A 113678-nucleotide genomic window follows, 5' to 3' on the forward strand; every position below is an offset into this window, starting at 1 on the left:
AGGCCGGTGGCGAGCAGGCCCACCGCGACGAGCGCGGTCCTCCGAAGTGACTTCAGCACGGGTGCCTCCTGGAGCGGAGGCGGCGGTGGTCCCATCGAACCGAGCGCGAGCCGGCCGCACAAGGGCGGCGGCGTTTCCGGTCGCTCCCCGCGGACGACGCCGTCGACCGGTTACCCGAGCGCGTCGAGGACGCCGTCGATCTCGGCCGCGAGACCCAGGTCCAGCGCCGTCACGCCGCCCTTCGAGTGCGTGCTGACCCGGAACGTGAGCGTCCGCCACCGGATGTCGACGTCCGGGTGGTGGTCGTTGTTCTCGGCGATCTCGGCCACCCGGTTCACCACCTGGATCGCCTCCGGGAAGCTCTTGAGCTCCACGATGCGCATGAGCGCGTTCTCCTGCGCGCTCCAGCTCGGCAGCGAGCGCAGGGCTTCGGTCACCTGGTCGTCGGTCAGCAGTTCGGCCATGACCCCGATGGTGCCACCAGGTCGCGTACGCTGCCGCTTACCACGGGAGTCCGGTACTGCGCCGGGCTGAGAGGAAGGCGCGCGAGCCTTCGACCGTCCACACCTGATCCGGGTCATGCCGGTGTAGGGAGAGATGATGCTCCGCCGAGTTCTGGTCGCGTCCGCATGCCTTTCGCTGGTGGCGGGCTGTTCGCTGAGCGGTGGGTCCGGGTCGTCCGCGTCCGGTGGAGGCGACCACGTCGTCACGCTGGTGACGCACGACTCGTTCGTCGCCAAGCAGGAGACGCTGGACGCGTTCAAGACCGCCACCGGGATCACCGTCAAGCCGCTCGCCAGCGGGGACGCCGGGGCGCTGACGAACAAGCTGGTGCTCACCAAGTCCAACCCGATCGGGGACATCGCGTTCGGCGTCGACTCGACGTTCGCGTCGCGGGCGCTGGCCGAGGGCGTGTTCGCCGAGTACAAGAGCCCCGAGGCGGACAAGGGCGCGCAGCGCTACCAGGTCGACGGCGGCACCAGGCTGCACGCCGTCGACGTCGGGGACGTGTGCCTCAACGTCGACGTCGCCGGGCTGGCCGCGAAGGGCGTCCCGGAGCCGAAGACCTACGACGACCTGGTCGACCCGAAGTACAAGGACATGCTGGTGGTCGAGGACCCGGCGACCTCCTCGCCGGGGCTCGCGTTCCTGCTCGGCACGATCGGCAAGTACGGCCCCACGGGCTGGGGCGAGTACTGGACCAAGCTCAAGGCCAACGGCGTCAAGGTCGTCAGCGGCTGGGAGGAGGCCTACAACCAGGACTTCTCCGGGTCCGCGGGCAAGGGTCCGCGGCCGGTCGTGGTGTCCTACGCGTCCTCGCCGTCCGCCGAGATCGGCGACGACGGCGTGCCGCGCACCAAGGCCGTGCTCGACACCTGCTACCGGCAGGTGGAGTACGCCGGTGTGCTGACCGGCGCGAAGAACGCCGAGGACGCCAAGAAGGTGCTGGACTTCCTGCTGTCCGAGCAGTTCCAGGCCGACGTGCCGGAGCAGATGTACGTGTACCCCTCGCGCGAGGGCGTGAAGCTGCCCGAGGCGTGGACCAAGGCGGCGCCGCTGCCCGCGTCCTCGCAGGCGCTGCCCGCGGACCAGGTCAGCGCCAACCGCGAGCAGTGGGTGCAGCAGTGGCGCGCGCTCGTAGTGGGCTGAGACTCCGGGGCACGGGGTGGGCGTTGGCGGCGTTGGTGCCGCTGGCCTTCCTCGGCGTCTTCTTCGCCTGGCCGGTGCTCGCGATCGTGCGGCTCGGGGTGCGCGACGGCGGGGTCGGCGGGGTGCTGGCCGCCGCCGGGACGTGGGAGCTGGTCGGGTTCACCCTCGGCCAGGCCGCCGCGTCCACGGTGCTCGCCCTGCTCGCGGGGCTGCCCGTCGCGTTCCTGCTGGCCCGCTGCGAGGTCGTGGGCACGGGGTTCGTGCGGGCGGCGGTGATGGTCCCGTTCGTGCTGCCGACCGTGGTGGTGGGCCTGGCCTTCCGGGCGCTGTGGCCCGACGGCGGGGTGCTGCCGATCGTGCTGGCCAACGCGTTCTTCAACGTCGCCGTGGTCGCGCGGACCGTGGGCGGGCTGTGGGCGCACACCGACCGCCGGGCCGAGGACGCCGCCCGCGCGCTGGGCGCGTCCCGGCCGCGGGCGTTCCGGTCGGTCGTCCTGCCCGCGCTGCTGCCCGCGATCGGGTCGGCGGCGTCGGTGGTGTTCCTGTTCTGCGCCACCAGCTTCGGCGTCGTGCTGGTGCTCGGCGGCGCGCGCTACCGGACGTTGGAGACCGAGATCTACCTGCGCACGGTCGAGCTGTTCGACCTGTCCGGCGCGGCCGCGCTGTCACTGCTCCAGTTCGCCGCGGTGCTCGCGGTGCTGCTGCTCGGCGGGCTGGCCCGGCGCAGGCGGGAGACCGCGTTGTCGTTGCGCGGCAACGCCGAGGTGGTGCGCAGGCCGACCGGCGGCGAGTGGGGCGTGGTCGGCGTCGCGTTCGCCGTGGTGCTCACGCTGCTCGTCCCGGTCGTCGGCCTGCTCGTGCGCTCGCTGTCCACTGTGGACGGCTGGAGCCTGGCGGGCTACCGGGCGCTGGCGGGCACGGGGGAGCGCGGCACGCTCGCCGTGTCGGGGGTCGACGCGGCGCTGAACTCGGTGCGCGCGGCCACCGACGCGACCCTGCTTGCGCTGTCGATCGGGGTGTTCTCCGCGGTCGTGCTGGTCGGCCTGCGCCGCGGCCGGACGCCCCGCGGGGTCGGCGAGGTGCTGGACACCGCGCTGATGCTGCCGCTCGGGGTGTCCGCGGTGACGGTCGGCTTCGGCTACCTGGTCACCATGGACGCCCTGCCCGGCGACCTGCGCACGTCACCCGCCCTGGTGCCGCTGGCGCAGGCCCTCGTGGTCACGCCGCTGGTCGTCCGGATCGTGCTGCCGGTGCTGCGCGCGGTCGACGAACGGCTGAGGCAGGCCGCGGCGACGCTGGGCGCGAGCCCGTGGCGGGTGTGGCGCGAGGTCGACCTGCCGCTGGCGGGCCGGTCGCTGCTGGCCGCCGCCGGGTTCGGGTACGTGGTGGCGCTGGGGGAGTTCGGGGCGACCAGCTTCCTGGCCCGCCCGGACTCGCCGACGCTGCCGATCGTGATCGCCCGGCTGATGTCGCGGCCGGGGCAGCTCAACAGCCAGATGGCCTACGCGGCGTGCGCGCTGCTGATGGTCGCGACGGTCGCCGCGGTGCTGCTGATCGAACGGCTGCGCGTGCCCAGTGGTGGGGAGTTCTGATGTCGTTGCTGCTCGACGGGGTCGACGTCCGCTACGGCGACGTGGCCGCCGTGTCCGGGGTCGACCTGACCGTGGCCGACGGGGAGGTCGTCGCCCTGCTCGGCCCGTCCGGTTGCGGCAAGTCGACGATGCTGCGCGCGGTCGCGGGTCTGGAACGGCCCAGCGCGGGCTCGGTGCGCTGGGACGACGAGGACCTGGCCGGTGTCCCGGTGCACCGCAGGGGGTTCGGGCTGGTGTTCCAGGACGGCCAGCTGTTCCCGCACCGCGACGTGGCGGGCAACGTGGCGTTCGGGATGCGGATGCACGGCGTGGAGGCCGAGGCGCGGCACAAGCGCGTGGCCGAGCTGCTGGAGCTGGTCGGCCTCGGCGGGTACCAGAAGCGCAAGGTCACCGAGCTGTCCGGCGGTGAGCAGCAGCGGGTCGCGCTGGCGCGGGCGCTGGCCCCGCGGCCCCGGTTGCTGCTGCTGGACGAGCCGCTGTCCGCGCTGGACCGGGCCCTGCGCGAGCAGCTCGCGGTCGACCTCGCCCGGCTGCTGCGCGAGGCGGGCGCCACGGCGCTGGTCGTCACGCACGACCACGACGAGGCCTTCACGCTGGCCGACCGGGTCGCGGTGATGCGCGCCGGGCGGATCCGCCAGGTCGGGCCGCCCACCGACGTGTGGCGGTCGCCGGTCGACGTGGACACGGCGAAGTTCCTGGGCTGCAACCGGATCCTGCCCGCGGACGCGGCGCTCGACCTGCTCGGCGTCACCGTGCCCGGCCGGGTCGGGCTCCGCTCGACCGCGCTGCGCGTGGACGCCGCGGGGCCGCTGGAGGGCGTGGTGCTGGAACGGGTGCACCGCCGCGACCACGTGCGGCTGCTGGTGGCGGTGCGGGACGAGGAGCTGGAGGCCGTCGCCCCGATCGCCGAGCCCCCAGCGCTCGGCGATCGGGTGCGGCTGTCGGTGGACCCCGACGGGCTGGCCGTGCTGCCCGGCTGACCGACCGGCCCTAGGGCGTGTGTCGGAGTCTCGTTCGATGGGAGTCGCGCCTGAGGTGGTTCCTGGCGGTGCGGCCGACTGGTCCGCATACCGCTGTTGTATGCGGGCCAGTCGGCCGTGCCCCCAGGGGCCGCGTCAGGCCCGGCTACCGCGAACACGGACTTCGACACACGCCCTAGCCGTCCTTGGTGACCAGTCGGATGGCGGCCAGCGACAGGCCGATCACCAGGTAGCAGGCGGCCAGCGCGGTGCTGTTCCACAGGCCCTCGGTCGGCAGCGGGTCGCGCATCACGTCGGCCAGGCCGTCCCACGCCGAGGTGATCAGGTAGGGCTGGAGCCAGTCCAGCGAGCTGAACGCGCCCAGCACGGCGAACACGATGAGCCCGGCCATGGTCGCGGCCATCACGACCAGCGGGTGCTCGGTGCACGCCGAGATCGCCAGCGCCACGGCGGCCACGGCCCACATCTGGAACGTCACCAGCAGGATGGTGAGCACGATCCGGCCGACGGCCGCGCCGACCGACAGCGTGGTGCCGGAGATCGTGAGCATCCCGTCCATGCCGAACAGCGCGATGCCGGTGATCGTGCCGACGAACGCCATCAGCGTCACCGCGAACAGCGACATCGTGGCGATGCCGAACGCCTTCACGCCGAGCAGCCGGATGCGGCCCACCGGCGCGACCATGAGACCGCGCAACGTGCCGCTGTTCGCCTCGCCCGCTAGCCCGTCGGCCGCCCAGATCGCGCCGACCAGCGGCAGCAGCAGCGGCAGCGACAGGAACAGCGTGAAGATCGGCAGCACCAGGCCGTTGCCCGCGATGATCGCGGCGAGCCCCGGACCGGCCGGGCCGCCCGCGTTGTCGACGGCGAACCAGAGCCCTACGCCCGCGAGGACCGGGACGACGCACAGCAGCCCGAGGCCGATCACGGTGCGCGGGCGGCGCAGGATCCAGCGCAGCTCCGAGCGCAGCTGCCTGGCCAGGGGTGCGCGGGTGGCGACTGCGGTGGTCATCGTGCCCCCTGCTCGATGGTGTCCACAGTGGACAGGTGGTCGGACTCCCCGGCCTCGGTGAGCCGGGCGAACAGGTCCTCCAGCCCGGTGCGCGTGCGGGTCGCCTCCTGGATCTCGACGTCCGCCTGCACCAGGGTCCGGAACACGGCGGGCGCGGTCGTGCCGATCAGCTCGACCCGCACGCCGTCCTCGGCGGGGCGGGCCGAGATCCGGGCGGCGCGCAGCGCGTTCAGCGCACTGTCCACATCGGACGTGGTGACCTGGAGCGCGGAGCTGTCGGCCTGCAGCAGCTCGGCCAGCTCCCCTTGCGCCACCACGGTCCCGCGGTGCAGCACGGCGACGTGCGTGCAGATCGCCTCGATCTCGCTGAGCAGGTGCGACGACACCAGCACCGTGCTGCCCGCGGTGTGCAGGTCGTGCACGACCTTGCGCACCTCGCGGGTGCCCGCCGGGTCGAGGCCGTTGGTCGGCTCGTCGAGCACGATCAGCTTGCGCGGCACCAGCAGCGCCGCGGCCAGCCCCAGCCGCTGCTTCATGCCCAGCGAGTACCCCCGGTACCGCCGGTGCGCGGCCTGCGCGAGGCCGACGCGCTCCAGCGCGTCCTCCACCGCCTGCTTGACCGACCCGGTCGCCAGCAGCGGCTCGAACGCCGCGGCGCGCCGCAGGTTCTCCCGCCCCGACAGGAACGGGTGGAACCCCGGACCCTCGACCAGCGCGCCGACGTGCGGCAACGACTCCGCGGCCCCGTCGGGCAACGGCCTGCCGAGCAGCTCGACCTCGCCCTCCGTCGGCCGCACCAGCCCCAGCAGCATCCGGATGGTCGTGGTCTTCCCGGACCCGTTCGGCCCCAGCATGCCCATCACGGCACCCTCGGGCAGGTCCAGGTCCACCCGGTCGACCGCGACCGTGTTCCCGTACGTCTTGCGCAGCCCCCGCGTCCGAGCGGCGAGGACCGGGGTGGAGCCGGCCGAGGCCGGCTCCACCCGCGCGCTGGTCGAAGTGGTCACTTCAGCTGACCGATCGCCTCGGTGAGCACCTGCTCCGGGACCGCGCCCAACGCGATGCGGCCGTCGTCGGCCAGCAGCACGTTGCCGATCTTGCTGCTGATCAGCGTCCCGTTGCCCCACGAACCGCTGACCTGCTTGCCCAGCTGCTTGAGCAGGGCCTGCGGGTCGGTCTGGTCGGCGCCGCCGCGACGGGGCCGGTCGGACCTGCCGGGCTCGTCGGCCGGGGCCTGGAGGCCGGTGAGCTGGTCGGCGGGCAGCTTGGCGACGATCACGCTGTCCCAGCCGTCACCGACGACCTGGGGCGCGACCTGGCCGAACACCTTCTCGGCCTCGGCCTTGTCCTGCTCGGACGGCTCCTCGGCCTTCTTCTCCTCCACCTTGGCGCTGGCGGACGGCGTGAACCGGAACAGCCCCGCGTCCTGGGCGCCGACGGTGATCTCGGAGAACCCGACCTGCACGGCCGCCTCGTCGGTGCCGTTGGTCAGCACCGCCACCCGCAGCGGGATGCGCAGCTCCGAGTCGACCGCGATGCGCACCTCGCGCAGCACCGTCCGCTCGGTGGGCTTGGGCGTGAGCACCAGCTCGTAGGCCGACCGGTTGGCCACGCGGGCCGTCCCGTCCACGGTCACGGTGCTGGTCTTCTCGACCTCGCCGACGACGTCGCGGGCCAGCGACAGCGGGTCGAGCGGTTTGCCGTCCTGGCCGAGGCCCAGCCCGAGCTCGGGCTTCGCGTCCGGCTCGGCGTCGCCGTGCGGGGCCTTGGTGACGGTCTGCGTCTCCGAGTTCCACGTCCAGAGCGTCTCGCCGTCGTCCACGATGGTCCGCTCCGAGCTGCCGCTCGGCATCGACACCCGCGCCCGGCCCTCGCCGTCGGTCCACATCCGGATCTGGCTGGCGCCGTCGGAGAGCTGCGGGATGCCCGCGATCGTCGGGATGCCGAGGCTGTTGTTCACGTCGACCGTGCCGCCGAACGCGGCGGGCTTCGCGGTCAGGACGGATTCGACCAGGGACTGCGCGTCGACCTGCGGCAGCGCGGGAGCGGGCCCGGCACCGGCGGGCATCGCCAGCACCCCCAGACCGGCCACCCCGGCGACCACTCCGGCCGCCGCCACGGCCACGGTCACCTTTCTCCTGTTCATGTCCCCTCCTCCACGTGCCGGTCGGCCTGGTGCCGTCCGACACCCCAGACACTGCCCGGATGGAACTGAGATGGTGCTGAGAGCCTGAGAGACCGCTGAGATCCCGCGCCGATTGTCCTCCTGAACCGGCATGCTGGGCCACGTGAGACCACGGGTGCTGGTTGTCGACGACGAGATCGGTGTGCGCCGTGCCCTGGAGCGGGGCCTGTCGGCGGAGGGCATGGAGGTCGTCACGGCCGCCGACGGCCCGAACGCCCTGCGCGTGGCGCTGACCGGCGCGTTCGACGTCGTGCTGCTCGACATCATGCTGCCCGGCCTGTCCGGCTACCGCGTCCTGCAGCGGATGCGCGCCGAGGGCGTGCGCACCCCCGTGCTGATGGTGTCGGCCAAGGACGGCGAGGTCGACCAGGCCGACGGGCTCGACCTGGGCGCCGACGGGTACCTGGTCAAGCCGTTCTCGTTCGTGGTGCTGGTCGCGCAGGTCCGCGCGCTGCTGCGGCGCAACTCCGGCGGCAACTCCCGGCGCAGGCTCAAGCTGGGCGAGCTCGTCGTCGACCGGGGGCTGCGCGAGGTCACCTGGGCGGGCGCGCCGGTGTCGCTGAGCCCCCGCGAGTACGCGGTGCTCGACGTGCTGGCGGGCCGCGCGGGCTCGGTCGTGACCAAGGACGAGCTGCTGCGCACGGTGTGGGGCGACGAGCAGGCCGCGACCCGCAACGCCGTGGAGGTCTACGTCGGCTACCTGCGGCGCAAGCTCGACGCGATGGGCGCCGGCGAGGTCGTCCGCACCGTCCGCGGGCACGGCTACCTCGCCTCCACCGCCGACCTCGACGCGGCGCTCGGCGCGACCGTGCAGCGGGCGGCCCGTAGGTGAACCCGCGTCGGTGGTGGTTCCGGCGCACGTTGCGGTTCCGGATCACCGTGGTGGCCACCGGCGTCGCGTGGCTGTGCCTGATGGCGTTGACCAGCCTGGCGCCGAGCCTCATCGCGCGCGTGCAGATCAGCGCCGTCGACTCGCAGCTGACCAGGGCGGTCGCGCTCGGCAGCGGCCCCGAGGTGCGGGTGCTGGACACCGCGGGGGCCCCGTTCGACGGGCTGCCCGCGCCCGACCTGACGCCCGCCGAGCTGCGCACCCTGAAGGCCGGGCAGCCGGTGCTGCGCGAGAACGGCGTGAGCGCCATGCGCTGGCTCGGCCGCGTCGAGACCACCGCCGACGGCACGCCCCGGCTCGTCGTCGCGGGCAACACCCTCATCGGCTACACCGGCGCGAACGAGCTCGGCACCCGCTGGCTCGCCGTGGCCACGGCGCTGGTCGCGCTGCTGGTCGGCATCGCGACCTGGCTGTCCGTCCGGTCCTCGCTGCGCCCGGTCGAGCGGATGCGCGTCGCCGCCGCCGAGCTGCCCCGCGGCGAACGGCTGCCGGTGCCCGAGTCGCGCGACGAGCTGCAAGCGCTCGCGGAGGCGTTGAACGGCCTGCTCGCCCGGCGCGACGAGGCCACCGAGCGGCTGCGCCGGTTCACCGGCGACGCCGCCCACGAGCTGCGCTCGCCCGTCACGTCGGTGCGCGCCCAGGCCGAGGTCGCCGTCGCCCACCCGGACCCGGAGTTCTCGCTGGAGGTGCTGGAGTCCGTCGTCGAGGAGTCCGAACGCCTCTCCGCCCTGGTCGACGCCCTGCTCATCCTGGCCCGCGCCGACAGCGGCGAGCTGCCCCGCGCCGAGCCGGTGGACCTGGTGCTCCAGGTGCAGGCGATCGTCGACCGGATGCCGTCGACCGACCTGATCGTGCAGGTCGCGGCTCCGCTGAGCGCGTGCATGGTGTCCGCGACCCGCGCCGAGGTCGAGCTGGTCGTCGACAACCTCGTCCGCAACGCCGTCCGCTACGCCAACGGCCTGATCCGCATCTCGGTGCTGCCCGCCGCGCGGGAGATCCGGCTGATCGTGGACGACGACGGCCCCGGCATCCCGTCCGAGCACTGGTCGCGGATCTTCGACCGGTTCTACCGCGTCGAGGAGCACCGCGGCCGGGCCTCCGGCGGCTTCGGCCTCGGCCTCGCGCTGGTCGCCCACCTGGTCCGGCAGCGCAAGGGGACCGTCCGGGTCGCCGAGTCGCCGCAGCGCGGTGCCCGCCTCGAGGTCCGCTGGCCCGCTTACCGGTGATCGCACAGGTGAATGGCAGTATGCGGCCGTGCCCGATCTCCGTGCGACCACGCTCGTAGCCGCGCCCGTCCGCACCGTCGCGGGCGCACTGCTCGACGCGCGTCTGCTCACCGCGTCCGTGCGCGGGCTGGGCGTGCGCATCTCCGGCGGCTCGGGCGTCCTGCACGTCGGCGCCGAGCTCCAGGGCTCCGTCGGCCCGGTCCGCGGCAGGCTCGTGGTCACCCGCGCGGACGTGACCGGTGTGTCCGCGTCCCTCGTCGACGGCCCGCTGCCCTCGTTCGAGCTGTCCACCGACCTCGTCGAGACCGGCGGGGGCACGCTGGTCGTCGACTGCGTCGAGTGGAACAGCCCCGGCGGCCCGTTCGGACGGCTGGCCGACGTGATGGTCGGCCGCGGCCTCGCCCTCAAGATCCTCGAAGCCCGCGCGGGCGCCGTGTCCCGGCGGGCGTTGCAGCTGGTGGAGGCCGCCGTCGTGGTCGGCGCCGCCATCACCCGCGACGGGCTGCTCCTGGTCCAGCAGCGCTCCTTCCCCGCCGAGGCCGCGGGGAAGTGGGAGCTGCCCGGCGGCCGGGTCGACGCCGGGGAGACCGAGGCGGTGGCGCTGGCGCGGGAGTGCGTCGAGGAGCTGGGCGTGGAGATCGAGGTCGGCGACCAGGTCGGGCCCGACGTGCCGCTGACCGCCTCGCTCCTGCTCCGGGTGTTCTCGGCTGGTCTGGTGTCGGGCGAACCCGAGGCCCGTGAGCACCGGGCCGTGCGCTGGGTCCCGGTCTCGGCGCTGGAGGGCCTCGACTGGCTGCCCGCGGACCGCGTGCTGGTACCGGGGCTGCAGGGACTCTTGTCCTCTATTTAGGGGCTAGGTAGAGTTCTGGGTATGGCGGGACCCAGGATGACGTTGCCGACGCAGCTCGTGCTGCGCCAGTTGATGCAGGACCCGACCCGCGAGATGTACGGGCTGGAGATCTGCGCGGCGGCGGGCCTGCCCAGCGGCACGATCCACCCGATCCTCGCGCGACTGGAGAAGGTCGGCTGGCTGGAGAGCCGCTGGGAGGAGGTGGACCCGGCGGCGGAAGGACGGCCGAAGCGCCGGTACTACCGACTGCACCCGGACGGGATCGCGCAGGTCAAGGCCGCTCTGCACCGCGCGGAGGCCTCGGTGGCCGCACTGGGTCGCCTGCGGCCGGGGCTGGCCGGGGGTGCGGGGTGAGCGGCCGGCTCCTCGACCGGCCGGGCGCCGGGTGGGTGTTGCTGGGCGAGATCGTCCGCGACGACCGCCGCACCCGCAACGCCGTGCGCCTGCTGCGCTGGGTCGTCCCGGCGTTCCTGCTGGTCGTGGGCCTGGTGGCCGCGGTCGCGGTGGTCTCGCCGGTCGGTGCCGGAGTGCTGGTGACCGCGCTCGGCGGCGGTGCGGTGGTGCGCAAGAAGGTGGGTGGGCGCGGGGGGTCCGCGCCCACCTGAGCCTCACCCCAACCCGGCCATCCGCAGCGCCGCGTCCAGCCGGTGCTGGGCCCGGCCGCGGGCGCGTTCGGCGCCGGCCTGGCGGACCCGGTCCAGCTCGGCGGCGTCGTCGAGCAGGGCCAGGGTGCGCTCGCGCACACCCCGCAGCTCCTCCACGACCGCCTCGGCCGCCAGGTCCTTCAGCTCGGAGTAGCTCCCCAGCGACGCCGCGATCTCGTCCGGCGCCTTGGTCGTGCACGCGGAGATGATCTCCAGCAGGTTCGCGACGCCCGGCTGCTCCACCGGGGCGTAGCGGACCTCGTTGAGGTTGTCCGTGACGGCGCGCTTGATCTTGCGCTGGATCAGGTCGGGCGGGTCGAGCACGAAGACGGTGCCCGCGGCGTCGGTGGCGGACTTGGCCATCTTCTTGGTCGGGTCGGCCAGGTCGCGGACGCGGGAGGCGGTGGGCGGGACGACGCCGCGGGGCATGGCGAAGACCTCGCCGTAGGTGCCGTTGAAGCGCTTGGCCAACGCCCTGGCGAGCTCGACGTGCTGGGCCTGGTCGTCGCCGACGGGGACCTCGTGGGCGCCCTGGAGCAGGATGTCGGCGGCCATCAGCACCGGGTAGGTGAGCAGGCTCAGCCGCACCGAGTCGCGGCCCGCGGACTTCTCCTTGAACTGGATCATCCGCGCGGCCTCGCCGTAGGTGCAGGTGCACTCCAGGATCCAGGTGAGCGCGCCCAGCTCCCTGACCAGGTCGGACTGCACCGAGACGCTGTGCGGGTCGACCCCCGCCGCGATCAGCAGCGCGAGCTGCTCCCTGGTCAGGGACCTGAGTTTCGACGGGTTGTGGGAGGACGTCATCGCGTGCAGGTCGCTGATGAAGTAGACGTCCTGCTCGGTCCCCTCGGCGGCCCACCGGCGGATGGCGCCGAGGTAGTTGCCCAGCTGGACGTGACCGGACGGGGTGATGGCGGAGAGCCTGATCATGGTGGGTCCCTTCGACAGGTGTGCCACCCGTCGGCGCGGGACCCCGAACACAGCGAAGGCCGCCCGAGCGGGCGGCCTGTGGTTCGTCTAGCGCACAGTTCTAGGGCCGCCGAGAGGCGGGCCACCAGGACGTGTGAAGACTGCGCATGGCCGCGATCCTATCGTGTCCGGGCGCTGTCTGGAGCGTCTACATTTGTTCTATGCGGCGGTACACCACCTGGTCAGGCCGCCGTCTTCGCGGACTTCCTCCCGGACTTCTTGTCCGCCTTCTTCCCGGCCTTCTTCCCTGCCTTCTTGCGCTCCTGCTTGGCGAGCTTCCTGAGCGCCTTCGCGCGGGCCTCGTCCCTGGCCTTGAGCAGGGCCACCACCGGGCACTTGCGGCACCGCGGTGTCGACCGGCAGCACTTCTTCTTCACCTTGCCCACGCTCAGTACACTCCCTGGTAGAGGTGCTTCCCAGACTAGGTGAGGCTGACCTCACCCCCGACGATGTGTGGTATTGGCGACGGAGCCGGTACTCTTGTGAAGGCTGTGCGCGATCTCCGTCCCGGCGCTGGCCCCCTTCCTCGACTTCCAGCTCTAGGAGTTCCGCGTGCCCACGGCCACCGCGTCGATCAACGATTCGCCCGCTCAGGTGCGTGCTGACCTGCGCAACGTCGCGATCGTCGCGCACGTTGACCACGGCAAGACCACCCTCGTCGACGCCATGCTCCGGCAGTCCGGAGCGTTCTCGGCCCGCGCCGAGCTCGTCGACCGAGTCATGGACTCCGGTGACCTCGAGCGCGAGAAGGGCATCACCATCCTCGCGAAGAACACCGCGGTCCGCAGGGAGACCCCCGATGGCCCGGTGACGATCAACGTCGTCGACACCCCCGGCCACGCCGACTTCGGCGGCGAGGTCGAACGCGGCCTCTCCATGGTCGACGGCGTCGTCCTGCTCATCGACGCCAGCGAGGGCCCGCTCCCGCAGACCCGCTTCGTGCTGCGCAAGACCCTGGCCGCGGGCCTGCCCGTGATCCTGGTCGTCAACAAGGTCGACCGCCCCGACGCCCGCATCAGCGAGGTCGTCGAAGAGGCCCACGACCTGCTGCTCGAACTGGCCGCCGAGGTCGGCGCCGACGACTCCGTGCTCGACCTCCCGGTCGTGTACGCGTCGGCCCGCGCCGGTCGCGCCAGCATGATCCAGCCCGCCGACGGCGGCCTCCCGGACGAGGAGAACCTCGACACCCTGTTCGAGGTGCTGCTCAACCACATCCCCGCCCCGCGCGGCGACGTGAACGCGCCCCTCCAGGCGCTGGTCACGAACCTCGACGCGTCGTCGTTCCTCGGCCGCATCGCGCTGTGCCGCATCCACTCGGGCCACATGCGCAAGGGCGACTACGTGGCCTGGTGCCGCGAGGACGGCACGACCCAGCGCGTCCGCATCACCGAGCTGCTGATCACCGAGGCGCTCGACCGCGTCCCCACCGAGGAGGCGCACGCGGGCGACCTGGTCGCCATCGCGGGCATCCCGGACATCACGATCGGCGACACGCTCGCCGACGCCGACAACCCGGTGCCGCTCGAGCGCATCACCGTCGACCTGCCCGCCATCTCGATGACCATCGGCGTGAACACCTCGCCGCTGGCCGGTCGCGGCGGCGGCACCAAGCTGACGGCCCGCGTCCTCAAGGCCCGCCTCGACTCGGAGCTGGTCGGCAACGTGTCGATCCGCGTGCTCCCGACCGAGCGCCCCGACACCTGGGAGGTGCAGGGCCGCGGCGAGCTGGCCCTCGCCATCCTGGTCGAGCAGATCCGCCGCGAGGGCTTCGAGCTCACCGTCGGCAAGCCGCAGGTGGTCACCCGCACCGTCGACGGCAAGCTCCACGAGCCCTTCGAGCGCGTCACCATCGACGCCCCCGAGGAGCACCTGGGCGCCGTGACGCAGCTCCTGGCGAACCGCAAGGGCCGCATGGAGAACATGTCCGGCCACGGCACGGGCCGCGTCAAGCTCGACTACGTCATCCCGTCGCGCGGCCTCATCGGCTTCCGCACGGAGTTCCTGACCGAGACCCGCGGCACCGGCATCGCCAACGCCGTCTCCGAGGGCTACGGCCCGTGGGCGGGCGAGATCCGCACCCGCCACAACGGCTCCCTGGTCGCCGACCGCTCCGGCATGATCACCGCCTACGCCATGATCCAGCTGGCCGACCGCGGCACGTTCTTCGTCGAGCCCGGCGCGGACGCCTACGAGGGCATGGTCGTCGGCGAGAACCCGCGCGCCGAGGACCTCGACATCAACGTGTGCCGTGAGAAGAAGCTCACGAACATGCGCCAGTCCTCCGCCGACGTCATGGAGACCCTGGCCCGCCCCCGCAAGCTCTCGCTCGAAGAGGCCCTCGAGTTCTGCGCCTCCGACGAGTGCGTCGAGGTCGCGCCCAACGTCATCCGCGTGCGCAAGCTCATCCTGGACGCGAACCTCCGCGGCCGCGAGCGCTCGCGCAACAAGCTCCGCGGCTAGGAGCACCAGCACGACGGCAGGGCCACTTCCGGTGTCGGGGGTGGCCCTGCTTGCTGTGCTCGATTGGGGGTGCTGCTCGGTTGCGTGGGTGGTGCGGGTGGTTGCGTGGGTGGGTGTGGTCGATTTGACTTGGGGCCCCTCTTTTTGGGCCTCGTCGGGCGAAAAAGGGCAGGTGGTAGAGCCTGCCCGCCGACTAATTGTAGGCCCAAAAACCCCAAGTAAAATCGACCACGCTTGCGTGCTTCCCTTGCCTACCAGCGGGTTCGGGTGCTTCGGGGTGCTTGAGGTGCGGGTTCGGCCTCTCGCATCCGGTGCCGGTTGGAACCCCACCACCGCCTCGGGCGTCCTCAGAACATGAACTCCAGGCCTCTCGGGCAACTGTCAACGCGCTCTGGCAGGCTGCGGGGCATGACTCGGTCTGGGGGGACCCGAATCCCACGTGCGGCGGCGCTGGCGGTGGTGGTGCTGTGCGCCGTGACGGCCTGCACGAACTCCGGTCCGCTGCCCATCGTGTCGTCGACGCCCGGCATGTCGGTCGTGCCCGAGCAGACCCTCAACGAGGTCGTGGTCGGGGTGGACGACGTGAAGGGCAGCTACAACCCGCACACGATCGCGGGGCAGTCGACGATCACGACGGCGTTGACGAGCCTGTTGCTGCCGAGCGTGTTCCGGGCGGCGCCGGACGGGACGCCGAGGTTGGACACGAACCTGATGGTGTCCGCGCAGGTGACGAAGACCGAGCCGTACACGGTCAGCTACACGCTGCGCAAGGACGCCTCGTGGACGGACACCGCGCCGATGGCGGCGGAGGACTTCGTCTACCTGTGGCAGCGGATGCGCAGCGAGCCTGGTGTGGTCGACCCGGCCGGGTACCGGCTGATCTCGGACATCGCCTCCCGCGAGGGCGGGAAGACGGTCGAGGTCACGTTCAGCAAGCCCTACCCCGGTTGGCGGTCGCTGTTCTCCAACCTCCTCCCGGCCCACCTGCTCAAGGACCAGCCCGGTGGCTGGGCGAGCGCGCTGACCGACAGCTTCCCGGCGACCGGCGGGCCCTTCGCCGTGAAGACGCTGGACGTGCCCAGGGGCGAGATCGTCCTGGAGCGCAACGACCGGTACTGGGAGCAGCCGACGGCGCTGGACCGGGTGGTCCTGCGGCGGGCCAGCCACGACGGCACCCTGACGGCGCTGCGGGACAAGGACGACCAGGCGGCGCTGATCCGGGCCGACGCGATCGCGCTGAACGCGGTGACCGAGCTGGCGAAGGGCACGCCGCTCGTCAGCTCGGTCGTCCCGAGGTCCGAGGTGGTCCAGGTGCTCCTGCGCCCGGCCTCGGCGCAGCTGGCCGACCTGAAGGTCCGCCAGGCGCTCCTGGCCGCGCTGGACCGGGAGGCGCTGATCGCGATCGGGACGGGCAACGGGCCGTCCAACCAGTTCAGGGCCGACTCGCAGGTGGTGCCGCCGTCGAAGGCCGGGTACGCGCCGACGATCCCGGCGGGCGTGGTGCCGGACCCGGCGGCGACGGCGCGGCTGCTGGGCGAGGCCGGGTACGTCCGGCCGGAGGGCGGGGTGTGGTCGCGGGACGGGAAACCGCTGGGCATCACGATCGCGGCGGTCGAGGGGGCCGAGCCGTACAACACGGTCGCCAACCAGGTGCAACGCCAACTCGTTTTGGCCGGAATCCAAGCGAAGGTGATCTCGCCGCCCGCGAATCAGTTGTTCGGACAAGATCTGCCCGGTTCACCCAATGGTGAGGAAGGCACCTCGATCGACATAACCGTCGTCCCCCAGGTGGACACCGGTGATTCGGCCGCCACGCTGGCCTCGGCATTTGGTTGTCGTCCCTCGATCGGGGACGGGTCGACACCCATTCCGGCGAATCTCTCCGGTTTTTGCGATCAAACCCTGCAGCCCGTGATCGACGACGCCCTGACGGGCCGGACGTTGCTGGGCGACGCGCTGACCAAGATCGAACCGGTGCTCTGGCAGCAAGCGATTGCGCTCCCGTTGTTCCAGGTGGCCGACTTCCTGGTAGTCCTTCCGGAGGCACAGGGGGCGGCGGTGGGTGCCCCGTTCGCGGGTCCGCTCAGCGACGCGGCGACGTGGCGGCGCGAGCGCGGCTGAAAGACGCCTTTTCCGAGAAGTCTTCCCCGAGTGGCAGCCGGATGTTAATTTTGACAGTATTCCCTCCGTCCGGTTAACGAACGCTCCCGCCCGGTAACCAGGGAGTAGCGTGCTGCTACCAGCGTGTCACCCTTTGGTCACGATCGGCCCATGGGCAGTGACCGTGCCGCCGGCCGGTTCCTAACCTGCTGCCACGGTGTGTCGGTTCGGGGCGCGTTTGGCACATCACGGTTATGGGTGGAAGACGGCTCAAACGGCCGCTCCAACCCGGTGCTAGGAGGGCACGTGTCGATGAGGAAATCAAAGGCTGTCTCGGCGCTCGCGCTGCTGACCGGCGCAGCACTCGTGCTGAGTGCTTGCGGCTCGGGCGGTTCGGGTGGTTCGGGCGATGCCGGGCAGCAGGATTCCAACCCTGGTGACATCGGCGGTGCCGACCAGGTGTTCAAGCGTCCGAAGGTGGACGACATCGGCGAGATCGCCGTGGCCGTGGAAGAGGGCTTCCACAACTACAACAACAACATCGGTGCGACGAACAACTTCTCCAGCACCATCGCGTTGTCCAACGTCGAGCCCTCGCCGTTCTTCTCCGACCTGGTCGACGGCAAGCTCGTCATCAAGGTCGACGGCGACCTCATGGACTCCGTCGAGGTCACCAAGAACGACCCGCAGACCATCGTGTGGAAGGTCCGCAAGGAAGCCGTCTGGTCCGACGGCAAGCCGATCGACTGCAAGGACTTCCACCTGAAGTGGCTGGCCGGCGCGAGCAAGGCCACCGTCAAGGGTGAGGACGGCGCCGAGGCCTCGATCTTCGACTCGACCCCCACGGGCTACGAGGACATCGAGAAGCTCGACTGCTCCGACGACAACAAGACCATCACCACCACGTTCTTCGCGGGCAAGCAGTACGCGGACTACCGCGGCATCTTCTCCTCGCCGGGCAGCGACGGGCTCCTCCCCGCGCACATCCTGGAGGAGAAGACCGGCATCGCGGACATCACCAAGGTGCTGCCGACCCAGAACGACGAGAACGTCAAGAAGGCCGCCGAGTTCTACACCAAGGGCTGGCTGGGCTTCGACGCCTCCGTCGCGCTCTCCGGTGGGCCCTACATGATCACCTCGACGGACCTCAAGGACCAGACGGTCCTCGAGCGCAACCCGAAGTGGTGGGGCGAGAAGCCCTCGGCTTCCAAGATCGTCCTGAAGACCAACACCGACTCCCAGTCCGCGGCGCAGCAGCTGCAGAACAAGGAAGTCCAGGTCATCGCTCCGCAGGCCGACCCGGCCGTCGCGCAGCAGCTCCGCGGCGACAGCGCGTTCAACGTGTTCGCCGCCGGTGGCCAGACCTTCGAGCACGTCGACCTCAACATGGCGCGCCCGTTGTTCAAGGAGAACCCGGACCTGCGCCTGGCGATCGCCCAGTGCTTCGACCGCCAGCAGCTGGTCGACAAGCTGGTCAAGGACGTCGACCCGAACGCCAAGCCGCTGAACAGCCTCACCTTCATGCCCAACGAGGTCGGCTACGAGGAGCACTTCGGCGACATCGGCAAGGGTGACGTCGAGGCCGCCAAGAAGACCCTCGAGGGTGGCGGCTGGAAGCAGGGCACGGACGGCATCTACGCCAAGGGCACCTACCGCGCCTCCTTCAAGCTCGGCCACAAGGTCGTGCAGCGCCGCGCCGACACCGTCCGCATCCTCCAGGACAAGTGCAAGCAGGCCGGCATCGAGATCGTGGACGACCAGGACGTCGACTTCAACGACAAGCGACTCCCGGCCAGCGAGTTCGACGCGGCCCTGTTCGCGTGGGTCGGCCAGCCCCTCAAGGCCGGCGCGTTCGGCAACTACGCCAGCAAGGACAAGGGCGGCTCGGGCAACTACAACAACTACTCCTCCTCCGTCGTGGACGAGAAGTGGAAGGCCGCCAACTCCGAGCTGGACTACCAGAAGCGCGTGACCCTGATGAACGAGGTCGACAAGCAGATGCGGACCGACCTCCACAGCGTCCCGCTCTTCCAGCTGCCCGACTTCGCGGCTTCGAGCGCCGACATCGGCCCGATCAGCTACGTGGGCGTCGGCGGCGGTGTCACCTGGAACATCTTCGCGTGGCAGAAGAAGTAGTCACCGAGCTGTTCTGAACCAACCGAACCGGGCCGGGGGGCTGGTGCCACGAGCACCAGCCCCCTGGCCGGTGTCACCGTCCGGTAGACTTCCCCGCGCCTGCGGGGGTGTCTAGGGAGACCTCTCATGCTGCGATACATAATCCGGCGGTTGATGATTTCCATCCCGCTGTTGATCCTCGCGTCGTTCCTCTGCTTCGGACTCACCACCGCCATGGGCGACCCCCTGGGCGAGTGGAAGCTGCAGAAGCCGCGCACCCCGGCCGAGATCGCCGCCGCCTACGAGCGGACGGGGTACAACGACCCGTTCCTCGAGCGCTACACGAACTGGGCGGGCGACTTCGTCACCGGCGACTGGGGCGAGTCCGTCGTCCCCGGCAACGCGGGCCGCTCCGTCAAGGAGGACATCGGCAAGGCGTTCGTCGTCACCTTCAGGCTCGTGATCGTCGCCGAGATCATCGCCCTGCTGCTGGGCATGGTCGTCGGCGTGATCGGCGCGGTGAGACAGTATTCGCTCTTCGACTACACGGCCACCGGAATATCGTTCGCGATGTTCTCGATGCCGCTGTTCTGCGTCGCCCTCATCCTCAAGACCGGCGGCATCTCGCTCAACAACTGGCTGGAGTCCATCGGCGCGGACAGGTGGATCATCACGGCCGGACCACCGGGTGACGGCTTCAAGGGCGGCTTCGGCGAGCAGTTCTTCCAGTACACCGGCGCCTACATCCTGCCGACGATCTCGCTCGTGGTCATCCAGTTCGCCCTGTACAGCCGGTTCCAGCGGGCGTCCATGCTGGACACCCTGAACGCCGACTACGTGCGCACCGCGCAGGCCAAGGGCATCTCCGAGGCCCGCTCGATCTTCCGCCACGCCTTCCGCAACGCCCTGATCCCCATCGTCACCGTGTCGTCGCTGAACTTCGGCGCCACCGTCGGCGGCGCCGTGATCACCGAGACGGTGTTCGGCTGGTCGGGGATGGGCAAGTTCCTGGTCGACGCCATCACCAAGCTCGAGCCCTTCCAGGTGCTGGGCTTCATGATGGTGACCGCCGTGTTCATCATCGTGTTCAACCTTGTCGCGGACGTCCTTTACGCGTTCATGGACCCGAGGATCCGCCTTGACTGACCTGACTACGCCCGCGGTGCCACCCGCGGCTCCCACCACGGCCGACAAGAGCCAGTTCGACTCGTCGTCGGCGCGCAAGCAGTGGCAGGTCATCGCACGACGCTTCCTGCGGCACCGCGCCGCGGTCGTCGGCGTCGTGATCTTCATCCTGCTGGTGCTGTTCGCCTTCCTGGGCAGCGCCTTCTGGCAGTACTCGTTCACCGACCTCGGCTTCCCGAGGTACCAGAACCCGACCGCCGACCACCCGTTCGGCACGGACCGGCTGGGCGCCGACATGGTGTCCCAGACGATCCGCGGCACCCAGTTCTCGTTGCAGATCGCCCTGGTCGTGGCCTTCCTGTCCACGTTCATCGGCGTCATGCTGGGCGCGCTCGCCGGGTACAAGGGCGGCTGGGTGGACACGGCGATCAGCCGGTTCATCGACCTGCTGCTGGTGATCCCGTCGTTCATCATCGCGGCCGTGCTGGTGCGCAACAGCTTCGTGGCCTCGGCCACGGGCAGCAACGGCGGCAGCAACTGGCTCGTCGTGGCCCTCTACCTCGGCCTGATCGGCTGGCTCTCCATCGCCCGCGTCATCCGCGGCATGGTGCTGTCGCTGCGCGAGAAGGAGTTCGTGGAGGCCGCCCGCGCGCTGGGCGCGTCGACCTCGCGGATCATCTTCCGGCACATCCTGCCGAACACGGTGGACGTCATCATCGTGAACGCGACCCTGGCGGTCGCGCAGGCGGTGCTGCTGGAGGCGGCCCTGTCCTTCATCGGACTCGGCGTGCACAGCCCGGACACCTCGCTCGGGCTGATGATCTCGCTGAACAAGAACGAGTTGAACCTGCACCCATGGCTGTTCCTGATCCCCTTCGTGTTCATCGTGCTGATCTCGTTGTCGGTGAACTTCATCGGTGACGGGCTCCGGGATGCTTTCGACCCAAGGCAGAAGAGGGTGAAGGCATGAGTGAGCTGGACGTTATGGATGCTCCCGAGTCCGCGAGCAACTCCTCGTCGGGCGAGAAGCTGCTCACGGTCAAGGACCTGTCGGTCGACTTCCCGACCGACGACGGCGTCGTGCACGCCGTGCGCAACGTGACGTTCACCCTCGCCCCGGGCGAGGTGCTGGGCGTCGTCGGCGAGTCCGGCTCCGGCAAGTCGGTGTCGTCCATGGCGATCATGGGCCTGCTGCCGAAGACGGCCAACGTCACCGGGTCGATCAAGTTCAAGGACCGCGAGCTCGTGGGCCTGAACTACAAGCAGATGATGCCGGTGCGCGGCAACAACATCTCGATGATCTTCCAGGACCCGATGACGTCGCTGAACCCGGTCTACACCGTCGGGTGGCAGCTCGCCGAGGCCTACAAGGCCCACCACGACGTGTCGAAGAAGGCCGCGTGGGCCAAGGCCGTCGAGTCCCTGGAGCTCGTGGGCATCCCGCAGCCCGACCGGCGCGCGGCGCAGTACCCGCACGAGTTCTCCGGCGGCATGCGGCAGCGCGTGATGATCGCGATGGCGATCATCAACGACCCCGACGTGATCGTGGCCGACGAGCCGACGACCGCGCTGGACGTCACCGTGCAGGCGCAGATCCTGGACACGCTGCTGCGCATCCGCGACGAGACGAACGCGGGCATCATCGTGATCACCCACGACCTCGGCGTCGTGGCGGGCATGGTGGACCGCGTCCAGGTGATGTACGGCGGCACGGTCGTCGAGCAGGGCACCGTGGACGAGGTCTTCGAGACCCAGCGGATGCCCTACACCGTCGGCCTGCTGGGCTCCATCCCGAACCCGAGCCTGCTCGGCAAGCGGCTCACGCCCATCAAGGGCGCGCCGCCCTCGTTGATGAACCTGCCCGAGGGGTGCGCCTTCTCGCCGCGCTGCCCGCTGGCGATCGACGAGTGCCGCGAGGTCGAGCCGGAGCTGCTGGAGACCGACCGCCACGGCCACTTCTCCCGCTGCCACCGGTCCGCGCACCTGGCCACGATCGCGGAACCGCAGAAGCTGTTCGCGACCGACGAGATCGGCGTGGTGGAGAACCCGGCCTCGCTGCTCGTCGCCGACCCGGACATGCCGATCGTCGAGGACGTCGAGGTCGTGGAAGCCCGGATGCAGGAAGAAGAGGAGAACCCGACCTCATGACGACCCCGAACGACGGGCCCAGCGTCCTGACCGCGGTGAAGCCCTCCTCCGCGGACAAGAACGCGGGCAAGACCCCACTGCTCGAGGTCAACGACCTGGTCAAGTCCTTCCCGGTCCGCGGCGGCGGGATCATCCCGCGCACCGTGGGCCAGGTGCAGGCGGTGTCCGGCATCTCCTTCGACCTCTACCCCGGCGAGACGCTGGGTCTGGTCGGCGAGTCCGGCTGCGGCAAGTCCACGTCCGGCCGCGCGATCCTCCAGCTGCACAAGCCGACCTCCGGCTCGGTGAAGTTCGAGGGCAAGGAGCTGACCAAGCTCAAGGGCAAGGAGCTGCAGGGCGTCCGCCGGGACATGCAGATCGTGTTCCAGGACCCCTACGCGTCGCTGAACCCGCGCTGGCAGATCAACAACATCATCTCGGAGCCGTTCAAGATCCACGGCGCCGAGGGCCAGGACGTGCAGCACCGGGTCAACGAGCTGATGGAGCTGGTCGGCCTCAACCCGGAGCACCGCAACCGCTACGCCCACGAGTTCTCGGGCGGCCAGCGGCAGCGCATCGGCATCGCGCGGGCGCTCGCGCTCAACCCGAAGCTGGTCGTGCTGGACGAGCCGGTCTCCGCGCTCGACGTGTCGGTGCAGGCCGGTGTCGTCAACCTGCTGGAGGAGCTCCAGGAACGGCTGGGCCTGGCCTACCTGTTCGTGGCGCACGACCTGTCGGTGGTCCGGCACATCTCCGACCGGGTGGCGGTGATGTACCTCGGCAAGATCATCGAGCTCGGCGACCGCGAGGACATCTACGCCCGGCCGATGCACCCCTACACCCAGGCGCTGCTGTCCGCGGTGCCGGTGCCAGACCCCAAGCTGGAGCGCAGCCGCCAGCGGATCGTGCTCACCGGCGACGTGCCCAGCCCGGTCAACCCGCCCTCGGGCTGCCGGTTCCGCACCCGCTGCTGGAAGGCGCAGGACATCTGCGCCACCGAGGAGCCGAAGCTGGAACGCCGCGGCGCGGGCGACGGCACGCTGTCCGCGTGCCACTTCGCCGAGGAGCGCTCGCTGCTCGGGTGATCTCCAACCCGTCCGCCGTCAAGGCCACCGCGACAGCGCTATGGTGGCCTTGACGGCATCTCGGGCGAGGCCGTCATGTGACGCTGCGGATCTGCCTCTACTCTGATCCGGTGACGCTCACCTCTCCACCCCGGTTGCTGCTGGTGCACGCGCACCCGGACGACGAAAGCCTGTGGACCGGCGGCACGATCGCCCGCTACTCCGCGCACGGCGTCCACGTCACGGTGGTCACCTGCACCCTCGGCGAGGAGGGCGAGATCATCCCGGCCGGACTCCGCGAGCTCGCCGCCGACGCCGCCGACCAGCTCGGCGGGTACCGGGTCGGCGAGCTGCGGTCCGCGTGCGCCGCGCTGGGCGTGACGGCCCACCGCTTCCTCGGCGGCATCGGCCGCTGGCGCGACTCCGGCATGGTCGGCGTCCAGGCCAACGAGCACCCCAGGGCGTTCGTCCGCGGCTCCGTCGACGAACAGGCCGCGATGCTGGCCGACGTGCTCCGCGAGGTGCGGCCCCAGGTCGTCGTCACCTACGACGCGTTCGGCGGCTACGGCCACCCCGACCACATCCGGGCCCACGAGATCACCACGGCGGCCACCGCCGAGGTCTCCGACATCGACCGCGTCTACTACGCGGTCACCTCCCGCGACGCCACCGAACAGGGCGCCGCCGCGCTCGCCGGGATGGCCGACCTGCCCTTCCGGCTCCCGCGGCCCGGCGAGCTGCCGGTCACCGACGACGCCGACATCACCACGACCGTCGACATCTCCGACCACCTGTCGGCGAAGCTGCGCGCACTGCGGGCGCACTCGACCCAGGTGAGCGTGTGGCAGGACGGCGCGGGCGGGGCCAGCTACGCGCTGTCCAACGGCATCGCCCAGCCCGTCGTGCGCGAAGAGTTCTACGTGCTCGCCAAGGGGACGGGCGCGGGAGCGGAGACCGACCTGTTCGGGGGACTGGGGTGAGTGGTGAGCGGTGACGGCAAACCAGGCCCGTGGGTGCTGCCCATGCTCCTGGTCGAGGCGCTGGTGCTGGCCGTGCTGGAGCTGTTCTACCTCCCGCTCCGGTTCGACGGCACACTCCTGCCGCAGGTGGGCGCCGACTGGCCGTTCCCGATCGCCGTGGTGGTCGCGGTGCTGACCACACCGCTGTTGGTGCTGTGGGCGTCGGACCTGCAACGGGGGCTGCTGGTGTCGAGCTCGCCGTTGCTGGTGTGGTTGACGGCGTTGGTGGTGTTGGGGTTGTTCGGTCCTGGGGGGGACGTGATGTTGCCGAACGACTGGAGGAGTTTGGCGTTGTTGGCGGGTGGGGCGTTGCCAGGGGCGATTGCTGTGGGGGCGTCCATGGGGAGGAACTACGTGCCGAAGGGGACGCGGTAGGGGGTTGGGCGGAGTCCGGTTGTGCCCTCTCACCCCGCGCGAAGCCCAGCCCCCGGCGCGCGATTGTCTCAATGCCCGATCTTGATTGTCAAGACGATAGAACTGTCTTGACAATCAAGATCGGGCAGGAGGGCGCTGTGGATCGGGGGCAGAGGGGAAGTCTGGCTTCGCCAGCATCGGACTCCGTCCGACACTGCATCCTCGGCTTCGCCGTCGGACAAAGCATCCTTGCTTCGCTGCGGACAAGGCCCCAGGCGCTTCGCGCCGGATGCGCGCTGGCGGGCTGCGCCCATCGTGGGGGCCGTGTCGCCGATGGGCCTGTGTCCTACTTGGGGATCCAGTAGCGGTAGCGGTGGTGTTCGGTGCAGCCCAGGGATGTGTAGAGGTGCCAGGCTGCTGTGTTGTGTTCGGCTACCTGGAGGGCGCAGCGGGTGGCGCCGTTCTTGGTGGCCCAGGTGGCGAGGTTGGCGAGTAGGGCGCGGGCCAGGCCGTGGCGGCGGTGGGTTGGGTGGACGGCGAGGCGGGCGATGTGCAGGAGATCACCTGAGATGGCGCCGCGGACGGCGGCGACGACCTTGCCGGAGTGGGTGATGGTGCCGAATCCCGAACCAGTGCCCGAAGCCAGGACGTGGCGTTGGGCGGGGGTGGGGTTCGGCTGGGCGGTGAGCTCCCACCATCCGGGAGTGGGCACGTCGGAGATGGCGACGCCGTCCACGGGTGGCGAGTTGAAGCCGTTCAGGGAACCCGTGAGGACGCCGGACTCGGCGCCGCCGGGGTGGTCCTGGTTGACGGTCCAGCCAGCGGCGGCGATGGCGGTTTCGTGCTCTGCGTCACGTACCACGTGGGCGGTCGGTGGGATGCCGTGGCGGTGGGCGAAGGACTTGACGCGGTCCAGGGCGTCCGGCACGGGTATGCCGGGGTCGCCGCAGGTCAGGGCGCTGTTGGCGCGGCCGGTGAAGCCGCCTGCGGCGCGGAGGCGCCAGGCGCCGAGCCGTTCGTCGACCTGTGCGGGCCACGCGTCCGCACACCTCTGTTCCACCTCGTAGACCGGATCCACGACATCATCGTGCCCGGTGCGGGAAAATGGATTTCCGCGTGTGTCGATAAGGCAAGCCTCACCAGTGGATGTCCGGGTTCGCCGCGTACTCTGCGGCTTGCGCGGTGTACCAGGAAGAGCAGGAGAACCGCAGTGACCTATGTGATCGCCCAGCCGTGCGTGGACGTGTTCGACAAGGCGTGCATCGAAGAGTGCCCGGTCGACTGCATCTACGAAGGCGACCGGATGCTCTACATCCACCCGGATGAGTGCGTCGACTGCGGCGCTTGCGAGCCGGTGTGCCCGGTGGAGGCCATCTACTACGAGGACGACGTCCCCGATGAGTGGAAGGACTACACCAAGGCCAACGTGGACTTCTTCGACGACCTCGGCTCGCCCGGTGGTGCCTCCAAGGTCGGCAAGACCAGTGCCGACCCCGACTGGATCAAGGCACTGCCCCCGCAAGCCTCCGAGTGACGGGCAGGCGCAGGGGACCGGCGCTGCCGGACTTCCCCTGGGACTCGCTGGCCGACCACGCCGCCAAGGCGCGAACGCACCCCGGCGGTGTGGTCGACCTCTCCATCGGCACCCCGGTGGACCCCGTGTCGTCGTTGATCCAGACCGCGCTCACCTCGGTGGCCGACCAACCCGGCTACCCGACGACCCACGGGACACCGGAGCTCCGCGAAGCGGCCGTCGCCTCCATGGCGCGCCGCTACGGCATCGACGGCCTGGACCCGACAGCGGTCCTGCCGACGATGGGGTCCAAGGAGCTGGTCGGGTGGCTGCCCACGCTGCTCGGCCTCGGTGCCGGTGACGTGGTGGCGATCCCCGCGCTGTCCTACCCGACGTACGAGGTCGGCGCCCTGCTGGCCGGGGCGACCGTCGTGCGCCTGCGCGACGACGAGCCCCCGCCGCCGGGCACCGCCCTGGTGTGGCTGAACTCGCCGTCGAACCCGACCGGGCGCGTGCTGTCCGCCGCGGCGATGGCCGCGGCCGTGGGGGCCGCGCGGGACGTGGGCGCGGTGGTCGCCTCCGACGAGTGCTACCTCGCGCTGTCCTGGGACGCCGCACCGGTGTCCGTGCTGGACCCCGCGGTGCACGGCGGCTCGCTGGACGGACTGCTGGCCGTGCACTCGCTCTCCAAGTCCTCCAGCCTCGCCGGGTACCGCGCCGGGTTCGTCGCGGGCGACCCCGGCCTGGTCTCCGGTCTGCTCGAACTGCGCAAGCACGCGGGCATGATCGTCCCCCGCCCGGTGCAGGCCGCCATGACCGCCGCGCTGTCGGACGACGCCCACGTCACCGCGCAGCGCCACCGGTACGCCACCCGCCGGGCGCTGCTGCTGCCCGCGCTGCTCGCCGCGGGCTTCACCGTCGACCACTCCGAGGCTGGCCTGTACCTGTGGGCCACCCGCGGTGAGGACGCCTGGGAGACCGTCGGCCGACTCGCCGAACGCGGCATCCTCGCCGCGCCGGGCACGTTCTACGGGCCCGGTGGGGACCGGCACGTGCGGATCGCTTTGACGGCGTCGGACGAGCGGATCGCCGCCGCGGTGGAACGCCTGGGCTAGCACCCCCTGACCACGGCGAAGGGGCCGTCCCGGCACCGGGACGGCCCCTTCGCCGTGAGCGGGGTCAGTCGTTCGCGTGCAGCGCCGCGTTCAGCTCGACGCCGGTGCCCTTGCGGGGCCGGACCTTCACGGCGCCGGTGACCGAGTCGCGGATGAACAGCAGACCGGACACACCGGACAGCTGACCGGCCTTCACGACCTCGCCGTCGTCGGTGGTGACCTTGGTGCCCGCGGTGACGTACAGGCCCGCCTCGACGACGCAGTCGTCGCCCAGCGAGATGCCGATGCCGCCGTTGGCGCCGATCAGGCAGCGCTCCCCGATGGAGACGACCTCCTTGCCGCCACCGGAGAGCGTGCCCATGATGGACGCGCCGCCGCCCACGTCGGAGCCGTCGCCGACGACGACACCCGCGGAGATCCGGCCCTCGACCATCGACGCGCCGAGCGTGCCCGCGTTGAAGTTGACGAAGCCCTCGTGCATCACGGTGGTGCCGGACGCGAGGTGCGCGCCGAGGCGGACGCGGTCGGCGTCGGCGATGCGGACACCGCTCGGGACGACGTAGTCGACGAGCCGGGGGAACTTGTCGACGCCGTACACGGTCACGGCGCCGCGGGTGCGCAGGCGCAGCCGGGTCTGCTCGAAGCCCTCCACCGCGCACGGGCCGAAGTTGGTCCACACGACGTTGTTCAGCAGGCCGAACTGGCCGTCGAGGCTGAGGCCGTGCGGCCGCACGAGCCTGGTCGACAGCAGGTGCAGGCGCAGGTAGACGTCGTAGGTGTCGGCGGGGGCGTCGGCGAGCGAGGCGATGGAGACCTGGACGCCGATGACCTCGACCCCGCGCTCCTTGTCCTCGCCCAGCAGGTGCGCGGCCTCCTCGCCGAGGGCGCCCGCGACGTCGACGGACGACAGGAGCTGCGTGCCGACCGACGGCGGCTCCCCCAGCTGGGGCGCCGGGAACCAGGTGTCCAGGACGGTGCCCTCGGGCGTGACGGTTGCCAGTCCGACGCCGTACGCGCCGGTCACGTTTGCGGTGCTCACGGCTCGCAACGGTAACCTGTGCGCCGTGGCCGACACCCTGCACCTCTCCGCTGATCCCGTCGACCTGACCGCGGCGCTGGTGGACGTACCCAGCGTCTCCGGCGACGAGGCCGAGCTGGCCGACCTGGTCGAACGCTCCCTGCGAGAGCAGGCGCCGCACCTGGAGGTCGTCCGGTCGGGCAACTCGGTGCTGGCCCGCACGAACCTGGGGCGCGCGGAGCGGGTGGTGTTCGCGGGCCACCTGGACACCGTGCCGATCAACGACAACATGCCGAGCCGCCGCGAGGGCGACGTCCTGCACGGGTGCGGGACCGTCGACATGAAGGGCGGCGACGCGGTGATGCTGCACCTCGCCGCGACCCTCCGGGAGCCCCGGCACGACCTGACCTTCGTGTTCTACGACTGCGAGGAGATCGAGGCGAGCCGCAACGGGCTGGGGCGCGTCGAGCGCGACCTGCCGGAGTGGCTGCGCGGCGGGCTCGCGATCGTGTGCGAGCCGTCCGACGGCGTCGTGGAGGCGGGCTGCCAGGGCACGATCCGGGTCGAGGTGCGCACGACCGGGAGGCGGGCGCACACCGCGCGCGGCTGGATGGGCGAGAACGCCGTGCACGCCATGGGCGAGGTGCTGCGCAGGCTGCAGGCGCACGAGACGCGGGTCGTCGAGATCGACGGCTGCACCTACCGCGAGGGCCTGCAGGCCGTGAAGATCACCGGCGGGGTGGCGGGCAACGTGGTGCCCGACGAGTGCGTCCTCACCGTCAACCACCGGTTCGCGCCGGACCGCTCGCCCGCCGAGGCGGAGGCGCACCTGCGCGAGGTGTTCGCGGGCTTCGACCTCGTGGTCACCGACTTCGCCGCCGGCGCACTGCCCGGTCTGTCCGCGCCCGTCGCGAAGGAGCTCGTCGCCGCCACGGGCGGCACCCCGGTGGGCAAGCTCGGGTGGACCGACGTCGCCCGGTTCGCCGCGCTCGGCATCCCCGCGGTCAACTTCGGACCGGGCGACCCGACCCTGGCGCACACCCAGCAGGAGAACGTCCCCGTCAGCCAGATCACCGGCTGCGTCGACGTCCTGCGCAGATTCCTCGCGTGAGACCGTCACCCGATGAGGGAATCCGGTTTCCTGACCTAGAATCCCGCCGATGACTGACAACAACTCCGTCGACGAGAACCCGCCGGAACGGCAGCGCGGCCCCGTGACGCTGCGCCGTTCCCAGCGCGTCGAGCTGACCACCACCGACCAGCGGCTCCTGGACTCGCGCGGGCCGTCGGACTGGGTGCACACCGACCCGTGGCGGGTCCTGCGCATCCAGGCCGAGTTCGTCGAGGGTTTCGGCGCGCTCGCCGCGGTGCCCAGCGCCGTGACGGTGTTCGGGTCGGCGCGCACCCCGCGCGACCACGCCGAGTACCAGATCGGCCGCGACCTCGGCGGCGCGCTGGCCAGGGCCGGGTTCGCGGCCATCACCGGTGGTGGCCCCGGCGTGATGGAGGCGGTCAACCGCGGGTGCTCCGAGGCGGGCGGGTTCTCCGTCGGGCTCGGCATCGAGCTGCCGTTCGAACAGGGCCTCAACCCGTTCGTCGACCTCGGCGTGAACTTCCGGTACTTCTTCGTCCGCAAGACGATGTTCATCAAGTACTCGCAGGCGTTCATCTGCCTGCCCGGCGGTTTCGGCACGCTCGACGAGCTGTTCGAGGCGCTGACCCTGGTGCAGACCAAGAAGGTCACCAAGTTCCCGGTCGTCCTCTTCGGACGGTCCTACTGGCAGGGCCTGTACGACTGGATCCAGAACTCGGTGCTGGCGGGCGGCAAGGTCGGCGAGAAGGACCTGGCGCTGCTGCACCTCACCGACGACATCGACGACGCGGTGCGGGTCGTGCAGGAGGCCCACAAGGCGTGGGACGAGGCGCACTCGTGACGACCAGGGTCACCGTCTACTGCGGATCGCAGCGCACCGTCCCGGCGGGCTACCTGGAGCTGGCGGCCGAGGTCGGCACGGCCATCGCCGCCCGCGGCTGGTCGCTGACCTGGGGCGGCAGCAGCGTGTCGATGATGGGCGAGGTGGCCCGCACCGCCCGCGAGGGAGGTGCCCGCACCGTCGGCGTCATCCCGCGGGGGCTGGTGGGCACCGAGCTCGCCGACGACCACGCGGACGAGCTGCTGGTGGTCGACACCATGCGCGAGCGCAAGGCGCTCATGGAGGAGCACGGGGACGCGTTCCTCGCCCTGCCGGGCGGCATCGGCACGTGCGAGGAGCTTTTCGAGATGTGGACTTCACGGGTGTTGTCCATGCACACCAAACCGGTCGTGGTGCTGGATGTCGACAACCACTACCGGGGTCTGTTCGACTGGGTCCGCGAACTGGGCGGTCGCGGTTTCGTCTCGCGGCACGCGCTGGACTCGTTGACCATCACCGGAGACGTGGCGACGGCGTTGGACGCCTGCGCGAGCTGAGGAGAAGCAACAGATGGGCAAGTGGGCGTCCTACGTCGTGCGACGCGGGGATGACGAGGAGCTCGACGACGGCTACCGGCTGGACGCCGTCGAGGGCTGGCAGTGGTGGGAGTTCCCGGTGCTGGACGAGGAGCCGCTGGTGCAGCTCGTCGGCACCGGCGCCGCCATCTCCGCCACCGTCGCCGACAGCGACATGTGCGTCGTGACCGGCTGGGACGGCGGCCAGGAGCAGTGGGAGTGGGTGTTCGGCGAGGTCGCCTACGCGGAGGCGGCGGCGGCCGAGGGCCTGCCCGCACCCGACCCCGAGGAGCTCGCCGAGACCCTCCCGGAACGCGCCGCGGCCCTCGCCGTGGCCGTGGTCGAGTGGGCGAAGGCGGCCGGGCTGTCGGCCGACGTGCCCACCGTGACCGCGGTGCTGGAGACCGACCACGACATCGCCGAGGACGGCCTCCAGGCCGTGCTGGGCGCGGTCGGGATCGTGGACAACTAGCCGTCCCGCCGGGTGCCGGTCGACCCCGACCGGCACCATGGGGGCATGAGGATTCGCTGCGCGGTGCTGGACGACTACCAGGGTGTGGCGCTGGTCCTGGCGGACTGGTCGGTCCTGGCCGACCGGGTGGACGTGACCGTCCACCGCGAGCACTTCGACTCCCGCGACCGGCTCGTGGAGGCGTTGCGGGACCACGAGATCGTCGTCGTCATGCGCGAGCGCACCCCGTTCGACGCCGGGCTGGTCGCGCGCCTGCCCTCGTTGCGGCTGCTGGTGACCAGCGGGATGCGCAACGCCTCGATCGACCTGGAGGCCGCCGCCGCGGCCGGTGTCGTCGTGTGCGGCACGGGCAGCACGTCCGGTCCACCGGTCGAGCTGACCTGGGCCCTCATCCTCGGGCTCGCCCGGCACCTGGTCGCGGAAAGCGCTTCCCTGCGGTCGGACGGGCCGTGGCAGAGCACCGTCGGCACCGGGCTCGCGGGCAGGACGTTGGGGCTGCTCGGTTTCGGCAAGATCGGGGTGCGGGTCGCCCGGATCGGCCGGGCGTTCGGGATGGACGTCGTCGCCTGGAGCGCCAACCTCACCGCCGACCGGACCGAGCCCGAGGGGGTGCGGCTGGCGGCTTCCCTGGAAGACCTGTTGTCGGCCAGCGACGTGCTGTCGGTGCACCTGGTGCTGGGGGAGCGGACCAGGGGCCTGGTCGACGCAGGCGCCCTGAAGTCGTTGCGGCCCGGCGCTTTGCTCGTCAACACCTCGCGCGCGGCGATCGTCGACCAGGAGGCGCTGGTCGACGCGCTGCGCGAGGGACGGCTGGCGGGCGCGGGGCTCGACGTGTTCGAGCAGGAGCCCCTGCCGCACGGGCACCCGTTCCGCAGGCTGCCGAACGTCCTGGCCACACCGCACATCGGGTACGTGACCGACGGGAACTACCAGGTCTACTTCCGCGAAGCCGTCGAGGACATCCTGGCGTTCCTCGACGGCGCCCCGATCCGCACGCTCGGCTAGGGCGTGCATCGAAGTCTCGTACGAGACATCCCCTATGGGCGCAGTCCCGCCATGGCCAGGTCGAGGATCCGGGAGGCCCGTGCGGCCTGGTCGGGGCCGGGGTCGATGCGCCACAGGAAACCCATCAGCAGCACGACGTCGTCCGGTACGAGGCCCGCCCGGATCGTCCCGTCCTCCTCGCCCGCGCGCAGCAGCACCGCCACCGCCCCCATGATCGGCCCGTAGCTCTGCCCGACCAGGTCCTCGCTGGTGGCCGCGTGCAGCACGTGCGACAGGCCGTGCTTGGTCTCCACGTAGTGGGCGAGCCGCTCGAACCACAGCCGCAGCGCCTCCAGCGGCGGGTGGGCCTCCAGCAGCGCGGGCGCGTAGTCCAGGAGCTGCTGCACGTCGTGCCGGTAGACCGCCAGCACCAGCGCCTCCCGGTTCGGGAAGTGCCGGTACAACGTCCCCGGCCCCACGCCCGCCTTCTTCGCGATGGAGTTCAACGAGGCGTCGCTCGACTCGAGCAACGCGTCCCGCGCGACCTCCAGGATCCGGTTCCGGTTCTGCTGCGCGTCGGCCCGCAGGGGTTCGTGCCGCTGGGTCATCGGTACCTCCTCGGTGATCGGAGAGGTCTCCGGCGAGTAGAGCACAGCTGGAATGCCCACCGCTACGCGCGGCCCGCGCGACACGAGCCCCACTCCCCCGTCCGCGGTGGCACGATCTGTGCGTGAGCGAGCACCTGCCGCCTTGGCCGTCGACGCCCCCGGCCCACGGGGCGGTGGTGCTGCGGGCGTTCGGTGAGGGGGACGTGCACCTGGCGTTGGAGATGGGGGAGGACCCGTACATCCCGTTGATCGGCAGCCTGCCCGCCCACCCCAACCCCCACCAGGCCCTGGAGTGGATCGAGCGGCAGCAGGCGCGGTTCGCGGAGGGGAAGGGGTTCTCGTTCGCGATCGCGGACGTCGGCTCCGGGACGGCGTTGGGGGCGGTCGGGCTGGGGTTGCACAGCCTGGCCGCGGGCAGGGCGTCGGCGGGGTACTCGGTGGCGCCGAAGCACCGGGGGCGCGGGGTGGCGAGCAGCGGGTTGCGGGCGCTCACGGCGTTCGCCTGGACGATCCCGGCGCTGCACCGGGTCGAGCTGCACATCGAGCCGTGGAACGTCGGGTCGACGCGGGTGGCGGAGGCGGCCGGGTACGAGCGCGAGGGGCTGCTGCGCAGTCACCAGGAGATCGGGTGCACGCGGCGGGACATGCTGCTCTACGCCGCGATCAGGCCGTGACGACCTTCGCCGACGCCAGCCCGCGCACGGCCGCGAGGCGCTGGGCCTCGTCCTCGACGGCGGGCGGCGGTGGTTCGCCGAACGGGCGCAGGGTGACGTCGAGGCGCTTGCCCGAGGCCTTCGCCTGCCACGTGCCGGTGATCTCGCCGTCGACCATGATCGCGCCGCGCCGTCCGAGGATCCGCCACACCTCCTTCTGGTGGGCCTTGTCGGGCACCAGCAGGTCGCGGTCGCGGGCCTGGAGGTACGGGTCGAGCGGGGGCAGCAGGCGGACCACGTCGGGGTCCGGCGCGTCGAGCAGGGCGGACACCCGGTCGGCGGGCAGCCAGGCCTTCTTGCCCGCGACGCGGACCTCCACCAGGTCGTCGGACGGCCACACCTGCTTCACCGCGGTGGCCGTGGTGCCGAAGTAGCCCGCGACCTCGGACGGGCCCGCGGGTCCGTGCAGGCGCAGGTAGGCGAGGACCAGGTCCTCGAACCCGGCGGTCGCCGTCGGCACGCCGGGCCACGGGGAGGTGGGGACGAACGTGACGGTCTTCTCCGCCGGGTCGAACACCAGCCCGGCGGGCAGCACGGCCAGCCGGAAGACCGGGTCCTGCACGTGGGTGGCGTCGCAGCCGCGGCACCACGCCGTCACCTCCGGCGGCACGAGCGGCGTGACCAGCCCGCTCGCCTCGCCCTTGGTCATCGGCGACGTGACGACCTCCCGCAACGCCGACGCGACGGCCGTCAACGCCGCCAGCCCCGACTCGACGCCGCGCGGCCGCGACATGCGGGTCATCGCGTCGGCGTCGTCCAGCGGCCACAGGCGTGCGGCCAACGCCGGGAGGTCGGCGGTCCGGTGCAGGTGCGGAGCGCCGCGGACGGTCCACGTGGTCGGGTAGCCGCCGGTGTCGGGGTCGTCGGCCAGCCGGGCGGCGAGCGCGGCGGCCGCGGAGCGCTCGGAGTCCTGCACGCCGAGGTCGAACACGCGCAGGTCGGTGGACCCGCGGTCGAACTGGTGGGAGGCGACCCGGTAGGCGAGCACCCGGTCGCGGTCGACTTCCTCAGCCAAGGTCGTACTCCAGGGTGATCAGCTCGTGCTCCACGCGGGCGGTGCCCTTGAGGCCCACGAGGGCGCCGGTGCCCGAACCGGGCACGACGTGGCCGAAGAACGAGGGGCCGTCGGGGGACATCGTGGCCCCGTGCTGGATCACGAACGTCCCCGCGCGCCCGTCGAGGGTGCCGCTGAACTGCTCGGACGCGACGTACCCCGCGGACCCGTCGGCGGCCGCGCAGGTGAGCAGCTGCGCGGTGCTCGTGCCCTCCAGCGGACCCGTGAACGTCTTGCCGACGTCGACCCGCGCGAGCTTCGGCTCACCCGCCTCGGCGGCGGACTCGTCCCAGCGGGTGATCGTGAAAGCGGCCTTCACCTGGGTGGTCATGCCCTGATCCTGGCACCCGGAGCTGCCATCTGCTGTCAGGATGGTGTCCGTGGAGATCACCAAGCAGCTCAGGGTCGCGGCCTACGCGCTGTGCGTGAGGGACGGTCGGATCCTGCTGTCCCGTTGGGTCGGGCCGGGCGGGAACAACAAGCGCTGGACGCTGCCCGGTGGTGGCATCGACCACGGCGAGGACCCGTACGAGGCGGTGATCCGCGAGGTCGACGAGGAGACCGGGTACGCCATCGAGGTGCGGCGGCTGCTCGGCGTCCACACGATCCGCCGCACCTTCGAGCGCGGGCCCGACGCCGAGGTCGACTTCCACGGGCTGCGGATCATCTACGAGGCCGAGGTCGTCGGCGGTGAGCTGCGGTTCGAGGTCGGCGGCTCGTCCGACCGCGCGGAGTGGTTCGACCTGGCCGACGTGGCCGGGCTGCGGCACTCCGACCAGGTCGACGTGGCGCTGGAGCTGGCGCGGACGAGCCCGCCGGACGGCAGGGGCGAGGTCGCCCTGCCGTCCGACGAGAGGCTCACCCGCGAGGGACCCGCAGCCAGGACGGGTCCGCCGCCGGGGAGCTGAAGGTGGCGCTCTGGCCCAGCGCGCTCTCGCTCAGGTAGCGCGGGTCGACGGTGTCGACGACGAGCACCAGCTGGTGACCGGCGGGAACGTCCCACAGGACCGGTTCGAGCTCGAAGTCCAGCGTCCTCGCCACGCCGGGGGAGACGTCGCGCAGGGTGAACGGCTTGTGCGTCACCAGCGAGCCGAGCCCGACCGACCCCACGTCGTACAGGTACGCGTACAGCGTCGTGGTCGGCGCGCTCGGCGTGACCGTGACGTGCAGCTTCGGCGCCCCGCTCACGGCCGTGGTGCGGGTGTAGGTCGGCCCCCACCACACGGCGGCGGCGTTGCGGTCGACCAGCGGCATCGACACCCCGGTCGGGATGCCGAAGAAGCCCTGCAGGGCCCCGCTGAGCAGGATCGTCCCGCTGTCGGCCACGGTCGGCCAGCCCGCGGCGATCCGGTTCTGCCAGCCCGTGGCGGCCGTCGTGCCCATCGCGCCGGTGCCCCAGGACGGGCCCGCCAGGTAGAGCGTGTCCTGCGCGGCCGACGCCGCGGCCCAACTGGGGAACGTCCGCCAGCCACCCCCGTTGTTCGGCTTGAGGTTGACCGGGTTCTCCCGGTCGATCCCGTTGTCCACGCCGCGCACGTGCTTGTCGAACCAGCGGCCGGCGGAGTCCCAGATCTCGTTGGGCAGCCCCGCCGCGCCGAACAGCTCGGCGGTCGCGTGGTCGCCGGGCGAGAGCATCAGCCGCTTCGGGCCGGTGAGCTTCGCGAACAGGTCGGTGACCTGGCCCGGCGCGAAGATCCCGTCGTTCCAGGCGTTGCCGATCATCACGGCGGTGCGGTTGGCGTTGATCGCGGCGATCTTGTTGGCGGCCGACCGGGACTCCGAGATCGGCACGACCTCCTGGAACCGACCGTCGCGGTAGGCGTCCTCGGCCTGCCGCAGCACCGGGCCGGGGCGTCCGACGAGGTTGCCCGCGGCCAGCAGGACCTCGACGGCCTGGCTGTTCACGGTCTCGTTCGGGTAGAGCGAGCGGGCCAGGTCGGTCCACGTGCTCAGCGCCGCGACGGCCTTGATCCGCGGGTCGGCGGCCGCCGCCAGCAGGGCCTGCCCGGCGCCGTAGGAGATGCCCGCGACGCCGATCCTCGCCGCGTCGCCCCTGGCGTTGCCGATCGCCCAGTCGATCACCCGGCTGACGTCGGCGACCGTGTCCGGCCCCGAGACGTCGATCTCGCCGCCGGAGTCGTAGAAGCCCCGGCTGGTGTAGCTGACCACCACGTACCCGGACTCGTAGGCGAACTTCGCGGCCGCGCCGACGTACTCGATGTTGTTGACGCCCCAGCTCGACGGCAGCACCAGCAGGGGGAACGGGCCGCTGCCGCGACCGGTCGGCTCGACGACGAAGGCGCGGATGGGGGTTCCGCCCTGGCCGGGGATGGTCCGGTAGGAGGTGCTGAAGCCGGCGGCCTGCGCGACAGGGGTGAGCAGGCCTACGGCGAGCAGGGTGGTCAGGAACAGGACGAGTGATCGGCGCACGAGGTCCTCCCGGTGAACCGTGACCTGGATCACGTGTGGGTTACTCGTGAGTAAACAGAACCTACCGCTAAGTAGCAATGGTTGTGATCCAGTTCACTTTTAACCGCCCGTGGCACCATCGGACCTTGTGAAACGTGTGCGATTCGGCGAGCGCGGGGTTCCGGACGACCGCGCGCTGGTGATGGCGATCGTCAACCGGACCAGGGACTCGTTCTACGACGGCGGCGCCACGTTCGCCGACGACACGGCGCTGGCCGCGGTCGACCGGGCCGTGGCCGAGGGCGCGGACATCGTCGACATCGGCGGTGTGCGCGCGGGGTCCAAGGGCGAGGTGGTCGACGCCGCCGAGGAGGCCCGCCGGGTCGTGCCGTTCGTCGCGCTGGTCCGCGAGCGGCACCCGGACCTGGTGATCAGCGTCGACACCTGGCGGCACGAGGTGGGCCGCGAGGTGTGCCGGGCGGGCGCGGACCTGCTCAACGACACCTGGGCGGGCGCGGACCCGGAGCTCGCCGAGGTCGCCGCGGAGTTCGGCGTCGGCATCGTCTGCTCGCACACCGGCGGCCTGGCCCCGCGCACCGACCCGCACCGCCCGCACTACACCGACGTCGTCGCCTCCGTGGTCGCCGAGCTGGTCGAGCGCGCCGAACGCGTGGTGGCGCTGGGCGTGCCCGCGGCGGGTGTGCTGATCGACCCGACGCACGACTTCGGCAAGAACACCTGGCACGGGCTGGAGCTGTTGCGGCGCCTGGACGAGCTGGTCGGCACGGGCTGGCCGGTGCTGATGGCGCTGTCCAACAAGGACTTCATCGGCGAGACGCTCGGCGCGGACGTCGGCGACCGGGTCGACGGCACGCTGGCCGCGACGGCGGTGGCGGCGTGGGCGGGCGCGCGGGTGTTCCGCGCCCACGAGGTCGGGCGGACCAGGCGGGCGCTGGAGATGGTGGCCTCGATCGCCGGGACGCGGACGCCTACGCGGGTGCTGAGAGCCCTCGCGTGATGCCCTCGTCCTCCCAGCGGTCGCGGTAGTAGCCGGGGACCGCGACCAGCTCGGCGTGGCTGCCGCGCTGGGTGATCACCCCGGCCTCCAGCACCAGGACCTCGTCGAAGTGCTGGTGCGCCAACGGGCTCAGCCGGTGGGTGACCAGGACGACCGCGCCGGGGGCGGCGGCCAGGACGGCGGCGAGCACCCGGTCCGCGTGGTCGGGGTCGAGGCCCTCCACGGGTTCGTCCAGCAGCAGCACCGGGGGAGCGGCGAGCACCGCGCGGGCCAGCACGAGGCGTTGGCGCTGGCCGCCGGAGATCGCCGTTCCTCGCTCGCCGACCACGGTGTCCCAGTCCAGGTCGAGGTCGGCGACGCGGGCGGCGTGGTCGAGCTCGTCCTGCGTGGCACCGGGTTTGGCGAACAGGACGTTGGCGCGCACGGTGGTGTGGAAGACATGCGCGTCGGCCAGCGCGCCGCGCGCCTCGGGCGTCACGAACCGGGCCAGCAGCGTGGTCTTGCCCGCGCCGCTGGGACCGACCAGGGCGATCCGCCGTCCCGGGGGCAGCTCCTCGCCCGCCGACGGGACGGGCCGCGCGGTCAGCAGTTCCCGCACGCGCGCAAGGGATCCGCGCACCTCGGCCCAGCGCTGCGCCGCCGAGGTCAGCGGCAGGAACACCTCCAGCGCCGCGAGGGTGCCGAGCACGACCGGTACCGACGCGCCGGAGGCCAGCAGTGCCAGCGCCGCACCGGACTGGGTCAGCACGCCCACCGCCGACAGCGCCCCGGTGAGCAGGGCGACCCGGCGTTCACGCCCCCCGATGTCGGCGACCACCTCGCCGGTGCGGGCCAGCTCGTCCTCCAGCGCGCCGAACGCGGTCAGCTCCGCCGCGCCGTGCACCAGGCCGACGGTGCGCTCGGCGAGCCGGGACCGCAGCGGTGCCAACGCCCGCAGGTGCCGGTCCGCCACGGCGAACGCGGCCGCAGGCAGCACGATCCCCAGCAGCAGCACCGGGATCGCGAGCACGGGGACGACCGCGACGGCGACCGCGCCGACCAGCCCGGCCGCGCACGCGGGCAGCAGGCAGCGCAGCACCGCGTCCTGCACGGCGTCCACATCGGACACCAGCCGGGTGACCAGGTCGCCGCTGTGCCGCCGGACCGGTTGCCGCAGCAGCGATTCGTAGACCCGGCCGCGCAGGTCGGCCAGGTACCGCAGCACGGCGTCGTGCCCGGCCAGCCGTTCGGCGTACCGCAGCGCGCCGCGCGAGAGCGCCAACGCCCGCACGGCCACGATCGCCACCGTGAGCGCGGCCATCGGCGGGTGGTCGGCCGCCCGCACGACGAGCCACACCGCGGTCGTCATCAGGGCGACACCGGACAGCTCGGCCAGCGTGGCGGCCAGTGCCGCCAGGAGCAGTCGCCTCATCGCAGCTCCACCACCCGGTCCACCTCGGCCAGCAGCGCCGGTCGGTGGGCGACCAGGACGGCGGTGCGGCCGCGGGACAGCGCGCGGGCGGCGGCGAGCACGGTCGCCTCGGTGCCGCTGTCCAGGCGCGCGGTCGGTTCGTCGAGCAGCAGCAGGCCCGCGTCGGCCCGCGCCAGCGCGCGGGCGAGGGCGACCCGTTGCCGTTCACCGGAGGACAGGGGGTGTCGGGCCTCCAGGAGGTCGCCGAGACCGACGGCCACGGCGGCGGCGGTCGCGTCGGGCCCGCCGAGGCGGATGTTGTCGGCGACGGTGCCCTCGAAGGCGGTCGGCGCCTGCGGCACCCAGGCGAGCCCGCGCAGCCACGCGGTGCGGTCGATCTCGCGCAGGTCGACCCCGCCCACCAGGACCCGGCCGGTGTCGGGCACGACCTCGCCCAGCAGCAGGGCGAGCAGGGTGCTCTTGCCCGCGCCGCTCGGCCCGACCAGCGCGATCCGCTCACCCGGCGCGATCCTCAGGTGGAAGCCCCGCAACGACCGCACGCCGACGTCCTCCAGCACGATCTCCGCCCGGCCCAGGTCCGGCGGCCGCCGGGTCGCGGTCGCCGGCGGCGCGGGCACGACGGCCGCCTGCTCCAGCACGGCCAGACCTTCCGCGCCGGCGTGGAACTGGGCTCCGGCGGCCCGCAGCGGCAGGTACGCCTCCGGGGCCAGCAGCAGGACCAGCAGGGCGACCCGCAGGTCGACCCCGCCGCCGAGCAGCCGCAGCCCGACCGGCACCGCGACCAGCGCCACGGACAGCGTGGCGACCAGCTCCAGCACCAGCGCGGAGAGGAAGGCCACGCGCAGCGTGCGCATCGTCGTGTCCGCGTGCGCGGTGGCCATCCGGCGGACGGTGTCGGCCTGGGCCGCGGCCCTGCCGAACAGCTTCAGCGTGCCCAGCCCGGCGACCACGTCCAGGAAGTGGCCGCCCACGGCGGACAGCTCGGCCCACTGCCGCCGGGTCCGGTCCCTGGTGTGCGCGCCGACCAGCGCCGCGAACACCGGGATCAGCGGCAGCGTCACCAGGATCGTCAGCGCCGCGGTGAGGTCCGCGAACGCCAGCCGCAGCAGCACGGCGAGCGGGACGACGGCGGCGACCGCGAGCTGCGGCAGGTACCCGGCGAGGTACGGCTCCACCGCGTCCACACCCCTGGTCACCAGGGTGCTGACCGCACCCGCGCGGTCGCCGCGCCGGGCCACCGCGTCGCGCAGCACCCGTTCCCGCAGCCGGGCCTTCACGGTCGCCGCGGTGCGCTGGGTGAGCACCCGCTGCCCCCACAGCACGGCCGCGCGGGCGCCGACCACACCGGCCAGGAGCGCGATCCCGTCGCCACCGCTCGCCAACCGGGCCAGCAGCTCCGCCTGCGCCAGCACGAGCACGGCGGTCGCGACGGCGACCACCGCGAGCAGGACGCCGTAGGAGCGCGGCACCGCCGGGTCACGCATGGCGCACCCGGACCATCCACCAGGTCGCCCACTGGAACAGCAGCACCAGCGGCAGCACCACTACCGCGGCGGGCACCAGCACCGCGAGGGTGCCGGTGCCCGCCATGGTCTCCGCCGTCACGACGTCCTGCGCCGCGAACACGGCCGGAACGGGCAGCGCGCAGGCGATCGCCGTGCAGCAGAAGGCGACCCGGCCGGAGGTGACCCACGCGCCGAGCAGCAGCACCACCACCGCGACCGCGACGCCGACGCCGACCTCCGGGCGTGCGACCGGTCCGGCAAGCAGCACGGCGGCGGGCACGAACAGCAGGCACGGCAGCACCAGCGACCTGGCCAGCGCGCGGGCCCTCACCCCGGCCCGGCCGGGCAGCCGCCAGGCCAGGAACGTGCCGCCGTGCAACGAGAAAAGCCCCACCACACCGACGATCCACAGCGGCGCGGGCGCCCCGGTGACGTCGGCCGCCAGCACGCCCCAGCCGACCGCGACCGCCAGCGCGCCGCCGACCAGCGGCACGTCCCAGACCGGAGCGGCGCCGCGCAGCTGCACGGCCGCGGTGAACGCCACCAGGCCGGTGACGATCGTGACGAACGCGCCGTGGTGGCCGGAGAGCAGTTCACCCTCCAGCCGGGGGAACGCGCCGAACAGCACGCCGACGGCGGCGACCAGCCACACCTCGTCGCCGAGCACGAACGGCGTCATCGCGCCGAGCGCCCGGCCGCGCTCCCGCTCGTCGCGGCCGACGAACCGGAACAGCAGCGCGGTGCCGTAGTCGAAGCCCGCCAAGGCGAAGTAGCCCGCGGCCAGGAGGCCGAGCAGGACGATCCAGAACGACTCCACGGTCGATCCCCTTTCACAGAGCCGTCGCGAGCGCGGACACGGGCTGCGGCGCCGACTCGGGCTCCGGGCCGCGGCGGGCGATCCGCGAGACCAGCACCCAGTCGGCGACGCCGAGCACGGCGAAGACGCCGGTGAACGCGAGGAACGAGACGAGCATGCCGGTGGCGCCCACCGGCGACACGGCGTCCTCGGTCGTCATCAGGCCGTAGACGAGCCAGGGCTGCCTGCCGACCTCGCGGACCACCCAGCCGCCGATGGAGGCGACGAACGGCAGCGGGATGCCGAGCACCATCAGGTGGAGCGGGAAGCGCATCCGGACCACCGCGTCGCGGGCCAGCAGCGGCAGGGTGACCCAGCTCGCCAGCACCAGCGCGACGCCGATCAGCATCATGGACGACAGCGGCGCCCCGAGCCCGCCCATGACCGACAGCTTGTCCGGCTGGTAGGTCTTGATCACCTTGAACTGGGCGACGCCCGCGGCGACCAGGAACGGCGTGGCGATCGCCGTGGTCACGACGCCGATCCGCAGCGACCTGCGGAAGAAGTCGACCTCCGCGGTGCGCCGGATGAAGTGGTGGGCGCTGACGCCGACCACGAACACGCCGCCGACGGTCAGCGCGGCCGCGACGACGTGCACGAAGGCGGCGGTGACCGTCGGGTTGGCCACCAGCGCGCCGAGGTCGGTCAGCCGCAGGACCCCGCCCTGCTCCCGGTAGCCGACCGGGTGCTGGAGGAAGCCGTTGGCGACCATGACCCAGAACGCCGACGCGTACGCGGTGACGGTGACGGCCCAGATCAGCGCCAGGTGCGCCCACCGGCCGAGCCGGTCCCAGCCGAAGATCCACAGGCCGAGGAACGTCGACTCCAGGAAGAACGCCACCAGCGTCTCGATCGCCAGCGGCGCGCCGAAGACGTCGCCCGCGTAGGTCGACAGCCCGGACCAGTTCAGCCCGAACTGGAACTCCATGACGATGCCGGTGGCGATCCCGAGCGCGTAGTTCACCACGTAGATCCGGCCCCAGAACCGGGTCATCCGCCGCAGGACCGGGGTCCCGGTCAGCGTGAACCCGGTCTGCATGACGGCCACGAGGGTGACGAGCCCGAGGGTCAGCAGCACGAAGAGGAAGTGGAACGAGGTGGTCGTGGCGAACTGCGCCCGCGCCAGGTCGAGGGGGTCCATAGGTCGACACGCTATACGTAGGCTCGCTACCTAACATCGGGGACTTCCCGGAGGTGTCCCCCAGCACGGACCCGTAGACTCGCTACTCATGAAGTCCGACGCGCTGCGCGGCCACCTGGACGCTCTGCTGCTGGCCACCTTGGACGGCGGCGCGCTGCACGGGTACGCGATCATCGAGGCGCTCCAGCGGCGCAGCGGCGGCGCGCTCGACCTGCCGACCGGCACCGTCTACCCGGCCCTGCGCAGGCTCGAACGGGCCGGGCACGTCGCCAGCGAGTGGAGCACCGTCGCCGGGCGCAGGCGGCGCACCTACCGGCTCACCGGCGCGGGGCAGCGGGCCCTGTCGGACGAACGCGCCGCGTGGCGCGAGTTCACCGTCGCGATCGAAGGCGTCCTGGGAGGCGGCCCGTGGCCGGAGCAAGCGTGATCGACAGCTACGTCGGCGAGCTGGACGGGCGGCTGCGCGGACCCGCGGCCGCGAAGGCGGACCTGCTGGCCGAGGCCCGCGACAGCCTCGACGACGCGGCCGAGCGCCACCGCGACCACGGCCTGTCCGCGGAGGAGGCCGAGCGGCGCGCGGTCGAGGAGTTCGGCCCGCTCACCGCCGTCGTCCCCGGCTACCAGGGCGAGCTGGCCGCCGCGCACGCCGCGACCATGCTGCGGACCCTGATGGTGCTGATCCCGCTGACCAACGTGGTCTGGGAGCTCAACCGGATGTTCTGGATCGGCCCCTGGCCGAGCTTCCCCGGCACGCCCACCCCGGCCTGGTACAAGGTCGTCTCCCAGGCCAACGGCTACGTCCCGTGGGTCATCACCGCGGGCGCGGCCGGTTCGCTGCTCGTGGGCAGGCTGCTGTCCCGGCGCGGGGTCGGCGGGATGGCGCTCGGCAGGCTCGCGGCCGCGGTCGCCGTGACCTGCGTCGGGTTCGCGATCGTGCTCAACCTCGCCGTGATCACGGGCACCGCCGTCCTGGACGCGCCGAGGCTGCTGATGCCCGCGCCGGTCATGGCCGCGACCCTGCTGTTCTACGTCGTCTTCTTCCGCGTCGGCCTGCTCGCGAAGCGCTGTCTGGCGTTGTCGGCGGTCTGACGGCGCGGGATGTGCCACGATCGTCGTCGTGACCACCGCGCTCATCTACCTCGTCGTCATGGTTCTCGTGGCCGCCGTGGTGTTCCTGTTGTCCGCGCTCGTGTTCGGCCGCGGCGAGGAGCTGGCCCCCCTGCCGCCCGGCGCGTCGCCGACCAGGCTCCCACCCGCCGACGTGACCTCGAACGACGTGCGCAACCTGCGCTTCCAGCAGGTGCTGCGCGGCTACAAGATGACCGAGGTGGACTGGGCGCTGGACCGGCTCGCCACCGAGGTCGACGAGCTGAAGGCCCGCATCGCCGTGCTGGAGGAGGGCCGCGAGCCCGAGCCGGTCGCCGAGCACGTCCCCGAGCACGCGGCGGAGAACGGCAGCGCCACGTGACCGTGCTCGAGCTCCGGGTCCCCGTGGCCGCGCCCGCCGACCGGACGTGGGCCGCGATGACGGACTGGACCCGGCAGGGCGAGTGGATGCTCGGCACCGACGTGCGGCTGACCGCCGGTGACGGCGCGGGCGTCGGCTCGGAGCTGGCCGCGTTCACCGGCGTCGGACCGCTGGGCTTCACCGACACCATGCGCGTCACGACGTGGGACCCGCCGCGGCGGTGCGTCGTGCTGCACACCGGCGCCGTCGTGAAGGGCACCGGCGAGTTCGTCGTCGAGGCCGTCAACGACCGGGCGTCGGTGTTCGTCTGGATCGAACGCCTCGACCTGCCGTTCGGGGTCGTCGGCAGGATCGGGTGGCCGGTGGTCCGGCCCGCGTTCGCCTGGGGCGTGCGGCGGTCGCTGGCCCGGTTCGCCCGGTTCGCGGAGGGCTACGGCCGGTGAAGCGCTGCGCGTGGGGCGACAGCACCCCCGACTACGTCGAGTACCACGACACCGAGTGGGGCGTGGAGCTGCGCGGCGAGGCCGCGATGTTCGAACGGCTGTGCCTGGAGTCGTTCCAGTCCGGGCTGTCGTGGATCACGATCCTGCGCAAGCGCGAGGCGTTCCGCCGCGCGTTCGACGGGTTCGAGCCCGCCGAGGTGGCGGGCTACGACGAGGCGGACGTCGAGCGGCTGATGGCCGACGCGTCCATCGTGCGGAACCGGGCCAAGATCAACGCGGTGATCCGCAACGCGAACGCGGTCGGCGGGCTCGACGTGCCGCTCGACGACCTGCTCTGGTCGTTCGCGCCCGCCAAGGAGGGTCGGGTGCGCCCCGCGACGATGGCGGACGTGCCCGCCGTGACGCCGGAGTCCACGGCCATGGCCATGGAGCTCAAGCGCCGCGGCTTCTCGTTCTTCGGGCCGACGACCGCCTACGCGCTGATGCAGGCCACCGGCATGGTCGACGACCACGTGGCGACCTGCTTCCGCGCGACCGCTACCGACCGGTGAACCTCGGCGTCCGCTTCGCCACGAACGCCGCCACGGCCTCGCGGTGGTCGGCGGTCGCGCCCGCCTCGGCCTGGGTGCGCGCCTCGGCGTCCAGCGCGTCGTCCAGGCTGCCGCCGGAGCCGACCGCGAGCGCCTCCTTGATCTTCGCGTAGGCCGTCGTGGGCCCGGCCGCGAGCCTGCGCGCCAACGCCTGCGCGGTGCTCAGCGCCTCGCCGTCCGGCACGACCTGGCCGACCATGCCGGTGCGCAGCGCGTCCTGGGCGTCGACCGGCTGGGCGAGCAGCATCATCTCCATGGCCCGGCCGTGGCCGATCAGCCTGGGCAGCGTCCACGACGCCCCGGAGTCGGCGGTGAGGCCGACGTTCGCGAAGGCCATCAGGAACCTCGCCGACTCCGCGGCCACCCGCAGGTCGCTGGCGTAGGCGATCGACGCGCCCGCGCCCGCCGCCATCCCGTTGACCGCGGCGATCACCGGCTTCGGCATGCCGATGATGGCCTTGACCAGCGGGTTGTAGTGCAGCTCGACGGTGTTCAGCGGCGCCGGGTCGCCCGCCTCCAGCAGCGCGATGTGCTCCTTGAGGTCCTGACCCGCGCAGAACGCCTTGCCCGCTCCGGTGATGACCACGGCGCGCACCGACTCGTCCTTCGCGGCCTCCAGGACGGCGTCGAGGAACGCCTCCTTGAGCGCCACCGTGAACGAGTTGAACGCCTCCGGGCGGTTCAGCGTGAACGTCCGCACACCGTCGGCGTCGTCGATGAGGAGCTCGGGCACGGTGGGGACCTCCTGGGTGTTGCGCCGGGTGGGGCGGCGGAGCTGCCTATGCAGTGGACTCGTTCCGCGCCGACTTGTCCAGGCAGTCGTCGACGAACCGCTCCACGGCCGGTGCGAGCCTGCCGGTGTGCCGGTCGAAGAACGCCGCCGCGGCGGTGCCGGGCCAGTCGGCGGGCAGCAGCTCCAGCGGCAGGCCGGGGTCGCGGAACAGGAACTTCCGCCACGCGTGCAGCAGCCGCTGCGACGCCGCGAACGACTCCGGCGCGGCCGTACCGTCCACTCCGGACATCACCGGCGCCCACTCCGCGACGAACCCGGCGTAGTCGCGGCCGAGCGCGGCGAGGTCCCAGGCGCGCGCGGCCAGCTCGCCGTCGTCGCCCTCGTGTCCGCCGTGGAACGTGCTCGCCGCCACGCCCTCGGCCGCCAGGACGTCGGCCAGCTCGGGGGAGGGGCGGGGTGCGATCCACGTCACGGGACCCAACGCCCCGTAGCCGAGCAGTTGCAGCGAGGAGGCCAACCGCTCGCGCGACTCGCGGCCGGGGAGCTCCTCCAGGACCAGCACGTGCCAGCGACCGTCCCACGTGGACGGCCGGGTGCGGTAGATCCTCGCCGCCGCTTCGTCAAGCCGCCGTTCGGCCCTGGGGGTCATGGCGTAGCCAGGACCATCTGCCAACCGGACCGGGTGCAGCCATCCCTGCCGGACGGTCCGGGAGACCGCGGTGCGCACGGCGGGCGCGGCGAAGTCCAGCGGTTCCAGCAACCGCACCAGGGCGGCGATGGTCGCGGCACCACCGCGTTCACGCAGATGGCCGCCGTACACGTCGAACAACGCGGATCGGGCTCGCACGACGGTCGAGTCTGGCAGGCCCCACCAGCGGCGACCAGGGCGGGCCCGCGGACGTGACGCGCCGGGAGGGGCGTCACGCGCACGGGGGACGCATCACGAACCGGTGACGGTGACCGGGGGCCCTGAATCCCTTTGCAGGACGGCGATGCGGCTTCTGATCAGGGACGAGTCAAGATCGACAAAAGGCGTTCGGGCCCGCCGAAAGATCGGTTCGGTTTCGCGGCTGAGTCCGGATAGGGGAGAATGGCTGCGGATCCGGCCGTGGTTTTCACCGACCACGCTCGGACGGGGAAGGGTTTTGACGGAGGGAGCACGCTATGGCGGCCATGAAGCCCCGGACCGGCGACGGTCCCCTCGAGGTCACCAAGGAGGGGCGCGGCATCGTGATGCGCGTTCCGCTCGAGGGTGGTGGGCGCCTCGTCGTCGAGATGTCGGCGGAGGAGGCCAGCGCCCTGGGCGATGCCTTGAAGGCGGCCGTTGGCTGATCCAGCCTCGAGAAGCCTCGAAGCCCCGGTTTCCACTGTGGAACCGGGGCCTCACTTCGTGTGCGGTAGACCGTGTGATCCAGCTGACAACCGAGGAGGACCGCCGTGCGCAGCCCCGTGCCCACCGCGCTGGTGGAGGTAGAGGTCGCGGACGCGCCTCGTCGTGGTGTGCCGTCGGTGGTCCTGACCACCGCCGAGCTGGGCGAGACCACCCGCGCCGGTGACGGCTGGTCGCTCGGCGTCGGCACCGGCGCCCCCTCGACCTGGCGCACCGCGGGCGCGAGCCTCGTCCGCGCCCTGGACGAGGCGGCCGACGCCGGCGGCCCCCGCTCCTACGACGTCCTGCTGCCCGAGTCCGCCGACGCCGACCGCGTCCGCGCCCTCGTGCTCGGCGCCGCTCTCGGCGGCTACCGCTTCAAGCTCTCCGCCGAACGGACGCCCACCCGGATCAGGTCCCTCCGGCTCGTGGTCGGGGATCTCGGCTACGTCGACGTCCTCGCCGCCGAGGCCCGCCGCGCCCACGAGCTCGCCACCGCCACCGCGTTCAGCCGCGACCTGGCCAACACCCCGTCCAACATCAAGGACCCGCAGTGGCTCGCGAGCACCGCCGCGAAGCACGCGGCCAAGGTGCCCGGCCTGCACGCCGTCGTCCACGACGAGAAGTGGCTCGCCGACCACGGCTTCGGCGGCGTCCTCGCCGTCGGCGGCGGCTCCGCGCGCCCGCCGCGGCTCCTGGAGCTGTCCTGGAGCCCCCGCTCGGTCGCCGGTCACGCCCCCCACGTCGTGCTGGTCGGCAAGGGCATCACGTTCGACACCGGCGGCATCTCCATCAAGCCCGCCGACGGCATGCACCTCATGCGCACCGACATGTCCGGCGGCGCCGCCGTGATCGCCGCCATGCTCACCATCGCCACCCGCGACCTCCCCGTCCGCGTCACCGGCCTGGTCCCGTGCGCCGAGAACCACGTCTCCGGCTCCGCCTACCGCCCCGGTGACGTCGTCCGCCACTACGGCGGCACCACCACCGAGATCACCAACACCGACGCCGAGGGCCGGATCGTCCTCGCCGACGCCCTCGCCTACGCCACCCACACCCTCAACCCCGACGTCCTCGTCGACGTCGCCACCCTCACCGGCGCCATGAAGGTCAGCCTCGGCCTCCGCACCGGCGGCCTCTTCGCCAGCACCGACGAACTCGCCACCCGCATCACCACCGCGGGCACCCGCGCCTGGGAAACCTGGTGGCGCATGCCCCTACTCGAAGACCACGCGGACGCGGTCAAAAGCGACATCGCCGACCTCCGCCAATGCCCACCCGGCCCAGGCGGCATCACCGCGGCCCTCTTCCTCCGCAACTTCACCGCCAACCTCCCCTGGGCCCACCTCGACATCGCAGGCCCGGCAAGATCCGAAAAAAACCTCGACGAGGTAGTCCCCGGCGCCACCGGCTTCGCCACCAGAACCCTCATCGAACTAATCGAGTCCTACACCCACTAACCCTCAAACCCCACCCCACCCCACCCCGCCCGCTTAGTCCGACGCGCAGCGAGGATGCCCTGTCCGACGCGCAGCGAGGATCCGTCGTTGGGCGCAGCCCGCCAGCGCGCATCCGGCGCGGAGCGCCCCACCGCCTTGTCGGCGCCAGCATGCCTTGTCCAACGGCGCAGCCGAGGATCCCCCGATGGGCGCAGCCCGGCCCCGCGCATCCGGCGCGGAGCGCCCCACCGCTTTGTCGGCGTCAGCCGATGCCCTGTCCAACGGCGAAGCCAAGGATGCTTTGTCCGACGGCGGAGCCGAGGATGCCCTGTCGAGCGCAGCTCGATGCTGGCGAAGCCAGATCCCCTCCCGCCCCCGATAAACAGCGCCCTCCTGCCTTGCCCCCATTTGTCAAGACAGCTTTACCGTCTTGACAAATGGGGGCAAGGCATTGAGACAATCGCGCACCGGGGGCCGGGCTTCCCCTGTTTGTCGCCACCCTCACCTCCCCCTCAACGCATGCTCCCGAAACTCCCGCACCACCCCCGGCAACCCCACCCCCTCCCTCCACACCAACCCGAACGTCCGACTGGCCCGAGGCTCAATCCCCACCTCCACCACCTCCACCCCCACCACCTCCGCCCGTGTCAACAAAGCCACCCCCAACCCCGCCGCCACCAACCCCCGAACCGTCTCGATCTCCTGCCCCTCGAACGCCACCTTCGGCACGAACCCCGCTCCCGCGAACAACCCGTCCGTGATCTGCCTCAACCCGTACCCGTGCTCCAGCAGCACGAACTCCTCCTCCGCCAGCTCCCCCAACCCCACCCCTTCCCGCCCCGCCAACGCATGCCCAGCGGGCACCACCAACACCAACTCCTGCTCCAGCAACACCTCAACCGCCAAACCAGAACCGGACTCCGGCAACGGCGCCACCAACGCCAGGTCGATCTCCCCCAGGACCAGCTTTTCCAGCACCACCTGCCGCGAGTCCTGCACCAACCGGAACCTCACCCCCGGATGCGCCTCCCGGAACCCCCGCACCAGCTCCGGCACCACCGACCGCCCCAGCATGTGCAGGAACCCCAGCGCGACCATCCCCCGCTCCGGGTCCACCTCCTCCTCGGCTTCCCGCCACCCCGCCTCCAGCACGGCCATCGCCCGCTCGGCCGCCGCCGCCACCAACCTCCCGGCCCTGGTCAACCGCACCCCTCGCCCCGCCTTCTCGACGATCGGCGCCCCCAGCTCCTCCCCGATCCCCGCGATCCACCGGCTCACGGTCGGCTGCGGCAGCCCCACCACGTCGGCCACCTTCGTCACGTGCTCCTCCTGCGCCAGCGCCCGCAGCACGGCCAGCTTCGGAGCCAACGCCATCTCATCCACCACGGTATGAATCTAGGCGAAATCCCGTATTGGACGTATGGGTTAGCGTCGAAGACGTGACACGCAGAAGGCGAATCACGGTCGCCGTGGCAGCAGCGGGCCTGGGGTCCTTCGCGCTGCTCTACGCGCCCCAGCCGGTCCTCCCGCAGCTGGCCGCGGAGTTCCACCTCACCCCCGGCAGCGCCTCCCTGGCCGTCAGCGCGGCCACCGGCGCACTGGCCGTGGTGGTGGTCCCCATCGCCGTGCTCTCCGAACGCGTCGGCCGCCGACGGGTGATCGTCTTCGCCGTGGCCGCCGCCGCGCTCACGGCCCTGCTGCTCCCGCTGGCTCCCACCTACCCCGCGCTGATCGCCCTGCGCCTCCTCCAGGGCGTCGCGGTGGCGGGCGTCCCGGCCGTCGCGATGTCCTACCTCGCCAACGAGGTCGGCCCGGCGGGCGTGGGCGCCGCGATCGGGACGCTCATCGCGGGCAACAGCGCGGGCGGCATGATCGGCAGGCTGGTCGCGGGCATCGGCGTCGACTGGCTGGCCTGGCGCGGGGCGCTGGCCGCCGTGGCGGTGCTGGGCGTGGCGTGCGCGGTCGTGGTCGCGGTGAGCCTGCCGCCGGACAGCGGACCGCCGTCCAGGGCACCGCGGGGACTGCGCAACGCCCTGCGCGACCGGGTCCTGCTCTGCCAGTACGCGATCGCCGCGCTGGCGGTCAGCGCGTTCATCTCGCTCTACAACGCCATCGGCTTCCGGCTGGCCGCGCCGCCGCTGGAGCTGCCCGCCAGGTTCGCCGCGCTGGTCTTCCTCGCCTACGCCGCGGGCGGTGTGTGCTCGGCGGTCGCCGGACGGCTGGCCGACCGGCTGGGCCGAGGCCCGGTGGCGCTGGCCTCGCTCGGCGTCGCCGGACTCGGCGCCCTGCTGACGCTGCCGGACTCGCTGGTCCTGGTCGCGGTCGGGCTCGCGCTGTTCACCGGCGGCTTCTTCGCCGCGCACTCGGTGGCCAGCGGCTGGGTCGGCGCGCGGGCGCCCGCCGACGCGAAGGGGCAGGCGTCGGGCGTGTACCTGTTCGCCTTCTACGTCGGCAGCAGCGTCGGCGGCACGGCGGGCAGCACGGTGTTCGGCACCTGGGGGTGGGGCGCGCTGGTGGCCGCCGTCCTCGGCTGGCTCGCGCTCGCCGGGGTGGCCGTGCTGGTCGCTCAGAAGTCCAGGGGCACGGTGACCGGGGCGCCGGTGGGCTTGACCGACGTGCGGCCGACGATCGGCAGCGTCACGTCGCCGGAGATCGTGGTGAGGACGGCCGACTTCACGTCGGCGGGCACCTCGACGACGACCGCGACCGGGAACGGGCCGCCGTCGTAGCGGATGCCCACCTGCGGCGCCGTGGACCCGTCGGGCAGCGTGACCTTGAGCAGGTCCTTGGTCTTGTCGCCGCCGATGGTCTCGGGGAACCCGTCGCCCTTCGCGCTGATCCGCAGCTCCAGCAGCGCCTTGTCCGGCGCGGACGCGGTCGCCACCTGGTACTCGCCGCTCACCTTCACCGGCCGCTGGCGGCCGAGCCGAACACCGAGCACCTTCAGCTCACCGGACCGGCCGCCGACCTCGATGCCCTGCTTGAGGTCGGGGGTGCTCGCGGGGGTGCCCCCGCGGCGCAGCACGGCCGGGATGTCGGTGGCGGGCTTGCCCGACGGCAGCTCGACGCGCTGCTCCAACGACTTCGTGCCGATCGTGTTCAGCGCCAGCGCCTCCGGGCCCTGCGAGTCGACCGGGACGGTGTAGACGACGTACACGCCGCCCTCCTCCGGGAGCCGGTCGGCGGGGAGCTGCTGCCGCCTGCCGGGCAGCTCCAGCGCCAGCTCGGAGGGCTGCGGGGTGTAGCCCTGCCAGGGCATCCGGTCGAACGCCGGGTCGGTGGACAGCAGCCGCTCGACCTTCATCCGCAGCACCCGCAGCCGCAGGCCGGGACCGGGCTTGAGCAGGTTGTCCCCGTTGGGGAAGCTGTCCGGGCTGCCCCAGCCGGTCGCGGTCGCGCCGAGCATGTCGTCGCGGACCTTCAGGTCGGGCGCGGCGGAGAGCACGAGCTGCTCGTTGCCCACCTTGCCGTCGTCGGGCAGCACGGCCAGGAAGTCCGGACCCGCCTCGCTGGTCTCGGCGGTCTTCTTGTCCGGGTCGGTCTCGCGGCCGTCGGCGCGGACCAGCTTGCCGACCGGCTCGCTGCGGGTGCCGTTCTCCGGGACCTGCGGCGGCTGCACCTCGAACCGGACACCGGCCTCCTCCTGGCCGGTCTCCTTGAGCGGCACCGGCACCCAGTCCGCCGTGGTGGCGGTGCCGGGCACCTGCACCGGACCGCACCACAGCCGGGTGTCGACCTCGGTCTGCTGGTCGACGCGGGCGAACCAGCAGTCGACCGGCGTGGTGCCGGTGCGGGCGACGTAGCCGAAGTTGAGCGTGAAGCTCAGCTCCTCCTCGGCCCGCGCCTGCAGGAGCTGCCCGTCGAGCACGGTCTTGCCGCCGATCGTCAGGCGGACGGGCTCGGGTGCGCCCTTGGCCGGAGCCGCCGCGCACCCCGCGGTGAGGGCCAAGGCGACCAGGCCCCATGAGACGCGTCCGAAACGCACTGCCTGTACCCCCGGTGGATGGGTGAAAGTCCTACTACCGGGTTAAAGGCGATTACTGAACGTCGCGGTTGCACGGTTTGGAGTGTGACGCAGGACACGCGTTCATCCGTGCAGGTGAGAGGTCTAAGTGTGAAGAGCCTTCCGGTAGACGTCCACCGTCTGCTCGGCCACGGTCGACCACGAGAACTCCTCGACGGCCCTGCGCCGACCCGCCTTGCCGAACTCCGCCGCCTTGGCCGGGTCGGCCAGCAGCTCGTTGATCGCGTCCGCGAGCTCCATCCGGTACGTCGAGGTGTCCGCCTCGTCGTAGTGCACCAGCAGCCCGGTGCGGCCGTCGTCGACCACCTCGGGGATGCCGCCCACGTCGGAGGCCACGACCGCGGTCCCGCAGGCCATCGCCTCCAGGTTCACGATGCCCAGCGGCTCGTACACCGACGGGCAGGCGAACACCGTCGCGTGGCTGAGGATCTGCCGCACCTCGGCGGGCTGGAGCATCTTCTGGATCCAGAACACGCCCTCGCGGACCGCGGCCAGCTCGGCCACCGCCTGCCGGGTCTCCTCGGCGATCTCCGGGGTGTCCGGCGCGCCCGCGCACAGCACGACCTGCGCGTCCGGGGCGATGTGGTGGGCGGCCGCGACCAGGTGCCCGACGCCCTTCTGCCGGGTGATCCGCCCCACGAACGCCACGATCGGGCGTTCCGGGTCGATCCCGTGGTGCACGAGCGCGTCGGTCTCCTTCACCGGGTGGTAGGCCTCGGTGTCGATACCGTTGCGCACGACGTGCACCCGCTCCGGGTCCAGCGACGGGTAGCAGGCCAGCACGTCGGCCCGCATGCCCTCGCTGACCGCGATGACCGCGTCCGCGGCCTCGTACGCGGTCTGCTCCACCCACGAGGAGATCCGGTAGCCGCCGCCGAGCTGCTCGGCCTTCCACGGCCGCCGCGGCTCCAGCGAGTGCGCGGTCACCACGTGCGGCACCCCGTGCAGCAGTTTCGCCAGGTGGCCCGCCATGTTCGCGTACCAGGTGTGCGAGTGGACCAGCTCGGTGCCCGCCACCGCCGCGGCCATCTCCAGGTCCACCGACAGCGTCCGCAGCGCGGCGTTCGCGCTGTCGAGTCCGGGCGCCGCCTCGTGCGACTGCGCGTCGGGTCTGGGCCCGCCGAAGCAGTGCACGTCGACGTCGATCAGCTCGCGGAGGCGCGGCACCAGGAATCCAACGTGGACTCCGGCTCCGCCGTACACCTCCGGGGGGTACTCCCGTGTCAGCAGTCCTACTCGCACGGGGCTCACCGTAACCCCGGAAGTGGGGCAGCCGGGTGAACGAACCCGGAAAACGTCGGATCCGCCCCTGCTCGCCATTGGTGGCGCCGCTTCCGCCCGGTTAGGGTCATGGCGTGAAAGGGCAACCGCACGTACTCGGAATTGTCCTGGCCGGTGGGGAAGGGAAGCGGCTCTGGCCGCTGACAGCCGACCGGGCCAAACCGGCGGTGCCGTTCGCGGGCAACTACCGGCTCGTGGACTTCGTCCTGTCCAACCTGGTCAACGCGGGCATGGTCAAGCTCTGCGTCCTGACCCAGTACAAGTCGCACTCGCTCGACAAGCACATCTCCACCACGTGGAGGCTGTCGAACGTGCTCGGCCAGTACGTGACCCCGGTCCCGGCGCAGCAGCGCCTCGGGCCGCGCTGGTACACCGGCAGCGCCGACGCGATCTTCCAGTCGCTGAACCTGGTCCACGACGAGAAGCCGGAGCACATCGCCGTCTTCGGCGCGGACAACGTGTACCGGATGGATCCGGGCCAGATGCTGGAGCAGCACGTCGACAGCGGCGCGGGCGTCACCGTGGCGGGCATGCGCGTGCCGCGGGCCGAGGCCAAGGCGTTCGGCTGCATCGACTCGGACTCGACCGGGCTGATCACCCAGTTCCTGGAGAAGCCGTCCGACCCGCCGCACGTGCCCGACGACCCCGAGGTCACCTTCGCCTCGATGGGCAACTACATCTTCACGACCGAGGCGCTGCTGGACGCGCTGCGGTCGGACGCGGCGAACCCCGACTCCGACCACGACATGGGCGGCGACATCATCCCCATGCTCGTGGACCAGGGCCGCGCCCACGTGTACGACTTCGCGGACAACGTCGTGCCGGGCGAGAGCGAACGCGACCGCGGGTACTGGCGGGACGTCGGGACGATCGACGCCTACTACGAGGCCCACATGGACCTGGTGTCCGTGCGCCCCGTGTTCAACCTCTACAACCAGGCCTGGCCGATCCGGACCGCCACACCGCCCCTGCCGCCTGCGAAGTTCATCGCGGGCGGAAGCGCGGAGGACTCGATGGTGGGACCGGGGTCGATCATCTCCGGGACGATCCACGGATCCGTGATCAGCTCGGACGTGGTGGTGGAGGTCGGGTCGGTCGTGCAGGGGAGCGTGCTGCTGCCGGGAGTGCGGATCGGCAAGGGGGCGGTGGTGCGGCGGGCGATCCTGGACAAGAACGTCGTGGTGCCGGACGGGGCGTTGATCGGGGTCGACCAGGCGATGGATCGGCAGAGGTACACGATCAGTGCCGGTGGGGTGACTGTGCTGGGGAAGAACGTGAGGGCGGAGTAGGGGGCTTAACGGCGGTGCGGAGCCCGGGCTCTGGGGTGAGTCTGCGCTCGGTGGGCCTGGGTTTCTCATCCGTGTGGTTCGGCTGCCGGTTCCGTTGTTGCGCCTGTGTGGTTCGGCTGCCGGTTCCGTTGTTCCCACCCGTGGCGTAGCCCGGCCCCCGGCGCGCGATTGTCTCAATGCCCTACCCCCGCTTGTCAAGACGGTGAAGCTGTCTTGACAAGCGGGGGTAGGGCAGGAGGGCGCTGTGTATCGGGGGCAGGGGTAGGTCTGGCTTCGCCAGCATCGGGCTCCGCCCGACTCGGGCATCCTCGCTCCGCGTCGGACAAGGCATCCTCGGCTGCGCCGTTGGACGGGGCATCCGCGCTTCGCGGCGGACAGGGCATCGGCTGGCGCCGACGAGGCCCCAGGCGCTCCGCGCCGGATGGGCGCTGGCGGGCTGCGCCCATCGTGGTTGGGGTGGTTGGGGGTGGGTGCTTGCTCCGCTTTGGTGGGTGTTCTGGTTCGGGGTTGCGAAGTCCTTATTTCTGCTTCTTGGCGGCGACCAGGAGGCCGTCGCTCAGGGGGAGCAGGACTGGGACCAGGCGGTCGTCCTCGCGGACGGATCTGGCGACTTCGCGCATGGCGGTCGTGTCCTGGTCGCGGTTGGACGGGTCGACCACGCGGCCGTTCCACAGGACGTTGTCGAAGGCGATGACGCCGCCGGGGCGGAGGAGGCGGACGCCCTCGTCCAGGTAGCGGGGGTACTCGGACTTGGCGCCGTCGACGAAGACGAGGTCGTAGGCGGCGTCGGTGAGCCTTGGCAGGACGTCGAGGGCGTGGCCCATGATGAGTCTGGTGCGGCTGACCTGGATCTTCGCCTCGGCGAAGGCCTTGCGGGCGGCGCGCTGGTGTTCGGGTTCGACGTCGATGGACGTCAGCACGCCCGCCACGGGCATGCCGCCGAGCAGGTAGAGGCCGCTGACGCCGGCGCCGGTGCCGACCTCGACGACGGCCTTGGCCTGGAGGGCGGCGGCGAGGAACCGGAGGGCCGAGCCGCCGCCGCTGCCGATCGGTGCGCAGCCCAGGTCGACACCCCTGCTCCGGGCGGCCGTCAGCACGTCGTCCTCGGGGAGGAAGTGCTCCACGTAGTCCCGAAGCGGCGAATCCGGTGTCACAAGCCAGGAGGTTAGCGCCGCAAGGGGTGAAATCGGGTGAACCCGCCGTGAAGGGCGACGTCGTTGCGCGTCGGCGGGCATCCATCCGGGTGTCCGCGGGTACCCGGACGGGTACATCCGGATTCTCAGCGTGCTCTCAGCCGTCTCTCACCATCGTTATAAGCAAGCCAGGCACGCTGATAGTCAGAGTCAGAACACGGGAACACCGGGAACCGATCCCACGTTGACCTGTGCACAGGGCTGAGCCAGCCCACTGGAGGTGCTTCACCGCCCGATGCGCACGCAGCCGACTTCGCCGGTGGCGTTGTCCCCCGCCGCCCCCACGCCGACCGTCGCCCCCATCGAGTCGGCGGACTGGACGCCGCCCTCATGGGACGAGGTCGTCCGTGAGCACGCCGACCGGGTGTACCGGCTGGCCTACCGGTTGACCGGTAACCAGCACGACGCCGAGGACCTCACCCAGGAGACGTTCATCCGGGTGTTCCGCTCTCTCGCCTCCTACAAGCCGGGCACCTTCGAGGGTTGGCTGCACCGCATCACGACCAACCTCTTCCTCGACATGGCGCGCCGCCGCTCGCGGCTGCGCATGGAGGGGCTGCCCGAGGACACCGACCGGCTCGCGGGCGACGACCCGAGCCCGGAGCAGGTCTACTCCGACACGCACCTGGACCCCGACCTGCAGGCCGCCCTCGACGAGCTGCCGCCGGAGTTCCGGGCCGCCGTGGTGCTCTGCGACGTCGAAGGCCTCTCCTACGAGGAGATCGGGGCGACCCTCGGGGTGAAACTGGGTACCGTGAGGAGTCGGATCCACCGGGGCCGCCAGGCCCTGCGGGCCGCGCTCGAACGCCGTCGGGAGCAAGTGCTGGAGGACTCTGCATGACCGACCTGCGAGGTTGGGGAGTGTCGGAGCAACACCTGCTGCCCGACGTGGTGGTCGCCTACGTCGACAACGAGCTGTCGACCACGGCGCACGGCCGGGCCACCGCGCACCTCGCGCGCTGCCCGCTCTGCGCCGCCGAGGCCGCCTACCAGCAGCAGGTCCGCCTCGCGGTCCGCACCGCCGGCATGCCCAACTGCGCGTCGGGGTTCCTCGACAAGCTGCGCGCCATCCCCCAGGAAGCCGACCTGCCCGAGATGCCGGACAACCTGGCGATGACCGAGGACGGCCAGCTCGTCACGGTCCTGCGCCCGGACCGCGCCCAGGCCGCGGGCGCGTTCGGCTCCGGTCCCGTGCTCGGGGCGTCCCGCCCGCTCGGCACCGGGTCGTCGGTGCTCGGCCGGTTCGTCGGCACCCGTCGTGCCCGCAACAGCGCGGGCGCGGTCGTCTCCGGCCTCGTGCTCGGTGCCCTCGTGTTGGTCACACCGTCGGGTGAACCCTCGCCCCAGGCCCGTCCCACCCCGCCGCGCGACATCGGGTCGCCGACCGTCACGGTCGAGCCCGCGAGCGCCGTCGGCCCCCTCCAGCACGACGAGAACGACCGCCTCGACCTGCTGCGATCGGTCTCGCACGGCCGTTGAGGACCCGCGTACGCGGACTTCACCGACGACCAGGCAGGCTTGCCCCCATCTTGAGGTAGTCAGCGGAACCATTCGGGGAGCGATGAGCCAGCCAGAACAGGGCAACGGTCAACTGCCCGCGACCCCCGTGTCGGGTGTGGACGACGGGGAGCACCGCAGGCTCGCCCCGCGCCCCCTCGACCGCCCGCCGGTCGACCCCTCGCTCACCGCCGCGTTCGGCCGCCCCGCCGGGGTGGACAGCGCGTTCGACGGTCAGCGCCCCCAGTCCTACGGCACGAACGGCGCGAACGGCTCCGCCGGGACGATGGCCCCGCCGCCCCCCGAGGCGCTGGCCACCGCGTTCGGCCGCCCGGTCGGCGGTGCCGACCTCAAGCTCCAGCGCCCGCCCGGCGCCGACCACGTCGTCGAGCAGGACATCGACCCGGTGTTCTGGGACGGCAAACCCGCGGGCGACCCGTGGCGCGACCCCGGCTCGGGCGCCGTGATCGGCCCGCCCGCCGTGGGCGAGAAGTCCTCCGCCCCGTCGAGCGCGAAAGCCGCCCCCGGCCCGCAGCTGAGCGTGCCCGAACTGCTGTTCGGCAGGCGCGTCAAGCCGATGGGCCTGGTCCTGCTGCTGGTCGCCGCACTGCTCGTCGGCACGGCCGGTGGCCTGGTCGGCTGGCTGTTCGGCCGTGCGGGCAACCCGCTCACCGACAGCGGTGTCACGCTGGCCGAGGTCAAACCCGCCAAGGAACGCCCGGTCGGCTCGGTGTCGGACATCGCCAAGCGCACCACGCCCAGCGTCGTCTCGATCGAGTTCAAGGGCGCCAACATCTCCGGCGTCGGCTCCGGCGTGGTCATCGACGGCGAGGGCTACGTCCTCACCAACGACCACGTGGTCGCCCCCGCCGTGCAGGACGCCACCGCCAAGCTGACCGTCGTGTTCACCGACGGCAAGCGCGCCATCGCCCGCATCGTCGGCCGCGACTCCAAGACCGACCTCGCGGTGGTCAAGGTCGAGGTGACCAACCCGACCGTCATCCAGTTCGGCAACTCCGACGACCTCCAGGTCGGCGACACCGTCATCGCCATCGGCTCGCCGCTGTCGCTGTCGAACACCGTCACCGAGGGCATCGTCAGCGCCCTGAACCGCCCCGTCACCGCCGCTGGTGAGAACGGCGGCCCCCAGGTCACCTACGACGCCATCCAGACCGACGCGGCCATCAACCCCGGCAACTCCGGCGGCGCGCTGGTCGACAGCTCGGGCGCCCTGGTCGGCATCAACTCCTCGATCCAGACCCAGACCGGCAACTCGGTCGGCCTCGGCTTCGCGATCTCCGGCAACTACGCCCGCAAGATCTCCGAGTCGCTGATCCGCACCGGCGAGGTCAAGCACGCCGACATGAACGTCAACGCCCGCTCGGCCTCCGCCGAGACCGCCGAGGGCGCCCAGGTCCAGAACGTCCCCGCCGGCGGCGCGGCCGCCGCGGCGGGCATCGTCGAGGGCGACGTGATCACCAAGGTCGGCGGCCGCATGGTCCGCAACGCCGCCGAACTGACCGTCGCGGTCCGCGAACACGACATCGGCGAAACCGTCCCCGTGGTCCTCGCCAGGCAAGGACGCGAACTGACCGTCCAGGTCACGCTCAAGTCCGACTGACCACCGGCTAACCTGGCTTCAGCGCAACGATGGAGGAGCCAACGTGTTCGACAGCATCGGCTGGGTGGAGATCCTCATCATCGTCGTCGCAGGCCTGTTCATCCTGGGCCCCGAACGACTACCGGACGCCGCGGCCTGGGTCGGCCGCACCATCCGCCAGGTGAGGGACTACGCCACCGGCGCCCGCGAACAGCTCAAGCAGGAAATGGGCCCGGAGTTCGAACAGCTGCGCAAACCCCTCGAAGACCTCAAGGAACTCCGCAACTTCGACCCGAAGCGCGCCGTGACCAAACACCTCTTCGACGACCCGGAACCGTCGAAGCCCAACGGGTACCCGGCACCACCTACGCCGCCTGCGGAGAGGCCGTTGAATCCGGGTGAGCGGGCACCTTACGACCCGGACGCGACCTGAGGGAGTTCGAACTTCCTCAAGGTTCTTGTCGCTGGACTCCTCAAGCATTCCCCGCAGCCCGGCTGGAAGCCCCAACGGCATCGGAATGCAACCCCAGCCCGGCTGGAAAGCAGGACGAACAACCACCGTGGTCGATTTTACTTGGGGTTTTTGGGCTTAGACTTGCGTCGGCGGGCAGGCTCTACCACCTGCCCTTTTTCGCCCGACGAAGCCCAAAAAAGGGGCCCCAAGTCAAATCGACCACACCCACGCACGGGACGACCCGACCCCCACGTGCCTACGCTCTACCTCGCCCTTGACCGCGGGCAGGGCGGAAAAGCAGTTTGATTGGCTGGTGAGGGGTTAAGACCGGTGGTGGTGTGGTCGATTTGACTTGGGCCCCTCTTTTCGGCCCTGGCGGGCCAAAAAGGGCAGGTGGTGAAGATCCTGCCCGCCGCCGAAAGTGTAGGGCCGAAAACCCCAAGTAAAATCGACCACGGTCCGTGTTCGTGCTGCTTTCCAGCGGCTTGAGCGGGTCGGCCGTTTTAAAGCAAAAGCCAAAGGCAAAAGCAAAACCTGCCGCTCGCTCCCCGGCCTACCTACCCGCCGGCGTCACGTTCAACAGCCGTCCTGCCAATCCCCGCGACCGCACCGAAAGCTTCGTGGCCACGTCCGTCAGCACCTGTGCCGCCGCCGACTCCGGGTGGGCCAGGACGATGGGGGTGCCTTCGTCGCCCTGTTCGCGCAGTCGTGGGTCCAGGGGGACCTGGCCCAGCAGGGGCACGGTGGAGCCGACGGCCTTGGTGAGGGAGTCGGCGACTGCCTGGCCGCCGCCGGAGCCGAAGACGTCCATGCGGGTGCCGTCGGGCATTTCCAGCCAGGACATGTTCTCGACGACGCCCGCGATGCGCTGCCTGGTCTGCAGGGCGATCGAGCCGGCGCGTTCCGCGACCTCGGCGGCTGCCTGCTGGGGGGTGGTGACCACGAGGATCTCGCCGTTGGGGACGAGTTGGGCCACGGAGATGGCGACGTCGCCGGTGCCGGGCGGGAGGTCGAGGAGGAGGACGTCGAGGTCGCCCCAGAAGACGTCGGCGAGGAACTGCTGCAGGGCGCGGTGGAGCATGGGGCCGCGCCAGACGACGGGGGTGTTGCCGGGGGTGAACATGCCGATGGAGATGAGCTTCACGCCGTGGGACTGCGGCGGCATGATCATCTTCTCGACCTGGGTGGGGCGGGCGTCGGTGCCGAGCATGCGGGGGATGGAGTGGCCGTAGATGTCGGCGTCGACGACGCCGACGGACAGGCCGCGGGCGGCCATGGCGACGGCGAGGTTGACGGTGACGCTGGACTTGCCGACGCCGCCCTTGCCGGAGGCCACGCAGTAGACGCGGGTCAGCGAGCCGGGCTGGGCGAAGGGGATGACGGGTTCCTCGGTGCCGCCGCGCAGCGACTTGCGCAGGTCGGTCCGCTGCTGGTCGCTCATCACGTCCAGCTCGACCGCGACGGAGGTGACGCCGGGCAGCGCCGCGACGGCGGCGGTGACGTCCTTGGTGATCTTGTCGCGCATCGGGCACCCGGCGACGGTCAGGTACACCGCTACGGCCACCGAACCGCCGGGCGACACGACGACGTCCTTCACCATGCCGAGCTCGGTGATGGGGCGCCTGATCTCGGGGTCCTGGACACCGGCGAGCGCCTGCTGGACTTCGTCGACCGACGGGATGGTGTGCGTGGTGGTCACGGGATCGAGCACCGACCTTCGTGGACTGGGAAACGGTATTGCGGGACAACGCCCCGACGGCCATGCTACGGCGGCGGGGGACAGCTCCAAGCTACCGGCCGGTCGGCACCAGCGCGGGGTCACCGACGAGGTGGTCCAGTGCTTTCCGTAACATCCGGCTCCGTGCCGGAATCGGGTAGTGCCCGGTTGCCCAACCACGTCGAGCTCGTGGTGTGGCAATCGTTCCTCCGCGCGCATGCCCGGATCACCCGGACTCTCGAGGCCGAGTTGATCGCCGAGCAGCGCCTCTCACTAGCGGCTTACGACGTGCTCGTCCAGTTGGCCGAAGCGCCGCAGCACCGGTTGCGCATGACGGAGCTGGCCGACGCCGTCCTGCTGTCCCGGTCCGGGGTCACCCGGCTGGTCGACCGGTTGGAGCGCGCGGGCCTGGTCGGGAGGGAGCGGGCGGACGGCGACGGCCGCGGCATCGTCGCGGTGCTCACGCCGGCCGGTGTCGAACGCCTCCGCGTCGCCGCGGGCACGCACCTCGCCGGGGTCGCGCGGCACTTCGCGGAGGGCTTCACCGCGCCCGAGCTGGACGCGTTCGGCGTGACGTGCCAACGACTCGCGGACGAGAACGCGTGACCGCGCCGGTCATCCCCGTCGTCGGCCTGGTGCACGTGCGGGAGCACCGGCTCCTGGTCGTGCGCTCGCACGCCAAGGGCGCGTTCTACTTGCCCGGAGGGAAACTCGAGCCGGGCGAGACCCCGGTGCAGGCGCTGCACCGCGAGGTCATGGAGGAGCTCGGCGTCGGGCTCCGCGACGTCGCGGAGCACAAGCGGTACCTGGAGCCCGCCTACGGCGAGGGCCCGGACACGTTGGTGGACATGGCCTGCTTCACCGGCGACCTGGCGGGCACGCCGTCGCCCAGCGGCGAGATCGCGGAGCTGCGGTTCGTCACGGCCGCCGAGTACGCCGCCCACCCGGAGACCGCCCCCGCGATCCACCGCCTGCTCGCCGACCTGGTCGACGAGCGGCTGGTGTCATGACGGCACGTCGTCCCAGTCCCTGACCATCTCCGCGGTGTTCTTGCGGCGCTTGGGGTTCTCGCGGAACACGCGGTCGAGCTCGCCGCGCAGGAAGTCGCGGGTGGCGACCTCGCCGAGCGCCAACCGCACCGCGGCCAGCTCGCGCGCCAGGAACTCGGTGTCCGCCTTGGTCTGCGCGGCCCGCGCCCGGTCCTCCTCCAGCGACACGCGGTCGCGGTCGTCCTGCCGGTTCTGCGCCAGCAGGATGAGCGGCGCGGCGTAGGCGGCCTGGGTGGAGAACGCCAGGTTGAGCAGGATGAACGGGTACGGGTCCCAGCGCAGCGACACGGCGAACAGGTTCAGCCCGATCCACGCCATCACCAGCACCGACTGCCAGAACAGGAACTTCCCGGTGCCGAGGAACCGGGCGAGCCGTTCGGACACGCGCCCGAAGGCCTCCGGGTCGATGGCCAGCCGCAGCCTGCCGGTCCTCTTGGGCTGGTCGAGTCTGCGGCCTGGTGGCAGCTCAGGCATGGGTCATCCCCGTTTCCCGCCAGTTGTCCGGCAGCAGGTGGTCCAGCACGTCGTCGACGGTCACCGCGCCCAGCAGGTGGTCGGTGTCGTCCACGACCGGTGCGCAGACCAGGTTGTAGGCGGCGAAGTAGCGCGTGACGTCGGCCAGCGGGGCCGTCGGCGACAACCGCGCGAGGTCGGAGTCCAGCAGGCCGGCGACGAGGTCGAACGGCGGTTCGCGCAGCAGCCGCTGGATGTGCACGCAGCCGAGGTAGCGGCCGGTCGGCGTCGCGGTCGGCGCGCGGCAGACGAACACCATGCTGGCCAGCGCGGGCGTCAGGTCCGGGTTGCGCACCCGCGCCAGCGCCTCGGCGACGGTCGCGTCCGGCGCGAGCACCACCGGCTCCGGTGTCATCAGGCCGCCCGCGGTGTCGAAGCTGTAGGCCAGCAACCGCTTCACCGGCGCCGACTCCTCCGGCTCCATCAGCTCCAGCAGCCGGTCCTTGTCGATCTCGGACAGCTCGGCGAGCAGGTCGGCCGCGTCGTCGGGGTCCATCGCCTCCAGGATGTCCGCCGCGCGCTCGTCGTCGAGGTAGGCCAGCAGGTCCTTCTGGTCCTCCTCCGGCAGCTCCTCGATCACGTCCGCGAGCCGCTCGTCGTCCATCGCGTCGGCGACCTCGTAGCGGCGCTTGGGCGGCAGGTCGTGCAGCGCCGTCGCCACGTCCACCGCGCGCATGGTCTCGAAGACGGTCAGCAGCTCCTGCGCGCCCTGCGGCCTGCCGGACAGCTCGGCGTCGCTGAGCCCGCTGATCTCCTCCCACCGCAGCACCTGCACCGGGCCGCGGCGCGACAGCCGCCCGGTGCGCTCGCGCACGGCGACCTTCACCACCCGCCAGTCCTTGGTGCGGGTGGGTTCCATGGCCGCGTCGACGAGCACCGCCGCGCTGCCGGAGTCCAGCCGCACCCGCGCGTCGAGCAGCTGCCCGACGACGAGGACCTCGTTGGCGCGCTGGTGGAACTGCCGCAGGTTCACCGATCCCGTCGCGAGCGTCACGGCGTTCGGCTCGATGGCGTTGACCCGCAGCATGGGCACGAAGATCCGCCGCCGGGTCGCCAGCTCCAGCACCATGCCGAGCACGCGCGGCGGCTGGCGGTCCAGGCGCAGCCCGATGACGATGTCACGGGCCTTGCCGATGGACTCGCCGTCCGGCCCGAACACGGGCAGACCGGCGAGCTGAGCGGCGAAAACCCTGTTCACGGCGACCACGCCGCCAGGTTAGTCGGCGGCGGCACCCGCCGCCGCACCACGCGGTCCGCCGCGGCCCGCGAAGAGCCACCCGGCGACCGTCGAGCTCGCGGTGCCGAAGCCGGGCACGCCCGCGCGCCGCGCCCAGAACGCGGCTTCCACCGCGCGCGCCAGCGCCCAGCCGCGCGCCTTGTCCGCGTCCAACCCGGCGACGTCGACCAGGGCGTCGAACCGGCGCCACATGTCCGCGGGCCCGGCCAGCTCGTCGAACCTGTTCCACAGCAAGGGGATCAGGCAGAACTCGGGGTCGCCCGCGCTCGGCTTCGGGTCGATCATCAGCCACGGTGCCCGTTCGCCGGCCAGCACGTTGTCGTAGTGCAGGTCGCCGTTGACGAGGGTGTCGCCGACGTCCGCCGCCAGGTCGCGGGCGATCGCGACGGCCGCGTCCAGCAGGGGCACGGGCACGGTGCCGCTCACGGCCTTGGCCGCGAGGTCGCCGACGCCCGCCCGGTGGACCTCGGGCGGTGCCGGGACGCGGAGGTCGCGCAGCAGCCCGCCGACCACGTCCAGCGCGACCCCGATCGGGGCGTCGGTCAGGGACCTGGTGTGGTCGAGGCGTTCCAGCAGCAGGGCGCCGCGCTCGTCGTCGTGGTCGAGCAGCCGCACGACACCGCGGCCGTCCCACAGCCGCAGCGCCAGCGCCTCGTGCTCGGTCTCCACGTCCCGCCAGGTCAGCTTGAGCACGGCCCGTGTGCCGTCCGCGCGCCGCACCGGGAGCACGACCGCCACGAACCCGTGCAGCACCCCGCCGTCGGGCACCAGGTCCCAGCGCACGCAGAGCTCCTCGGCGAGGGCGGGCAGCGTCGCCACCCACGCGGGAGCACCGTCGCCCAGCCCGGCGCCGAAGCCCGGCGGGACGGTGATCACACCAGGTCCAGCCGGTACACCTCGGTCCACTCCGCCGGTCCGTTCAGGTGCGCGGCCCGCAGCGCGGCCACCGTCTCCTCGTCCGGTTCGACGAGCCTGGCCACGGCCGGGGTGTCCAGCAGGTGCGAGTGCGTCGTCGGCGAGCGCAGCGTCACCACGACCTCGGCGCCGTCGACCATGCCCGGCACCTCCTGGTCGCCGCCGACCGCGACCCACACCGCCCCGTCGCGCCACAGCGCCCACACCAACCGGCCGCGGCGCCGGGGCACCGAAACCCACACCGCGGCCGCCTTGCGCAGTGCCGCGTCGATTGCCTGTGCGATCTCCACCGGTCAAGGGTCGCACGGACCTGTGAATCGGGACTCAGTGGTGAGCGCGTGAACTTCGCGCGTGCCACGGTGGGCCGGACAAGTGCTACCGGCTGGTACGAGGAGGTACCCAGTGGTCGACCAGCAGCGCCCCCGACGTTCCTGCCTTGCGGTTCCGGGGTCGAGCCAGAAGATGATCGACAAGGCGCGCACGCTGCCCGCGGACCAGGTGTTCCTGGACCTGGAGGACGCCTGCGCCCCGCTGGCCAAGCCGGACGCCCGCAAGACCATCGTCGCCTCGCTCAACGAGGGCGGCTGGGGGGAGCGGGTCCGCGTCGTGCGGGTCAACGACTGGACCACCGAGTGGACCTACCGCGACGTGACCGAGGTCGTCGAAGGCGCCGGCGCCAATCTCGACTGCATCATGCTGCCCAAGGTGCAGACCGCCGAGCAGGTCCACGCGCTCGACCTGCTGCTGACGCAGATCGAGAAGACCATGGGGTACGAGGTCGGCCGGATCGGCATCGAGGCGCAGATCGAGAACGCGCTCGGGCTGGTGAACGTGAACGCCATCGCCACCGCCTCCCCGCGCGTCGAGACGATCATCTTCGGGCCCGCGGACTTCATGGCGAGCATCAACATGAAGTCGCTGGTGGTGGGGGAGCAGCCGCCCGGCTACGACGTCGGCGACGCCTACCACTACATCCTCATGCAGATCCTGATGGCCGCCCGCGCCAACGACCTGCTGGCCATCGACGGGCCGTACCTCCAGATCCGCGACGTCGACGGGTTCAAGCGGGTCGCCGGCCGCTCGGCCGCCCTCGGCTTCGACGGCAAGTGGGTCCTGCACCCCGGCCAGATCGACGCCGCCAACGAGACCTACAGCCCGCTGCAGGAGGACTACGAGCACGCCGAGAACATCCTCGACGCGTACGAGTACTACACCTCAGAGGCGGGCGGCCGCCGCGGCGCCGTGATGCTCGGCGACGAGATGATCGACGAGGCGTCCCGCAAGATGGCCCTCGTCATCTCCGCCAAGGGCCGCGCCGCGGGCATGACCCGCACCTCCCCGTGGAGCCCGCCGGAGGCGTGAGGCTCCCCGTTCCGGGTCCGGCGCACGGGCCCGGAACGGGTGTTAACACGTGTGGCGCGGGTCATCGTGGTCGCTACGCGCAGGCACGGATGTGTCACGGGTTGCGTGCGGGGGCGGTGAGGATGCTCACGAACCGGGCCGTGGATTGGCGATCTCGGGGTGGGTGCTGCGCATGCTGCCGGTATGTCACGAGCACGTCACGCCCAAGCCCGGCAGGGGCTGCGCCTGTTCCGCAGGCGGAAGGACGACCTGTTGGAGCGCAGCATCCGCAGCTGTCCCGGTTGCGACGCCGAGGTCCACGTCTTCGCCGACGTGTGCCGCCACTGCGGGGGCGAGTTGAAGATCTTCGCCGCCTGATCGGTTCAGGGGCGTGGTGTGAGCCACCTTCGCGGCGCGAACGAGCGTTAACCGGGCCATACTCGCCGGTAACCTCAAGGCTACGAAGGGGAAGTGCGATGGCGCGCCTGGCACAGACCGCTGGTCTCACCGAGATCCAGGAGGAGATCCTGTCGACGGTGCGCACCTTCGTCGACAAGGAGATCATCCCGCACGCCCAGGCCCTGGAGCACGGCGACACCTACCCGGCGGACATCGTCGAGGGCATGAAGGAGATGGGGCTCTTCGGGCTCACGATCCCCGAGGAGTTCGGCGGGCTCGGCGAGTCGCTGCTGACCTACGCGCTCGTGGTGGAGCAGATCGCCCGCGGGTGGATGAGCGTGTCCGGTGTGATCAACACGCACTTCATCGTGGCGCACATGCTCAAGCAGCACGGCACCGACGAGCAGAAGGCCCGGTACCTGCCGCGGATGGCGGCGGGCGAGGTGCGCGGGTCGTTCTCGATGTCCGAGCCGGAGCTCGGGTCGGACGTGGCGGCGATCCGGACGAAGGCCGTCCGCGACGGCGACGACTTCGTGGTCGACGGGCAGAAGATGTGGCTGACCAACGGTGGCAGCTCGAACCTGACCGCCGTGCTGGTGAAGACCGACGAGGGCGCCGAGAAGGCGCACAGGAACCTGACCGCGTTCCTCGTGGAGAAGCCCGAGGGCTACGGCGAGGTCGCGCCGGGGCTGACCATCCCCGGCAAGATCGACAAGATGGGCTACAAGGGCGTCGACACCACCGAGATGGTGTTCGACGGCTTCCGGATCGGCGCCGGGCAGGTGCTCGGCGGGCGGACGGGGCAGGGCTTCGGCCAGATGATGGACGGCGTCGAGGTCGGCCGGGTCAACGTGGCGGCGCGCGCGTGCGGCATCGCGATCCGGGCGTTCGAGCTGGCGATCGAGTACGCGCAGCAGCGCAGGACGTTCGGCAAGCCGATCGTCGAGCACCAGGCGATCGCGTTCAAGCTCGCCGAGATGGCGACCAAGGTCGAGGCCGCGCACCTGATGATGGTCAACGCCGCCCGGCTCAAGGACTCCGGCGCGCGCAACGACGTCGAGGCGGGCATGGCCAAGCTGATCGCGTCGGAGTTCTGCGCGGAGGTCACCCAGGAGGCGTTCCGCATCCACGGCGGCTACGGGTACTCGAAGGAGTACGAGATCGAGCGGCTCATGCGCGAGGCGCCGTTCCTGCTGATCGGCGAGGGCACGAGCGAGATCCAGAAGACGATCATCAGCCGCGGTCTGCTGCGCGACTACCGCACCCGCGGCTGACCGGGGGACGGCCGCCGGAGTCGATCATCCCGAAGTCACCGACCGAAGTCATCCGGGGCGCCTCGCGGGGCTGATCGGGTGGACCCGTTTCGCGTGGTTTGACCCCTGTTGGCAGGATGGTGTGATCAGCACCGCGAAGAGGTGGTCACCGTGACGAGTCAGTTCTCCGGTCAGAACCGGCCAGGGGTCCCGCCCCGGTTGCCCACGCCGCCCACCGGCTGGCCGATCGGTTCCTACGGCACCTACGAGGAGGCGCAGCGCGCGGTCGACTTCCTGGCCGACTCCGACTTCACCGTCCAGGACGTCACGATCGTGGGCGTCGACCTCATGCTCGTCGAACGGGTGACGGGTCGCCTCACGTGGGGGCGCGTCCTCGGGACGGGCGCCGCGTCGGGCGCCTGGTTCGGCCTGTTCGTCGGCGTCCTGCTCAGCCTGTTCAACAGCTCCGCCGGCGCGAGCGCCGGACCGATCCTGGTCGGGCTGACCATAGGTGTGGTCTTCGGGCTCGTGTTCGCCGCCGTCGGCTACGGCTCCGCGCGCGGCAAGCGCGACTTCCAGTCGGCGAGCCAGCTCGTCGCGGGGCGCTACGACGTCCTGTGCCAGCCGCGGTCCGCTGAGCTGGGCCGGGACCTCCTGGCGAAGCTCGCCATGCGTCCGGTGGGCCCGAAAGACTCGAAAGATTAGGGGTTTAGCGGCACCCGCGACCGGGTAGCGGCGGGCCGCAGCCCAATCGTTGCGTCTATTGGTTGCGGCACCTGATCACCAGGCCTAGGTTTCTCCCACCGGTTCACGGTCTGCGTCAGCAGCCGGTGCCGGGCAGGCACGACGGGGTGCCGGACCACTGCGCGTCTGGCTCCTCCGTGGTTTGTCGGAAGGAGGCAAGGCCGATGAAGGACGTCGACCGGTCAGGTCGTAGCCGAAAACCACGTCATCGGATCGCCGCGGCTCTGGGGGCCGCGATCGTCGCGGCCCCGGTGCTGGTGGCGTGCGGGTCCAGCGATGGCGGAATCACCATCAACGTCTACAAGTACCCGCAGGAGAGCTTTCAGAAGATCGTCGACCAGTGCAACTCGAAGTCCGGCGGTCGCTACGACATCGTCTACCACAAGCTGCCGCGCGAGGCCGACGGCCAGCGTGAGCAGATGGTCAGGCGGCTGGCCGCCGAGGACACCAGCATGGACGTGCTGGGGCTCGACGTCACGTGGACGGCGGAGCTCGCGAAAGCGGGCTGGATCAAGGAGTTCACGGGTTCCGCGAAGTCCGAGGTGGAGAAGGGGACCCTCAAGACCCCGTTGGACACCGCGAGCTACGAGGGCAAGCTCTACGGCGCGCCGGACAACACCAACGTCCAGCTCCTCTGGTACCGGGGCGACCTCGTCCCGAGTCCGCCGACGACCTGGGACGAGATGATCCAGATGGCGGAGGACCTCAAGTCCCAGGGCAAGCCGGGGCTCATCGAGGGCCAGGGCAAGCAGTACGAGGGCCTGGTCGTCCTCTACAACACCCTGGTCAACTCCGCCGGGGGCAAGATCCTCGACGAGAACGGCACCCAGGCCGTCGTGGACGACGGCGCCGTGAAGGCGTTGGAGACGCTGAAGAAGTTCGCCACCTCGGACGTGGTCGACCCGTCCTTCTCCAACGCGGCCGAGGACGACGCGCGGCTGGCCATGGAGGCGGGCAAGGCGGCCTTCATGCTCAACTGGCCCTACGTCTACGCCGCGGGCGCGAAGAACGCCGACTACATCAAGAACCTGAAGTGGGCGCCCTACCCGTCGGTCGGCGGCGGCGACTCCAAGGTCACCGTAGGCGGCATCAACTACGCGGTGAGCAGCTACACGACGCACCCGGACGAGTCGTTCGACGCGGTGTTGTGCTTGCGCAGCGCGGAAAGCCAGAAGTACGCGGCCATCAACGACGGCGTCCCGCCGACCATCGAGTCGGTCTACGACGACCCGGACATGGCCAAGCCGTACCCGATGAAGGACGCCATCCTGGAGACGCTGAAGACCGCGAGCGTGCGCCCGCGGACCCCGGCCTACCAGAACGTCTCGACGGTCATCTCGACCATCCTCTCGCCGCCCGCGAGCATCGACCCGCAGGCCACGGCGAAGCGACTGAAGTCCGAACTCCAGGACGCGCTCGACTCCAAGGGGGTGCTGCCGTGAGCCAGACGACCACTGAGCGGTCCGGCGGGGCGGTGAAAGCCGCCGAGCCGAAGAAGAAGGTCGCGCTGAGCGAGGGCAAGAAGGCCGAGCGCAGGCTCGGCTGGCTGCTCTGCGCGCCCGCCGCGATCATCATGCTCGCCGTCACGGCGTGGCCGATCATCTACTCCGTCTACCTGTCGTTGCAGCGCTACGACCTGAAGTTCCCCGACCGGCAGGAGTTCGTCGGGCTCGACAACTACGCCACGGTCCTGTCCAGCCCCTACTGGTGGAACGCCGTGTGGGTGACGACCGTGATGACGGTCGTGTCCGTCGTGATCGAGCTGGTGCTCGGCATGGCGCTCGCGCTGATCATGCACCGCACGCTGGTCGGCCGCGGCATCGTCCGCACGTCGACGCTGATCCCGTACGGCATCGTGACCGTCGTGGCCGCGTTCTCGTGGCGCTACGCGTGGACGCCGGGCACCGGCTACCTCGCGGAGCTCATGGGCGGCGACCCCGTGCTGACCGAGAAGATCCCGGCGCTGGCCGTGGTCATCCTGGCCGAGGTGTGGAAGACGACGCCGTTCATGGCGCTGCTGCTGATGGCGGGTCTGGCGCTCGTGCCGGACGACCTGCTCAAGGCCGCCGCGCTGGACGGCGCGAGCGGCTGGCAGCGGTTCACCAAGGTGATCCTGCCGCTGATGAAGCCCGCGATCCTCGTCGCGCTGCTGTTCCGCACGCTCGACGCGTTCCGCATCTTCGACAACCTGTTCGTGCTGACCGGCGGCTCCCAGGGGACGTCGTCGGTGTCGATGCTGACCTACAACAACCTCATCAAGGGGTTGAACCTCGGCATCGGGTCGACCATGTCGGTGCTCATCTTCATCGCCGTGGCGATCATCGCGTTCGTCTTCATCAAGCTGTTCGGCACGGCTGCCCCTGGTAGCGACGACGGGGGGAAGCGCTGATGGCGGGCATCGGTGGAGCCGAGACGACGGCCAAGAAGACCCGCTGGGGCATCCTGAACGCGGTGGTGGTGATCTACGCGCTGTTCCCGGTGCTGTGGATCGTGTCCCTGTCGTTCAAGTCCAAGGACACCCTGGCGGACGGCAACTTCATCCCCAGGTCGTGGACGTTCGACAACTACTCGGAGATCTTCAAGACCACGGAGTTCGTGCGGGCGCTGGCGAACTCGATCGGCATCGCGCTGATCGCCACCGCCGTGGCGGTCGTGTTCGGCACGATGGCGGCCTACGCCATCGCCCGGCTCGACTTCCCCGGCAAGTCGCTGCTGGTCGGCGTCTCCCTGCTGATCGCGATGTTCCCGCAGGTGTCGCTGGTGTCCCCGCTGTTCGAGATCGAGCGCTCGCTCGGCCTCTTCGACACGTGGCCCGGCCTGATCCTGCCCTACATCACGTTCGCGCTGCCGTTGGCGATCTACACGCTGTCGGCGTTCTTCCGGGAGATCCCGTGGGAGCTGGAGAAGGCGGCCAAGATGGACGGCGCCACGCCGGGCCAGGCCTTCCGCAGGGTCATCGCCCCGCTGGCGGCCCCCGGTGTGTTCACCACCGCGATCCTGGTGTTCATCTTCTGCTGGAACGACTTCCTGTTCGCGATCTCGCTGACCTCGACCGAGCGGTCGAGGACGGTGCCGGTCGCGCTGTCGTTCTTCACGGGCAGCTCGCAGTTCGAGGACCCGACCGGGTCGATCGCCGCGGCCGCCGTGGTGATCACGATCCCGATCATCCTGTTCGTGTTGTTCTTCCAGCGCCGAATCGTCGCGGGGCTGACCTCCGGCGCCGTCAAGGGGTGAGTTGCACATGGCCGAAATCGTTCTGGACAAGGTGACCAAGAAGTACCCGGACGGCGCCTTGGCCGTCCAGGAAGTGGACATCGAGATCGCCGACGGCGAGTTCATCATCCTCGTCGGCCCGTCCGGCTGCGGGAAGTCCACCACCCTCAACATGATCGCCGGGCTGGAGGACATCACCACCGGCGAGCTGCGCATCGGCGGCGAGCGCGTCAACGAGCGCGCGCCGAAGGACCGGGACATCGCGATGGTGTTCCAGTCCTACGCCCTGTACCCGCACATGACCGTGCGGGAGAACATGGCGTTCCCGCTGCGCTTGGCGAAGGTGGACAACGCGACCGTCGAGAAGAAGGTCAACGACGCCGCGGACATCCTCGACCTCGGTCAGCACCTCGACCGCAAGCCGTCCAACCTCTCGGGCGGCCAGCGGCAGCGCGTCGCGATGGGGCGCGCGATCGTGCGCAGCCCCAAGGCGTTCCTCATGGACGAGCCGCTGTCCAACCTGGACGCGAAGCTGCGCGTCCAGATGCGGACCTCGGTGTCGCGGCTGCAGAAGCAGCTCGGCACGACCATGGTCTACGTGACGCACGACCAGACCGAGGCGATGACCCTGGGCGACCGCGTGGTCGTGATGAGGGGCGGTGCCGTGCAGCAGATCGGCGCCCCGCAGTACCTCTACGACCACCCTGCCAACCTGTTCGTCGCGGGCTTCATCGGCTCCCCGTCGATGAACTTCGTGCCCGCAGGCCTGGAGAACGGCCTCCTGCGGTCCCCGTTGGGCGACATCCAGCTCACCGACCGGATCCGCAGGCTCGTCGAGGCCGCGGACGCGCCCAGCGAGGTGATCGTGGGCATCCGCCCCGAGCACTTCGAGGACTCCAGCCTCGTCGAGGAGCACCAGCGCGGCGGCGGGCACACGTTCACCAGCAACGTGGACGTCCTGGAGTCCATGGGCTCCGACAAGTTCGCCTACTTCACGCTGTCCGGTGAGCAGGCGACGTCCGCGGAGCTGGCCGAGCTGGCCGCCGACTCCGGCACGGCCGAGGCCTCCGGTGGCGGCGGCGTCTCCCTGGTCACCCGCATCGACGCGGCCTCCACGGCCAAGGAGGGCGAGCAGGCCGAGATCTGGTTCAACGCCGACAAGGTGCAGCTGTTCGACCCGCAGAGCGGCCGCAACCTCACCTACACCGAGGACTAGCGGCGACAGCGACGAGGGCCGCCCCGGTGTCCACCGGGGCGGCCCTCGCGCTGTCCCGGTGTCCCGAACGCGTACTCGCCGGGCGCACCGCCTCGTGGGCGAACCCGGCCGCCGCCGTGCACCGCGACGTCGTGCTCGCGGACCTGCTCCTCGTTCGGCTCGCCGGCCGCGGCGGCCCCTCCGCACGCCGCGGCCGGCGATCCCACCACCACGGCCGCGGTCGTCCCCCCGGTCTTCCGCATGTCGCCCCCTGTGGCCGGTCAAGGGTGACCCGCGCACCACCGGTCGGGCCAGGACTTTCGGTTCTGGCCGAAACGGCTGCGCGGACGGGGGGTTTGGGGTATTCCTGGTACTGGGACTTGGGGAGGTCCCAGGGGGTGGCGGTGCTGCGGATTCACTTCGGTGTGGACGATCTGGCGCGCGTGCGGATCGCGGACGAACCAGATCCGATGTGGGAGATCCTGCTGAGCCTGCACGTGCTGCGCTACCGCGAAGTGGCGGAACCGCTGGCGCGCTGGCGAAGACGGGTGGCGCCCGTGCTGCCGGGGGTGGTCCGCTCCCTGCTCGCCCTCGCGCCGCCGATCGGCTACTCGCCGGACTTCCTCACGCCCTCGTCCCGCAGTCTGGAGGAGGGCGTCGAGGCCGTCCTGCGCACGCCGAAGCGGTTCCTGCGCGCGGACCTCGAACTGCTCGCCGCGCCCCCGACGTGGGCCCGGCCGCTGGCCGACGGCGAGCCCGGTCCGCTGCGGGCGCTGGGTGCCGCGCTGGCGGAGTACCACCGGAGGGTGCTGGAGCCGCACTGGACGCACATCAGGTCCGCGGTGGAGGCCGACCGGCTGGGGCGGGTCCGCGGGCTGCTCAGCGGCGGCTACGAGGAGCTGCTGCGCGACCTGCACCCGACGCTGCGGTGGGAGGCGCCGACGTTGCAGGTGCACTACCGGTTCGGCGAGCGCGACCTGCACCTCGGCGGGCGCGGGCTGCGCCTGGTGCCGTCGTACTTCTGCGTCGACCGGCCGATCATGCTGCGCGACCACGAGCGCCAGCCGGTGCTGGTGTACCCGGTCAACCGGCGGACCACCGACCGGCGGCACTCCGGCAAGCTGAGCGCGCTGCTCGGCCAGACCCGCGCGGCCGCGCTGGAGGCGATCGGCGGCGGCTGCACCACCGGCGAGCTGGCCCGCAGGCTGGGCGTCTCGCCCGCCTCCGCCAGCGTGCACGCGACCGTCCTGCGCGAAGCCGGGCTGACCACGAGCCGCAGGCACCGCAACACTGTTATGCACACCGTCAGCCCTTTGGGTGTCGATCTGCTGAACCCGGTGTCACTATCAGTTACTGACTAGCCCGGAGCATTAGCCCGGACGAACTTCGTACGGCCATTCAGCGCAGCTCGACGACATCTCATCGAAACGACGCCGGGGCACCTTCGGAAGCGGCCCACGCTGGTCGAAGGCGGAAACAGCCCGGCTGGGTTTCTGTCGGGGAACCGGGACGAGAGTGGGCGCGTAATGGGGATTCTGGACGGAAAAGCAGTGGTCATCACGGGTGCCGGACGCGGCCTCGGCGAGGCCTACGCGATGCACGCCGCACTGGCCGGAGCTTCCGTCGTCGTCAACGACAACGACGGTGACCTGGCCGAACAGGTCGCCGCGCACATCAGGAGCTACGGCGGGACCGCCGTGGCCAGCACGCACACCGTCTCCGACCCGAGCGAGGCCGAGAAGATCATCGGCCTCGCGCTCTCCGAGTTCGGCAGGCTGGACGGCCTGGTGAACAACGCGGGCCTGAACTACGAGACCCTGCCCTGGGAGGACGACCCCGACACGATCCGCAAGGTCGTCGAGGTGAACCTGCTCGGCGTCATCTACACCGGGATGGCGGGCATGCGCGCGATGCGGGAGCACGGGCGCGGCGGGTCGATCGTGAACATCTCCTCCGGGGCGTTCCTCGGCCAGCGGAAACTCGCCACCTACTCGGCGACCAAGGGCGCCGTCGCGTCGCTGAGCTCGTCCTGGGCGCTGGACCTGGAAGGGGAGGGGATCCGGGTCAACGCCGTCTGCCCGGTGGCGCACACCCGGATGGTGTGGAAGTCCGAGCGGTCGCTGCGGGCGATCCCGGCGGACCGGCTGCCGGGCAAGGTGGCGCCCCTGGTGCTGTTCCTGCTGGGGGACTCGTCGGCGGGGATCACGGGGCAGATCATCCGGTGCAACGGGCGACAGCTGCACCTGGTGGGGCACCCGTACTTCAAGCAGCCGATCCTGGAGAGCGACACCTGGGACACGGCCAGCGTGGAGAGGGCTTTCACGGGGGTGCTTCAGGCGCACCTGGAGCCGTTCGGGTTGGAGAAGAGGATGCCGCCGCGGTTGAGGGAGTTGGTGGAGCCTTCGCAGACGGCTTGAGGGGGTGGGGGTTTTGGGTTTGGGGAAGAGGGGGAAGCCCGGCCCCCGGTGCGCGATTGTCTCAATGCCTTACCCATGGTTGTCAAAACGATAAAGCTGTCTTGACAACCATGGGTAAGGCAGGAGGGCGCTGTTTATCGGGGGCGGGAGGGGATCTGGCTTCGCCAGACGTCGAGCTGTGCTCGACAGGGCATCCTCGGCTTTGCCGTCGGACAAGGCATCGGCTGGCGCCGACAAGGCCCCAGGCGCTCCGCGCCGGATGCGCGCTGGCGGGCTTCGCCCAGGTGAGTAGTCCTCCCTTCCTGTTCCTGGTGCCCCTTTCCTCGCCTTCTCTCTTCTCCTGCCGCTTCCCACCTTCTCCCTTCTTTTGCCGCTTTCCCATCCGGCCTTCTCCTGGCTGCTGGCCCGGCCGCTGTCGCCTGCCCGCTGTCGCCTGCCCGCTGGCTCCGGACTGCTGGCTCCTGACCGCCTTCTCCCGATCAGGTCCGCCTTTCCCCGCCGCACCGCTGTTCCGCCCTGTCCGCCTTCTCGGGTTCCGTGCTCCGCCTCTCCGCCACCCCTACCCATCCCGTCGCTTTCCCGCGCTTCCCCCTCACCCGTCTCTCCTTCTGTCCCCTCCCTGTTTTCCTGTCCAGCCGCACCCACCTCCCCCTTCCCTCCACACCGGCCCCTGCGCGCGCTGGTTCGGCTGATCAGGTGGGGTTTCTGCTTGTCGTCCCGCGATACCCGGTTGGGCGATGGTCTGGTTGTCGGTGGGCGGTGCGACGATCAAGGGCATGGTCGAGCGCACACCGAAGGTGACGGACTGGCGGCTTGTGGTGCAGTCGCGGCTGGATCGGGTGAGGGCGGATCTTGCGGCGTTGGGGGCGCCTGATCCGCTGGATCCGGAGGGCACGGTGTGGCGGGAGACGGCGGTGCGGGAGGCGGCCGTGGTGGATGACATGTTGGCGCGCAAGGAGTCGCGGTGGAAAGCGGTGGCGTCGTGGTGGTCGGGCTGGCACATCGAGCGGGCGTGGCGGTCGTTGCACGAGGCGGAGATCGCGACCGTGGCGGCGGAGAAGGGGTTCCTGGGGAGGGTGCCGGGGTTGAAGGCGCGGGTGGCGGCGAACCTGGTGGAGGACGACCCGCGGCGGAAGGCGTTGGAGGAGCTGCGGCCCGGTGAGTTCACGCCGGCGATCGAGCGGGCGATCGTGGTGGACGCGTTGCGGGCGGCGTTCGACAACTCGGACTTCGCGCACGCGGGGTCGAGGGCGTTGCGGAACAAGCTGATCGCGGCGTCGGTGGTGCTGTTCGTGATCAACACGGTGCTGGGGGTCGTGGGGCTGGCGAAGCCGGGGCTGCTGCCGATGTGCGTGAGCTCGGAGCGCCTGCCGTCGGTGTGCCCCGGCGGGAAGAGCTCGTCGGCGGCGGACGTGTGGCTGGTGCAGCTGCTGGGGGCGTTCGGCGCGGTGCTGGCGGCGGTGGTGCTGCTGCTGCGCAGGCGGCCGAGCCTGTCGCCGTACGTGATGATCGGGTACCAGGCGATCATCAAGATCCTGCTCGGCTCCGCGCTGGCGGTGGTGGGGATCCTGGCGTTGGGCGCCGGGGTGACGACGGGGCTGATCGGGATCGCGTCGCAGGCGGCCCTGCTGCTCTGGGCGGTGATCCTGGGGTACTCGCAGCAGCTCGCCACGAGGCTGCTGGACAGCTACGCGGACCGGGTGATGGACCAGGCGCGGCCGATGCCCGCTACCGAGGCACCTCGGTAGTGGCGCGCAGGGTGTCGATCACGTCGTCGTCCCAGCGGTGGTTGCGGATGAGCCGGTAGCGCTCGCCAGCGACCCACATGTACGCCTCGGTCTCGGGACGGGCGCCGACCATGTCGGCCTGGCGCAGCATCCGGACGACCGGCTCGTACTCCTCGGCGAACCAGCGGCGGGCGATCGCGGCGCGGTCGAGGAAGGTGCCCTCGTCCTGCATGAGCCGGAAACCCCACGCCTCGACGTGCTCGCCGAGCCGGGCGTACTCCCACGGGTCGGCCAGGACGACGGCGGCGCGGGCCTCGCCGGTCAGCGGGACGCGTTCGAGGAACAGCCGCCGGTAGTCCTTCACGATCAGGTCGCCGCGGTGCCGGATGCCGTGGGCGTTGATCCGGGTGAGGACCTCGGTCACCACGGCGTCGATCACGTCCAGGCCCAGCGCGTGCGCGACGGACACCCGGTGGTGCCCGTCGACGACGAAGTGCAGGTCCCCCACCCGGTACACGTCGATGGGCGGCACGGACTCGCCGCGCCGCTGCGCGAGCGCCAGCCGCTGCCACCGCTGGCGCATCCGCGCCGACGTGGGGCGGAACCGGCGGTCGAAGTCGCGGGTGCGGTCGACGCTGCCGACGATCGAGTCGAGCCGGATGGTCTGGGTGCCGACCCGGCGCTCGCCGACCCAGCCCAGCGCCGCGACGACCTCGTCGAACGGCAGCATGATGTTGACGTCGTCGGGTTCGCGGCGCAGCCACGTCGACAGCCTCGACAGGACCTGCTGCCGCCGCATCCGGGTGAAGTCGTTCTCGGCGTCGGCGACGGGGAAGCCGGTGTCACGGCGCACGGCGGACCTCCGTCGTCGAGGGGATGTCCAACACCTTGTACCCCACCACGTTCACCACGCGGGTGCCACCGAGGTACCGGTCGGGTCTGCGCTCGCCGTGGGGGTGGATGTGGCCGTGCAGCATCAGCGGCGGCCGGAGCCGTTCGACGGTGGTGCGCAGGCAGGTGAACCCGCGGTGCGGGGCGTCCTGCTCGTCACCGCAGTCGCGCGGCGGCGAGTGGGTGAGCAGCACGTCCACGCCGCGGCCGTCGCGCAGCCGCCGCCAGCCCGCCTGCCGCACCATCCGCCTCGCCCGCCGCGCCTGCTGCCGCTCGGTCCACTGGTTCGGGCCCTCGTTGTACCGGATGGACCCGCCGAGACCGGCGATCCGCAGGCCCGCGACGTCGACGACCCGCTGGTCGGCGTTCATCCCGCCGACCGGACCCGGCCACGTCGACGGGATGCCCGCCTTGGTCCACAGCCCGCGCACGTTGGCGTACCCGGACAGGTCGGTGTCGTGGTTGCCGGGCACGAACACGCACGGCTTGTCCAGCGCGGACGACAGGTACTCCAGGTAGTCGAACGGCAGGTCGCCGGCTGCGACGACGAGGTCCACGTCGTGGTCGCGCACCTGGTCGGTCCAGAGCCGTTCGACGACCTCGTCCGCGACCGCCAGAACCTTCGGCATCCCGCGAGGGTAGTTCGGATTGGGTGGAACTGACCTGTCGTGGGCGGCGTCGGATCGGCTAGCTTGCTAGTTCGACATCTGGATGCCGGGGGAGACGGACGTGGTGGAAAGCGGAGGACTGTTCCAGGGCCTGTTCGCGTTCGTGACGCAGGCGGCGAAGCAATTCGCCGAGTCCCGTGCGAAGGGCCGCGAGGACGACCGGTACGTCGTCGGCGGCACGCACTGGGACGGGTTCAGCCACAAGAGCCTGTTCAAGATGGTCTGGGAGAACGCCGACCCGGTCAACGTCGAACGGCTGGCCGACACCTGGACCCGCCAGGGCGACAGCATCGCGAACCGCTCCGAAGAGCTCCAGCGCTCGCTCGACAAGCTCATGCAGTACTGGTCCGGTGCCGCCGCCGAGGAGGCCACCTCCACCGTGCGGCGCAACGTGGACTGGCTGGCCGAGCTCGGCGGCACCGCCAGCAGGATGGCGGGCCCGATCGACCACGCGGCGGGCGCCCTGCGCTCCGCCCAGCAGCAGATGCCCGCTCCCCCCGAGGGCTTCAGCTGGTCCTCGCTCGGCGGCGGCGCCGCGGCCGGGTTCGCGGTCGGCGGCCCGATCGGCGCGGGCATCGGCGCCATGATCGGCGGCATCGGCTCGATGTTCGGCGGCGCCAGCAAGAAGCGCAAGCTCAAGAAGCGCGCGGTGCAGACCATGGAGCGCTTCGAGAACGCCGCGATCGACGTCGACGGCACCACCCCGGCGTTCGGCGGCCCGGCGACCGGCGGCGCGGGCGGCGACGGCTCCCTGCCGCCTGGCAGCGGTGGCGGTGGCGTCGGCACGCTTCCCCCCGACCAGCGCCCCCTGCCCGGCAGCGGCGGCACCACGCCCCCCGGCGGTCTCCCCGACCCGACCGACGGCCGCGGCGTCACGGTGCCCAGCTTCGTCGGCGGCGGCCAGGACCCCCGGTGGTCCGCGTTGACCGGTGGTCCCGGCTCGGGTGGTCTCGGCGGCGGTTTCGGAAGCGGCTCGGGTGCCGGTGCGGGCGGGTTCGGCGCAGGCGCGGGCAAGGGCGGTCTCGGCTTCGGCCCGTTCGGCGGTCCCGGCGGCCTGCTCGGCGCGCTGCCGCCCGGACGCGGCGGCGGTGTCGGCGCGGGCGCGCGCGACATGCTGCGCGCGGGCAACCGGTTCGGCGCGGCAGGCCGGTTCGGCGCCGGTGGCGGCGCGGGCATGGCCGGTGGTCCGATGGCCGGCCGGGGCGCGAACGGCGACGACGACCGCGAGTACGACCGGCGCTTCCCGCTCGAGGAAGACCTGTTCAGCAGTGACCAGAAAGCCGCACCGCCGGTCATCGGCCTGTAGGGAAGGACGAACGTGTACACGCAGGAGTCGAGTTCCGCGGGCGGATGGCAGGTCGAGCCCGACCAGGTCAAGGACTTCGCCCTGGCCGTCGCGGAGGTGCGCGGCCACTTCGAGGCCATGCGCCGTGACGCCGAGGAGCTGATGCACCCGGCGAACACCCCGCACATGGGCACCAGCCCGGTGGGCAGCGCGCTGTCGGACAAGTTCACCGACCGGCTCGCGGGCGCGGACGGGCTGCTCGACCAGCTCGGGGTCGCGCTCGACCGGATGGGCGAGTTCGTCACGAGCGCCGAGCAGACGGCCGCCCGCTACCGCGCGGACGACGCCAACGCCGCACACTCGCTGCGCACGACGTGACCCAGCTGCACCCCTACGAGGTCGACCTCCTCTGCACCTACGCCGAGGTCGAACCGCCGTTCCCGCTGGAGGTCCCGTCCAGCGGCACGACCGACCTCGAGCGCTCCGTCGTGTTCCAGGCCGCCCTGCAGACCCTCCAGGCCCGCGGCCTGGCGACCGAGGGCGGCCCGATCGGCGACGCCGAGGAGTTCGTCCGGCTGCTGCGCGACCGCACCGGCGCGCTCGACGTGGTGGTGGTCGACGAGAAGTCGACCGTCCGGGCCGTCGCCATGGTCGACGGCCGCACCGCGCTGCTGGCCGTGCAGCGCAGCGACGAGGAGGACGAGGTCGTCCACCTGCGCTCGCTCACGATCGACCGCGCGGTCGACGCCCTGGTCCGGCTGATCCCCGACGTGGAGCAGGCCGGGTCGAGCCCGATCAGCGTGCCCCTGCGGGCGCTGCGCGCGGCCGAGGCGGAGATGGCGAGGCGCATCGAGGACGGCGGCTCGTTCCGCGAGGCCGAGCTGCCCGACCTGCTCGAGCACAACGGCGTCGACGAGCGCGTGCTGCGCCGGATGCTCGCCCACCTGCAACCCGTGCTCGGCCAGGGCCAGCTCGGCGCCAGCAGGCCCAACGGGCTGGAAGGAGACGACCGCGAGGACGTCCGCTTCGGCGGCGAGCTGTCGTGGCTGGACACCCCGCGCGGGCGCTACAAGGTGTCCCAGGAGGGCGAGTGGGTCAGCGCGAACCCGTTGCCGCGCGAGGACGTGCGCGACGCCGTGCGCAGGCTGCTGGCGCCGTTGCGCCGGGACGGGTGAAATAGCCGTTCCCGGCTCTCCGCGCCGGTGGGGACGGGTTAGCGTCATCGGGTGCTCGCCCAGCTCTTCACCGACGCCGCCGGGGCCTGCGACGGCTTCAGCCCCCTCACCGCGACCCTGCTCCTGGAGGCCGCCGACGACCTGCGCGCCGGTGGTGCCACCACCCGCGTCATGGCCGGGTACGAACGCGACCGCAAGGGCACCGTGCCCGGCCTCCGGTTCGCGGGCGCCCTGCACCGCCTCGTGCTGGAGGGCCGCGCGCCCGGTTTGGCCAAGCACTACCCGTCGGTCGGCGGCAGCCCGCACCTGGACGCGCTGTGGGACGACGTCCTGCCCGTGCTGCACGAGCACACCGACGAGCTGCGCGCCCGCATCGGCGCGACCGTCGTGCAGACCAACGAGCCGGGGCGCAGCGCCCCGCTCTTCGGCGGCCTCCAGGTCGCCGCCCACCACGCCGCCGTCGCAGCGGGCCGACCCGAGCCGTTCCCGGTGCGGCTGCTCGAGATCGGCGCCAGCGCGGGCCTCAACCTGCACCCCGACCGCATCGCCTACCGGCTCTCCGCCGACGAGGTCCTCGGCGACCCGGACAGCCCGTTCGAGCTCGACCCGCGGTGGACCGGCCGCCCCCTCGTCGACCTGTCCGCGCCATTGCGGATCGTCGACCGGGAGGGCTGCGACCTCAACCCGATCGACGTGTCGGAGCAGGACGGGCGGCTCGCGCTGTCGTCGTTCGTGTGGGCCGACCAGCTCGACCGCTGGGACCGCCTCCAGTCCGCACTGGAACTGGCCGCGCTCGACCCGGCACCCGTGCGGCGGGCCACCGGCCCGGACTGGCTCGCCGAGCGCCTGGCCGAGCCGACACCCGGTGTGCTGACCGTGGTCTGGCACTCCGTGGTGTGGCAGTACGTCTCGCCCGCCGACCGGGCCGAGGGCCGCGCGATCCTGGCCGACGCCGTGTCGCGCGCGACCCCAGGGGCCCCGTTGGCACTGCTGGTGTACGAACCCCGGCGCACGCACACCGGCTACGAGTTCAGCCTGCTGCTGAAGACCTGGCCCGCTGGCGTCTCGCTGCGGCTGGGCAGCGGCGGCGGGCACGGCATCCCGTTCACCTGGGAGCAGCAGGCCTGGGACTGAGTCATTCCTGGGTGGACGGGCTCCTTCGTCGTGTCGACGCCCTCGGGGCGTCGACACGACGAAGAACTCAGGGCTGCTGCGCGATGATCGCCGTGATCATGGTCAGCCACGCCATGAGGAAGGCGAGGACCCAGAAGCGGGGGTTGGTGAGGAACCTGGTCATGGTGGGGACATCCCGTCGGATCGGGTGGGGACTGGTGGACTAGAGCCAGCGGTTCCGACGGAATATTCGGTACAGGATCAGGCAGGCCACGATGACCGCGGAGATCACCAGCGGGTACCCGTACTTCCACTTCAGCTCGGGCATGTTCTCGAAGTTCATCCCGTAGACGCCGACCACCATCGTCGGCACCGAGATGATCGCGACCCACGCGGAGATCTTCCGCATGTCGGAGTTCTGCTGGAGCGTGATCTTCGCCAACGTCGCGTCCACGAGCGTCGTGAGCAGCTCGTCGAAGTTCGTGACCCGGTCCGACACCTCGATGAGGTGGTCGTCCACGTCGCGGAAGTAGGACCGCACCTGCTCCGGGATCAGCGGCGTGTACCCCTCGGCCAGGCGGCGCAGCGGGACCGCGAGCGGCATGACCGCCCGGCGCAGCTCCAGCACCTCCCGCTTCATCAGGTAGATCTGGTCGGCGCTGACCCGGCTGCGCGGCGCGAAGACGATCGCCTCCATCTGGTCGATGTCGTCCTCGATGCGCCGCGTCACCTCCAGGTAGTTGTCCACCACGTGGTCGGAGATCGAGTACAGCACCGCGGCCGGGCCGACCTTCAGCTTCTCCGGGTCGTCCTCCAGCACCTGCCGCACGACGCCGAGGCCGGAGTGGTTGCCGTGCCGCACCGTGACCACGAAGTCGCGGCCGAGGAACACCATGATCTCGCCGCTCTCGACGATCTCGTTGGCGGTGTCCGGCGACGCGTTCTGCACGTACTTCACGGTCTTGAGGACCATGAACAGCGTGTTGTCGTAGCGCTCCAGCTTCGGCCGCTGGTGGGCGTGCACGGCGTCCTCGACGGCCAGCTCGTGCAGGCCGAAGGTCTCCGCGACGCCCTGGATCTGCTCCTCGTCCGGCTCGTGCAGGCCGATCCACACGAAGCCGTCACCGCGCTCGCGGACCTCGTTCACCGCGTCGGTGTGGGTCCAGCGGCCGGGCAGGCGCTTGCCGTCGACGTAGACCGCGCAGTCCACCACGTACGCCGAGAGCGGTACCGGGATGGGGATCGGCGTCGCGGTGACGCGCCGTGGTGCGCGGCCCCGCAGGCCGCCCAGCGAAGGCAGGTTGCGCATTGGTCCTCCAGGTACACGTCGTGGAAGTGCTGACGACGCGCCGGAGCCTCACGAGGGTCTGCAGTGGGGACTCCGACACCGGAGCGTCCCGACCGGTACCGCAGGGCCGACCGCTAGAGCTAGAGGTGGACCCAACCGGTGAGGACGCGGGTGGTACTCGCAGGATGGGGTTCGTTCTTCATGAGCTCGTCCTCACCTCCTCGGGTCGGCGGCCACGAGCGGTGGATTCGCTCACAGACCAGTTGCCGAGGGTACTCCCTTGGTGTTTCTACTGTCCTCCCGGTCTTCCGGTTCCCGGTCACACCAATGGAGGCGTGCGGTGCAGTTCGGTCGGTACTACGAGGAGTTCGAGGTCGGCGCGGTCTACAAGCACTGGCCTGGCAAGACGGTGACCGAGTACGACGACCACCTGTTCTGCCTGATCACGATGAACCACCACCCGCTGCACCTGGACGCGCACTTCGCCGGGGAGACCACCGAGTTCGGCCGCAACGTCGTCGTGGGCAACTACGTCTACTCGCTGCTGCTGGGCATGTCGGTGCCGGACGTCTCGGGCAAGGCGATCGCCAACCTGGAGGTCGAGTCGCTCCGGCACATCAAGCCCACCTTCCACGGCGACACCATCTACGGTGAGACCGAGGTGCTCGACAAGACCCCGTCGAAGTCCAAGGACGACCGGGGTGTGGTGTACGTCGAGACCCGCGGGTACAAGCAGGACGGCACGGTCGTCTGCGTGTTCCGGCGCAAGGTCATGGTGCCGAAGGTGTCCTACGGCGAGAGCCGTGGTGGCGAACAGCCCGGTAGGCCCGAACCGAAGGAGTGACGTGACCTCTCTGGACCTGGTGCGGAGCAGCCTGCTGCGGTTCGCGGAGGTGGAGGCCGCGGGTGTCTCCCCGCTCTACGAGCACCTGGCGCTCAAGGCCGCCGACGATCCGGAGGTCGCCGGTCTGCTGACCGCTGCCGAGGAGGGGTCCGCCCACCCGACGCTCCTCCTCGCGGCGGCGCACCGGCTGCTGCAGGCCGAGCCGTTCCACGAGCTGTCGAACTACTACCCGTCGCTGGGCGGCACGTACGGCGCCGACGAGCGCACGTGGCCGCTGTTCCGGGACTTCGTGCTCCAGCGGTCGGACCGGATGCGCGCCCTGGTCGCCGGCCGCACCACGCAGACCAACGAGGTACGCCGGGCCGCGCTGCTGTTCCCGGCCGTCGCCGCCGTGGCCAAGCAGGCCGGGGCGCCGATCGGGCTGCTGGAGGTCGGCACGAGCGCCGGGCTGCTGCTCGGCCTCGACCTGTACGGCTACCGCTACCAGACGCAGCAGGCGGGGCAGCTCGTCAGCGGGCCGCCCAAGGCGCTGCTCGGGCTGCACTGCGCGCTGGAGCTCGCGCCCGGCGCCGAGCTGCCGAAGCTGCCCAAGACGGTCAAGGTGGCCGCGAAGGTCGGCCTCGACCGCGCACCCGCCGACCTGACCGACGAGGACGCCTACGCGTGGCTGGAGGCCTGCATCTGGGCCGACCAGCCCGAGCGGCTGCGGTACTTCGGCGTCGCCGCCACCGTCCAGCGCAAGAAGCCGCCGGTGTTCGTCACCGGCGACGCCGTCGACGACCTCGCCAAGGCCGCGGACCTCGTGCCCGAGGAGCACCCGCTCGTCGTGATCACCAGCACGCTGATGCCCCGCCTCGCCGAGCCACGGCGGGCGGAGTTCGTGGCGGCGCTGGGCGCACTGGGGCGGCCGGTGTGGTGGGTGGGCCACGAGGCCTACGCGGGGGGCCTGGAGCACGTCCTGCCGGGCCGCGACGACCTCCGGCCGGGGGAGGGCGAGCCCGCGTTCGGCGTCCTCGGCACGGCCCACTGGGACGGCACCGGCGCCGCCCCGGTCGTCCGCGCGCTGGCGAAGACCGGCCTGCACGGCCAGCGGCTCGTCTGGCTGCCCTGAGGTGCCGTGTGGGCGGGGTGATGGCGTCCCGCATCGTGGAACGGCGGTGCCCCCGATCGGGTGCGCTTGATCAGCTCCGCGGCAGCTGTCCCCACTCGTCAAGGGCGGTGTAGAGCCCTTCGGCGAGCAGATCGGACGTCCGAAGTGTGGTCAAGATCGCAGCCGAGGCCCACCGGACATCCGATGCGTCGTCCCCCGCTAGGAGCACGCCCGATTCGACCTGGCAGAGGTAGTCGTGGATCTCGTACGTGCGGTCGGCGGCCGGACGGGTGACGCTGCCGACCAGCTCGCCCGCGGTGACGGAGAGTCCCGTCTCCTCGGAGAGTTCCCTCTTCACGGCCTCGTGGTCCGTCTCACCTGGCTCGACTCGGCCACCTGGGATCGACCACAGTCCCTCACCTGGGGGATTGAGTCGTCGCACGAGTAGTAGTCGCCCGTTGGGGTCAAACACGATGCCACCAACGCACCGGATCACCGGCCGAGCGCCCTCCGCTACTCTCACGCAGAGTAATCGTACCGGATCGGTGGTGCACCGCACTGACCCATGTGCGGTACAAATCCTCCAACGTGCCGCGGAGTGCGGTACAACGGTTTTCATCTGGCGCCAACAGGGTGCGGGTAGCGGACGGGGTTGATCATTGTGAATCTGAAGAAGATTCTCACCTTCGCAGGGGTCGGCTTGCTGCTGTTCTTCCTCATCGCCGAGCCACAGCAAGCGGCTCAGCTGGTGCAGAACATCCTGGCCACGCTCCGGGGAGCAGCTGAGGCGCTCATCACTTTCGTGAAACAATTGTTCTGAGTCGCCCGGCTCCCTCCGACGGCGAGAGGCGGTAGGCCGTGTTCGCTCCACGTGACCCCGACGAGTACCTGCTCGGTACCGAGCGTCGGGTCATCAGGGTGCGCAGGCACTGGAGCAGCCTGATCTGGGACATCCTCGAGGCCGGCGCGCTCCTGGCCGGCGCGATGATGATCTCGTACCTGCTGCCGGACAACGCGGGGATAGTCCAGAACATCCTCTGGTACGCCGCGCTGCTCGTGCTGCTCAGGCTGGCCTACTTCGTCATGGAGTGGTGGGTCGAGCGGATCGTGGTGACCGACAAGCGGTTCATGATCTCCTCCGGGGTGTTCGAGACCAAGGTGGCGATGATGCCGATCACCAAGGTCACCGACCTCACCTACGAGCGCACCGTGCTGGGCCGGATGTTCGGCTACGGCACGCTGGTCGTGGAGTCGGCGGGGCAGATCCAGGCGTTGAACCGGATCGAGTTCCTGCCGAACCCCGAGCAGGTGTACGACGCCATCTCGGAACTGACCTTCGGCGACAAGAAGGCCCAGGCCGACCGCTTCTCGATGATCAAGGCCCAACGGGTCGCGCGGGGCAAGAAGATGGTGCCGTAGGAACGGTGGTCGAGGCCGTCGGCCACACTGCACGGGTGCGCATCGACCTGCACGCCCACTCAAGTCAGTCCGACGGCACCGACTCGCCCGCGGAACTGGTGGCCGCCGCGGCGGCCACCGGCCTCGACGCGGTCGCGATCACCGACCACGACACGTCGGCGGGGTGGCAGGAGGCCGCCGCCGCACTGCCGCCCGGCCTGCGGCTGGTCCGCGGCGCGGAGCTGTCGTGCGCGTCCACCGACGGCCTCGGCAGGCTCGTCACCGTCCACATGCTCGCCTACCTCTACGACCCGACGTCGCACGCCATCGTCGAGGAGCAGCTCCGGCTCCGCGCCGAACGCAGGCACCGCGTCCGCGTCATGGCGGTCCGCATGGTCGAGGACGGCTTCCCCATCGACCCCGACGAGCTCATGGCCGCCCTCCCCGACGACGCCCCCGCCGGCCGCCCCCACCTCGCCATGGCCCTCATGCGGGCGGGCGTGGTCACCAGCGTCAACGAGGCCTTCGCCAAGTACCTGACCGGCGGCCGCTACTACGTCCCGAAGACCGACACCCCGGTCGAACGGGCCATCGAGATGATCGCCGACGCAGGCGGCGTCACCGTCCTGGCCCACCCCTTCGCGGTATCCCGCGGCCCCATCGTCACCGACCAGGTGGTGGCCGACCTGGCCGCCAAGGGTCTCACCGGCGTCGAGGTCGACCACCCCGACCACGACCACCCCACCCGCACCCGCCTCCGCTCGCTGGCCACCGACCTGGGCCTCCTGATCACCGGCTCCAGCGACTACCACGGCACCAACAAAACCGTCCGCCTAGGCGCCGAAACCACCGCCCCGGACATGCTCGACGCCCTCGCCGACCGCGCCACAGGCAGCAAAATCCTCGTCGGCTAACAAGCCCCCCGACACACAGCGAGCACGACAGCCACCCACCAACCAACCCCCGCCCCGTTGGGCGCAGCCCGCCAGCGCGCATCCGGCGCGGAGCGCCTGGGGCCTTATCGGCGCCAGCCGATGCCTTGTCCGACGGCGGAGCCGAGGATGCCTTGTCGAGCGCAGCTCGATGTCTGGCGAAGCCAGATCCCCTCCCGCCCCCGATACACAGCGCCCTCCTGCCTCACCCCTGTTTGTCAAGACAGCTTTATCGTCTTGACAAACAGGGGTGAGGCATTGAGACAATCGCGCGCCGGGGGCCGGGCTTCGCACGTTGGGAGGGCCGGAAGCCAGGCCCACCAGGGGGGCAGCCGGAACCGAACTTCCCCAGGGTGGGAGGGACCGGGTCCGGACTTCACGCGGAGGGGCAGCCGGAACCGAACTTCCCCAGGGTGGGAGGGACCGGGTCCGGACTTCACGCGGAGGGGCAGCCGGAACCGAACTTCCCCAGGGTGGGAGGGACCGGGTCCGGACTTCACGCGGAGGGGCAGCCGGAACCGAACTTCCCCAGGGTGGGAGGGACCGGGTCCGGACTTCACGCGGAGGGACAGTCGAAACCGAGCTTCCCCAGGAGTGAGGGGGTCGGGTCCGGACTCCACGCGGTGGAACAGCCGGAACCGGCTTCACCGCGGTAAGGCCTGGTGCTTGGGCGGCGAGTTGCGCTGGGCCGGGCGGAACCCAGGGCTTCGGTGGGCTTGTGCGTGCAGCTGTGGTGAGGCCCAGTTCGGGCGTCCCGCCGCTATGGAGGCCGGTTCGGCTTGTTCCACCGCGGTGACGCCCGGCTCGGGACCACCCACCGCGGTGACGCCCGACTCGGGACCACCCACCGCGGTGACGCCCGACTCGGGACCGCCCACCGAACTCCGCCCCCCCCCCCCCCCCCCCCCCCAGAGACCGGACCCCCCAACCCACCCCCCCACCACCTACCTCTGGGTGCGCTTGTCGGCACTGTCGGTGTCCTTGCGTAGCCTTGGTCGGGTGCAGGAGCAGCTCGGGTTCGACTTCGGCGCGATGCCGCGCAAACTCGTCCGGGTGACGCCGTCGAAACTGGCGAACTGGGCTGATTGCCCTCGCCGGTATCGAATGGCGTACCTAGACCGGCCGAGTCCGCCGCGTGGTGGCGCGTGGGCCCACAACACCTTGGGTGCTGTGGTGCACAACGCGTTGAAGGCCCTCTTCGACCTGCCCGCGGACAAGCGTTCGCCGGAGCAGGCGGTCGCGCTCGTGCACCGGCAGTGGAAGAACGACGGGTTCCGCGACCAGGAGCAGGCCGCCGTCTACCGCGAGCGGGCTGATGGCTGGGTTCGCGACTACGTCTCCGACCTCGACACCTCGATCGAGCCGGTCGGTGTCGAGCGCTGGGTGTCGACCCCGACGTCCAAGATCGTCGCCGAGGGCCGGGTGGACCGCATCGACCTCCGCGACGGCGAGCTCGTCATCGTGGACTACAAGACCGGTCGGCACGCTCTGACGGTCGACGACGCCCGCGGTTCGCAAGCGCTCGCCCTCTACGCCCTCGCCGCCCGCCGCACTCTCCGCAAGCCGTGCACGCGGGTCGAGCTGCACCACCTCCCGACCGGCACCGTCTCGGCCTGGGACCACACCGACGAAAGCCTCGGCAGGCACGTCTCCAGGGCCGAGGAGGCCGCTGACGAGCTCAGTCTCGCCACCGACACCCTCACCGCGGGCGGCGACCCCGAGATCCTCTTCCCACCCCGCACCGGCAGGCAGTGCACCTGGTGCGACTTCCGCCGCAGCTGCCCCGACGGGCAACAGGCAGCACCCTCCCTCGACCCGTGGGCCATGCTCGCGCCGTAAGGAGCACCATGAGCGACCCGATCACGGTAGAACTCCCCACGCCGGACCAGCCTCCCAAACGCGAACCGCTGGTGGCCAGGACCTGGCGCGGCATCAGCGGCGCCTTCGCCGTCGGCCTCGCCCTGCTCGCCATCGCCCTCGTCGTCATCCAGCTCTACGCCCAGGGCCGCGACCTCCCCGGCCCCGGCTGGGACGTCGTAGCCGGCCACTGGGCCGCCGCCGCCCTCACCACCACCGCCCAGATCTTCGCCGACCGCAAACGCGGCTGGCCATCCGCCACCCTCTCCCTGACCATCCTCCTCATCGGCCTGGCCACCCTCTGGATCTACTGGTGGGCCTAGCAGCCCAAGCCGGCAACGCTGGAAGCGACAAGCCGCCCTACCCAACGACGTTGGAAGCGAAAGCCAACGACCAGCGACGCTGGAAGCAGCACGCAAGCCGCTCAACGACGCTGGAAGCAGCACACAAGCCGCCCACCCAACGACGCTGGAAGCGAGCATGCTCGTCCGCTAGTGCGGTCGGCTTGACTTGGGGTTTTTGGGCTTAAAATTGGTCGGCGGGCAGGCTCTACCACCTGCCCTTTTTCGCCCGACGAAGCCCAAAAAAGGGGCCCCAAGTCAAGCCGACCGCACCCGGAGACAGCTGTAGCGATACCCCTTAGTCCGTGCCACCGACACCCCCGTAGTCCGCGGCACCGACACCGGGCCACACCCTCAAGAAGTCAGCCAAGCCCTCCAAGTAGGCAGAAGCGTCGTCAGCAGCGCCTCCGGCGTCTCCGTGTTCGGCGAGTGCACCGCCCCCGCCAGCACCGCGAAGTCCGCGTCCAGCCTCTCCGCCATGTCCCTCTGCCCGGCAGGCGACCAGGCGTCGTCCGCTTCCCCGCACACCACCAGGCACGGCACCTGCGCCGTCCTCAGCGTCCGCGCCAGCTTCGCCACCAGGTCGGGTTCCACCCGGATCGCCGTCCCCATGCCCAGCAGGCTGGACGGCGTGGACTTCACGAACCTCTCCCGCAGCAGTGCCCGCAGCTCGTCGGGCAGCACCGGCCAGTTCGGGTTCGCCAGCGCCCGTTGTTCCACCACCCGGTGCGCTGCTTCGACCCCGTGTTCCCGCATCAACCGCTCGCCCTGGTCCAGCGCCGCCCGCCGTTCGCCCACCGGCAGCTCGCCCGGTCCGGACGACATCAGCGTCAGCCCGGCGATCGGGGCGCCCGCGAACACCGCGCCGCGCGCCACCAGTCCGCCGAACGAGTGCCCGAGCAGCAGCACGCGCCGTCCTTCGGCGGACAGCTTCGCCACCAGTTCGGCCAGCGCCTCGCCGAGCACGGCGGGCCGGTAGTCCGATTCGGCGATCGGCCCCGCGGACTCGTACTGGCCGGGCAGGTCGATCGCGACGACTTCCAGGCCGGAGTCGGACAGCGGGTCGATGAGCGGGGCGAAGTCCTCTTTGGAGCCGGTGAAGCCGGGCACCAGCAGTGCCGTCGCGCCCAGGTCCGTCCCCGCGGCGGGGGCGCGGAGCGCGGCTACGGGACCGTAGCGGCCGGGTAGGTCGATCCGGTCGGCGCGGTGGGGGCTGATCTGCGAGTACACGCCCAGCAGTCTGCCCCACCGGACCCGGTCGGGTCTGCCGCCCGCCCCTGAAGTGTGACCCCTACCGCAGGGCGACGAGCTCCTGGCCGCGCTGCTCCAGGACCACCGGGCCGATCGTGCTGGACTGGATGGACCCCTGGTAGCCCTGGCGGTTCACCGGGATCGTCCCGATCTGGGCGCCGGTGAGCTGGTCCAGCACGCGCAGTCCGTCCTTGACCGGGATGAGGATCTGGCCCGCGAGGGTGCTGCCGGAGCCGATCGTGTCCGTCGCCGTCCACTTCGGACTGAGGTCCTCCAGCGACAGGGCGATGGTGCGGGAACCGGTGTACCAGTAGACGTTCGCGGTGCTGATCGTGATCGGCACGACGCCGTTGGGCGGGTCGCCCGCGAGGTCGGACTCCGGGATGTCCAACGGGTAGTCGGCGACCAGGCCGCCGGTGTCCGCGTCGAACACGCTGAGCTTCGCCGGGCTGCCGGGCACGGCCACCGCGACCCGGTTCGACGTCACGGCCACGATGCGGGCGTTCTTGGCGCCGAGCACGACGGTGCTGATGACCTGGGGGGTGTCCGCCGGGTCGGGGTTGGGCTTGAGGATCGTGACGCGGTCGCCCGGATCGTCGCGGTAGCAGCGTTCGAGCACGGCGACCTTGCCGGTGGTGACCGCGAACGAGCTGTACTCGCACCCGGTGCGCGGCTGCTTGTTCGGGTTCACGATCGCGCGCAGCTGCCCGTACTCCATGGACCGCACGAGGTCGTCCTTGCGGTAGGCCTCGATGAACTTCTTCCCCGTCGTCACCACGTGCGAGCCCTCGCTGAGCAGCCTGGTGCCGAGCTCGGCGTCGCCGTTGCGCTGGGGGCCGCGCGCGCCGGTCACGGGGTTGAGCGAGGTGATCTCCGAGCAGCCGGTGCCCTTGCTGTAGGCCACCAGCGCCTTGTCCCACGCCGCGGTGATCGTGCACAGCGGCAGGTCGCGGCTGTAGCGCCAGCGGACCTCGCCGTTGAGCGGGTCGCGGCCGACGACCTCGCCGCCGTCGCCGGTCACCACGACCGACCCCAGCCACACCGGCGAGGGGGTGCCGCCGCTGGGCGCCCGCCACACCTCGGCGAGCGTCGGCGGCAGCGTGGTGACCTGCGGCAGTTCGGGGGCCGGGGCGGAGGTGGTCTGCGACGTGGTCGCGCGGGCGTCGGAGAACACCCACACGAGCAGCGCCGCCACCAGGGTCACGACCACCAGCAGCGCGACCGCGATGAAGTCGCCGCGGGTGCGGAACGACCGGGACGGCACGTGCGCGGGCGGTTCCCCGGAGTCCGCCGGAGGTGGTGCGAGCACGTCCTCCGGAGGGGGCTCGTGCCCGTTGGCCTGCGGAGTCGCGTGCCCGTTCACCTCGGGAGCCAGGAGTGCGGAATCCTCGACCTGCTCCGACTGTCCCACTGCCTGGCTCCCGATCGTTCGTTCGTGCACCGCTCGCGTCAGGTGTCAGTCTGCCGAGGAAACGGTGTCGTTCGCAGCCGCCTCCGCGTTTCCGCCCGACTCGCCACCCGAACGACGGCGCCTGCGCCGCCTCGCGGGGCGCTCACCGCTCTCGCCCGGCGCGCCCTCGGCCGAGGCCTCGGGGGTCTGACCTGCGGTTTCGCTCGTCACGGGTGCGCCGCCGCGGCTGCGCCGCCTGCGCGGACGGCGGGTGCCGTCCTCCTCGCCCGGTTCCGGGGTCTTCGTCGCGGGGGTGCTCGTCGACGCGGGCTGGGCCTGCTCGGTGCCCGCCGACGTGCCGCCGCGGGTGGCGCGGCCGCGGCTGCGCTTGCGCGGGCCGCCCTTCTTGTCGCCCTTGAGGTCTTCCTCGGGCTCGGAGTCCAGCCCGGAGCGGGTGCGCTGGCCCAGCGGCAGCCTGCCCGTGGAGCTCGTCGGGATGTCGAGGTCCGTGAACAGGTGGTCGGAGGTGGAGTAGGTCTCGACCGGCTCCGGCTTGCCCAGGTTCAGCGCGTCGCTGATGCCCTTCCAGCGCGGCTCCTCGTCCCAGTCGACGAACGTGACCGCGACACCGGTGCGCCCGGCGCGGCCCGTGCGGCCGATGCGGTGGACGTAGGTCTTCTCGTCCTCGGGGCACTGGTAGTTGACGACGTGCGTCACGCCCGCCACGTCGATGCCGCGCGCGGCGACGTCGGTGGCCACGAGCACGTCCACCTTGCCCGCGCGGAACGCGCGCAGCGCCTGCTCGCGGGCGCCCTGGCCGAGGTCGCCGTGCACCGCCGCGGCCGCGAAGCCGCGCTCGACGAGGTCGTCGGAGATCTTCTGCGCGGTCCGCTTGGTGCGCGTGAAGATCATCGACAGGCCGCGGTCCTTCGCCTGGAGCAGGCGGGCCAGCAGCTCCACCTTGTCCAGCGCGTGCGCCCGGTAGACGAACTGCTCGGTGCGCTCGTGGATCGCGCTGGCGTCGTTCTCCTCGGCCCGGATGTGCGTGGGCTGGTTCAGGAACGTGCGCGCGAGCGTGATGATCGGACCCGGCATGGTCGCCGAGAACAGCATCGTCTGCCGCTCGTCCGGGACCATGCGCAGGATGCGCTCGATGTCGGGCAGGAAGCCGAGGTCGAGCATCTCGTCCGCCTCGTCCAGCACGAGGTTGCGGATCTTGCCCAGCACCAGGTGGCGCTGCTCGGCGAGGTCCAGCAGGCGGCCGGGCGTGCCCACGACCACGTCGACGCCCTTGCGGAGCGCGGCGATCTGCGGCTCGTACGGGCGACCGCCGTAGATGGCCAGCACGTTCACGTCGAGGTGCTTGGCGGCGTCGGTGAGGTCGCGCGTCACCTGCAGGCACAGCTCGCGCGTGGGCACCACGACGAGCGCCTGCGGCGTGCCGTCGCCGGGGGAGACGATGCGCTGCAGCAGCGGGATGCCGAAGCCCAGGGTCTTGCCGGTGCCGGTGCGGGCCTGGCCGATCACGTCGTCGCCCGCGAGGGCGAGCGGCAGGGTCAGCTCCTGGATCGCGAACGTGCGCTCGATGCCCGCCTCGGCGAGCGCGCGCACGATCTCCTCGCGAACGCCCAGCTCGGCGAAGGTCGGGGCGGTGTTCTCGACGGGTGCGTTGGCCACGAGCGGGTGCGAAGTGTCCTCGTCGGGCACACCGGCCTCGCTGTGCTCCAGTGCCACCGGGTCGAGATTGGTCAGGTCGTCGTTGCTAGCGGTCAGGGTGATCGCCTCTCTCATACCAGCGCGCACGGGCCCTGGACGGGCCTCTCGACCGCACCACCGCCAGCGGGCCGGGTCGGGAGTGGCCGGGCGTGGAGCGGGAGGGCCGGCGAGGTTTGTGCGCGCACCCTCACGTGGCGGCACCGTGCCGCCGTGATCTGCAACCGCGGCTCCGTCACTGCCGCGAGCCCGTCGGCAGCCATGCCGACCTGGGCCGCGCAGCGTCGACCGCCGGGCGTCAAAGAGCGAGTCTACCCGCCAAGTGCGCGGATGGGGGTTTCTCGCGGAGTTCGAGCGTGGACCGAGACCTGCGGGCTCCCTCGCCCGAGCGGCCCGCCCACTAGGCTCGGGACCATGAGCGAGGCGGAGGCGGCCCCCGTGGTCGAGGGTCAGGAGATCGAGGAAGGCGTCGTCGACCTGCTCGGCGCCCTGGCGTACGGCGAGCTGTCGGCGTTCGACCGGCTGGCGGAAGATGCCCGCACAGCACCGACCCTGGCGGGCCGGGCCGACCTGTCGGCGATGGCCGCGGCCGAGATCGGGCACTACTCGCAGCTCGAACGCCACCTCGCCGACCGCGGCCTGGTGATCGAGGACGCGATGCGCCCCTTCGTCGCCGGGTTCGACAACTTCCACGCCTCCACGGCCCCCCGGTCGTGGCACGAGTCACTGGTCAAGGCTTACGTCGGCGACGGCCTGGCGGCCGACTTCTACCGCGAGATCGCCGAATGGCTCGACGCGGGCACCAAGGAGCTCGTCCTCGCCGTGCTCGCCGACACGGGCCACTCCGCGTTCGCCGAGCGCGAAGTCCAAGCGGCCTGCAAAGCCGACCCCAAACTGCGCGACCGGCTCACCCTCTGGGGCCGCAGGCTGCTCGGCGAGGCATTGACGCAGGCCCAGTACGTGGTCGCCGAACGCGACGGGCTCGCCGAGCTCATCATCCGCGGCTCCGGTGACCTCGCGGGCATCGCGGGCCTCTTCCGACGCCTCCAGCAGAGCCACACGCGGCGCATGGGCAACCTCGGGCTCGGCTAGGGTTGAGATCGGTAATCGCCGGCAGGTCCGCAGGTTGGGGCCGGTCGCGCGTCGAAATACTTTGTGCACGGAGGTCAGCGTGGAGGTCAGGGTCGGCATCGCGGACAGCCCGCGGGAGCTCGTCGTGTCCAGCGGTCTCACCCCTGACGAGGTTGAGTCGCTGGTAGCCGTCGCGTTCAAGGAGCAGAGCGGCCAGCTCGTGCTGGTGGACCAGAAGGGCGCCCGGTTCGTGGTGCCGACGACGCGGATCTCGTACGTGGAGATCGGGCCGAGCGACGCGCGGCGGGTCGGGTTCGCTTCGGGGGACTAGGGCTGGGGTTCGGTAGGGCCGCTCTTGGATGGGGCGGGGCAGGGAGGGATCACCCGGGTGGGTGGTCCCTTTTGCTTTGTTGGGGAGGGCTTGGCTTCGGTTTCTGGTGGAGCCTGGCTGTTTTGGCGTTTTCGCTGGTGGGGCTGGGTTCTGGTTGCGTTGTGGTCACCAACTGGCGAAGCCCGGCCCCCGGTGCGCGATTGTCTCAATGCCCCACCCCAGTTTGTCAAGACGATAAAGCTGTCTTGACAAACTGGGGTGGGGCAGGAGGGCGCTGTGTATCGGGGGCGGGAGGGGGTCTGGCTTCGCCAGACATCAGGCTGCGCCTGACACAGGGCATCGGCTGGCGCCGACAGGGCCCCAGGCGCTTCGCGCCGGATGCGCGCTGGCGGGCTTCGCCCGATGTGGGGATCCTCGCTGCGCGTCGGACAGGGCATCCTTGCTGCGCATCGGACCAGGCATCCGCGCTTCGCGGCGGACAGGGCATCCTTGCTTCGCGGCGGACAAGGCCCCAGGCGCTCCGCGCCGGATGCGTGCTGGCGGGCTGCGCCCGTCGGGGTGTTGTGGTCTGGGTGGCGGGCCGTGCCTGTTGTGGCTGTGTGTCCTGGTAGGAGGCTTGCTCGATGGGGGCCAGTCGGGTTTTGTGTCCGAAGTCGACTTGCCCGCGAAAAATGTCAGACCCCCTGAGTAAGTTGTGAATCGGGGGGTCTTCACGAATGGGGGACCCTCGGTCTGGTTTGTGTCGTGTGGACTTAGGTGGTTGTGAATGGTGGTGTGCTGACGCCGTCGACTCGGTAGCGCTGCCAGGGGTCGGGGTCTGTCAGGGTTGCTTTTGCTTCGCCGGTCGGTGTTCGCAGTACGGCGCCGCGGGTGCCGGCCTCGACCAAAGTGGACACCTGTTCGTTCGCCGCCACCCGTCCGTACCAGTGGTAGCGGCCGTCGATGGGTTGGAAGAAGCCGCGGAGGTCGACTTCGACCGGGATGGTCTCGGTGGGGAAGACGAGGTCGGCGGGGCCGGTGTAGCCCTCTTCGGTGGCGGTCACGCTTCCTCCGAGTTGATCAGTCGCAGGGTCGGTTCGGTGAACAGGCCGCCGGGGAGGGGTTGGTCGGGGTCCACGTGGACGTCGGCTGATCTGAGGAGGCCGTCGATGGCGTGCCAGATGATGGTGGCGAGGTACTCGCTGAGGCTCTGCCTGCTCATGGACTGGCGGTCGAGCCACCAGTCGCCGGCGTTCTGCACCATGCCGACGAGGGCGTGGGCCCAGGGTTCGGCGCCGCCGGAGTCCATGTCGAAGGCGCGCAGGTAGTCGCCGAGCAGGCGGGCGAGGGTGGCGGCGATGAGGGCCTTGTCCTCGGTGACGACGTCCTGTTCGACGGGGCGGTCGGTGAAGGAGCCGCGGACGACGAAGCGGTAGAGGTTGGGGTTCTCCTCGATGACGCGGAGGTAGGCGTCGACGATGCCGCGGATGCGGTCGCGGATCGGGCCGTCCTGCTCGATCGCGGGACCGAGGCGGTCCATGAGCATGTCGGTGCCGCGGCGGCCGACAGCCAGGTAGAGGTCCGACTTGTCGGCGAAGTGGCGGTACAGGACGGGCTTGCTGACGCCGGCCTCCAGGGCGATCTCGTCCATTCCGACGTCGGGGCCGTGCTTGGCGACGGCTCTGATCGTCGCCTCGACGAACTCGGCGCGGCGGGCCTCGCGGTGTCCCTTCCACCGTTCGCGGCGTGCGTCCGAACCACCCTTGACAGTGCGAGCCATGTGACGCACGCTACCAGAAGTAACCGTTACCTTAAGTAACACTTATTCCTCGGGGAGGACCTGATGACGAGGCCCTTGAAGGTCGCCGGGCGGGAGAAGACCGCGGAACGGCTGCTCAACTCGTCGGCGGACAGGTTTTACGACCCCGAGGTGGACATCGACTGGAAGGCTCCGCTGGTCGACGGCCTGCGGTTCACCCCGGAGCACCGCTGCTCGCTCTACGGCACCGCGCTGTGGGACCGGATGGGCGAGGAGCAGCGGATCGAGCTGAGCAGGCACGAGATCGCCAGCATCGCCAGCGTGGGCCTGTGGTTCGAGATCCTCCTGATGCAGATGCTGCTCAAGGAGGTCTACCGCTCGGACCCGACGACCATGCACGTCCAGTACGCGCTGACCGAGATCGCCGACGAGTGCAGGCACTCCACGATGTTCGCGCGCATGGTCGACCGCATCGGCTGCCCGCCCTACGGCCCGCCCGCCCACGTCCACCGCCTCGGCAGGCTGCTGCCCACGATCGGCTACGGCCCCGCGCTGTACGGGTCGATCCTGGTGGCGGAGGAGGTGCTGGACCGGTTGCAGCGCGAGACCATGGCCGACGAGACCGTGCAACCGCTGGTCCGGATGGTCAACCGCATCCACGTGCTGGAGGAGGCGCGCCACGTGCGGTTCGCCCGCGAGGAGGTCGTGCGCGGCATGGAGTCGGTCTCCAAGGCCGAGCTGCCCTACCAGCGGTGGCTGCTCGCGACCGTCGCCATGTTCATCACCCGCAGCATCGTCAACCCCGAGGTCTACGCGGCCGTCGGCCTCGACGCCGCCGAGGCCCACCGCGCCGCCCTGGCCAACCCGGCCTGGCAGGAGACGATCCGGTGGTCCGGCGAGCGCATCATGAAGTTCCTCGACGAGACCGGCCTGGTCGGCAAGCCCGGCATGCGGGCGTGGCGCCGTTCGTTCCTGATCGCATGAGGACGTCCGACGGAACTCCGCTGCACGTCGTCGACTCCGGGCCCGCGGACGCGCCGGTGACCGCCGTGCTGCTGCACGGCTGGACGTTGGACTCGACGTCGTGGGACCGGGTCGCCGCCGCTCTGCCCGGCCGGGTGGTCCGCTACGACCACCGCGGGCACGGGCGGTCCGGGAACGTCGGCGCGCGCACGATCGACCGGCTGGCCGACGACCTGGCCGAGGTGATCGCGGCGGAGGTGCCCAGCGGACGGATCGTGCTGGCCGGGCACTCCATGGGCGGGATGACGATCATGGCGTTGGCCGAGCGGCACCCGGAGCTGTTGGCCAGGGTGGTCGGGGTGGCTTTCGTGGCCACGTCGTGCGGAGCCCTGCCACCGGTTCGGGCGGCGGAGAAGGTGCTCGGCGGGGTGGTGGGGCGACGGGCGCTCGTCGGGTTCGCGCGTGTGATGCCGGTGGGCCTGCGGTTCATGTTGTTCGGACGGCGGGCGGCCTGGGCGGACGTGGTCGCCAGTTCCGGGATGGTCTCGCGGTGCTCGGGATCTGCCTTCGTGGACTTCCGGTACGAGGTGGCGGCTCACGACCGCCGGAAAGCCTTGGTGGAACTGGCTTCCACGCCATCCGTCGTGTTAGCAGGCGGTGCGGACCTGTTGACGCCGGTGCGGCATTCGCGGGCGATCGCGGAGGAGTTGGCGAGTGCGGAGTTGGTGATCTTCCCCGGTGCCGGGCACATGCTGCCGATGGAAAGGGCCGACGAGGTCGCCGCCCGCATCGCCCGCCTGATGTGACGCTCCAACCCGATGCCCAGCCGAAGCGCAGCCAGGTGCAGTGTCCGAAGCGAAACCAGGATGCCCTGTCCGACGCAGTCGGATGCCGTTCAGCAAGCCCGCTGCCAAACCCAGAGCCAGGCCTCATCGGCGCCAGCCGATGCCTTGTCCGCCGCGAAGCGCGGATGCCTTGTCCGACGGCGAAGCCGAGGATGCCTGGTCCGACGCGCGGCGAGGATGCCCTGTCGGACGGAGTCCGATGCTTGAGTCGAGCGCAGCTCGATGCTGGCGAAGCCAGACTTCCCCTCTGCCCCCGATCCACAGCGCCCTCCTGCTTGATCTTGCTTGTCAAGACAGCCCTATCGTCTTGACAAGCAAGATCAAGCATTGAGACAATCGCGCGCCGGGGGCCGGGCTTCCCCAGTTGGTGGGCACAACGCGCACAGGGGCCGAGCTTCACCCTCTCCCCAACAACAAAGCTAGTGCTGCAACGGGAACCCGCCACCGATACCGCGCCACGCCAGATTCGAGATCAGCGTGACCGCCTCGTCCTTCGGCACCTTCCGCTCATCCGCCAACCACGCACGAGCCGTGACCTGACTCAGACCGACCAGTCCAGTGGCCAGCAGCCTCGCGCGATCCTCGTCCAGCCCCGCGTCCGCCGTGATCGTGTCCGTGATCGCGTCCACGCTGTCCGTCGTCGCCCGTTCGACCGCCTGCGCCACCGCGGGTTCGCCCCGCAGGTCGGACTCGAAGACCATGCGGAACGCCTGGCCCTCGCCGTCGACGAAGTCGTAGAAGGCGGCCACGGCGGCGTGCACGCGCAGCTTGTTGTCCGAACTGGACTCGATGGCGCCGCGGACCCTGGCGACCAGCTCGTCCACATGGGACTCCAGCAGCGCCATGTACAGCTCGAGCTTGCCGGGGAAGTGCTGGTACAGCACGGGTTTGCTCACCCCGGCGCGCTCGGCGATCTCGTCCATCGCCGCGGCGTGGTAGCCGTTGGTCACGAACACGTCCTGCGCCGCGGCCAGGAGCTGCGCCCGGCGGGCGGTGCGCGGGAGCCGCACCCCGCGTCCGGCCGGGGTGCTCTGGTGCCCGACCGCAGTCTGGGCCGTCTCCGTCATGGTGCCTCCAGCCAGGTCATCGCACGGAGCCGACAAGGGGTCCGCCTCGTCCGTCCGGGGGCAACCTTACTCGCTGGTAGCACCCTTTCGTGAAGGGCGCTTCCCCCGATCTCGTCCTGCGGCCCGTTGACCAGGCATCCTGGAGTCATGACCGACATCCTGGAGGCGGTCCGGCCCGCGCTGACGCACGTGCCGCTGTCCGCCACGCCGCTGCCCCCGCTCGACTGGACCGTGCGCCCGCTGCCGGGTGAGCACGTCCAGGTCGGCAAGCACCGGCTGCACGTGCGGCACACCCCCGGCGACCCGGCCGCGACGGCGGTCTACGTGCACGGGCTCGGCGGGTCGTCCACGAACTGGACGGACCTGTCCACGCAGCTCGCGGGCCAGGCCGACGGGTACGCGCCGGACCTGCCGGGGTTCGGCCGTTCGGAGCCGGTGGCGGGCTACGGCTTCACCATGGTCGAGCACGCCCGCACGGTCATCGCCTACCTGGAGCACCTCGACCGCGGCCCGGTGCACCTGCTCGGCAACTCGATGGGCGGCACGGTCGCGATGATCGTGGCCGCGGTCCGCCCCGACCTGGTGCGCACGCTGGCGCTCGTCTCGCCCGCCGTGCCGGACCTGCGGCCGAGCTTCCGCCGGGTGTCGGACCCGCGGCTGCCGTTCACGGTGCTGCCCGTCGTGGGCCGCGCCTTCCAGCGGCGGCTGGACGCGCTGGGGGCCCGCGTGCGCACCGAGCAGGTCATGCGGCTGTGCTTCGCCGACCCGGCGTCGGTGCCCGAGCACCGGATCGTGGAGAGCATGGAGGAGGCCGCGGAGCTCGGCCGCCACGCGTGGGCGAACCTGGCCCTCAACGGCAGCACGCTGTCGCTGTTCCGCACCTGGGTCGCCTCCGGCGGCCGGTCGATGTGGCGGCTCGCCGCGCTCGTGCGGGCCCCGTCGCTGGTCGTGTGGGGCGCGCAGGACCGGTTGATCAGCGTGCGCAAGGCGCCGCGGATCGCCCGGCTGCTGCCGCGCGGCCGCCTCCTGGTGCTGCCGGGGACCGGTCACGTGGCCCAGATGGAACGTCCCGTGTCGGTGGCGCGGGGTGTGCTCGGCATGTGGGAGGCCGTCGGGAGGGGCGAGTGGTGACGGTGTGCCGGCCACCCGGATGGCGGTGTGGGACCCTGACGCGGTGAACCGGACGACAGAGGAAGGCCGTGGCGGTTCCGGCCGCCGCCAACCCTCCGCGGGGGTTCGGCCGTCTGCCGCACAGCCGTCCGAGGAGCGCTACCGGCGCGGTGCGCGCCGGACGTCCGCCGAGCCGCTGGCGGCCTCGTGGGAACCGGACCCGACCGAGGTCGAGGAGTACCGGCCGCGCAGGCGCCGCACGGGGGTCGCGGGCCTGGTCTCGAACTACGGCTGGCGCATCTACGCGGTCCCGGTGCTGCTGGTGCTGACCCTGCTGGTGGTGCTGGACAGCACGGTGCCCGCGTCGTTCCAGATCGGTGCGGCGGGCAACGGCGGCGACAGCTCCGGCACCGAGCCGCGCGCCGACCAGACGTCCACGAACCTCACCACGCCGCCCGCCGCGTCCGAGAGGCCGCCGCCGAAGCTGGACCTCAACATCCCGACCGCGGAACTGCCCGACGGCCCCAAGTTCTCCGAGAACGGCGCGGGCACGTGGCAGGTCATCCCCGGCACGTCCGACCCCGTCGGCTCGGGCCGGATCTACAAGTACGCCATCGCCATCGAGGACGGCGTCGAGGGCGGCGACTACGGCGGCGACAAGGACGCGTTCGCGCGGACGGTCCAGTCGTTCCTGGCGGACAACCGCAGCTGGGTCGGCACCGGCGAGGTCGGCATGCAGCGCGTCGACGGCAACACCAAGGCCGACTTCGTGATCAGCCTCACCACCACCGGTACCACGCACCAGATCTGCGGCTTCCAGATCCAGTACGAGTCGTCCTGCTGGGACCCGCCGACCAAGCGCGTCGTCATCAACACCGCCCGCTGGCTGCGCGGCGCCAAGGCGTTCAGCAACGACATCTCGTCCTACCGCCAGTACGCGGTGAACCACGAGGTGGGCCACGCGCTCGGCCACGGCCACGAGGCGTGCCAGGAGAACAACGCCCCGGCCCCGGTGATGATGCAGCAGACGTTCGGCGTCTCCAACGACTACGTCGCGCAGCTCAACGAGGTCGACGCCAGCAACAAGGGCGTCGTGCCCGCCGACGGCAAGACCTGCACGACGAACGCCTTCCCCGTGGCCCCCAAGTAGCGGCGTCCACCGGTTGGGACGACTTCCCACGCGGGAAGACGAGCAGGCAGTCTGGTGTTGTCCGATTTACGAGGACATGTTTCGTCGAGGAGGACAGATGGCGCTTCCGCCGCTCGTGGAGCCCGCAGCGGAGCTGACCAAGGAAGAAGTCGCGCGGTACAGCCGGCACCTGATCATCCCGGACGTCGGGGTGGACGGGCAGAAGCGCCTCAAGAACGCGAAGGTGCTGGTCGTCGGCGCGGGTGGCCTTGGCAGTCCCGCTCTGCTCTACCTGGCCGCGGCCGGGGTCGGCACGTTGGGCGTGGTCGACTTCGACACCGTCGACGAGTCGAACCTGCAGCGCCAGGTCATCCACGGCCAGTCCGACGTGGGCAAGCCGAAGGCCGAGTCCGCGCGCGACTCGATCGCCGAGATCAACCCGTTCGTGAAGGTCAACCTGCACCAGGTGCACCTGAACTCGGAGAACGCGCTCGACATCTTCCGCGACTACGACCTGATCCTGGACGGCACGGACAACTTCGCCACCAGGTACCTGGTCAACGACGCGGCGGTGCTGCTGGGCAAGCCCTACGTGTGGGGCTCGATCTTCCGGTTCGAGGGCCAGGTCAGCGTCTTCTGGGACGACGCCCCCGGCGGCCAGGGCCTGAACTACCGCGACCTCTACCCCGAGCCGCCGCCGCCCGGCATGGTCCCGTCGTGCGCCGAGGGCGGCGTGCTGGGCGTGCTGTGCGCGTCCATCGGGTCGATCATGGTGACCGAGGCGATCAAGCTGCTCACCGGCATCGGCGACCCGCTGCTGGGTCGGCTCATGGTCTACGACGCGCTCGACATGACCTACCGGACCATCAAGATCCGGAAGGACCCGGAGAGCCCGAAGATCACCGAGCTGATCGACTACGACGCGTTCTGCGGCGTCGTGTCCACCGACGCCCAGGAGGCGGCGGCCGGCAACACGATCACCCCGCTGGAGCTGCGGCACAAGCAGGAGGCCGGTGACGACTTCCTGCTGGTCGACGTCCGCGAGCCGCACGAGTACGAGATCGTGAGGATCCCCGGCTCGGTGCTGATCCCGAAGGACCGGATCCTGTCCGGCGAGGCCTTCGCGGAGCTGCCGCAGGACAAGCAGATCGTGCTGCACTGCAAGTCCGGGGCGCGCTCGGCGGAGGCGCTGGCGGCGCTGCACAAGGCCGGGTTCTCCGACGCCGTGCACGTCGGCGGCGGCGTGCTGGCGTGGGCCCGCGAGGTGGACCCGAGCCTGCCGACCTACTAGACCCGCGAAGACGCCGAAGGCCACCCCTGGAGAACACCGGGGGTGGCCTTCGCACGTCGGGTGGTTGGGCCATTCGGACCCTCCGCCCTGCTCCGCGCCGCCCGGCGTGTCGCGGGGGTTACGGTCCTGGTGTGGCACCGGGATTCGCGTCGATGCGGGCATCGGTCCGGTCGAGGTACGAACGGCTGCTCGACCGGCTGGCGAACTGGACGATCTACCCCCTCGAACGTTTCAACGACCGCCTGGACGTGCGCGCGAGGGCGCGGGAGGTCGACGGGCTCTCGCCGATGGCGGTCGTGATGTGGTGCGCGGTGATGGGGTTCGGGTTGGTCGCCCTCGCGGTGTTCTTCACCCGCTAGGGGTACTCGACGGTAGGCATTCCCCCGGCGGCCGGTCGAGGGGCCGGGTTTCGGGGGCCCGCCTCCACCACCTGGACGGTGGGGGCAGGTAGCGTGCCGGACCGTGACCCCCACTCTGGAGCCGCCTCCTTCGCACGTCCGTGCGGCTTTCGGCGCACGTGACGCCGAGCCGGAGTTGATCGACGGCGGTCCGGTGTGGCGGTGCGGCGAGGCGGCCATCCGGCCCGCGGGCAACCCGGCCGAGGCGACCTGGGTGGCCAAGACGCTCGACGGGCTGATGGTGCCGAACCTGCGCATCGGGCGCCCGCTGCGCTCGACCGACGGGCGCTACGTGGTCGGCGGGTGGGCGGCGACGAAGTTCCTGTCCGGTCGGGCCGAGCCGCGGCACGACGAGGTCGTGGCGGTGGCCGAACGGCTGCACCAGGCGACCGCCGAGCTGCCCAAGCCGAGGTTCCTGAGCGCGCGCACGGACCTGTTCGCGACCGCGGACCGGTGCGCGTGGGGCGAGGAGAAGGCCGACCTGGACGTCGACCTCGGCGGGCGGATGTTCGAGGTGCTGGCGGTGTCGCGCAAGCCCGTGGCGGCCAAGCCGCAGGTCGTGCACGGCGACCTGTTCGGCAACGTCCTGTTCTCCGGCACGCTGCCGCCCGCGATCATCGACTTCACGGCCTACTGGCGGCCCCCGCAGTGGGCCGCGGCCGTGGTGGTGGTCGACGCGCTGGCCTGGGGCGGGGCCGACAAGGGCATCGTGGAGCGGTGGGCGCACCTGGGCGACTGGCCGCAGGTGCTGCTGCGCGCCACGCTGTTCCGGCTCGCCGTGCACGCCCTGCACCCCAAGTCCAGCCGCCAGTCGCTGGGCGGGCTGGACCGGGCGGTCCACGTGGTCACCGAGGTCCTCTAGCCTCCGACGCCTCACCGCTGTTCCACCCGTGTGGAGCAGGCAAGTTCGTCTTCCCGAAACACGCGGTCTTCCGTTGTTAACGGGTCGTTCCTAGCGTCGGTCCGGTGACCGATACGCACTGTCCGTACTGCGCCCTGCAATGCGCCATGACGTTGACGGACGGCGGGGTGTCGCCGCGGGAGTTCCCGACCAACCGCGGCGGCCTGTGCCAGAAGGGCTGGACGTCCGCCGAGCTGCTGACCTCGCCCGCGAGGCTGACGACGCCGCTGGTCCGCCGGTGCGGGGTGCTGGAGCCCGCGTCGTGGGACGAGGCGCTGGACCTGGTGGCCGGGCGGCTGCGCGAGCTGCGGGCCGAGCACGGGCCGGACGCGGTCGGCGTGTTCGGCGGTGGCGGGCTGACCAACGAGAAGGCCTACGCGCTGGGGAAGTTCGCGCGGGTCGCGCTGGCCACCTCCCAGGTCGACTACAACGGCCGGTTCTGCATGTCGAGCGCCGCGGCGGGCGGGATGCGGGCGTTCGGGCTCGACCGGGGGATGCCGTTCCCGGTGGAGGACCTGGGTGGCGCGGGCGCGATCCTGCTGGTGGGGTCCAACCCGGCCGAGACGATGCCGCCGTTCGTCCAGCACCTGCGCGGCGCGGACCTCGTCGTGGTCGACCCCCGCCGCACGGCCACCGCCGAGCTGGCGACGCTGCACCTGCAACCCGCGCCGGGCACGGATCTGGCCCTGGCACTGGGGTTGCTGCACGTGGTCGTCGCCGACGGGTACCTGGACAAGGACTACCTGGCCCAGCGCACGACCGGGTTCGAGCAGGCGTGGCTGGTCGCCGCGGGCTGGTGGCCGGAACGGGTCGAGCGGGTCACCGGGGTGTCGGTGGCCGACCAGCGCGCGGCCGTGCGGCTGCTCGCGGAGGCCGACAACGCCTACGTCCTCACCGGTCGCGGCACCGAGCAGCACTCCAGCGGGTCGGACGCGGTGTCGGCGTGGATCAACCTGGCGCTCGCCCTCGGGCTGCCGGGCACCCGCGGATCCGGCTACGGCTGCCTGACCGGGCAGGGCAACGGCCAGGGCGGCCGGGAGCACGGCCAGAAGGCCGACCAGCTGCCCGGCTACCGCAAGATCGACGACCCGGCGGCCCGCGCGCACGTCGGCGGCGTGTGGGGGGTCGACCCGGACTCGTTGCCCGGCCCCGGCCGGTCGGCCTACGAGCTGCTCGACGCGCTCGGCACGCCCACCGGTCCCAAGGCGCTGCTGGTGTTCGGCAGCAACGTCGTGGTGTCCGCGCCGCGCTCCGACCACGTCGCCGACCGGTTGGCGGACCTGGACCTGCTGGTGGTGGCCGACCTCGTGCTGTCCGAGACGGCCGCGCTCGCCGACGTGGTCTTCCCGGTGACCCAGTGGGCCGAGGAGGAGGGCACGATGACCAACCTCGAAGGCCGGATCCTGCTGCGGCGGCGGGCCGTCGTGCCACCGGAGGGGGTGCGGAGCGACCTGGACGTGCTGCGGGGACTGGCGATCCGGCTCGGGCAGCCCGCCGGGCGGTTCCCGGTCGAGCCCGAGGAGGTGTTCACCGAGCTCCGCCGCGCGTCCGAGGGCGGCGCGGCCGACTACTCCGGCGCCACCTACGACCGGTTGGCCAGCGGAGAAGCCCTGTACTGGCCGGTGATCCGCGACGGCAGCTCACCGCGGGTGTTCCTGGACCGGTTCGCCCACCCCGACGGGCTGGCGCGCTTCCACCCCGTCGACCACCGCGGCCCGGCCGAGCCGCCCGACGCCGAGTACCCGTTGCAGCTCACCACCGGCCGGGTGCTCCAGCACTACCAGTCCGGCGCGCAGACGCGGAACGTGCCCGAGCTGCTGGCCGCCGTCCCGGAGGCCTTCGTCGAGGTGCACCCGGACACCGCCGAACGGGCCGGTCTGGCGGACGGCGACCTGGCCGCGGTGGTCTCCCGGCGCGGCCGGATGGAGGCCAGGATCCGGTGCACGGCCTCGATCCGGATCGACCTGCTGTTCCTGCCGTTCCACTTCGGTGGCGCGGGGCGGGCGAACCTGCTGACCAACCCGGTGCTGGACCCGACCAGCCGGATGCCCGAGTTCAAGGTGTGCGCCGTCCGAGTGGAGCCCGTGTGAGACGCGTCGTGGTGGTCGGGTACGGCATGGCGGGAGCCAGGTTCGCCGACGAGGTGCTGCGGCGCGACTCGGGCGTGCGGCTGACCGTGCTGGGCGAGGAGGAGCACGCGGCCTACAACCGGGTGCTGCTGTCGAGCGTGGTCGCCGGGTCGATGACCCCTGACTCCGTGCGGCTGCACGGATCCGACTGGGCGGCGCGGCACGGCGTCGACCTGCGGCTGGGGGTGGAGGTCACCGGCGTCGACCGGGCCCGCCGGGTCGTGCTGGCCGACGGCGACGAGATCCCCTACGACGCGCTGGTGCTGGCCACCGGCGCGCGGCCGTGGATCCCGCCCACCGAAGGGCTCCAGGACCCGGACGGCGCCCTCGCGCCCGGCGTCGTGCCGTTCCGGACGCTGGAGGACTGCGAGCGGATCGTCGCCGCGGCCCGCCCCGGCACCCCGGTCGCGGTGCTGGGCGGCGGGCTGCTCGGCCTGGAGGCCGCCCGCGGCCTGGCCGGGCGCGGCTGCCTGGTGACGGTCGTGCACCCGTTGGGACACCTGATGAACCGGCAGCTGGACGTGGGCGCGGGCCGGGTGCTGGCCCGCGTGCTCGGGGAGTTCGGCATCGAGTTCCGGCTCGGCACGTCGGCCGCGAAGTACCTGCCGGGCGACGGGCTCGTGCTGGACGACGGCAGCCGCGTGCCCGCCGAGCTGGTGGTCGTGTCGGCCGGGGTCCAGGCCGCCACCGAGGTCGCCGAGCGGGCGGGCATCACCGTCGACCGCGGCATCCTCGTCGACGACGCCTTGCGCACCAACGACCCCCGCGTGCACGCCATCGGCGACTGCGCCCGGCACGCGGGCACGGTGTCCGGGCTGGTGCAGCCCGCGTGGGAGCAGGCCGCCGTGCTCGCCGACCGGTTGACTGGCGTCGCACCCGCCGCCCGCTACCGCGGCACGGCCGTGGTGACCAGGCTGAAGGCCCGCGACGTCGACCTGGCCGCGCTCGGCGACGTGCACGTCGACCTGGACAGCCCGGACCACGAGGTCCTGTCCTTCCAGGACCCGGTGCGCGGCCGGTACGCGAAACTGGTGCTGCGCGACGACCTCGTCGTCGGCGCGATCCTCATCGGCGCACCGGACGCCGCCGCCGCGATCGCGCACCTGTTCGACCGCGGCCTGCGGGCACCGACCGACCGCCTCGCGCTGCTGCTCGGTCGCGCGCTGACACCGGAGGTGGCGAGCAGCCCGGCGGACCTGCCCGCCGCGGCGGTGATCTGCAAGTGCAACACCGTGAGCAAGGGCCAGCTCGTCACGGCTTACCGCGGTGGTGCTTCCACCGTGGCCGCCTTGACCGCAGCCACTCGTGCGACGACGGGCTGCGGCGGGTGCAAGGACACCGTCTGCGGCCTGCTCGACTGGCTCAACAACACCGCCTGACCCGCGAGTCCCCCGATCGGACACCTCACAGCCCGAAATCCCACGAGTGCGGCGGAGTTGCCGTCGCCGACACGCGCCCGCACACCGGGGTAACGGGCCCTTCCTACGTTCGTCCCAACCGTTCCAGGAGGTCAGCGCATGAGCTCAGCCGTGGAGACCGTGGTAACCGACACCGCGCCCCGTGGCGGTCGGTGGATCGACCGGTGGGAACCGGAGGACCCGGAGTTCTGGGAGGGCGGTGGCAAGCGGATCGCCCGCAAGAACCTCGGGTTCTCGATCCTCGCGGAGAACCTGGGCTTCAGCGTCTGGGTGCTGATGAGCATCGTGGTCGTCAGCCTCGGCTCGGTGGGCTACTCCTTCAGCGTCGGCCAGACGTTCTGGCTGCTCATCGTGCCCAACCTGGTCGGTGCCGCGCTGCGCGTCCCGTACACGTTCGCGGTGCCCCGGTTCGGCGGGCGGGCGTGGACGACGTTCAGCGCGGGGCTGCTGCTGATCCCGTGCACGATGCTGGCGTTCGCCGTGCTCAACGACGGGACGCCGTACTGGTTCTTCCTCCTCACCGCGGCCGCGACCGGGTTGGGCGGCGGGAACTTCTCCTCGTCGATGGCGAACATCTCGTTCTTCTACCCCGAGGGCAAGAAGGGGCTGGCGCTCGGGCTGAACGCGGCGGGCGGCAACCTCGGCGTCGCGGTGACGCAGCTGGTCGTGCCGGTCGTGATCACCATCGGCACCGGGATCAACCTGGTCTACTCGGCGCTGATCTGGATGCCGTTCATCGTGCTGGCCACCGCGTGCGCGTGGTTCTTCATGGACAGCCTCACCCAGGCCAAGCCCGACGGCGTGTCCTACCAGCGCGCGCTGGCCAACAAGCACACGTGGGTCATGTCGTTCCTCTACATCGGGACGTTCGGCTCGTTCATCGGGTTCTCGTTCGCCTTCCCGTCGCTGATCAAGATCAGTTTCGTGGACTACAAGGGGTTCGTGGCGCTGGCGTTCCTCGGCGCGCTGATCGGGTCGGTCGCCCGGCCGCTGGGCGGCTGGCTGTCGGACCGGTTCGGCGGCGCCCGGATCACGCTGTGGACGTTCCTCGGCCTGGCACTGGGCTCGGTCGGTGTGATGGTCAGCGTGGACACCCGGAACTTCCCGCTGTTCTTCTGCTCCTTCATGGCGCTGTTCGTGCTGGCGGGCGTCGGGAACGGGTCGACCTACCGGATGATCCCGGCGATCTTCGCCACCCAGCACGAGGACACCACGTCGGCCAAGCGGCAGGCGGCCGCGGTGGTCGGCATCGCGGGCGCGATCGGCGCGCTCGGCGGCGTGCTGGTGAACCTGGTCTTCAAGTTCTCCCTGGAGGGCGGCGGCACGCTCACCCCGGCGCTGATCGCGATCCTCGTGTTCTACGGCCTGTGCGTGGCGACCACGTGGTGGTTCTACCTGCGCAGCCGGGTGTTCGCGCGGGTGCCCAGCCTCGCCCACGCGGGGGTCTGACGCACACGCCCTGACGTGCGGTGTGAGCCCGCGTTAACGCCCGTGAAACACGCGGGCACCTGGTACGACACGGTTCCCGGTGAGCATGGGCCGGGCGGAGGGAGGACTGGTTCACATGGCGCGAACGCTCGTCGTGGTCGGCCACGGGATGGTCGGACACCGCCTGGTCCAGGCACTGCGCGACCGGGACACCACCGGCCGGTGGCGGGTCGTCGTGTTCGCCGAGGAGAACCGGCCCGCCTACGACCGGGTCGCGCTGTCGTCCTACGTGGACAGCTGGGTGCCCGACGACCTGGCGCTCGCACCGCACGGCCCCGAGGTGGAGCTGCGCCTCGGCGACCCGGTCACCGAGGTCGACCGGGTGCGCAAGACCGTGACCACGGCCTCCGGGGTCGAGCAGCACTACGACGCGCTGGTGCTCGCGACGGGCTCGTTCCCGTTCGTGCCACCGGTGCCCGGCCGCGACCTGCCCGGCTGCCACGTCTACCGCACCATCGAAGACCTGGACGGCATCCGCGCCACCGTGGCGGCGGCGCGGGGTGTCGGCAGGCGGGCGGGCATGGTGCTCGGCGGCGGGCTGCTCGGCCTGGAGGCCGCGAACGCGTTGCGCGGCATGGGGTTGTCGCCGCACGTGGTCGAGCTCGGCCCGCGGCTGATGCCGCTGCAGGTCGACGAGGGCGGTGCCGCCCTGCTCAAGCGGCTGGTGGAGAAGCTGGACCTGACCGTCCACACCGGAACGTCGGCGTCGTCGATCGAACGCGACGGCGAGCGGCTGTTCGCCAGGCTGTCCAACGGGCTCGAGCTCGACCTGGACGTGGTCGTGTTCTCCGCGGGCATCCGGCCGCGCGACGACCTGGCCCGCCGGTCCGGTCTCGAGGTCGGCGCGCGCGGCGGCGTCGTGGTGGACGACGCCTGCCGCACCGCCGACGCGGACGTGTACGCGATCGGCGAGTGCGCCGCGCTGGGCGGGATGGTCTACGGGCTCGTCGGTCCCGGCTACTCGATGGCCGAGGTCGTCGCGGACCGCCTCCTCGGTGGTGGCGCGGTGTTCCCCGGCGCCGACCTGTCCACCAAGCTCAAGCTCCTCGGTGTGGACGTGGCCAGCTTCGGCGACGCGCACGCGACCACCGAGGGCGCGCTGGAGGTCGTGGTCAACGACGCCGTCGCGGGCACGTACGCGAAGGTCGTCGTGTCCGACGACGCGAAGACGCTGCTGGGCGGTGTGCTGGTCGGCGACGCGGCGGCGTACCCGTCGCTGCGCCCGCTGGTCGGCCGCGACATCCCCGGCGACCCGGTGCAGCTGATCGCGCCCTCCGGCGGCGGCGTCGAGCTGGCGCTGCCCGCCGACGCGCAGGTCTGCTCGTGCCACGCGGTCACCAAGCAGGACATCACCGACGCGATCCACGCGGGCGAGTGCGCGGACGTGCCGGGCATCAAGGCGTGCACCAAGGCCGGGACGGGCTGCGGGTCGTGCGTGCCGATGCTGAAGAAGCTCCTCGCGGAGTGCGGGGTCGAGCAGTCCCGCGCGCTGTGCGAGCACTTCGACCACTCGCGCGCGGACCTGTTCGAGATCGTCCGCTCCACCGGTGTGACCACGTTCAGCGCGCTCATCGCCAAGCACGGCCGCGGTCGCGGCTGCGACATCTGCAAGCCCGCCGTGGCGTCGATCCTGGCGTCGCTGGACACCGGCCACGTGCTCGACGGCGAGCAGGCGACGTTGCAGGACACCAACGACCGGTTCCTGGCCAACATCCAGCGCAACGGCACGTACTCGGTCGTCCCGCGCATCCCCGGCGGCGAGATCACCCCGGAGAAGCTGATCGTCATCGGCGAGGTCGCCAGGGACTACGGCCTGTACACCAAGATCACCGGCGGGCAGCGGATCGACCTGTTCGGCGCGACCGTCGACCAGCTCCCGCGGATCTGGAGGCGCCTGGTGGACGCCGGGTTCGAGTCCGGGCACGCCTACGGCAAGGCGCTGCGCACGGTGAAGTCCTGCGTGGGCACCACGTGGTGCCGCTTCGGCGTGCAGGACTCGGTCGGCCTGGCCATCGAGCTGGAGCTGCGCTACCGGGGCCTGCGCGCCCCGCACAAGATCAAGTCTGCGGTGTCCGGCTGTGCCCGCGAGTGCGCCGAGGCCCGCGGCAAGGACTTCGGCATCATCGCCACCGAGAACGGCTGGAACCTCTACGTCGGCGGCAACGGCGGCTTCACGCCCCGGCACGCCGAGCTCCTGGTGTCCGATGTGGACACCGAGACGCTGGTCCGGGTCGTCGACCGGTTCCTGATGTTCTACGTGCGCACCGCGGACCGGTTGCAGCGCACGGCTTCGTGGATCGAGGCCATGGACGGCGGCCTCGAGCGCCTGCGCTCCGTCATCGTCGACGACAGCCTCGGCATCTGCGCCGACCTGGAGGCCGCGATGGCCGTGCACGTCGAGAGCTACGCCGACGAGTGGCGCGGCGTGCTCGACGACCCCGAGAAGCTGTCCCGCTTCAGCTCGTTCGTCAACGCACCGGGCACCCCCGACCCGACGATCTCCTTCCGGGAGGAGCGCGGGCAGCGGGTCCCGGTGCCGCTGGGCCTACCGGAGGTGGCTGCCAGATGACCGCAGTGGTCGAACTGACGTGGACATCGGTCTGCGCGCTGTCCGCGCTCCAGCCCGAGGCCGGGGTCGCCGTGCTCCTGCCCGACGCGTCGCAGGTGGCCCTGTTCCGCACCTTCGACGGGGCGCTGCACGCCGTCGACAACATCGACCCGTTCAGCGGGGCCGCGGTGCTGTCGCGCGGGATCGTCGGCGACCGGGGCGGGGTGGCCGTGGTGGCGTCGCCGATCT

General features: G+C 71.3%; 116 protein-coding genes (2 of these 116 running past the window's edge). 78 read left to right on the top strand and 38 right to left on the bottom strand.

Annotated features, from left to right (window positions below; genetic code table 11):
* Both CLV43_RS05140 and CLV43_RS05145 read right to left on the bottom strand, forming a co-directional pair.
* Positions 1-59: the 5' portion of a glycoside hydrolase family 88 protein gene (locus CLV43_RS05140; protein ID WP_245886128.1), read on the bottom strand. 979 nt of this gene lie to the left of the window's left edge; 59 of the gene's 1038 nt are visible here — the first part of the coding sequence; its start codon is at positions 57-59; the stop codon falls past the left edge of the window.
* A 111-nt stretch (positions 60-170) separates the two neighbouring features.
* A complete protein-coding gene (locus CLV43_RS05145) occupies positions 171-464 on the bottom strand; it encodes a 4a-hydroxytetrahydrobiopterin dehydratase (RefSeq protein WP_106185718.1) in 294 nt (97 codons plus the stop codon).
* A gap of 133 nt (positions 465-597) precedes the next feature.
* Here CLV43_RS05145 and CLV43_RS05150 point away from each other — a divergent pair, with 133 nt between their 5' ends.
* Genes CLV43_RS05150 through CLV43_RS05160 form a run of 3 tightly spaced genes read left to right on the top strand, consistent with a single transcriptional unit; the run spans position 598 to position 4222 of the window.
* Positions 598-1650 carry a thiamine ABC transporter substrate-binding protein gene (locus tag CLV43_RS05150; RefSeq protein WP_425445722.1) on the top strand — a complete coding sequence of 351 codons (1053 nt, stop codon included), beginning with the start codon at positions 598-600 and terminating at the stop codon, positions 1648-1650.
* The gene (locus tag CLV43_RS05155; protein WP_425445723.1) at positions 1614-3242 is read left to right on the top strand and encodes an ABC transporter permease; all 1629 of its coding nucleotides are present in this window, start codon (positions 1614-1616) and stop codon (positions 3240-3242) included. The genes CLV43_RS05150 and CLV43_RS05155 overlap by 37 nt, the downstream gene beginning before the upstream one ends.
* Positions 3242-4222, top strand: a complete 981-nt coding sequence (locus tag CLV43_RS05160; RefSeq protein WP_106185719.1) for an ABC transporter ATP-binding protein — start codon at positions 3242-3244, stop codon at positions 4220-4222. Before CLV43_RS05155 ends, CLV43_RS05160 begins: the two co-directional genes overlap by 1 nt.
* Before the next feature lie 175 nt (positions 4223-4397).
* Here CLV43_RS05160 and CLV43_RS05165 read toward each other — a convergent pair whose 3' ends face one another.
* Genes CLV43_RS05165 through CLV43_RS05175 form a run of 3 tightly spaced genes read right to left on the bottom strand, consistent with a single transcriptional unit; the run spans position 4398 to position 7380 of the window.
* Complete coding sequence (locus tag CLV43_RS05165) at positions 4398-5234, bottom strand: ABC transporter permease (protein WP_106185720.1); 837 nt, start codon at positions 5232-5234, stop codon at positions 4398-4400.
* Positions 5231-6241 carry an ABC transporter ATP-binding protein gene (locus tag CLV43_RS05170; protein ID WP_106185721.1) on the bottom strand — a complete coding sequence of 337 codons (1011 nt, stop codon included), beginning with the start codon at positions 6239-6241 and terminating at the stop codon, positions 5231-5233. Before CLV43_RS05170 ends, CLV43_RS05165 begins: the two co-directional genes overlap by 4 nt.
* Positions 6238-7380 carry a LolA family protein gene (locus tag CLV43_RS05175; protein WP_106185722.1) on the bottom strand — a complete coding sequence of 381 codons (1143 nt, stop codon included), beginning with the start codon at positions 7378-7380 and terminating at the stop codon, positions 6238-6240. The genes CLV43_RS05170 and CLV43_RS05175 overlap by 4 nt, the downstream gene beginning before the upstream one ends.
* 130 nt (positions 7381-7510) lie before the next feature.
* Between CLV43_RS05175 and CLV43_RS05180 the strand changes: the two genes are divergently transcribed.
* From CLV43_RS05180 to CLV43_RS05200, 5 genes are read left to right on the top strand one after another with little or no spacing between them, the layout of a single operon-like run.
* On the top strand, positions 7511-8251 hold the full coding sequence (locus CLV43_RS05180) for a response regulator transcription factor (RefSeq protein WP_170155684.1): 741 nt from the start codon (positions 7511-7513) through the stop codon (positions 8249-8251).
* Positions 8248-9534 (top strand): sensor histidine kinase, encoded by a 1287-nt coding sequence (locus CLV43_RS05185; protein WP_245886130.1) that lies wholly within the window; start codon positions 8248-8250, stop codon positions 9532-9534. The genes CLV43_RS05180 and CLV43_RS05185 overlap by 4 nt, the downstream gene beginning before the upstream one ends.
* A 28-nt stretch (positions 9535-9562) precedes the next feature.
* A complete protein-coding gene (locus tag CLV43_RS49105) occupies positions 9563-10384 on the top strand; it encodes an NUDIX domain-containing protein (RefSeq protein ID WP_245886131.1) in 822 nt (273 codons plus the stop codon).
* Between the two features lie 21 nt (positions 10385-10405).
* Positions 10406-10738 (top strand): PadR family transcriptional regulator, encoded by a 333-nt coding sequence (locus tag CLV43_RS05195; protein WP_245886132.1) that lies wholly within the window; start codon positions 10406-10408, stop codon positions 10736-10738.
* Positions 10735-10989 carry a hypothetical protein gene (locus CLV43_RS05200; RefSeq protein ID WP_106185725.1) on the top strand — a complete coding sequence of 85 codons (255 nt, stop codon included), beginning with the start codon at positions 10735-10737 and terminating at the stop codon, positions 10987-10989. Before CLV43_RS05195 ends, CLV43_RS05200 begins: the two co-directional genes overlap by 4 nt.
* 3 nt (positions 10990-10992) lie before the next feature.
* Here the strand turns inward: CLV43_RS05200 and trpS are convergent, their stop codons facing one another.
* Together trpS and CLV43_RS05210 are read right to left on the bottom strand one after the other, a co-directional pair.
* Positions 10993-11958, bottom strand: a complete 966-nt coding sequence (trpS, locus tag CLV43_RS05205) for a tryptophan--tRNA ligase (RefSeq protein ID WP_106186047.1) — start codon at positions 11956-11958, stop codon at positions 10993-10995.
* 221 nt (positions 11959-12179) lie between these two features.
* On the bottom strand, positions 12180-12383 hold the full coding sequence (locus tag CLV43_RS05210) for a hypothetical protein (RefSeq protein ID WP_106185726.1): 204 nt from the start codon (positions 12381-12383) through the stop codon (positions 12180-12182).
* A gap of 166 nt (positions 12384-12549) precedes the next feature.
* Between CLV43_RS05210 and typA the strand changes: the two genes are divergently transcribed.
* From typA to CLV43_RS05255, 9 genes are all read left to right on the top strand, one after another.
* Positions 12550-14457, top strand: coding sequence for a translational GTPase TypA (gene typA, locus CLV43_RS05215; protein WP_106185727.1), 1908 nt, complete (start codon positions 12550-12552; stop codon positions 14455-14457).
* A 408-nt stretch (positions 14458-14865) separates the two neighbouring features.
* Positions 14866-16578, top strand: a complete 1713-nt coding sequence (locus tag CLV43_RS05220) for an ABC transporter family substrate-binding protein (RefSeq protein ID WP_106185728.1) — start codon at positions 14866-14868, stop codon at positions 16576-16578.
* A gap of 291 nt (positions 16579-16869) precedes the next feature.
* Positions 16870-18693 (top strand): ABC transporter family substrate-binding protein, encoded by a 1824-nt coding sequence (locus tag CLV43_RS05225; RefSeq protein WP_106186048.1) that lies wholly within the window; start codon positions 16870-16872, stop codon positions 18691-18693.
* Between the two features lie 153 nt (positions 18694-18846).
* Positions 18847-19818: an ABC transporter permease gene (locus tag CLV43_RS05230; protein ID WP_342749749.1), complete on the top strand. Its 972-nt coding sequence runs from the start codon at positions 18847-18849 to the stop codon at positions 19816-19818.
* On the top strand, positions 19811-20767 hold the full coding sequence (locus tag CLV43_RS05235; protein ID WP_106185730.1) for an ABC transporter permease: 957 nt from the start codon (positions 19811-19813) through the stop codon (positions 20765-20767). Before CLV43_RS05230 ends, CLV43_RS05235 begins: the two co-directional genes overlap by 8 nt.
* Positions 20764-21945, top strand: a complete 1182-nt coding sequence (locus CLV43_RS05240) for an ABC transporter ATP-binding protein (RefSeq protein WP_106185731.1) — start codon at positions 20764-20766, stop codon at positions 21943-21945. Before CLV43_RS05235 ends, CLV43_RS05240 begins: the two co-directional genes overlap by 4 nt.
* The gene (locus CLV43_RS05245; RefSeq protein ID WP_245886133.1) at positions 21942-23009 is read left to right on the top strand and encodes an ABC transporter ATP-binding protein; all 1068 of its coding nucleotides are present in this window, start codon (positions 21942-21944) and stop codon (positions 23007-23009) included. The genes CLV43_RS05240 and CLV43_RS05245 overlap by 4 nt, the downstream gene beginning before the upstream one ends.
* Before the next feature lie 110 nt (positions 23010-23119).
* A complete protein-coding gene (mshB, locus tag CLV43_RS05250) occupies positions 23120-23968 on the top strand; it encodes an N-acetyl-1-D-myo-inositol-2-amino-2-deoxy-alpha-D-glucopyranoside deacetylase (RefSeq protein WP_106185732.1) in 849 nt (282 codons plus the stop codon).
* Positions 23969-23971: 3 nt separating this feature from the next.
* On the top strand, positions 23972-24382 hold the full coding sequence (locus CLV43_RS05255) for a hypothetical protein (protein ID WP_342749750.1): 411 nt from the start codon (positions 23972-23974) through the stop codon (positions 24380-24382).
* Between the two features lie 325 nt (positions 24383-24707).
* On the opposite strand, the gene CLV43_RS05260 is transcribed toward CLV43_RS05255, so the two are convergent.
* Positions 24708-25439, bottom strand: a complete 732-nt coding sequence (locus CLV43_RS05260) for a GNAT family N-acetyltransferase (protein ID WP_106185733.1) — start codon at positions 25437-25439, stop codon at positions 24708-24710.
* A gap of 132 nt (positions 25440-25571) precedes the next feature.
* On the opposite strand from CLV43_RS05260, the gene fdxA reads away from it, so the two are divergent.
* Positions 25572-25895, top strand: coding sequence for a ferredoxin (gene fdxA / locus CLV43_RS05265; RefSeq protein WP_106185734.1), 324 nt, complete (start codon positions 25572-25574; stop codon positions 25893-25895).
* The gene (gene dapC / locus CLV43_RS05270) at positions 25892-26989 is read left to right on the top strand and encodes a succinyldiaminopimelate transaminase (protein WP_106185735.1); all 1098 of its coding nucleotides are present in this window, start codon (positions 25892-25894) and stop codon (positions 26987-26989) included. The genes fdxA and dapC overlap by 4 nt, the downstream gene beginning before the upstream one ends.
* Positions 26990-27053: 64 nt before the next feature.
* Here the strand turns inward: dapC and dapD are convergent, their stop codons facing one another.
* Entirely contained in the window at positions 27054-28028 is a 975-nt protein-coding gene (dapD, locus tag CLV43_RS05275) for a 2,3,4,5-tetrahydropyridine-2,6-dicarboxylate N-succinyltransferase (RefSeq protein WP_170155685.1), read from the bottom strand.
* Between the two features lie 25 nt (positions 28029-28053).
* On the opposite strand from dapD, the gene dapE reads away from it, so the two are divergent.
* Genes dapE through CLV43_RS05300 form a run of 5 tightly spaced genes read left to right on the top strand, consistent with a single transcriptional unit; the run spans position 28054 to position 31972 of the window.
* Positions 28054-29118 carry a succinyl-diaminopimelate desuccinylase gene (gene dapE / locus CLV43_RS05280; RefSeq protein WP_106185737.1) on the top strand — a complete coding sequence of 355 codons (1065 nt, stop codon included), beginning with the start codon at positions 28054-28056 and terminating at the stop codon, positions 29116-29118.
* Positions 29119-29167: 49 nt separating this feature from the next.
* On the top strand, positions 29168-29941 hold the full coding sequence (locus CLV43_RS05285; protein ID WP_106185738.1) for an LOG family protein: 774 nt from the start codon (positions 29168-29170) through the stop codon (positions 29939-29941).
* Complete coding sequence (locus tag CLV43_RS05290; protein ID WP_245886134.1) at positions 29938-30477, top strand: LOG family protein; 540 nt, start codon at positions 29938-29940, stop codon at positions 30475-30477. Before CLV43_RS05285 ends, CLV43_RS05290 begins: the two co-directional genes overlap by 4 nt.
* A 13-nt stretch (positions 30478-30490) precedes the next feature.
* Positions 30491-30967, top strand: coding sequence for a hypothetical protein (locus CLV43_RS05295; protein ID WP_106185740.1), 477 nt, complete (start codon positions 30491-30493; stop codon positions 30965-30967).
* 51 nt (positions 30968-31018) lie between these two features.
* Entirely contained in the window at positions 31019-31972 is a 954-nt protein-coding gene (locus CLV43_RS05300; protein ID WP_211304250.1) for a D-2-hydroxyacid dehydrogenase family protein, read from the top strand.
* A 32-nt stretch (positions 31973-32004) separates the two neighbouring features.
* Here CLV43_RS05300 and CLV43_RS05305 read toward each other — a convergent pair whose 3' ends face one another.
* Positions 32005-32559 carry a TetR/AcrR family transcriptional regulator gene (locus tag CLV43_RS05305; RefSeq protein ID WP_106186051.1) on the bottom strand — a complete coding sequence of 185 codons (555 nt, stop codon included), beginning with the start codon at positions 32557-32559 and terminating at the stop codon, positions 32005-32007.
* Between the two features lie 122 nt (positions 32560-32681).
* On the opposite strand from CLV43_RS05305, the gene CLV43_RS05310 reads away from it, so the two are divergent.
* Complete coding sequence (locus CLV43_RS05310) at positions 32682-33233, top strand: GNAT family N-acetyltransferase (RefSeq protein ID WP_106185742.1); 552 nt, start codon at positions 32682-32684, stop codon at positions 33231-33233.
* On the opposite strand, the gene CLV43_RS05315 is transcribed toward CLV43_RS05310, so the two are convergent.
* The gene (locus CLV43_RS05315) at positions 33223-34287 is read right to left on the bottom strand and encodes a winged helix DNA-binding domain-containing protein (protein WP_106185743.1); all 1065 of its coding nucleotides are present in this window, start codon (positions 34285-34287) and stop codon (positions 33223-33225) included. The genes CLV43_RS05310 and CLV43_RS05315 overlap by 11 nt on opposite strands.
* Positions 34280-34657 carry a DUF3224 domain-containing protein gene (locus CLV43_RS05320; RefSeq protein WP_106185744.1) on the bottom strand — a complete coding sequence of 126 codons (378 nt, stop codon included), beginning with the start codon at positions 34655-34657 and terminating at the stop codon, positions 34280-34282. Before CLV43_RS05320 ends, CLV43_RS05315 begins: the two co-directional genes overlap by 8 nt.
* A 49-nt stretch (positions 34658-34706) precedes the next feature.
* On the opposite strand from CLV43_RS05320, the gene CLV43_RS05325 reads away from it, so the two are divergent.
* Complete coding sequence (locus CLV43_RS05325; protein ID WP_245886135.1) at positions 34707-35234, top strand: NUDIX hydrolase; 528 nt, start codon at positions 34707-34709, stop codon at positions 35232-35234.
* On the opposite strand, the gene CLV43_RS05330 is transcribed toward CLV43_RS05325, so the two are convergent.
* Positions 35185-36756 (bottom strand): CocE/NonD family hydrolase, encoded by a 1572-nt coding sequence (locus tag CLV43_RS05330; RefSeq protein ID WP_245886136.1) that lies wholly within the window; start codon positions 36754-36756, stop codon positions 35185-35187. The genes CLV43_RS05325 and CLV43_RS05330 overlap by 50 nt on opposite strands.
* A gap of 181 nt (positions 36757-36937) precedes the next feature.
* On the opposite strand from CLV43_RS05330, the gene folP reads away from it, so the two are divergent.
* Positions 36938-37753, top strand: a complete 816-nt coding sequence (gene folP, locus CLV43_RS05335; protein WP_106186052.1) for a dihydropteroate synthase — start codon at positions 36938-36940, stop codon at positions 37751-37753.
* On the opposite strand, the gene CLV43_RS05340 is transcribed toward folP, so the two are convergent.
* From CLV43_RS05340 to CLV43_RS05355, 4 genes are read right to left on the bottom strand one after another with little or no spacing between them, the layout of a single operon-like run.
* Complete coding sequence (locus CLV43_RS05340; RefSeq protein WP_106185747.1) at positions 37725-39164, bottom strand: amino acid ABC transporter ATP-binding/permease protein; 1440 nt, start codon at positions 39162-39164, stop codon at positions 37725-37727. The two genes, folP and CLV43_RS05340, sit on opposite strands and share 29 nt — an antisense overlap.
* Positions 39161-40648, bottom strand: coding sequence for a thiol reductant ABC exporter subunit CydD (cydD, locus tag CLV43_RS05345; protein ID WP_106185748.1), 1488 nt, complete (start codon positions 40646-40648; stop codon positions 39161-39163). Before cydD ends, CLV43_RS05340 begins: the two co-directional genes overlap by 4 nt.
* Complete coding sequence (locus CLV43_RS05350) at positions 40641-41486, bottom strand: cytochrome d ubiquinol oxidase subunit II (RefSeq protein WP_106185749.1); 846 nt, start codon at positions 41484-41486, stop codon at positions 40641-40643. The genes cydD and CLV43_RS05350 overlap by 8 nt, the downstream gene beginning before the upstream one ends.
* Before the next feature lie 13 nt (positions 41487-41499).
* Positions 41500-42666, bottom strand: coding sequence for a cytochrome ubiquinol oxidase subunit I (locus tag CLV43_RS05355; protein ID WP_106185750.1), 1167 nt, complete (start codon positions 42664-42666; stop codon positions 41500-41502).
* Positions 42667-42754: 88 nt separating this feature from the next.
* On the opposite strand from CLV43_RS05355, the gene CLV43_RS05360 reads away from it, so the two are divergent.
* From CLV43_RS05360 to CLV43_RS05380, 5 genes are read left to right on the top strand one after another with little or no spacing between them, the layout of a single operon-like run.
* Positions 42755-43093: a PadR family transcriptional regulator gene (locus CLV43_RS05360; protein WP_106185751.1), complete on the top strand. Its 339-nt coding sequence runs from the start codon at positions 42755-42757 to the stop codon at positions 43091-43093.
* The gene (locus tag CLV43_RS05365) at positions 43090-43755 is read left to right on the top strand and encodes a permease prefix domain 1-containing protein (RefSeq protein WP_106185752.1); all 666 of its coding nucleotides are present in this window, start codon (positions 43090-43092) and stop codon (positions 43753-43755) included. Before CLV43_RS05360 ends, CLV43_RS05365 begins: the two co-directional genes overlap by 4 nt.
* Positions 43756-43783: 28 nt before the next feature.
* Positions 43784-44134, top strand: a complete 351-nt coding sequence (locus CLV43_RS05370) for a DivIVA domain-containing protein (protein WP_106185753.1) — start codon at positions 43784-43786, stop codon at positions 44132-44134.
* Positions 44131-44577 carry an SRPBCC family protein gene (locus CLV43_RS05375; protein WP_106185754.1) on the top strand — a complete coding sequence of 149 codons (447 nt, stop codon included), beginning with the start codon at positions 44131-44133 and terminating at the stop codon, positions 44575-44577. Before CLV43_RS05370 ends, CLV43_RS05375 begins: the two co-directional genes overlap by 4 nt.
* Positions 44574-45128, top strand: a complete 555-nt coding sequence (locus tag CLV43_RS05380; protein WP_106185755.1) for a DNA-3-methyladenine glycosylase I — start codon at positions 44574-44576, stop codon at positions 45126-45128. The genes CLV43_RS05375 and CLV43_RS05380 overlap by 4 nt, the downstream gene beginning before the upstream one ends.
* On the opposite strand, the gene CLV43_RS05385 is transcribed toward CLV43_RS05380, so the two are convergent.
* A complete protein-coding gene (locus tag CLV43_RS05385) occupies positions 45115-45900 on the bottom strand; it encodes an enoyl-CoA hydratase-related protein (protein ID WP_106185756.1) in 786 nt (261 codons plus the stop codon). The genes CLV43_RS05380 and CLV43_RS05385 overlap by 14 nt on opposite strands.
* Positions 45901-45946: 46 nt before the next feature.
* Positions 45947-46747: a PaaX family transcriptional regulator gene (locus tag CLV43_RS05390; RefSeq protein ID WP_106185757.1), complete on the bottom strand. Its 801-nt coding sequence runs from the start codon at positions 46745-46747 to the stop codon at positions 45947-45949.
* A 317-nt stretch (positions 46748-47064) separates the two neighbouring features.
* On the opposite strand from CLV43_RS05390, the gene CLV43_RS05395 reads away from it, so the two are divergent.
* Positions 47065-47232, top strand: a complete 168-nt coding sequence (locus tag CLV43_RS05395) for a DUF3117 domain-containing protein (protein WP_106185758.1) — start codon at positions 47065-47067, stop codon at positions 47230-47232.
* A 105-nt stretch (positions 47233-47337) separates the two neighbouring features.
* A complete protein-coding gene (locus tag CLV43_RS05400; protein ID WP_106185759.1) occupies positions 47338-48729 on the top strand; it encodes a leucyl aminopeptidase family protein in 1392 nt (463 codons plus the stop codon).
* Positions 48730-49209: 480 nt separating this feature from the next.
* Here CLV43_RS05400 and CLV43_RS05405 read toward each other — a convergent pair whose 3' ends face one another.
* Positions 49210-50082 (bottom strand): LysR family transcriptional regulator, encoded by an 873-nt coding sequence (locus tag CLV43_RS05405; protein WP_106185760.1) that lies wholly within the window; start codon positions 50080-50082, stop codon positions 49210-49212.
* A gap of 65 nt (positions 50083-50147) precedes the next feature.
* Here CLV43_RS05405 and CLV43_RS05410 point away from each other — a divergent pair, with 65 nt between their 5' ends.
* Entirely contained in the window at positions 50148-51437 is a 1290-nt protein-coding gene (locus tag CLV43_RS05410) for an MFS transporter (RefSeq protein ID WP_245886138.1), read from the top strand.
* A gap of 1379 nt (positions 51438-52816) precedes the next feature.
* Here the strand turns inward: CLV43_RS05410 and glgA are convergent.
* On the bottom strand, positions 52817-53974 hold the full coding sequence (gene glgA, locus CLV43_RS05425) for a glycogen synthase (RefSeq protein WP_106185764.1): 1158 nt from the start codon (positions 53972-53974) through the stop codon (positions 52817-52819).
* Positions 53975-54087: 113 nt separating this feature from the next.
* Between glgA and glgC the strand changes: the two genes are divergently transcribed.
* Positions 54088-55302 carry a glucose-1-phosphate adenylyltransferase gene (gene glgC, locus CLV43_RS05430; protein ID WP_106185765.1) on the top strand — a complete coding sequence of 405 codons (1215 nt, stop codon included), beginning with the start codon at positions 54088-54090 and terminating at the stop codon, positions 55300-55302.
* A gap of 518 nt (positions 55303-55820) precedes the next feature.
* On the opposite strand, the gene CLV43_RS05435 is transcribed toward glgC, so the two are convergent.
* Positions 55821-56456, bottom strand: a complete 636-nt coding sequence (locus CLV43_RS05435; protein ID WP_245886139.1) for an O-methyltransferase — start codon at positions 56454-56456, stop codon at positions 55821-55823.
* A 274-nt stretch (positions 56457-56730) separates the two neighbouring features.
* Here CLV43_RS05435 and sigE point away from each other — a divergent pair, with 274 nt between their 5' ends.
* From sigE to tatB, 4 genes are all read left to right on the top strand, one after another.
* Positions 56731-57336, top strand: a complete 606-nt coding sequence (sigE, locus tag CLV43_RS05440) for an RNA polymerase sigma factor SigE (RefSeq protein WP_245886140.1) — start codon at positions 56731-56733, stop codon at positions 57334-57336.
* Positions 57333-57974 (top strand): anti-sigma factor, encoded by a 642-nt coding sequence (locus CLV43_RS05445; RefSeq protein WP_211304219.1) that lies wholly within the window; start codon positions 57333-57335, stop codon positions 57972-57974. Before sigE ends, CLV43_RS05445 begins: the two co-directional genes overlap by 4 nt.
* Before the next feature lie 82 nt (positions 57975-58056).
* Entirely contained in the window at positions 58057-59613 is a 1557-nt protein-coding gene (locus tag CLV43_RS05450) for a S1C family serine protease (protein WP_106185767.1), read from the top strand.
* A gap of 43 nt (positions 59614-59656) precedes the next feature.
* Positions 59657-60025 (top strand): Sec-independent protein translocase protein TatB, encoded by a 369-nt coding sequence (tatB, locus tag CLV43_RS05455; RefSeq protein WP_106185768.1) that lies wholly within the window; start codon positions 59657-59659, stop codon positions 60023-60025.
* 574 nt (positions 60026-60599) lie between these two features.
* Here tatB and CLV43_RS05460 read toward each other — a convergent pair.
* The gene (locus CLV43_RS05460) at positions 60600-61745 is read right to left on the bottom strand and encodes an Mrp/NBP35 family ATP-binding protein (RefSeq protein WP_106186054.1); all 1146 of its coding nucleotides are present in this window, start codon (positions 61743-61745) and stop codon (positions 60600-60602) included.
* Positions 61746-61907: 162 nt separating this feature from the next.
* Between CLV43_RS05460 and CLV43_RS05465 the strand changes: the two genes are divergently transcribed.
* Positions 61908-62369 (top strand): MarR family winged helix-turn-helix transcriptional regulator, encoded by a 462-nt coding sequence (locus CLV43_RS05465; protein WP_245886141.1) that lies wholly within the window; start codon positions 61908-61910, stop codon positions 62367-62369.
* The gene (locus CLV43_RS05470) at positions 62366-62773 is read left to right on the top strand and encodes an NUDIX hydrolase (protein ID WP_106185770.1); all 408 of its coding nucleotides are present in this window, start codon (positions 62366-62368) and stop codon (positions 62771-62773) included. The genes CLV43_RS05465 and CLV43_RS05470 overlap by 4 nt, the downstream gene beginning before the upstream one ends.
* Here CLV43_RS05470 and CLV43_RS05475 read toward each other — a convergent pair.
* Genes CLV43_RS05475 through CLV43_RS05490 form a run of 4 tightly spaced genes read right to left on the bottom strand, consistent with a single transcriptional unit; the run spans position 62768 to position 65767 of the window.
* Positions 62768-63286 carry a DUF1003 domain-containing protein gene (locus CLV43_RS05475; RefSeq protein WP_106185771.1) on the bottom strand — a complete coding sequence of 173 codons (519 nt, stop codon included), beginning with the start codon at positions 63284-63286 and terminating at the stop codon, positions 62768-62770. The two genes, CLV43_RS05470 and CLV43_RS05475, sit on opposite strands and share 6 nt — an antisense overlap.
* On the bottom strand, positions 63279-64532 hold the full coding sequence (locus CLV43_RS05480) for a magnesium transporter MgtE N-terminal domain-containing protein (protein ID WP_106185772.1): 1254 nt from the start codon (positions 64530-64532) through the stop codon (positions 63279-63281). The genes CLV43_RS05475 and CLV43_RS05480 overlap by 8 nt, the downstream gene beginning before the upstream one ends.
* A 9-nt stretch (positions 64533-64541) precedes the next feature.
* The gene (locus CLV43_RS05485; RefSeq protein WP_106185773.1) at positions 64542-65438 is read right to left on the bottom strand and encodes an aminoglycoside phosphotransferase family protein; all 897 of its coding nucleotides are present in this window, start codon (positions 65436-65438) and stop codon (positions 64542-64544) included.
* Positions 65435-65767, bottom strand: a complete 333-nt coding sequence (locus CLV43_RS05490) for a hypothetical protein (RefSeq protein ID WP_245886142.1) — start codon at positions 65765-65767, stop codon at positions 65435-65437. The genes CLV43_RS05485 and CLV43_RS05490 overlap by 4 nt, the downstream gene beginning before the upstream one ends.
* Positions 65768-65879: 112 nt before the next feature.
* Between CLV43_RS05490 and CLV43_RS05495 the strand changes: the two genes are divergently transcribed.
* The 8 genes from CLV43_RS05495 (at position 65880) to CLV43_RS05525 (ending at position 73643) form a co-directional block, all read left to right on the top strand.
* Positions 65880-66839, top strand: coding sequence for an HpcH/HpaI aldolase/citrate lyase family protein (locus CLV43_RS05495; protein WP_106185774.1), 960 nt, complete (start codon positions 65880-65882; stop codon positions 66837-66839).
* 183 nt (positions 66840-67022) lie between these two features.
* Entirely contained in the window at positions 67023-67196 is a 174-nt protein-coding gene (locus tag CLV43_RS47610; protein WP_170155686.1) for a hypothetical protein, read from the top strand.
* Between the two features lie 98 nt (positions 67197-67294).
* Positions 67295-68491, top strand: a complete 1197-nt coding sequence (locus tag CLV43_RS05500) for an acyl-CoA dehydrogenase family protein (protein WP_106185775.1) — start codon at positions 67295-67297, stop codon at positions 68489-68491.
* 141 nt (positions 68492-68632) lie between these two features.
* Positions 68633-69175, top strand: a complete 543-nt coding sequence (locus CLV43_RS05505) for a YflT domain-containing protein (protein WP_425445724.1) — start codon at positions 68633-68635, stop codon at positions 69173-69175.
* Between the two features lie 203 nt (positions 69176-69378).
* Positions 69379-70656 (top strand): ABC transporter substrate-binding protein, encoded by a 1278-nt coding sequence (locus tag CLV43_RS05510; RefSeq protein WP_106185776.1) that lies wholly within the window; start codon positions 69379-69381, stop codon positions 70654-70656.
* A complete protein-coding gene (locus CLV43_RS05515; RefSeq protein WP_106185777.1) occupies positions 70653-71603 on the top strand; it encodes a carbohydrate ABC transporter permease in 951 nt (316 codons plus the stop codon). The genes CLV43_RS05510 and CLV43_RS05515 overlap by 4 nt, the downstream gene beginning before the upstream one ends.
* Complete coding sequence (locus tag CLV43_RS05520) at positions 71603-72448, top strand: carbohydrate ABC transporter permease (protein WP_106185778.1); 846 nt, start codon at positions 71603-71605, stop codon at positions 72446-72448. Before CLV43_RS05515 ends, CLV43_RS05520 begins: the two co-directional genes overlap by 1 nt.
* Positions 72449-72455: 7 nt before the next feature.
* Complete coding sequence (locus CLV43_RS05525) at positions 72456-73643, top strand: ABC transporter ATP-binding protein (RefSeq protein ID WP_106185779.1); 1188 nt, start codon at positions 72456-72458, stop codon at positions 73641-73643.
* Here CLV43_RS05525 and CLV43_RS46990 read toward each other — a convergent pair.
* Complete coding sequence (locus tag CLV43_RS46990) at positions 73640-73885, bottom strand: hypothetical protein (RefSeq protein WP_146174646.1); 246 nt, start codon at positions 73883-73885, stop codon at positions 73640-73642. The genes CLV43_RS05525 and CLV43_RS46990 overlap by 4 nt on opposite strands.
* A 162-nt stretch (positions 73886-74047) precedes the next feature.
* Between CLV43_RS46990 and CLV43_RS05530 the strand changes: the two genes are divergently transcribed.
* From CLV43_RS05530 to CLV43_RS05540, 3 genes are all read left to right on the top strand, one after another.
* A complete protein-coding gene (locus CLV43_RS05530; RefSeq protein WP_211304220.1) occupies positions 74048-74983 on the top strand; it encodes an ArsR/SmtB family transcription factor in 936 nt (311 codons plus the stop codon).
* A gap of 165 nt (positions 74984-75148) precedes the next feature.
* Complete coding sequence (locus CLV43_RS05535; protein ID WP_106185780.1) at positions 75149-76039, top strand: SDR family NAD(P)-dependent oxidoreductase; 891 nt, start codon at positions 75149-75151, stop codon at positions 76037-76039.
* Positions 76040-76776: 737 nt separating this feature from the next.
* Positions 76777-77787, top strand: a complete 1011-nt coding sequence (locus tag CLV43_RS05540; protein ID WP_245886143.1) for a hypothetical protein — start codon at positions 76777-76779, stop codon at positions 77785-77787.
* Here the strand turns inward: CLV43_RS05540 and CLV43_RS05545 are convergent.
* Both CLV43_RS05545 and CLV43_RS05550 read right to left on the bottom strand, forming a co-directional pair.
* The gene (locus CLV43_RS05545; RefSeq protein ID WP_106186058.1) at positions 77768-78565 is read right to left on the bottom strand and encodes a ParB N-terminal domain-containing protein; all 798 of its coding nucleotides are present in this window, start codon (positions 78563-78565) and stop codon (positions 77768-77770) included. The two genes, CLV43_RS05540 and CLV43_RS05545, sit on opposite strands and share 20 nt — an antisense overlap.
* A 43-nt stretch (positions 78566-78608) precedes the next feature.
* Positions 78609-79286 carry a metallophosphoesterase family protein gene (locus CLV43_RS05550; protein WP_106185781.1) on the bottom strand — a complete coding sequence of 226 codons (678 nt, stop codon included), beginning with the start codon at positions 79284-79286 and terminating at the stop codon, positions 78609-78611.
* A gap of 100 nt (positions 79287-79386) precedes the next feature.
* Between CLV43_RS05550 and CLV43_RS05555 the strand changes: the two genes are divergently transcribed.
* Genes CLV43_RS05555 through CLV43_RS05570 form a run of 4 tightly spaced genes read left to right on the top strand, consistent with a single transcriptional unit; the run spans position 79387 to position 82919 of the window.
* Entirely contained in the window at positions 79387-80631 is a 1245-nt protein-coding gene (locus tag CLV43_RS05555; RefSeq protein WP_170155687.1) for a WXG100 family type VII secretion target, read from the top strand.
* A 12-nt stretch (positions 80632-80643) separates the two neighbouring features.
* Positions 80644-80988 carry a hypothetical protein gene (locus tag CLV43_RS05560; RefSeq protein WP_106185783.1) on the top strand — a complete coding sequence of 115 codons (345 nt, stop codon included), beginning with the start codon at positions 80644-80646 and terminating at the stop codon, positions 80986-80988.
* Positions 80985-81785 (top strand): ESX secretion-associated protein EspG, encoded by an 801-nt coding sequence (locus CLV43_RS05565; RefSeq protein WP_106185784.1) that lies wholly within the window; start codon positions 80985-80987, stop codon positions 81783-81785. Before CLV43_RS05560 ends, CLV43_RS05565 begins: the two co-directional genes overlap by 4 nt.
* A gap of 51 nt (positions 81786-81836) precedes the next feature.
* On the top strand, positions 81837-82919 hold the full coding sequence (locus CLV43_RS05570) for a DUF2332 domain-containing protein (protein ID WP_106185785.1): 1083 nt from the start codon (positions 81837-81839) through the stop codon (positions 82917-82919).
* Between the two features lie 202 nt (positions 82920-83121).
* Here the strand turns inward: CLV43_RS05570 and corA are convergent, their stop codons facing one another.
* Positions 83122-84207 carry a magnesium/cobalt transporter CorA gene (gene corA / locus CLV43_RS05575; protein WP_106185786.1) on the bottom strand — a complete coding sequence of 362 codons (1086 nt, stop codon included), beginning with the start codon at positions 84205-84207 and terminating at the stop codon, positions 83122-83124.
* A gap of 319 nt (positions 84208-84526) precedes the next feature.
* Here corA and CLV43_RS05580 point away from each other — a divergent pair, with 319 nt between their 5' ends.
* Positions 84527-85030, top strand: coding sequence for a MaoC family dehydratase (locus tag CLV43_RS05580; protein WP_106185787.1), 504 nt, complete (start codon positions 84527-84529; stop codon positions 85028-85030).
* A 1-nt stretch (position 85031) separates the two neighbouring features.
* Positions 85032-86141, top strand: a complete 1110-nt coding sequence (locus tag CLV43_RS05585; protein ID WP_106185788.1) for a DUF2332 domain-containing protein — start codon at positions 85032-85034, stop codon at positions 86139-86141.
* Between the two features lie 70 nt (positions 86142-86211).
* On the opposite strand, the gene CLV43_RS05590 is transcribed toward CLV43_RS05585, so the two are convergent.
* Positions 86212-86643 (bottom strand): NUDIX hydrolase, encoded by a 432-nt coding sequence (locus CLV43_RS05590; protein WP_245886144.1) that lies wholly within the window; start codon positions 86641-86643, stop codon positions 86212-86214.
* A gap of 138 nt (positions 86644-86781) precedes the next feature.
* On the opposite strand from CLV43_RS05590, the gene CLV43_RS47615 reads away from it, so the two are divergent.
* The 5 genes from CLV43_RS47615 (at position 86782) to CLV43_RS05610 (ending at position 90630) form a co-directional block, all read left to right on the top strand.
* Entirely contained in the window at positions 86782-86940 is a 159-nt protein-coding gene (locus tag CLV43_RS47615; protein WP_170155688.1) for a hypothetical protein, read from the top strand.
* A gap of 38 nt (positions 86941-86978) precedes the next feature.
* The gene (locus CLV43_RS05595; RefSeq protein ID WP_106185790.1) at positions 86979-87539 is read left to right on the top strand and encodes a PH domain-containing protein; all 561 of its coding nucleotides are present in this window, start codon (positions 86979-86981) and stop codon (positions 87537-87539) included.
* Positions 87540-87574: 35 nt separating this feature from the next.
* Entirely contained in the window at positions 87575-88432 is an 858-nt protein-coding gene (locus CLV43_RS05600) for a PHP domain-containing protein (protein ID WP_106186060.1), read from the top strand.
* Positions 88433-89482: 1050 nt separating this feature from the next.
* Positions 89483-90289, top strand: a complete 807-nt coding sequence (locus tag CLV43_RS05605; RefSeq protein WP_170155710.1) for a RecB family exonuclease — start codon at positions 89483-89485, stop codon at positions 90287-90289.
* Positions 90290-90297: 8 nt separating this feature from the next.
* The gene (locus tag CLV43_RS05610; RefSeq protein ID WP_106185792.1) at positions 90298-90630 is read left to right on the top strand and encodes a hypothetical protein; all 333 of its coding nucleotides are present in this window, start codon (positions 90298-90300) and stop codon (positions 90628-90630) included.
* 372 nt (positions 90631-91002) lie between these two features.
* Here the strand turns inward: CLV43_RS05610 and CLV43_RS05615 are convergent, their stop codons facing one another.
* The 3 genes from CLV43_RS05615 to CLV43_RS05625 form a co-directional block, all read right to left on the bottom strand.
* Positions 91003-91878 (bottom strand): alpha/beta fold hydrolase, encoded by an 876-nt coding sequence (locus CLV43_RS05615; RefSeq protein ID WP_106185793.1) that lies wholly within the window; start codon positions 91876-91878, stop codon positions 91003-91005.
* Between the two features lie 61 nt (positions 91879-91939).
* Positions 91940-93310: an Rv3212 family protein gene (locus tag CLV43_RS05620; protein WP_245886145.1), complete on the bottom strand. Its 1371-nt coding sequence runs from the start codon at positions 93308-93310 to the stop codon at positions 91940-91942.
* A gap of 45 nt (positions 93311-93355) precedes the next feature.
* A complete protein-coding gene (locus CLV43_RS05625; protein ID WP_106185795.1) occupies positions 93356-95080 on the bottom strand; it encodes a DEAD/DEAH box helicase in 1725 nt (574 codons plus the stop codon).
* A 336-nt stretch (positions 95081-95416) separates the two neighbouring features.
* Between CLV43_RS05625 and CLV43_RS05630 the strand changes: the two genes are divergently transcribed.
* Both CLV43_RS05630 and CLV43_RS05635 read left to right on the top strand, forming a co-directional pair.
* Complete coding sequence (locus tag CLV43_RS05630; protein WP_211304221.1) at positions 95417-96094, top strand: ferritin-like fold-containing protein; 678 nt, start codon at positions 95417-95419, stop codon at positions 96092-96094.
* A gap of 79 nt (positions 96095-96173) precedes the next feature.
* Positions 96174-96404: a DUF3107 domain-containing protein gene (locus CLV43_RS05635; RefSeq protein WP_106186062.1), complete on the top strand. Its 231-nt coding sequence runs from the start codon at positions 96174-96176 to the stop codon at positions 96402-96404.
* A gap of 752 nt (positions 96405-97156) precedes the next feature.
* Here CLV43_RS05635 and CLV43_RS05640 read toward each other — a convergent pair.
* Entirely contained in the window at positions 97157-97447 is a 291-nt protein-coding gene (locus tag CLV43_RS05640) for a DUF4873 domain-containing protein (RefSeq protein ID WP_106185796.1), read from the bottom strand.
* Positions 97444-98163, bottom strand: a complete 720-nt coding sequence (locus CLV43_RS05645) for a TetR/AcrR family transcriptional regulator (protein ID WP_170155689.1) — start codon at positions 98161-98163, stop codon at positions 97444-97446. The genes CLV43_RS05640 and CLV43_RS05645 overlap by 4 nt, the downstream gene beginning before the upstream one ends.
* Before the next feature lie 63 nt (positions 98164-98226).
* On the opposite strand from CLV43_RS05645, the gene CLV43_RS05650 reads away from it, so the two are divergent.
* Positions 98227-99126 (top strand): AurF N-oxygenase family protein, encoded by a 900-nt coding sequence (locus CLV43_RS05650; RefSeq protein WP_106185798.1) that lies wholly within the window; start codon positions 98227-98229, stop codon positions 99124-99126.
* On the top strand, positions 99123-99911 hold the full coding sequence (locus CLV43_RS05655) for an alpha/beta fold hydrolase (RefSeq protein WP_106185799.1): 789 nt from the start codon (positions 99123-99125) through the stop codon (positions 99909-99911). The genes CLV43_RS05650 and CLV43_RS05655 overlap by 4 nt, the downstream gene beginning before the upstream one ends.
* A gap of 458 nt (positions 99912-100369) precedes the next feature.
* Here CLV43_RS05655 and CLV43_RS05660 read toward each other — a convergent pair whose 3' ends face one another.
* Positions 100370-101017: a TetR/AcrR family transcriptional regulator gene (locus tag CLV43_RS05660; protein ID WP_106185800.1), complete on the bottom strand. Its 648-nt coding sequence runs from the start codon at positions 101015-101017 to the stop codon at positions 100370-100372.
* A gap of 147 nt (positions 101018-101164) precedes the next feature.
* On the opposite strand from CLV43_RS05660, the gene CLV43_RS05665 reads away from it, so the two are divergent.
* The 10 genes from CLV43_RS05665 to nirD all read left to right on the top strand — a co-directional run.
* Positions 101165-102148: an alpha/beta fold hydrolase gene (locus tag CLV43_RS05665; protein ID WP_106185801.1), complete on the top strand. Its 984-nt coding sequence runs from the start codon at positions 101165-101167 to the stop codon at positions 102146-102148.
* A 43-nt stretch (positions 102149-102191) separates the two neighbouring features.
* Entirely contained in the window at positions 102192-103277 is a 1086-nt protein-coding gene (locus CLV43_RS05670) for a DUF3152 domain-containing protein (protein WP_106186063.1), read from the top strand.
* A 97-nt stretch (positions 103278-103374) separates the two neighbouring features.
* A complete protein-coding gene (gene moeZ, locus CLV43_RS05675) occupies positions 103375-104547 on the top strand; it encodes an adenylyltransferase/sulfurtransferase MoeZ (protein WP_106185802.1) in 1173 nt (390 codons plus the stop codon).
* A 131-nt stretch (positions 104548-104678) separates the two neighbouring features.
* Positions 104679-104906: a hypothetical protein gene (locus CLV43_RS05680; RefSeq protein WP_106185803.1), complete on the top strand. Its 228-nt coding sequence runs from the start codon at positions 104679-104681 to the stop codon at positions 104904-104906.
* A gap of 103 nt (positions 104907-105009) precedes the next feature.
* The gene (locus tag CLV43_RS05685) at positions 105010-105807 is read left to right on the top strand and encodes a TIGR02569 family protein (RefSeq protein ID WP_106185804.1); all 798 of its coding nucleotides are present in this window, start codon (positions 105010-105012) and stop codon (positions 105805-105807) included.
* A 146-nt stretch (positions 105808-105953) separates the two neighbouring features.
* Positions 105954-107936, top strand: coding sequence for a molybdopterin oxidoreductase family protein (locus CLV43_RS05690; RefSeq protein ID WP_106185805.1), 1983 nt, complete (start codon positions 105954-105956; stop codon positions 107934-107936).
* Positions 107933-109354, top strand: coding sequence for an FAD-dependent oxidoreductase (locus CLV43_RS05695; RefSeq protein WP_106185806.1), 1422 nt, complete (start codon positions 107933-107935; stop codon positions 109352-109354). Before CLV43_RS05690 ends, CLV43_RS05695 begins: the two co-directional genes overlap by 4 nt.
* A 138-nt stretch (positions 109355-109492) precedes the next feature.
* On the top strand, positions 109493-110842 hold the full coding sequence (locus CLV43_RS05700) for an MFS transporter (RefSeq protein ID WP_106185807.1): 1350 nt from the start codon (positions 109493-109495) through the stop codon (positions 110840-110842).
* A gap of 115 nt (positions 110843-110957) precedes the next feature.
* On the top strand, positions 110958-113450 hold the full coding sequence (gene nirB / locus CLV43_RS05705; protein WP_106185808.1) for a nitrite reductase large subunit NirB: 2493 nt from the start codon (positions 110958-110960) through the stop codon (positions 113448-113450).
* Positions 113447-113678, top strand: the 5' portion of a protein-coding gene (gene nirD, locus CLV43_RS05710; protein ID WP_106185809.1) for a nitrite reductase small subunit NirD. It continues 113 nt past the right edge of the window; only the first 232 of its 345 coding nucleotides appear in the window; the start codon lies at positions 113447-113449; its stop codon lies off the right edge, out of view. Before nirB ends, nirD begins: the two co-directional genes overlap by 4 nt.

It is taken from the genome of Umezawaea tangerina (genome assembly GCF_003002815.1).
Taxonomy (GTDB): Bacteria; Actinomycetota; Actinomycetes; order Mycobacteriales; family Pseudonocardiaceae; genus Umezawaea; species Umezawaea tangerina.

Excerpts from the sequence above, each read along its gene's own strand:
- CLV43_RS05450 (WP_106185767.1), top strand. The coding sequence starts at position 58,057 with ATGAGCCAGCCAGAACAGGGCAACGGTCAACTGCCCGCGACCCCCGTG.
- sigE (WP_245886140.1), top strand. The coding sequence starts at position 56,731 with ATGCGCACGCAGCCGACTTCGCCGGTGGCGTTGTCCCCCGCCGCCCCC.
- CLV43_RS05650 (WP_106185798.1), top strand. The coding sequence starts at position 98,227 with ATGACGAGGCCCTTGAAGGTCGCCGGGCGGGAGAAGACCGCGGAACGG.
- CLV43_RS05305 (WP_106186051.1), bottom strand. The coding sequence starts at position 32,559 with ATGACCCAGCGGCACGAACCCCTGCGGGCCGACGCGCAGCAGAACCGG.
- CLV43_RS05145 (WP_106185718.1), bottom strand. The coding sequence starts at position 464 with ATGGCCGAACTGCTGACCGACGACCAGGTGACCGAAGCCCTGCGCTCG.
- trpS (WP_106186047.1), bottom strand. The coding sequence starts at position 11,958 with ATGATCAGGCTCTCCGCCATCACCCCGTCCGGTCACGTCCAGCTGGGC.
- CLV43_RS05245 (WP_245886133.1), top strand. The coding sequence starts at position 21,942 with ATGACGACCCCGAACGACGGGCCCAGCGTCCTGACCGCGGTGAAGCCC.
- CLV43_RS05660 (WP_106185800.1), bottom strand. The coding sequence starts at position 101,017 with ATGACGGAGACGGCCCAGACTGCGGTCGGGCACCAGAGCACCCCGGCC.
- CLV43_RS05645 (WP_170155689.1), bottom strand. The coding sequence starts at position 98,163 with ATGGCTCGCACTGTCAAGGGTGGTTCGGACGCACGCCGCGAACGGTGG.
- CLV43_RS05630 (WP_211304221.1), top strand. The coding sequence starts at position 95,417 with ATGAGCGAGGCGGAGGCGGCCCCCGTGGTCGAGGGTCAGGAGATCGAG.
- CLV43_RS05225 (WP_106186048.1), top strand. The coding sequence starts at position 16,870 with ATGAGGAAATCAAAGGCTGTCTCGGCGCTCGCGCTGCTGACCGGCGCA.
- CLV43_RS05360 (WP_106185751.1), top strand. The coding sequence starts at position 42,755 with ATGAAGTCCGACGCGCTGCGCGGCCACCTGGACGCTCTGCTGCTGGCC.
- moeZ (WP_106185802.1), top strand. The coding sequence starts at position 103,375 with ATGGCGCTTCCGCCGCTCGTGGAGCCCGCAGCGGAGCTGACCAAGGAA.
- CLV43_RS05240 (WP_106185731.1), top strand. The coding sequence starts at position 20,764 with ATGAGTGAGCTGGACGTTATGGATGCTCCCGAGTCCGCGAGCAACTCC.
- CLV43_RS05405 (WP_106185760.1), bottom strand. The coding sequence starts at position 50,082 with ATGGCGTTGGCTCCGAAGCTGGCCGTGCTGCGGGCGCTGGCGCAGGAG.
- CLV43_RS05605 (WP_170155710.1), top strand. The coding sequence starts at position 89,483 with ATGCCGCGCAAACTCGTCCGGGTGACGCCGTCGAAACTGGCGAACTGG.
- CLV43_RS05195 (WP_245886132.1), top strand. The coding sequence starts at position 10,406 with ATGGCGGGACCCAGGATGACGTTGCCGACGCAGCTCGTGCTGCGCCAG.
- CLV43_RS05295 (WP_106185740.1), top strand. The coding sequence starts at position 30,491 with ATGGGCAAGTGGGCGTCCTACGTCGTGCGACGCGGGGATGACGAGGAG.
- CLV43_RS05475 (WP_106185771.1), bottom strand. The coding sequence starts at position 63,286 with ATGCCTGAGCTGCCACCAGGCCGCAGACTCGACCAGCCCAAGAGGACC.
- CLV43_RS05540 (WP_245886143.1), top strand. The coding sequence starts at position 76,777 with ATGGTCTGGTTGTCGGTGGGCGGTGCGACGATCAAGGGCATGGTCGAG.
- CLV43_RS05700 (WP_106185807.1), top strand. The coding sequence starts at position 109,493 with ATGAGCTCAGCCGTGGAGACCGTGGTAACCGACACCGCGCCCCGTGGC.
- nirB (WP_106185808.1), top strand. The coding sequence starts at position 110,958 with ATGGCGCGAACGCTCGTCGTGGTCGGCCACGGGATGGTCGGACACCGC.
- corA (WP_106185786.1), bottom strand. The coding sequence starts at position 84,207 with ATGCGCAACCTGCCTTCGCTGGGCGGCCTGCGGGGCCGCGCACCACGG.
- CLV43_RS05510 (WP_106185776.1), top strand. The coding sequence starts at position 69,379 with ATGAAGGACGTCGACCGGTCAGGTCGTAGCCGAAAACCACGTCATCGG.
- CLV43_RS05355 (WP_106185750.1), bottom strand. The coding sequence starts at position 42,666 with ATGGACCCCCTCGACCTGGCGCGGGCGCAGTTCGCCACGACCACCTCG.
- CLV43_RS05320 (WP_106185744.1), bottom strand. The coding sequence starts at position 34,657 with ATGACCACCCAGGTGAAGGCCGCTTTCACGATCACCCGCTGGGACGAG.
- CLV43_RS05545 (WP_106186058.1), bottom strand. The coding sequence starts at position 78,565 with ATGCGGCGGCAGCAGGTCCTGTCGAGGCTGTCGACGTGGCTGCGCCGC.
- CLV43_RS05165 (WP_106185720.1), bottom strand. The coding sequence starts at position 5,234 with ATGACCACCGCAGTCGCCACCCGCGCACCCCTGGCCAGGCAGCTGCGC.
- CLV43_RS05655 (WP_106185799.1), top strand. The coding sequence starts at position 99,123 with ATGAGGACGTCCGACGGAACTCCGCTGCACGTCGTCGACTCCGGGCCC.
- CLV43_RS05340 (WP_106185747.1), bottom strand. The coding sequence starts at position 39,164 with ATGAGGCGACTGCTCCTGGCGGCACTGGCCGCCACGCTGGCCGAGCTG.
- CLV43_RS05625 (WP_106185795.1), bottom strand. The coding sequence starts at position 95,080 with ATGAGAGAGGCGATCACCCTGACCGCTAGCAACGACGACCTGACCAAT.
- CLV43_RS05445 (WP_211304219.1), top strand. The coding sequence starts at position 57,333 with ATGACCGACCTGCGAGGTTGGGGAGTGTCGGAGCAACACCTGCTGCCC.
- CLV43_RS05520 (WP_106185778.1), top strand. The coding sequence starts at position 71,603 with ATGGCGGGCATCGGTGGAGCCGAGACGACGGCCAAGAAGACCCGCTGG.
- CLV43_RS05665 (WP_106185801.1), top strand. The coding sequence starts at position 101,165 with ATGACCGACATCCTGGAGGCGGTCCGGCCCGCGCTGACGCACGTGCCG.
- CLV43_RS05285 (WP_106185738.1), top strand. The coding sequence starts at position 29,168 with ATGACTGACAACAACTCCGTCGACGAGAACCCGCCGGAACGGCAGCGC.
- CLV43_RS05395 (WP_106185758.1), top strand. The coding sequence starts at position 47,065 with ATGGCGGCCATGAAGCCCCGGACCGGCGACGGTCCCCTCGAGGTCACC.
- CLV43_RS05610 (WP_106185792.1), top strand. The coding sequence starts at position 90,298 with ATGAGCGACCCGATCACGGTAGAACTCCCCACGCCGGACCAGCCTCCC.
- CLV43_RS05500 (WP_106185775.1), top strand. The coding sequence starts at position 67,295 with ATGGCGCGCCTGGCACAGACCGCTGGTCTCACCGAGATCCAGGAGGAG.
- cydD (WP_106185748.1), bottom strand. The coding sequence starts at position 40,648 with ATGCGTGACCCGGCGGTGCCGCGCTCCTACGGCGTCCTGCTCGCGGTG.
- CLV43_RS05180 (WP_170155684.1), top strand. The coding sequence starts at position 7,511 with ATGCTGGGCCACGTGAGACCACGGGTGCTGGTTGTCGACGACGAGATC.
- CLV43_RS05160 (WP_106185719.1), top strand. The coding sequence starts at position 3,242 with ATGTCGTTGCTGCTCGACGGGGTCGACGTCCGCTACGGCGACGTGGCC.
- CLV43_RS47610 (WP_170155686.1), top strand. The coding sequence starts at position 67,023 with ATGTCACGAGCACGTCACGCCCAAGCCCGGCAGGGGCTGCGCCTGTTC.
- CLV43_RS46990 (WP_146174646.1), bottom strand. The coding sequence starts at position 73,885 with ATGCGGAAGACCGGGGGGACGACCGCGGCCGTGGTGGTGGGATCGCCG.
- CLV43_RS05220 (WP_106185728.1), top strand. The coding sequence starts at position 14,866 with ATGACTCGGTCTGGGGGGACCCGAATCCCACGTGCGGCGGCGCTGGCG.
- CLV43_RS05690 (WP_106185805.1), top strand. The coding sequence starts at position 105,954 with ATGACGTTGACGGACGGCGGGGTGTCGCCGCGGGAGTTCCCGACCAAC.
- CLV43_RS05230 (WP_342749749.1), top strand. The coding sequence starts at position 18,847 with ATGATTTCCATCCCGCTGTTGATCCTCGCGTCGTTCCTCTGCTTCGGA.
- CLV43_RS05525 (WP_106185779.1), top strand. The coding sequence starts at position 72,456 with ATGGCCGAAATCGTTCTGGACAAGGTGACCAAGAAGTACCCGGACGGC.
- CLV43_RS05175 (WP_106185722.1), bottom strand. The coding sequence starts at position 7,380 with ATGAACAGGAGAAAGGTGACCGTGGCCGTGGCGGCGGCCGGAGTGGTC.
- CLV43_RS05550 (WP_106185781.1), bottom strand. The coding sequence starts at position 79,286 with ATGCCGAAGGTTCTGGCGGTCGCGGACGAGGTCGTCGAACGGCTCTGG.
- CLV43_RS05535 (WP_106185780.1), top strand. The coding sequence starts at position 75,149 with ATGGGGATTCTGGACGGAAAAGCAGTGGTCATCACGGGTGCCGGACGC.
- folP (WP_106186052.1), top strand. The coding sequence starts at position 36,938 with ATGGCGATCGTCAACCGGACCAGGGACTCGTTCTACGACGGCGGCGCC.
- CLV43_RS05150 (WP_425445722.1), top strand. The coding sequence starts at position 598 with ATGATGCTCCGCCGAGTTCTGGTCGCGTCCGCATGCCTTTCGCTGGTG.